Annotated in this window: 107 protein-coding genes and 1 tRNA gene (2 of these 108 running past the window's edge); 62 read left to right on the top strand and 46 right to left on the bottom strand. The window is 65.3% G+C overall.

Annotated elements, in window-relative coordinates; genetic code table 11:
• The 3 genes in view from GRI40_RS07920 to GRI40_RS07910 are tightly spaced (at most 51 nt apart) and all read left to right on the top strand, a layout consistent with a single transcriptional unit that may run on beyond the window.
• A protein-coding gene (locus GRI40_RS07920; protein ID WP_160610819.1) for a molybdopterin cofactor-binding domain-containing protein crosses the window boundary here: on the top strand, positions 1-1280 show its 3' portion. The gene continues 1009 nt to the left of window position 1, outside the view; 1280 of the gene's 2289 nt are visible here — the last part of the coding sequence; its start codon lies off the left edge, out of view; it ends in the stop codon at positions 1278-1280.
• Positions 1277-2299 carry a ferrochelatase gene (gene hemH, locus GRI40_RS07915; RefSeq protein ID WP_337190524.1) on the top strand — a complete coding sequence of 341 codons (1023 nt, stop codon included), beginning with the start codon at positions 1277-1279 and terminating at the stop codon, positions 2297-2299. Before GRI40_RS07920 ends, hemH begins: the two co-directional genes overlap by 4 nt.
• A gap of 51 nt (positions 2300-2350) precedes the next feature.
• Positions 2351-3769: a cytochrome P450 gene (locus tag GRI40_RS07910; RefSeq protein WP_160610818.1), complete on the top strand. Its 1419-nt coding sequence runs from the start codon at positions 2351-2353 to the stop codon at positions 3767-3769.
• Here the strand turns inward: GRI40_RS07910 and GRI40_RS07905 are convergent.
• Positions 3766-3924: a DUF1674 domain-containing protein gene (locus GRI40_RS07905; RefSeq protein ID WP_160610817.1), complete on the bottom strand. Its 159-nt coding sequence runs from the start codon at positions 3922-3924 to the stop codon at positions 3766-3768. The two genes, GRI40_RS07910 and GRI40_RS07905, sit on opposite strands and share 4 nt — an antisense overlap.
• 54 nt (positions 3925-3978) lie before the next feature.
• On the opposite strand from GRI40_RS07905, the gene GRI40_RS07900 reads away from it, so the two are divergent.
• Positions 3979-5232: an RsmB/NOP family class I SAM-dependent RNA methyltransferase gene (locus GRI40_RS07900; RefSeq protein WP_160610816.1), complete on the top strand. Its 1254-nt coding sequence runs from the start codon at positions 3979-3981 to the stop codon at positions 5230-5232.
• A 16-nt stretch (positions 5233-5248) separates the two neighbouring features.
• On the opposite strand, the gene msrA is transcribed toward GRI40_RS07900, so the two are convergent.
• Entirely contained in the window at positions 5249-5782 is a 534-nt protein-coding gene (msrA, locus tag GRI40_RS07895; RefSeq protein WP_160610815.1) for a peptide-methionine (S)-S-oxide reductase MsrA, read from the bottom strand.
• 107 nt (positions 5783-5889) lie between these two features.
• On the opposite strand from msrA, the gene GRI40_RS07890 reads away from it, so the two are divergent.
• The 5 genes from GRI40_RS07890 (at position 5890) to GRI40_RS07870 (ending at position 9094) form a co-directional block, all read left to right on the top strand.
• Positions 5890-6765 (top strand): class I SAM-dependent methyltransferase, encoded by an 876-nt coding sequence (locus tag GRI40_RS07890; RefSeq protein WP_160610814.1) that lies wholly within the window; start codon positions 5890-5892, stop codon positions 6763-6765.
• 59 nt (positions 6766-6824) lie between these two features.
• Positions 6825-7586, top strand: coding sequence for an SIMPL domain-containing protein (locus tag GRI40_RS07885; protein ID WP_337190523.1), 762 nt, complete (start codon positions 6825-6827; stop codon positions 7584-7586).
• Between the two features lie 10 nt (positions 7587-7596).
• The gene (gene aguB / locus GRI40_RS07880) at positions 7597-8490 is read left to right on the top strand and encodes an N-carbamoylputrescine amidase (RefSeq protein WP_160610813.1); all 894 of its coding nucleotides are present in this window, start codon (positions 7597-7599) and stop codon (positions 8488-8490) included.
• A 32-nt stretch (positions 8491-8522) separates the two neighbouring features.
• Positions 8523-8981, top strand: a complete 459-nt coding sequence (gene folK / locus GRI40_RS07875) for a 2-amino-4-hydroxy-6-hydroxymethyldihydropteridine diphosphokinase (protein WP_237489023.1) — start codon at positions 8523-8525, stop codon at positions 8979-8981.
• A 37-nt stretch (positions 8982-9018) separates the two neighbouring features.
• Positions 9019-9094 (top strand) — tRNA-Lys (locus GRI40_RS07870).
• A gap of 196 nt (positions 9095-9290) precedes the next feature.
• Here the strand turns inward: GRI40_RS07870 and GRI40_RS07865 are convergent.
• The 13 genes from GRI40_RS07865 to GRI40_RS13685 all read right to left on the bottom strand — a co-directional run bounded on the left by GRI40_RS07865 (position 9291) and on the right by GRI40_RS13685 (position 29854).
• Positions 9291-11213, bottom strand: a complete 1923-nt coding sequence (locus GRI40_RS07865) for a hypothetical protein (protein WP_160610812.1) — start codon at positions 11211-11213, stop codon at positions 9291-9293.
• Positions 11210-16681 (bottom strand): ATP-binding protein, encoded by a 5472-nt coding sequence (locus GRI40_RS07860; RefSeq protein WP_160610811.1) that lies wholly within the window; start codon positions 16679-16681, stop codon positions 11210-11212. Before GRI40_RS07860 ends, GRI40_RS07865 begins: the two co-directional genes overlap by 4 nt.
• A 593-nt stretch (positions 16682-17274) precedes the next feature.
• On the bottom strand, positions 17275-18096 hold the full coding sequence (locus GRI40_RS14005) for a protein NO VEIN domain-containing protein (protein WP_160610810.1): 822 nt from the start codon (positions 18094-18096) through the stop codon (positions 17275-17277).
• Positions 18093-19991: an SNF2-related protein gene (locus tag GRI40_RS07850; protein WP_160610809.1), complete on the bottom strand. Its 1899-nt coding sequence runs from the start codon at positions 19989-19991 to the stop codon at positions 18093-18095. The genes GRI40_RS14005 and GRI40_RS07850 overlap by 4 nt, the downstream gene beginning before the upstream one ends.
• Positions 19988-21337 (bottom strand): ParB N-terminal domain-containing protein, encoded by a 1350-nt coding sequence (locus GRI40_RS07845; RefSeq protein ID WP_160610808.1) that lies wholly within the window; start codon positions 21335-21337, stop codon positions 19988-19990. Before GRI40_RS07845 ends, GRI40_RS07850 begins: the two co-directional genes overlap by 4 nt.
• Positions 21338-21347: 10 nt before the next feature.
• Positions 21348-21809: a BglII/BstYI family type II restriction endonuclease gene (locus tag GRI40_RS07840; protein ID WP_160610807.1), complete on the bottom strand. Its 462-nt coding sequence runs from the start codon at positions 21807-21809 to the stop codon at positions 21348-21350.
• Positions 21806-22687, bottom strand: a complete 882-nt coding sequence (locus GRI40_RS07835) for a DNA-methyltransferase (RefSeq protein ID WP_337190522.1) — start codon at positions 22685-22687, stop codon at positions 21806-21808. The genes GRI40_RS07840 and GRI40_RS07835 overlap by 4 nt, the downstream gene beginning before the upstream one ends.
• Before the next feature lie 1253 nt (positions 22688-23940).
• Entirely contained in the window at positions 23941-26016 is a 2076-nt protein-coding gene (locus GRI40_RS07830; protein WP_160610806.1) for a phage/plasmid primase, P4 family, read from the bottom strand.
• Positions 26013-26195 carry a helix-turn-helix transcriptional regulator gene (locus GRI40_RS07825; RefSeq protein ID WP_160610805.1) on the bottom strand — a complete coding sequence of 61 codons (183 nt, stop codon included), beginning with the start codon at positions 26193-26195 and terminating at the stop codon, positions 26013-26015. Before GRI40_RS07825 ends, GRI40_RS07830 begins: the two co-directional genes overlap by 4 nt.
• A 110-nt stretch (positions 26196-26305) precedes the next feature.
• Complete coding sequence (locus tag GRI40_RS07820) at positions 26306-27532, bottom strand: tyrosine-type recombinase/integrase (protein WP_160610804.1); 1227 nt, start codon at positions 27530-27532, stop codon at positions 26306-26308.
• A 446-nt stretch (positions 27533-27978) separates the two neighbouring features.
• The gene (gene surE, locus GRI40_RS07815; protein WP_160610803.1) at positions 27979-28740 is read right to left on the bottom strand and encodes a 5'/3'-nucleotidase SurE; all 762 of its coding nucleotides are present in this window, start codon (positions 28738-28740) and stop codon (positions 27979-27981) included.
• 11 nt (positions 28741-28751) lie between these two features.
• Entirely contained in the window at positions 28752-29522 is a 771-nt protein-coding gene (locus tag GRI40_RS07810) for an SDR family NAD(P)-dependent oxidoreductase (RefSeq protein ID WP_160610802.1), read from the bottom strand.
• Positions 29519-29854: a hypothetical protein gene (locus GRI40_RS13685; RefSeq protein ID WP_202390161.1), complete on the bottom strand. Its 336-nt coding sequence runs from the start codon at positions 29852-29854 to the stop codon at positions 29519-29521. Before GRI40_RS13685 ends, GRI40_RS07810 begins: the two co-directional genes overlap by 4 nt.
• A 166-nt stretch (positions 29855-30020) precedes the next feature.
• Here GRI40_RS13685 and GRI40_RS07805 point away from each other — a divergent pair, with 166 nt between their 5' ends.
• The 3 genes from GRI40_RS07805 to GRI40_RS14000 all read left to right on the top strand — a co-directional run bounded on the left by GRI40_RS07805 (position 30021) and on the right by GRI40_RS14000 (position 32984).
• Positions 30021-30644 (top strand): TetR/AcrR family transcriptional regulator, encoded by a 624-nt coding sequence (locus GRI40_RS07805; RefSeq protein ID WP_160610801.1) that lies wholly within the window; start codon positions 30021-30023, stop codon positions 30642-30644.
• Between the two features lie 74 nt (positions 30645-30718).
• Positions 30719-32176: a helicase HerA domain-containing protein gene (locus GRI40_RS07800; protein WP_160610800.1), complete on the top strand. Its 1458-nt coding sequence runs from the start codon at positions 30719-30721 to the stop codon at positions 32174-32176.
• A gap of 334 nt (positions 32177-32510) precedes the next feature.
• Positions 32511-32984, top strand: coding sequence for an Lrp/AsnC family transcriptional regulator (locus GRI40_RS14000; RefSeq protein WP_160610799.1), 474 nt, complete (start codon positions 32511-32513; stop codon positions 32982-32984).
• A gap of 55 nt (positions 32985-33039) precedes the next feature.
• Here the strand turns inward: GRI40_RS14000 and GRI40_RS07790 are convergent, their stop codons facing one another.
• The gene (locus GRI40_RS07790) at positions 33040-35064 is read right to left on the bottom strand and encodes a TonB-dependent receptor plug domain-containing protein (RefSeq protein WP_337190520.1); all 2025 of its coding nucleotides are present in this window, start codon (positions 35062-35064) and stop codon (positions 33040-33042) included.
• Between the two features lie 208 nt (positions 35065-35272).
• On the opposite strand from GRI40_RS07790, the gene GRI40_RS07785 reads away from it, so the two are divergent.
• Positions 35273-37510 (top strand): sensor histidine kinase, encoded by a 2238-nt coding sequence (locus GRI40_RS07785; protein ID WP_160610798.1) that lies wholly within the window; start codon positions 35273-35275, stop codon positions 37508-37510.
• Here the strand turns inward: GRI40_RS07785 and GRI40_RS07780 are convergent.
• The gene (locus GRI40_RS07780) at positions 37456-38079 is read right to left on the bottom strand and encodes a response regulator transcription factor (RefSeq protein ID WP_160610797.1); all 624 of its coding nucleotides are present in this window, start codon (positions 38077-38079) and stop codon (positions 37456-37458) included. The two genes, GRI40_RS07785 and GRI40_RS07780, sit on opposite strands and share 55 nt — an antisense overlap.
• Before the next feature lie 175 nt (positions 38080-38254).
• Between GRI40_RS07780 and GRI40_RS07775 the strand changes: the two genes are divergently transcribed.
• A complete protein-coding gene (locus tag GRI40_RS07775) occupies positions 38255-39913 on the top strand; it encodes a thiamine pyrophosphate-binding protein (RefSeq protein WP_160610796.1) in 1659 nt (552 codons plus the stop codon).
• Here GRI40_RS07775 and GRI40_RS07770 read toward each other — a convergent pair.
• A complete protein-coding gene (locus GRI40_RS07770) occupies positions 39910-40620 on the bottom strand; it encodes a queuosine precursor transporter (protein ID WP_160610795.1) in 711 nt (236 codons plus the stop codon). The two genes, GRI40_RS07775 and GRI40_RS07770, sit on opposite strands and share 4 nt — an antisense overlap.
• Before the next feature lie 140 nt (positions 40621-40760).
• On the opposite strand from GRI40_RS07770, the gene GRI40_RS07765 reads away from it, so the two are divergent.
• From GRI40_RS07765 to GRI40_RS07720, 10 genes are all read left to right on the top strand, one after another.
• Positions 40761-42074 (top strand): NupC/NupG family nucleoside CNT transporter, encoded by a 1314-nt coding sequence (locus GRI40_RS07765; RefSeq protein WP_160610794.1) that lies wholly within the window; start codon positions 40761-40763, stop codon positions 42072-42074.
• Between the two features lie 10 nt (positions 42075-42084).
• Positions 42085-43014 (top strand): isopenicillin N synthase family dioxygenase, encoded by a 930-nt coding sequence (locus GRI40_RS07760; protein ID WP_160610793.1) that lies wholly within the window; start codon positions 42085-42087, stop codon positions 43012-43014.
• Between the two features lie 246 nt (positions 43015-43260).
• A complete protein-coding gene (locus tag GRI40_RS07755) occupies positions 43261-46692 on the top strand; it encodes a TonB-dependent receptor (RefSeq protein WP_160610792.1) in 3432 nt (1143 codons plus the stop codon).
• A 144-nt stretch (positions 46693-46836) separates the two neighbouring features.
• The gene (locus GRI40_RS07750; RefSeq protein ID WP_160610791.1) at positions 46837-47565 is read left to right on the top strand and encodes an energy transducer TonB; all 729 of its coding nucleotides are present in this window, start codon (positions 46837-46839) and stop codon (positions 47563-47565) included.
• A 177-nt stretch (positions 47566-47742) separates the two neighbouring features.
• Positions 47743-50082 carry a glycosyltransferase family 4 protein gene (locus GRI40_RS07745; protein ID WP_160610790.1) on the top strand — a complete coding sequence of 780 codons (2340 nt, stop codon included), beginning with the start codon at positions 47743-47745 and terminating at the stop codon, positions 50080-50082.
• The gene (locus GRI40_RS07740; RefSeq protein ID WP_237489022.1) at positions 50036-51346 is read left to right on the top strand and encodes a glycoside hydrolase family 130 protein; all 1311 of its coding nucleotides are present in this window, start codon (positions 50036-50038) and stop codon (positions 51344-51346) included. Before GRI40_RS07745 ends, GRI40_RS07740 begins: the two co-directional genes overlap by 47 nt.
• A gap of 19 nt (positions 51347-51365) precedes the next feature.
• The gene (locus GRI40_RS07735) at positions 51366-52400 is read left to right on the top strand and encodes a mannose-1-phosphate guanylyltransferase (protein ID WP_160610789.1); all 1035 of its coding nucleotides are present in this window, start codon (positions 51366-51368) and stop codon (positions 52398-52400) included.
• Positions 52397-53203: a cupin domain-containing protein gene (locus tag GRI40_RS07730; protein ID WP_160610788.1), complete on the top strand. Its 807-nt coding sequence runs from the start codon at positions 52397-52399 to the stop codon at positions 53201-53203. The genes GRI40_RS07735 and GRI40_RS07730 overlap by 4 nt, the downstream gene beginning before the upstream one ends.
• A 150-nt stretch (positions 53204-53353) precedes the next feature.
• Complete coding sequence (ftsH, locus tag GRI40_RS07725; RefSeq protein WP_160610787.1) at positions 53354-55318, top strand: ATP-dependent zinc metalloprotease FtsH; 1965 nt, start codon at positions 53354-53356, stop codon at positions 55316-55318.
• 96 nt (positions 55319-55414) lie between these two features.
• Complete coding sequence (locus GRI40_RS07720; protein ID WP_160610786.1) at positions 55415-55801, top strand: hypothetical protein; 387 nt, start codon at positions 55415-55417, stop codon at positions 55799-55801.
• A gap of 33 nt (positions 55802-55834) precedes the next feature.
• On the opposite strand, the gene GRI40_RS07715 is transcribed toward GRI40_RS07720, so the two are convergent.
• Positions 55835-56905, bottom strand: a complete 1071-nt coding sequence (locus GRI40_RS07715) for a DUF3667 domain-containing protein (protein WP_160610785.1) — start codon at positions 56903-56905, stop codon at positions 55835-55837.
• A gap of 89 nt (positions 56906-56994) precedes the next feature.
• On the opposite strand from GRI40_RS07715, the gene GRI40_RS07710 reads away from it, so the two are divergent.
• The gene (locus tag GRI40_RS07710) at positions 56995-57243 is read left to right on the top strand and encodes a DUF3072 domain-containing protein (protein ID WP_160610784.1); all 249 of its coding nucleotides are present in this window, start codon (positions 56995-56997) and stop codon (positions 57241-57243) included.
• 83 nt (positions 57244-57326) lie between these two features.
• Here the strand turns inward: GRI40_RS07710 and rpoZ are convergent, their stop codons facing one another.
• On the bottom strand, positions 57327-57671 hold the full coding sequence (gene rpoZ / locus GRI40_RS07705; protein ID WP_160610783.1) for a DNA-directed RNA polymerase subunit omega: 345 nt from the start codon (positions 57669-57671) through the stop codon (positions 57327-57329).
• Between the two features lie 90 nt (positions 57672-57761).
• On the opposite strand from rpoZ, the gene GRI40_RS07700 reads away from it, so the two are divergent.
• Positions 57762-58913, top strand: coding sequence for a phospholipase D-like domain-containing protein (locus GRI40_RS07700; RefSeq protein ID WP_160610782.1), 1152 nt, complete (start codon positions 57762-57764; stop codon positions 58911-58913).
• On the opposite strand, the gene GRI40_RS07695 is transcribed toward GRI40_RS07700, so the two are convergent.
• Positions 58910-60424 (bottom strand): replicative DNA helicase, encoded by a 1515-nt coding sequence (locus tag GRI40_RS07695; RefSeq protein WP_160610781.1) that lies wholly within the window; start codon positions 60422-60424, stop codon positions 58910-58912. The two genes, GRI40_RS07700 and GRI40_RS07695, sit on opposite strands and share 4 nt — an antisense overlap.
• A 135-nt stretch (positions 60425-60559) precedes the next feature.
• On the opposite strand from GRI40_RS07695, the gene GRI40_RS07690 reads away from it, so the two are divergent.
• From GRI40_RS07690 to GRI40_RS07675, 4 genes are read left to right on the top strand one after another with little or no spacing between them, the layout of a single operon-like run.
• Positions 60560-61042 carry a UPF0262 family protein gene (locus GRI40_RS07690; protein ID WP_160610780.1) on the top strand — a complete coding sequence of 161 codons (483 nt, stop codon included), beginning with the start codon at positions 60560-60562 and terminating at the stop codon, positions 61040-61042.
• Positions 61043-61060: 18 nt separating this feature from the next.
• Positions 61061-61759 carry a GH25 family lysozyme gene (locus GRI40_RS07685; protein WP_160610779.1) on the top strand — a complete coding sequence of 233 codons (699 nt, stop codon included), beginning with the start codon at positions 61061-61063 and terminating at the stop codon, positions 61757-61759.
• A gap of 20 nt (positions 61760-61779) precedes the next feature.
• Positions 61780-62196, top strand: coding sequence for a cytidine deaminase (locus tag GRI40_RS07680; protein WP_160610778.1), 417 nt, complete (start codon positions 61780-61782; stop codon positions 62194-62196).
• On the top strand, positions 62193-63230 hold the full coding sequence (locus tag GRI40_RS07675) for a S66 peptidase family protein (RefSeq protein WP_160610777.1): 1038 nt from the start codon (positions 62193-62195) through the stop codon (positions 63228-63230). Before GRI40_RS07680 ends, GRI40_RS07675 begins: the two co-directional genes overlap by 4 nt.
• A gap of 4 nt (positions 63231-63234) precedes the next feature.
• Here GRI40_RS07675 and GRI40_RS07670 read toward each other — a convergent pair whose 3' ends face one another.
• On the bottom strand, positions 63235-64395 hold the full coding sequence (locus GRI40_RS07670; protein ID WP_202390160.1) for a M14 family metallopeptidase: 1161 nt from the start codon (positions 64393-64395) through the stop codon (positions 63235-63237).
• Positions 64392-65000 carry a DUF4136 domain-containing protein gene (locus GRI40_RS07665; protein WP_160610776.1) on the bottom strand — a complete coding sequence of 203 codons (609 nt, stop codon included), beginning with the start codon at positions 64998-65000 and terminating at the stop codon, positions 64392-64394. Before GRI40_RS07665 ends, GRI40_RS07670 begins: the two co-directional genes overlap by 4 nt.
• Before the next feature lie 128 nt (positions 65001-65128).
• Between GRI40_RS07665 and galE the strand changes: the two genes are divergently transcribed.
• The 3 genes from galE to GRI40_RS07650 all read left to right on the top strand — a co-directional run bounded on the left by galE (position 65129) and on the right by GRI40_RS07650 (position 67110).
• Positions 65129-66163, top strand: coding sequence for a UDP-glucose 4-epimerase GalE (galE, locus tag GRI40_RS07660; protein ID WP_160610775.1), 1035 nt, complete (start codon positions 65129-65131; stop codon positions 66161-66163).
• Between the two features lie 101 nt (positions 66164-66264).
• Positions 66265-66390 (top strand): type B 50S ribosomal protein L36, encoded by a 126-nt coding sequence (gene ykgO, locus GRI40_RS07655; RefSeq protein WP_029941846.1) that lies wholly within the window; start codon positions 66265-66267, stop codon positions 66388-66390.
• A gap of 72 nt (positions 66391-66462) precedes the next feature.
• Entirely contained in the window at positions 66463-67110 is a 648-nt protein-coding gene (locus GRI40_RS07650) for an HAD-IA family hydrolase (RefSeq protein WP_160610774.1), read from the top strand.
• 78 nt (positions 67111-67188) lie between these two features.
• On the opposite strand, the gene GRI40_RS07645 is transcribed toward GRI40_RS07650, so the two are convergent.
• A complete protein-coding gene (locus tag GRI40_RS07645; protein WP_160610773.1) occupies positions 67189-67530 on the bottom strand; it encodes a CC_3452 family protein in 342 nt (113 codons plus the stop codon).
• A 154-nt stretch (positions 67531-67684) separates the two neighbouring features.
• On the opposite strand from GRI40_RS07645, the gene GRI40_RS07640 reads away from it, so the two are divergent.
• Positions 67685-68239 (top strand): winged helix-turn-helix transcriptional regulator, encoded by a 555-nt coding sequence (locus GRI40_RS07640; protein ID WP_160610772.1) that lies wholly within the window; start codon positions 67685-67687, stop codon positions 68237-68239.
• 102 nt (positions 68240-68341) lie between these two features.
• Here the strand turns inward: GRI40_RS07640 and GRI40_RS07635 are convergent, their stop codons facing one another.
• Together GRI40_RS07635 and GRI40_RS07630 are read right to left on the bottom strand one after the other, a co-directional pair.
• Positions 68342-69166: a hypothetical protein gene (locus GRI40_RS07635; protein WP_160610771.1), complete on the bottom strand. Its 825-nt coding sequence runs from the start codon at positions 69164-69166 to the stop codon at positions 68342-68344.
• 92 nt (positions 69167-69258) lie between these two features.
• Positions 69259-70767, bottom strand: a complete 1509-nt coding sequence (locus tag GRI40_RS07630; protein WP_160610770.1) for a YifB family Mg chelatase-like AAA ATPase — start codon at positions 70765-70767, stop codon at positions 69259-69261.
• 148 nt (positions 70768-70915) lie between these two features.
• Between GRI40_RS07630 and GRI40_RS07625 the strand changes: the two genes are divergently transcribed.
• The 7 genes from GRI40_RS07625 to GRI40_RS07595 all read left to right on the top strand — a co-directional run bounded on the left by GRI40_RS07625 (position 70916) and on the right by GRI40_RS07595 (position 76182).
• Positions 70916-71635 (top strand): alpha/beta hydrolase, encoded by a 720-nt coding sequence (locus tag GRI40_RS07625; RefSeq protein WP_202390158.1) that lies wholly within the window; start codon positions 70916-70918, stop codon positions 71633-71635.
• A gap of 82 nt (positions 71636-71717) precedes the next feature.
• Positions 71718-71852 (top strand): 50S ribosomal protein L34, encoded by a 135-nt coding sequence (gene rpmH / locus GRI40_RS07620; RefSeq protein ID WP_057884309.1) that lies wholly within the window; start codon positions 71718-71720, stop codon positions 71850-71852.
• Between the two features lie 163 nt (positions 71853-72015).
• A complete protein-coding gene (rnpA, locus tag GRI40_RS07615) occupies positions 72016-72378 on the top strand; it encodes a ribonuclease P protein component (RefSeq protein ID WP_160610769.1) in 363 nt (120 codons plus the stop codon).
• Positions 72375-72584, top strand: coding sequence for a membrane protein insertion efficiency factor YidD (gene yidD, locus GRI40_RS07610; protein ID WP_160610768.1), 210 nt, complete (start codon positions 72375-72377; stop codon positions 72582-72584). The genes rnpA and yidD overlap by 4 nt, the downstream gene beginning before the upstream one ends.
• A 54-nt stretch (positions 72585-72638) precedes the next feature.
• Positions 72639-74402, top strand: coding sequence for a membrane protein insertase YidC (gene yidC / locus GRI40_RS07605; protein WP_160610767.1), 1764 nt, complete (start codon positions 72639-72641; stop codon positions 74400-74402).
• Entirely contained in the window at positions 74399-75055 is a 657-nt protein-coding gene (gene yihA / locus GRI40_RS07600) for a ribosome biogenesis GTP-binding protein YihA/YsxC (protein WP_160610766.1), read from the top strand. Before yidC ends, yihA begins: the two co-directional genes overlap by 4 nt.
• A 236-nt stretch (positions 75056-75291) precedes the next feature.
• A complete protein-coding gene (locus GRI40_RS07595; RefSeq protein WP_160610765.1) occupies positions 75292-76182 on the top strand; it encodes an OmpA family protein in 891 nt (296 codons plus the stop codon).
• Positions 76183-76218: 36 nt separating this feature from the next.
• Here the strand turns inward: GRI40_RS07595 and GRI40_RS07590 are convergent, their stop codons facing one another.
• On the bottom strand, positions 76219-76638 hold the full coding sequence (locus tag GRI40_RS07590; RefSeq protein ID WP_160610764.1) for a VOC family protein: 420 nt from the start codon (positions 76636-76638) through the stop codon (positions 76219-76221).
• 188 nt (positions 76639-76826) lie between these two features.
• Here GRI40_RS07590 and GRI40_RS07585 point away from each other — a divergent pair, with 188 nt between their 5' ends.
• From GRI40_RS07585 to GRI40_RS07570, 4 genes are read left to right on the top strand one after another with little or no spacing between them, the layout of a single operon-like run.
• Entirely contained in the window at positions 76827-77492 is a 666-nt protein-coding gene (locus GRI40_RS07585) for a glutathione S-transferase N-terminal domain-containing protein (RefSeq protein ID WP_160610763.1), read from the top strand.
• Positions 77456-78355: a S1/P1 nuclease gene (locus GRI40_RS07580; RefSeq protein ID WP_160610762.1), complete on the top strand. Its 900-nt coding sequence runs from the start codon at positions 77456-77458 to the stop codon at positions 78353-78355. Before GRI40_RS07585 ends, GRI40_RS07580 begins: the two co-directional genes overlap by 37 nt.
• Positions 78352-79509: a succinyl-diaminopimelate desuccinylase gene (dapE, locus tag GRI40_RS07575; RefSeq protein WP_160610761.1), complete on the top strand. Its 1158-nt coding sequence runs from the start codon at positions 78352-78354 to the stop codon at positions 79507-79509. The genes GRI40_RS07580 and dapE overlap by 4 nt, the downstream gene beginning before the upstream one ends.
• Positions 79506-80834, top strand: coding sequence for a dicarboxylate/amino acid:cation symporter (locus tag GRI40_RS07570; RefSeq protein WP_160610760.1), 1329 nt, complete (start codon positions 79506-79508; stop codon positions 80832-80834). Before dapE ends, GRI40_RS07570 begins: the two co-directional genes overlap by 4 nt.
• On the opposite strand, the gene nth is transcribed toward GRI40_RS07570, so the two are convergent.
• From nth to dapB, 3 genes are all read right to left on the bottom strand, one after another.
• On the bottom strand, positions 80785-81447 hold the full coding sequence (gene nth, locus GRI40_RS07565) for an endonuclease III (RefSeq protein WP_160610759.1): 663 nt from the start codon (positions 81445-81447) through the stop codon (positions 80785-80787). The two genes, GRI40_RS07570 and nth, sit on opposite strands and share 50 nt — an antisense overlap.
• Positions 81444-82091, bottom strand: a complete 648-nt coding sequence (locus GRI40_RS07560) for a hypothetical protein (RefSeq protein WP_160610758.1) — start codon at positions 82089-82091, stop codon at positions 81444-81446. Before GRI40_RS07560 ends, nth begins: the two co-directional genes overlap by 4 nt.
• 77 nt (positions 82092-82168) lie before the next feature.
• A complete protein-coding gene (gene dapB, locus GRI40_RS07555) occupies positions 82169-82897 on the bottom strand; it encodes a 4-hydroxy-tetrahydrodipicolinate reductase (RefSeq protein ID WP_160610757.1) in 729 nt (242 codons plus the stop codon).
• Positions 82898-82932: 35 nt separating this feature from the next.
• Here dapB and GRI40_RS07550 point away from each other — a divergent pair, with 35 nt between their 5' ends.
• Positions 82933-83652 (top strand): NAD-dependent deacylase, encoded by a 720-nt coding sequence (locus GRI40_RS07550; RefSeq protein ID WP_160610756.1) that lies wholly within the window; start codon positions 82933-82935, stop codon positions 83650-83652.
• A 30-nt stretch (positions 83653-83682) separates the two neighbouring features.
• Here the strand turns inward: GRI40_RS07550 and GRI40_RS07545 are convergent, their stop codons facing one another.
• The 4 genes from GRI40_RS07545 to mutM form a co-directional block, all read right to left on the bottom strand.
• Complete coding sequence (locus GRI40_RS07545; RefSeq protein WP_160610755.1) at positions 83683-84453, bottom strand: HesA/MoeB/ThiF family protein; 771 nt, start codon at positions 84451-84453, stop codon at positions 83683-83685.
• Between the two features lie 90 nt (positions 84454-84543).
• Positions 84544-86004, bottom strand: a complete 1461-nt coding sequence (gene dnaA, locus GRI40_RS07540; RefSeq protein WP_160610754.1) for a chromosomal replication initiator protein DnaA — start codon at positions 86002-86004, stop codon at positions 84544-84546.
• 430 nt (positions 86005-86434) lie between these two features.
• Entirely contained in the window at positions 86435-86695 is a 261-nt protein-coding gene (rpsT, locus tag GRI40_RS07535; RefSeq protein ID WP_160610753.1) for a 30S ribosomal protein S20, read from the bottom strand.
• Between the two features lie 117 nt (positions 86696-86812).
• Entirely contained in the window at positions 86813-87628 is an 816-nt protein-coding gene (gene mutM / locus GRI40_RS07530) for a bifunctional DNA-formamidopyrimidine glycosylase/DNA-(apurinic or apyrimidinic site) lyase (protein ID WP_160610752.1), read from the bottom strand.
• 56 nt (positions 87629-87684) lie between these two features.
• Here mutM and GRI40_RS07525 point away from each other — a divergent pair, with 56 nt between their 5' ends.
• Together GRI40_RS07525 and ubiB are read left to right on the top strand one after the other, a co-directional pair.
• Positions 87685-88440 carry a class I SAM-dependent methyltransferase gene (locus GRI40_RS07525; RefSeq protein ID WP_202390157.1) on the top strand — a complete coding sequence of 252 codons (756 nt, stop codon included), beginning with the start codon at positions 87685-87687 and terminating at the stop codon, positions 88438-88440.
• 1 nt (position 88441) lies between these two features.
• Positions 88442-89992 (top strand): 2-polyprenylphenol 6-hydroxylase, encoded by a 1551-nt coding sequence (ubiB, locus tag GRI40_RS07520; RefSeq protein ID WP_160610751.1) that lies wholly within the window; start codon positions 88442-88444, stop codon positions 89990-89992.
• Between the two features lie 24 nt (positions 89993-90016).
• On the opposite strand, the gene GRI40_RS07515 is transcribed toward ubiB, so the two are convergent.
• Positions 90017-90400 carry a hypothetical protein gene (locus GRI40_RS07515; protein ID WP_160610750.1) on the bottom strand — a complete coding sequence of 128 codons (384 nt, stop codon included), beginning with the start codon at positions 90398-90400 and terminating at the stop codon, positions 90017-90019.
• Positions 90401-90590: 190 nt separating this feature from the next.
• Here GRI40_RS07515 and GRI40_RS07510 point away from each other — a divergent pair, with 190 nt between their 5' ends.
• Positions 90591-92189: a bifunctional phosphopantothenoylcysteine decarboxylase/phosphopantothenate synthase gene (locus tag GRI40_RS07510; RefSeq protein WP_160610749.1), complete on the top strand. Its 1599-nt coding sequence runs from the start codon at positions 90591-90593 to the stop codon at positions 92187-92189.
• Complete coding sequence (dut, locus tag GRI40_RS07505; protein WP_160610748.1) at positions 92182-92643, top strand: dUTP diphosphatase; 462 nt, start codon at positions 92182-92184, stop codon at positions 92641-92643. Before GRI40_RS07510 ends, dut begins: the two co-directional genes overlap by 8 nt.
• 6 nt (positions 92644-92649) lie before the next feature.
• On the opposite strand, the gene GRI40_RS07500 is transcribed toward dut, so the two are convergent.
• The 6 genes from GRI40_RS07500 to GRI40_RS07480 are packed head-to-tail and all read right to left on the bottom strand — an operon-like array spanning position 92650 to position 96618.
• Complete coding sequence (locus GRI40_RS07500; RefSeq protein WP_160610747.1) at positions 92650-93267, bottom strand: riboflavin synthase; 618 nt, start codon at positions 93265-93267, stop codon at positions 92650-92652.
• Positions 93267-94253, bottom strand: a complete 987-nt coding sequence (gene ribD / locus GRI40_RS07495) for a bifunctional diaminohydroxyphosphoribosylaminopyrimidine deaminase/5-amino-6-(5-phosphoribosylamino)uracil reductase RibD (protein WP_337190519.1) — start codon at positions 94251-94253, stop codon at positions 93267-93269. The genes GRI40_RS07500 and ribD overlap by 1 nt, the downstream gene beginning before the upstream one ends.
• On the bottom strand, positions 94234-94794 hold the full coding sequence (locus GRI40_RS13680; RefSeq protein WP_202390156.1) for a hypothetical protein: 561 nt from the start codon (positions 94792-94794) through the stop codon (positions 94234-94236). Before GRI40_RS13680 ends, ribD begins: the two co-directional genes overlap by 20 nt.
• 38 nt (positions 94795-94832) lie before the next feature.
• The gene (locus GRI40_RS07490; RefSeq protein WP_160610746.1) at positions 94833-95555 is read right to left on the bottom strand and encodes a YgjP-like metallopeptidase domain-containing protein; all 723 of its coding nucleotides are present in this window, start codon (positions 95553-95555) and stop codon (positions 94833-94835) included.
• On the bottom strand, positions 95552-96019 hold the full coding sequence (locus GRI40_RS07485; RefSeq protein ID WP_160610745.1) for a YcgN family cysteine cluster protein: 468 nt from the start codon (positions 96017-96019) through the stop codon (positions 95552-95554). Before GRI40_RS07485 ends, GRI40_RS07490 begins: the two co-directional genes overlap by 4 nt.
• Positions 96007-96618 (bottom strand): SCO family protein, encoded by a 612-nt coding sequence (locus tag GRI40_RS07480; RefSeq protein ID WP_237489021.1) that lies wholly within the window; start codon positions 96616-96618, stop codon positions 96007-96009. Before GRI40_RS07480 ends, GRI40_RS07485 begins: the two co-directional genes overlap by 13 nt.
• Positions 96619-96700: 82 nt before the next feature.
• On the opposite strand from GRI40_RS07480, the gene GRI40_RS07475 reads away from it, so the two are divergent.
• The 5 genes from GRI40_RS07475 (at position 96701) to ssb (ending at position 100867) form a co-directional block, all read left to right on the top strand.
• On the top strand, positions 96701-97330 hold the full coding sequence (locus GRI40_RS07475) for an ankyrin repeat domain-containing protein (RefSeq protein WP_160610744.1): 630 nt from the start codon (positions 96701-96703) through the stop codon (positions 97328-97330).
• Positions 97330-97995, top strand: coding sequence for a COQ9 family protein (locus GRI40_RS07470; RefSeq protein ID WP_160610743.1), 666 nt, complete (start codon positions 97330-97332; stop codon positions 97993-97995). The genes GRI40_RS07475 and GRI40_RS07470 overlap by 1 nt, the downstream gene beginning before the upstream one ends.
• Before the next feature lie 51 nt (positions 97996-98046).
• Entirely contained in the window at positions 98047-98286 is a 240-nt protein-coding gene (locus GRI40_RS07465; protein ID WP_160610742.1) for a FeoA family protein, read from the top strand.
• Between the two features lie 43 nt (positions 98287-98329).
• Positions 98330-100168, top strand: a complete 1839-nt coding sequence (gene feoB, locus GRI40_RS07460) for a ferrous iron transporter B (RefSeq protein WP_160610741.1) — start codon at positions 98330-98332, stop codon at positions 100166-100168.
• Positions 100169-100339: 171 nt separating this feature from the next.
• Positions 100340-100867 carry a single-stranded DNA-binding protein gene (gene ssb, locus GRI40_RS07455; RefSeq protein WP_160610740.1) on the top strand — a complete coding sequence of 176 codons (528 nt, stop codon included), beginning with the start codon at positions 100340-100342 and terminating at the stop codon, positions 100865-100867.
• 7 nt (positions 100868-100874) lie between these two features.
• Here ssb and GRI40_RS07450 read toward each other — a convergent pair whose 3' ends face one another.
• The 3 genes from GRI40_RS07450 to GRI40_RS07440 are packed head-to-tail and all read right to left on the bottom strand — an operon-like array spanning position 100875 to position 102402.
• Positions 100875-101351, bottom strand: a complete 477-nt coding sequence (locus tag GRI40_RS07450) for a hypothetical protein (RefSeq protein ID WP_160610739.1) — start codon at positions 101349-101351, stop codon at positions 100875-100877.
• Positions 101348-101884 carry a YceD family protein gene (locus GRI40_RS07445; protein ID WP_160610738.1) on the bottom strand — a complete coding sequence of 179 codons (537 nt, stop codon included), beginning with the start codon at positions 101882-101884 and terminating at the stop codon, positions 101348-101350. The genes GRI40_RS07450 and GRI40_RS07445 overlap by 4 nt, the downstream gene beginning before the upstream one ends.
• Positions 101881-102402, bottom strand: coding sequence for a ubiquinol-cytochrome C chaperone family protein (locus tag GRI40_RS07440; RefSeq protein ID WP_202390154.1), 522 nt, complete (start codon positions 102400-102402; stop codon positions 101881-101883). Before GRI40_RS07440 ends, GRI40_RS07445 begins: the two co-directional genes overlap by 4 nt.
• A gap of 144 nt (positions 102403-102546) precedes the next feature.
• On the opposite strand from GRI40_RS07440, the gene GRI40_RS07435 reads away from it, so the two are divergent.
• The 6 genes from GRI40_RS07435 to GRI40_RS07410 all read left to right on the top strand — a co-directional run bounded on the left by GRI40_RS07435 (position 102547) and on the right by GRI40_RS07410 (position 109518).
• Positions 102547-103014 carry an outer membrane protein assembly factor BamE gene (locus GRI40_RS07435; protein WP_237489020.1) on the top strand — a complete coding sequence of 156 codons (468 nt, stop codon included), beginning with the start codon at positions 102547-102549 and terminating at the stop codon, positions 103012-103014.
• Positions 103015-103068: 54 nt separating this feature from the next.
• The gene (hslV, locus tag GRI40_RS07430; protein ID WP_160610736.1) at positions 103069-103647 is read left to right on the top strand and encodes an ATP-dependent protease subunit HslV; all 579 of its coding nucleotides are present in this window, start codon (positions 103069-103071) and stop codon (positions 103645-103647) included.
• A gap of 25 nt (positions 103648-103672) precedes the next feature.
• The gene (locus GRI40_RS07425) at positions 103673-104740 is read left to right on the top strand and encodes an acyltransferase family protein (protein ID WP_160610735.1); all 1068 of its coding nucleotides are present in this window, start codon (positions 103673-103675) and stop codon (positions 104738-104740) included.
• Between the two features lie 31 nt (positions 104741-104771).
• On the top strand, positions 104772-106085 hold the full coding sequence (gene hslU, locus GRI40_RS07420) for an ATP-dependent protease ATPase subunit HslU (RefSeq protein ID WP_160610734.1): 1314 nt from the start codon (positions 104772-104774) through the stop codon (positions 106083-106085).
• A gap of 123 nt (positions 106086-106208) precedes the next feature.
• Positions 106209-109034 carry a M16 family metallopeptidase gene (locus GRI40_RS07415; RefSeq protein WP_160610733.1) on the top strand — a complete coding sequence of 942 codons (2826 nt, stop codon included), beginning with the start codon at positions 106209-106211 and terminating at the stop codon, positions 109032-109034.
• An 85-nt stretch (positions 109035-109119) separates the two neighbouring features.
• Entirely contained in the window at positions 109120-109518 is a 399-nt protein-coding gene (locus GRI40_RS07410; protein WP_160610732.1) for a GFA family protein, read from the top strand.
• Between the two features lie 10 nt (positions 109519-109528).
• Here the strand turns inward: GRI40_RS07410 and GRI40_RS07405 are convergent, their stop codons facing one another.
• On the bottom strand, positions 109529-111361 hold the full coding sequence (locus GRI40_RS07405; protein ID WP_160610731.1) for an ABCB family ABC transporter ATP-binding protein/permease: 1833 nt from the start codon (positions 111359-111361) through the stop codon (positions 109529-109531).
• A gap of 201 nt (positions 111362-111562) precedes the next feature.
• Here GRI40_RS07405 and GRI40_RS07400 point away from each other — a divergent pair, with 201 nt between their 5' ends.
• Positions 111563-112387: a glycosyltransferase gene (locus GRI40_RS07400; RefSeq protein ID WP_337190518.1), complete on the top strand. Its 825-nt coding sequence runs from the start codon at positions 111563-111565 to the stop codon at positions 112385-112387.
• Between the two features lie 3 nt (positions 112388-112390).
• Here GRI40_RS07400 and GRI40_RS07395 read toward each other — a convergent pair whose 3' ends face one another.
• Positions 112391-112807, bottom strand: the end of a protein-coding gene (locus GRI40_RS07395; RefSeq protein ID WP_237489019.1) for a lipopolysaccharide biosynthesis protein. 1080 nt of this gene lie beyond the right edge of the window; 417 of the gene's 1497 nt are visible here — the last part of the coding sequence; its start codon lies off the right edge, out of view; the stop codon is at positions 112391-112393.

Genomic DNA, 112807 nt, shown 5'->3' with positions numbered 1-112807 from the left:
TGAAAGGGGAGGCGAGCCGCATCGTGACTCGCGGCGATGGCGACAGCGCGCTGGGCACGCCGGACGTCACGTACCGCTATGATATCGCGCCAGCCACGCATGCGACGCTGGAGACGGCCAGCGCGACCGCGCGCCTTGCGGACGGGCGGCTGGAGCTGTGGCTCGCCAGCCAGGCACCTGCGCAAGCGAAGGCGGCGGCCGGTAAGGCCGTCGGCCTCTCGGCGGACGATGTCGTCCTCTATCCCATGGCCGCGGGCGGCAGCTTCGACCGAAGGCTGGAGCATGACCACGCGATCGAGGCGGCGGTGATCGCGGCCGAGATTGGCGCACCGGTCCAGCTCACCTGGTCGCGGTGGCAGGAGATGGTCGCCGGGCGTCCGCGTGCGCCGCTCGCGTGCCTTGCCAGCGCATGGACCGCGCAGGAGGATGGCACGCCCGTGGGCCTGCGTCTGCGCGTCGCGATGCCTGCCACGGTCCGCGAATTCGGCGCGCGCCTGTTCGGGAACCGGACTGCGCTTGCGGCGCGAAGGGTGTATGCGGGCGAGGGCCCCGACCCCCTGGCCTTCGAAGGCGCGACGACGCCCTATGCCATCGCCAATGTGGCGATCGATCACGTGCCGGTCGATGTCGGCCTTCCCACCGGGCGGATGCGGGGCAACGCCCCCGCCTACCTCGCCTTCGTGGTGGAAAGCTTCATCGACGAGCTGGCGGCGCGCGTAGGCCGGGAACCGCTGTCATTCCGCATGGCGCTGCTGGGCGCCGATCCGCGCCTTGCCGAATGTCTCCAGCGGGCAGCCCGGCTGGCCCAGTGGGACGGCGGCGCGTCGCAGAGCGGCAACGGCATTGCCTGCTGGCGCATCGGCGACCCGGCGGGCGGGGGGCCAGTGGCGCGGATCGCCTGTGTCGCGACCGCGCGTCCGGGGGAAGGCGGGGTGCGCGTGCAACGGCTGGCTGCGGCGGTGGATCTGGGGCGCATCGTCAACCGTGATATCGCCCGCCAGCAGGTGGAAGGCGGGCTGATTTTCGGCACGAGCCTGGCGACCGGGTCGGCCCTGCGGTACGAAGCGGGCCTGCCCACCGTCAGCAGCTTCGCCGGTCTCGGCTTGCCGACCCTGGCCGACAGCCCGGAGATTTCGATCGAGCTGATTTCAGGAGCCGGCGATCCGGCCGATCCGGGGGAAATCGGCGTGGCCGTCGCGGCCCCGGCGATCGCCAACGCGCTTCATTCGGCGACCGGGCTCCGCCTGCGGCGCCTCCCCTTGCTGTCGGAGGGCCTGTGACCCGTATTCCATCATCGTTGCCCGCCGATCACCCACGGGTGAGTTCGGGCAAGGTCGGCGTGCTGCTGGTCAACCTGGGCACGCCGGATGCGCCCGATGCGCGTTCGGTAAGGCGCTACCTCAAGGAATTTCTCTCCGACCGCCGCGTGGTCGAGATCCCGGCGCTGGCGTGGCAGCCGATCCTGCGCGGCGTCATCCTCAATACCAGACCGAAGCGAAGCGCTCGCGCCTACGCCGAAGTGTGGACCGACGCCGGATCGCCACTCGCCGCCATCACCGCGGCACAGACGGCGGCGCTGCAGGAGCGGTTGGGCGCCGGTGTCCAGGTGGCTTACGCCATGCGCTATGGCCGGCCGGCGATCGGCGCCGCGTTGCAGGCGCTGATGGACGACGGATGCGAACGGATCCTGCTGGCGCCGCTCTATCCACAATACTCTGCCGCGACGACCGCGACAGTTGTGGACAAGGCTGCGGACACGCTGCGGACAATGCGTTGGCAGCCCGCCATGCGCACGCTTCCACCCTACCATGACGACCCCGTGTACATCGATGCGCTCGCCGCGGATATCGGCGCGCAGATCGACGCGCTCGACTTCGCGCCCGAAGTCCTGGTGCTCAGCTTTCACGGGATGCCCGAGCGCACGCTGCTCCTGGGCGATCCATACCACTGCCACTGCCGTAAGACCGCCCGTCTGCTCGAAGCCGCGCTGCGCCGGCCGGACCTGCGGATCGAGACCGCCTTCCAGAGCCGCTTCGGCCGCGCGAAATGGCTGGAGCCGGCCACGGAGACGCTGCTGGCGGAGGAGGCCCGCAACGGCACGCGCCGCCTCGCGATCGCTGCGCCGGGCTTCGCAGCCGACTGTCTGGAGACGCTGGAGGAACTCGGAATTCGCGGGCGCGCGCAGTTCGAAGGGGCGGGCGGCGAACGCTTCGCCGCGCTTGCCTGTCTCAATGCCGGCGCGCCGGGCATGGACATGTTGGAAACGATCGTCCGCCGTGAACTGGCCGGCTGGGTCTAGCCAAGCGCGCCTAACATAACTTACACTGCGGTAAGTTGTCAGGAGAGACCCATGGCCTCTATCGCAGAGCCCGTTATCCAAGCGAACCAGGCGCGAGAGGCCGCGCCCGCGCATTGGCGGACGGGGCATCCGTCCACCGAGGACCTGGCCCATATCCCCGGAGAGAGAGGCCTGCCGCTGGTCGGCAACACGTTGCGCCTGCTGGCCGACCCGCATGCTTTCGCCCGGCGCATGACCCGCACGTATGGCCGGGTGTACAAGAACTGGGCGTTCGGCGGCTGGCACGTTGCGTTGGTGGGCGCGGACGCGAACGAGCTGATCCTGATGGACCGGGACAAGAACTTCAGCTCCGAACAGGGCTGGGGCCCCACGCTCGACAAGTTATTCCCGCGCGGGCTGATGCTGATGGATTTCGACCATCATCGGGTGGATCGCCGCGCGTTGTCCATCGCGTTCAAGCCGGAACCCATGCGTCACTACGCCGCCGCGCTCGACCGCGGCATAGCCGCCGAAGTTGCTGGCTGGGCGGGGCCAATGAAGTTCTATCCCGCGATCAAGCAGCTGACGCTCGATCTCGCTGCCGAAAGCTTCCTTGGCGGCGGGCTCGGTCCCGATTCACCGCGGATCAACCAGGCGTTCGTGGACATGGTGCAGGCCTCCGTCGCGCCGATCCGCAAGCCGCTGCCGTTCACCCAGATGAAGCGCGGGGTGGATGGGCGCGCCTACCTCGTCGACGTGTTCACCCGCGAAACGCTGCGCCGCCGCGCAGGCGAAGGGTTGGGGCAGGACATGTTCAGCCAGTTCGCCACCGCCACGCGCGAAGACGGCGCGCTGCTGGCGGTGGACCAGGTGGTCGATCACATGAACTTCCTGATGATGGCGGCGCACGATACCATCACCTCCAGCGCAACCAGCCTCGTCTGGCTGCTGGCGCAGAATCCCGGCTGGCAGGAACGGTTGCGGCAGGAAATCGTCGCGGTGACAGGCGGCCACGATGCGCAAGGCAAGCCGCGCGGCCTGACCTACGACGATCTCGGCAAGCTCGATCTCACGGAAATGGCGTTCAAGGAAGCGCTGCGGCTGATCCCGCCGGTCCCCAGCTTGCCGCGCCGGGCGCTGCGCAGCTTCGAATTCGGCGGATACCGCATCCCCGGCGGCACGGAAGTGGGCTTCAACGTCTATTTGACGCACCGGATGGAGGAGCACTGGGACGATCCGGAAACCTTCGATCCCATGCGCTTTACGCCAGACAAGGTGAAGACCCGCCACAAATACGCCTGGCTGCCGTTCGGCGGCGGCGCGCATATGTGCCTGGGCCTGCACTTTGCCTACATGCAGGTGAAGATTCTGATGGCGCAGATCCTGCAGCGCTACACGATCGAGATCGCCGACGGGTATGTGCCGGCGTGGCAGCCGTGGCCGATCCCCAAGCCGAAGGACGGCCTGCAGGTGACGTTCAAGCCGCTCTAGAAATCGATCGCGATGCCGTTCTTCACCCAGTCGCCGTAGCGGGTGGGGCTGAGCTTTTCGTCCACCGGCGCCGCGCGCGGGGTGGGCGGCGGATCGTTGGACCAATGCGCCGGCTTCACGAATTGTCCGGGCCGTCGGGTCGCGCGCTGGGTCATGCGCGCAAGATGGGCGCGCTGGCGCCGGGATGCAATCGCCTCTAGGGCGCGGACATGGCCGGTACTCGCACGAAAGTTCAGGGGCTGCCCGCGCGCACCGCGGCGCTGCGCATGCTCGACGCGGTGCTGCGCCGGGGCGAGACGCTGGACATAGCGGAGCGCGCCTATGCCAAGGGGCTGACGCCGTCCGACCGGCTGCTCGCCCGGGCCATTGCGGGAGAGACCCTGCGCTGGCTGATCGACCTCGACGCGTTGATCGATTCCGCTACGCGCGAGGTGCTGCCCTCCGACGCGAAGCCGCGCATGGTTTTGCGGATGATGCTGGCACAGGTGTTGCGGCTGGACACGCCCCCTCACGCCGTGATTGCCACCGGGCTGGAATTGCTCACCGGCGGGCCCCGACGCCTGGCGCACGGGGTATTTTCCGCGCTGACCAGGGCTGAAGGCACGCTGCCGCCGACGCCAACCTTGCCCGCCGACGTCGCGGCCCGATGGGGGGACCGCGCCGGGCCGATCGCCGCCGCGCTGGCCCTTCCGCCGCCGCTCGACCTCGCGCTGAAGGACTGGGGCGAGACGGAGCAGTGGGCCGAAACCTTGGAAGGCATATCGCTCGCCCCCGGCCACGTCCGCCTGCCGCGCGGCACGGCGGTGGAGCGACTCCCCGGCTTTGCCGAAGGCGCATGGTGGGTGCAGGATATCGCCGCCACCTTGCCGGGCCGCCTGCTCGGCGCGGGAGACGGCCGCCGCGTTCTCGATCTCTGCGCTGCGCCGGGTGGCAAGACGCTCCAGCTCGCCGCAGCCGGATGGCAGGTGACGGCGCTCGACAAGAGCGCGAAGCGTCTCGACCGACTGGTCGAAAACCTCGACCGCACGGGTCTGGCTGCCGAAGTCGTCGCCGCCGATGCCCTCACGTGGGAACCGGCCCGGCCGTACGACGCCATCCTGCTCGATGCGCCGTGCACCGCCACCGGCACCTGCCGTCGCCATCCCGATGTGCTGCACCGGATCGCGTCGCGCCACATCGCGGAGATGGCCGGGCTCCAATCGGCCATGCTCGCCCGTGCGGCCGGCTGGCTCGCGCCCGGCGGAACGCTGGTCTATGCCACTTGTTCGCTCGAGCCGAAGGAGGGCGAGGCGCAGGCTGGCGCAGTCGCGCTGACGCCGCATCCGATCGCAACGGGAGAGCTCCCGGCCCCGCTCGCGCCGACCGCCGAGGGGTGGCTGCGGACCGATCCCGCCATGCTGGCGGATGTTGGCGGGATGGACGGTTTCTTCGCCGCGCGCTGGCGACGGCGCGCGCCGAACTGAACGGGCGTCAGGCGAATCAGGCGGTCTTTACCTTGTCCTGGAAGCTCTTCCGAAGCTTCATCAGCTTGGGGGGAATGACCGCAAGGCAGTATCGATTGCGCTGACCTTCGCCTTCCCAGTACTCCTGGTGATAATCCTCCGCCGGGTACCACGCGCTCGCCTTTTCGATGGTGGTCACCGCATTGGCATGGTGTTCGGCGTTCCAGCGATCGATTGCCGCCTCGGCCTCGGCGCGCTGGCGATCGTCGAGGGGGAAGATGGCGCTGCGGTACTGGGTGCCCACGTCGTCGCCCTGGCGGTTGAGCTGGGTCGGATCGTGAGTACCCAGGAACACGTCGAAAATTTCGGGGAGGGTGATGACGTCGGGGTCAAAGGTCACGCGGATCGCTTCGGCATGACCGGTATCGCCGCCGCATACCTGCTTGTATGTCGGGTCCGGAACGGTGCCGCCGATATAGCCGCTTTCTACCTCGCTCACGCCGACCACGTCGCGAAATACCGCTTCGGTGCACCAGAAGCACCCGCCGGCGATGATTGCCTGTTCGCTCATCTATTCGAACTCCTTCGCGCGAGAGATAGGATTGCGGGCCACGCTTGTCATCGGCGGCAAGCCGGCTACGCTCATCGAAATCGCCGACCAAGAGAGAGGAATGCTTCATGCGGATCGCGACTGCCGCCGCCGCCACTGCCATCCTGGGCGCCGCGCTTGCCACGGGAATACTCACGGCCGCGCCCGCCATAGCCGGCTATCAGGCACCGGCCGCCGCATCGTCCGGTTCGATTGCCATCGACCCGGCGCTCGCAGCAGCCGTGGCCGATCCTCGCCGCGACGCCGACCGTGCGCGCGACAGGTGGCGCCGGCCGGCTGAAACCCTGTCCTTCTTCCAGGTCGCGCCGGACATGAAAGTGGGCGAATACGCGCCGGGCGGGGAGTGGTATTCGCGCCTTCTCGGCCTTTACCTCGGGCCGAAAGGCCGCCTGGTGGGGCTCTATTTCGATCCGACCTCCGGCGCGTTCAACGAGAAAGCGCAAGCGGGCATTCGCGATGGCGCGGCGAAATATCCGGCCGATATCGCGGAATGGTCCGGGATCCCGGCCGAACGGTTTTCCGCCATGACGCTGGAAGCGCTTCCGGACGCCGAGAAGGGCACTTTCGACCGCATCCTGGTCATGCGGATGTTGCACAACCTCAGCCGCTGGAACATCGCCGACCGCGAGATCAAGGCGATGCGCGAACTGCTGAAGCCCGATGGCATGATCGGGATCGAGCAGCACCGCGCCCGCGCGGATGCCCCATACGCCTACGCCGACGGAAGCAAGGGATACCTGCGCGAGGCGGATGTCATCAAGTTCATGGAAATCAACGGTTTCGATTTCGTCGGCCGTGCGGACTACAACGCCAACCCCGCCGATCCCGCCAATCATGCCCAAGGTGTGTGGGAAATGGCGCCCACCCTTTCCACCAAGCGTGAAGATCTCAAGGCACTGGGCGAGAGCGACCGGATGACCCTGCTGTTCCGCAAGCGCGCTTGACCGAATGCACTCCGGCACACATCATGTAACAAGGTATCATTCGTTGTCGGAGTCGCCCTGTGTCTATTCGGAACCTTCTGCTGCCCGCCGCGGCCCTTGTCGGCGGATGCGCCGGCCAGCCCGACGATCCCCGCGGCGTCTCGCGGGACGAAACGCTGCTGTCCGTCAGTGCATCCGGCCGCGCGGAGTCCCGTCCTGACAGGGCGGAGTTCCAGGCCGGCGTCGAAACCTGGGCCGGCAGCGCGCGTGAAGCGGCCGCCGCCAATGGCCGCCGGATTGCCGAAGTCGTCGCGGCCCTGCGCGCCCTCGGCGTGGCGGCTGACGACATCCAGACCCGCGCGGTCAACGTCAGCCGCATCGACTACGGCGACCGGCGCGGACAATTCCAGGCCGCCAACGTGGTCAACGTGACGCTGCGCAATCCGGCGCGCGCCAGCGCCGCCGTCAGCGCCGTGACGGAAGCCGGTGCGAATATCGTCGCCGGGCCCAATCTCTCCATGTCCGATCCGGAATCGACCGCGAACCTCGCCTATGCCGATGCGTACAAGGCCGCGCGCAAGCGGGCGGAGGCTTATGCCGCCGCCGCCGACATGGAAGTGGTGCGGGTTCTTTACATCCGCGATGCGGGCGGCAGCCAGGGCAACACCTATTTTCGGGCGGCCGAAGCCACCACGATCGATGCCGCAGCGGCGCGGCCGGAACAGGGCCCGGTGCCCGTGGCGCCTCCTCCGCCGCCCGTGAACGCCGGTTCGGGCATGATGATCGGCACCACCGCCTCCAACGTGTTCATTCAGGTGGACTTCGCCCTGCGGGCGAAATAACCCCGCGCCCATGGCCACCCGTTCGCGAACCGTCACCGTCGCCGCGTTGCAGCTCGATCTTTCATCGGTCGACGAACAGGCCAACATCGCGGCCGTGTCTGCACTGGTAGAGGACGCGGCCGGGCGCGGGGCCGAAATCGTGCTTCCGCCCGAGCTTTTCTCCGGCCCCTACTTCTGCAAGCTGGAGGACGAAGCCCTGTTCGCGCTGGCCCGCCCGACGGCTGAGCATCCGTCGGTGCAGGCGATGCAGGCGCTCGCCGCCCGCCTGAAGGTGGCCATCCCCACCAGCTACTTCGAACGCGACGGCCACCACTATTACAACACCCTGGCCATGATCGATGCGAGCGGCGAGATCGCTGGCACCTATCGCAAGAGCCATATCCCCGATGGCCCGGGTTACGAGGAAAAGTACTATTTCCGCCCCGGTAACGACGGGTTCAAGGTATGGCAGGTGCCGCTCCGATCGGGCGGGTTCACGCGCATCGGCGTGGGTATCTGCTGGGACCAGTGGTACCCTGAATGCGCGCGCGTCATGGCGCTGCTGGGTGCAGAGCTCCTGTTCTACCCGACCGCCATCGGCTCCGAGCCGTATGACGCCGACCTCGACACCAGCCGCATGTGGCGCCGCGCGATGCTGGGGCACGCAGTGTCGAACTGCATGCCGGTCATCAGCGCCAACCGGATCGGCAGCGAGATCGAGCACGGCGGCGATGCGCAGCGGTTCTACGGACACAGCTTCATCACAGACGAATGGGGCGATTTCCTGGCCGAATACGGCGCGGCGGAAAGTGGCGCGCTGGTGGCGACGATCGACCTCGACCGGGCCGCGAAGCATCGGGCGGGCATGGGATTCTTCCGCGACCGCCGTCCTCAGCTCTACGGCCGGATCTGCGAGGACATCTGACCCACGCCTACCTGGTCGCGCTGGGTTCCAACATGCGGCACCCCCGGTTCGGACCGCCGCGCGCGGTGATCGCCGCTGCCTGCCATGCGCTGGAGCGCGACGGGGTGACGGTGGCCGCCCGCTCCCCGATCGTCGACAGCGACCCGCTCGGCCCGTCCCGCCGCCGATATGCCAATGCCGTGGCCGTGGTACGAAGCGCGCTCGATCCCGAGGCCATGCTCGGCCGGCTGCAACAAGTCGAAAGCGCATTCGGGCGCATCCGCCGCGGCCGGCGGTGGGGCGCCCGGGTGCTCGACCTGGACCTCGTGCTGTGGTCGGGCGGGCCGTGGGCCAGCTGGCAACTGACGCTGCCGCACCCCCATTTTCGCACCCGCCCCTTCGTCCTCGCCCCCGCGGTGACGGTCGCGCCGGACTGGCGAGACCCGATGACCGGACTGTCGGTGCGCCAACTCCATGTCCGTCTCGCCCGAAGGACAGCGCACAGCGCTTGACCCGCGCCGACCCGCTGCCCTAGGGCCGCCCGTGGTCGGGCCCTTAGCTCAGTCGGTAGAGCAACTGACTTTTAATCAGTAGGTCGCTGGTTCGAACCCAGCAGGGCTCACCACGTTTTTCAAGGGCTTATCCGGGTAGATGCGCGCGGTCAAACTCCTAGGTAGCGCATAGGTATCAGACTGAGAAGGGTAACACCTATTTGAGACAGCTGATCTATCGATAGTTCAAATACTGCCCACGCTGCTCCGCCAGAATTTTCGGCGTTTTCTGAGGAAGGAGATGGCTGCAAGCTCTTCGGCCGGTCGCCATCAGCCGGCGCACTCGGCCTCCAAGCAGTCGGGGGGAGTGTTCGGTGGCTCCCCAAAAAGTAGCTGGGCAAGGTGATCAGGGGTTGGTTGGGGTGGCTCTACCTCTCTGCCCGCAGCGCAATCCAGATTCCAGATGGCCTTCAGGTCTTCCAACCAGCCTCCACAGAGAGAGTAGAAAAAACTCGCGTCATCCTCAGTCGCATCACTGTAGGTGTGAGATGCCGCGTTCTTGAAACGATCAACCAACTTCTGGTGCAGCGGTACAACTTTCGTCGGATCGAGGAGCGACGGAAGAGCCTCTTTCTTTGTCCAGGTATCCGCGAGAATAGCCGGCACGATAACCAGCAGGTGGCTCATCGCTATGCGTTGCCCTGGCGCAGGGCTCTCGAAGGGCTCTTTTCGGCCGAAGAAAGGCTGAAAGTCGACGGCGGGAAGGCGCTCTGGTGCCGAACGGATGTCTATGCCAAGAGAATAGGCGAGTGCTTGCAGGATGGACTCCGGGATCACTGCTGCATCTCGAATCCGTTGCGCGGGAGAGTCGCTCGACGCACACTTGCTCAGGAAAGTTGAGATCATGAACACGAACAATCTCTGCACCTCCTGATCGGCCGCGTTCCGCAGTAGAACGTCAAGGCGAACGTGAGGGCTAACGCTTGGGTCGACGGAGCGCCGCACTCGCGAAGACCAATCAACTAGCGTCAGAATCCAGTCCGAATGTGGGCTCACTAAGGGATCGTCTAAATCCAACGAGCTTCCGATTTGCTGAAGGGAAGGCCAGTCGATGCCCAGTAGCCCCGGCTTCTTGGCGGCGTGGACCGCCCTAAGCATCATCACGAACTTGGCGAAGACCTCAAGATGAGGTGTTCTATGATCGAGGAGAGAGACCATCTCCGCAGCGCCTGCGTAGTTCTTCACATTTAGCTGCTCGAGAACCTGGTCGTAGCGGCGCCAAGTGCCACCGCGACCCCGTAGAAGTAGGCGGCTTAGCACGGGCGAAGCTGCAACTAAGCGGGAGCCGGCTGTTCTTCGAACGAGGAAGGGCGCTCCCTCTGAACTTTCAAGATAGTCTTCTTGGCTGGGCTGAACCTGCCCAGTCGCTAGGCGCACTCGCAATTCGTCCCGTTCTGGAAGCTCCGGATCAATCGCATTGTCGAAGAAGCTCTCAAGCCGGTCTCCCAGCAGGGCCGCAGCTCGTTCGACAACGCCATTCAAACCTGCTGAACCGCAGGCTATCAGGGCCTTATTAACCTCGTCGGGGCCTCCAGCGTAACTGTATAGTCGATGCGCATCTGGATTGCTGAGACCGGCGAGTTTGGCGGCATGAACGAAATCCTCCCGACTCATCGGAGTTAAGCCGACTTCATCATGATTATCGCCGTATGCTGAGTTTACGAAAGGATAGTGACCAGCCTGGCTAAGCTTCCTCCGCAGCGCTTGGTAACGCATTGGTGACAAAGCCAAGGTGGTGAGAAGGCCGTCGTTCTCTAGTGTTCGCATTGTTGAAAGAACAGACAAAAGATGATCGTCAGCAATGCGCGCAAAGGCATGAAATCGGTTGATGATTATCACCGGATGAAGACCGCAGTCATTCGCGTTCTCGACCAGTTCAGCCAACTGATCAGCGGGATAATGCTCGTCCACTCCATTGCTCACGTCGGCGTTGATCGCGTTTAGCTGCTTTCCGACGCGGTGAACGAAGTGATGGCTGGAACTAACATTATCGACCGCAAGGGAAATGAAGGCAGGGCGTTTGTTGTGCCCCTCAAGCGGAGGTTGCATGTTATCAGCGCACCAACGCTTCACGTCGGCCGCCGCGCCGTCCATGTCGCAACCTGCAGGTACGATGAGAATGAAGGATCGACCGGGTTGCACCGACCAGGTTGTCGTTGCCCTGTCGGCAAACCAGCTGATGTCCGACCTCAAGCGGCTGCTCTCTGGTGCCGCAGATTATAATTTTGGCGGTGGCGAGGCGCGCGAAAGCCTTCAGCGAAGATGGGGACTTTGAACCGATACATGGCAGAGCGCGGCATTTCGAGGATGTTCAGATCGACGAGGTTTATCAATCGCTGCTTCCAAGCATCTGGGTCGTCGAGTTCTAGTAGAGATTGATCGATTATGAAGTGTTGCTGGGCTTCGTCTGCGACTAAGGAGCTTGCATTCGCGACCCGCCAAAGCAGTAGCCAAAGGAGGTCCTGCTCCCGCTCCCCCTGAAGACCAAGCATGTGCTCGACGGGCTCAAGCACATTATAGGCCTTGAATGGCAGTTCTGAGACTCGATCGGCTATGATCGCGGCAATGCCCCGGCGCACATCAGACCGAGTGACTGGCCCCGTTCGGACTAGCGCTGTCGTAGCAGCGCCGGCTTGCCACAGAAACTGCGGCATACCGGCGCACATCTGGATCGCGTAGCGGATAGCCTCATGATCGAAGCGCACGTAAGGCTCAACTTGGCTCGGAGCAACCATTCGGCGCGCAAGATCATAATCGAACAGTCCCCCGAGCTCGATCTGGCGCGAGCTGCCGAAAAACGCGTTCTTATATGACTTCGCGAATTCCGCGATGTGGTTGCTTCCTGACAACAGTATGCCGACAGCAGGCGATGATTGAGAGACTTCCCGCAAGCTTTGTAGGAACTGCTCAAGCTCCAATCGCTTAGCCCCACCTGCGCGGTACGGAAGCACCAGGGTCTCGGCTTCGTCTATCAAGAAGACGACCCGGCTGACACCGCCGAGCCATTCCACCAGATGCTCGCCCAGCAGTATCAAACTGTCGGACAGGCTTTCGGGGTCGCGAAGGTCTGATAGGGCGTGGCGTACCGCACCTTTCTCGTTGCCGAGAGAGTGCTGAAGTTTTTCGCCGACGAAACGATTGTGATCAGACTGGCCGAACCGGTGTTTCCCCAAAGCATGCAGTATGGTCGAGAATATCGTGCTCCCCACGTCGCGTTGCGGATCCATCAAAGCAGCACGTTTTTCAGCAATTGACAGATAGACGGTCACAGCTCCGTTGGGCGTGGGACGCCTGTTCTTCTCGTGGAAGGCATAGAGCAACGAGGTCTTGCCGATGCGGCGCATACCAGTGAGCAGGACCGGGCTCGGCCGACGGGCAGTGACAAGAGCCTCGTTCAGCTGCTCCAGCTCGTCAAATCGGCCAATGAACGCCTCGTCCTGCGCAGGCGTGCTCTCCACTCCTGGATAGGTCTCGATGAGCGTTTCATTGTCAATCCGGCGCAGCCCGGTGGCTTCTCGATCTGCCCGCACGAGCGAGCACAGAACATCGCGATTGACCAGGTCGCCTGTGAGCAAACGTGCGCTTGCACGTAGGCGGAAACTCTCCTTGCCTAGCTCGCCAGCACCCCAAGTTTCGCCGAACGAGATAGTCAGCGGCCATTCGGTAGACATGTAGATTGGCTGTTCGGTTGCAGTGTACCGGCGCGAGCCGTCGGTGAAGCTTACATCATCTTCAGGAAAGAGGCTGAACTCCAATCGCTCCGGCACCATGCCCTGAGGCTGGACAGAGACGGCAATTGTGACTTCGCATGCACGCCGCTGGTTGAACCGGAGGACGATGTCCTTCTCGGCCTCCACGATGAGGTCGATATCCAATGCAGTCCCTGCGCTCGGCAGTGACTTCACAAAGGTTCGAAAAGGAAGCGTTCGGGCAGAGGCGGCTACCTGCTCTGCCACGGCTTGAGACATCGGGATCAAATCGGGGCGAGTAGCCGCGACGGCTCGCAGGTCGAGCAGCTGACCCAAGCGCGATCTGATGCCGGGATCGTGCCGCTGCGCAAGGGCGAGGATGTGCTCGTCGAGGCGTCTGTCGTGCAGAAAAGACAGGAAGGCTGCACGAGCCTGGCCGGGATCAGCCGTTTTGGTTGGCGCGTCCCAGATGAGCTCAATAATCTCACGCCCCAGTGCACCTGTGCTAAGCTGCTCAAGGACCTTAGTCGCTTGTGTCCCTCCTTCGAGAACACTGAGCAAGTCGCCACGTCGCGTGAAGAGAGGCGCCCAGCTTCCGTCGAGCGCCGGCCGCGGAAGTTGGGCAGCCGGGCCCTGTTCTTGCGCTAGGGCGGCTGCGAGAAGGTTTGCAGCAACCGCCTGCTGACGTTTGAGCGGCATGATCCGGCTGACCACTTGGCCACCCGCACTTAGGCTGCGCGCCGCCCCCACCAGACCTCCAGCAATCGCGGAAACATCCCCCTTCTCGAGGGCCAGCATCGTGTCCGCGAAGTCCCCAAGATCATCCAGTCGACGTGCCTCGTCCTGATTGGCTTGGCTGCGCAAGGATCTAGAAGCTTCGGCGAGAGCAGCCCAATCTTCGGATTCGACGAATTCGCTGAGTTCGGCACTTTGCGTCGCCTTTGGGGAAGCCGGCGCGACAGAGGCTGGCGATATCTCGCCCGGCTCTTCATCAGAGCTAAGTTCCTCTAGCTCGCCCATGGCAACAAGGGCGCTCAAAGAGCTAACGGGATCAGACGGCTGCTCGATGCAGTCGACAGCTTCCAACACATGTTCCAGAAGATCGTCAACGCTACCGCCTTCGCCAACGGCACGAAGAGCTGTCGATTGATCGACGACAAAGCGCTGAAACCAACGCACGATCTCAGCCAATGCGCGTCGAGCCTTAGGTTCGAAAGCAGGGGAAGTCTGAACCCACGTCCTCAGTTTTTCTGCCGCCGCTTCCAGCAGGTCCGAAAACTCCTTCGCTCGGGCGGCTGGAAGCCAAAGATCGGGGTTTTCTGACTGCGCAAAGAAGCTTCGCACGTCCTCGATCATGGCCACATCTGAAGGCGCGTCATCGAGCGCTCGCTGAACGAGGCGCAAGTGAGTTCGCTCGTCCACCCGCTGGTGGAGTTCCGTGCGCCATCGAGTTTTGAGATCTTCTGTGGTCCAGTCGGGGCTCACCCCTTGCACACCAGCTTTCAAAAGGAGCCGGAGAACTTCGGCGGCCTCTCCGCTGAAAGCAGGCTGAGGCTCTGGCACCGCAGCGTCCTCTGCTTCTTCGACGTCCAGCTCGAGCAGCTCTAGACACGTGCGAGCTTCGGTGAGGTTCACATGATCAAGGGCAGCCAAGATTTCCTGCCAAACCGGGGACGCCTCAACCGCCGCCTGTCCATATCTTGCCTTCAGGTCGTCCAGCTGCTGCCGCAGAGGGGCTATGGCAGAAGCGGCCGAAGAAGAGGCCTTCTCTTTGAGCAGACGACGCTCCTCATCCGTAAGAGGAGCGTCGTCGATCAGCGAGAGCGCGGCTTGAAACAGTTCCCGGGATAGCAATTCTTCAACGATATCCCTTGGTTCGAGCGTTTCTTCGGCGGCCCACAAGCGAAGGCCCAGTGCACATACCTCAAGGCGGGTGAGAGGTTCATTGATATAGAACTCGGGGAGGAAAAGTGACGATTCTTGCGCGCGCAAACTGTCGGCCGCGGTCCATTCCTGTCGCGCGAGGGGCGTAGCCACGCCGACTAATGTTGGTTGGATGTGACCCGCACCGTCACCGAAAAGAGCGGCGCGTATCTCCGCCTCAAGCCAAGACTTGCTGCCAATCTCACCCCCTTCAGTGGCCAGTGCAGCCACATGATCTGCGAGCTCTTGCCGGAACTCTCTGCGACGCCCCTTTGTCTCTGGCCGCGCTGCTGCATCGTAGGCCTGCACCAGGTTCTCGCCGACACGGAGGTATCGCTCAAGGTACGCTTCATGCCGCTTCTCAATTCGGGTGAGCTTTGGAGAAGCGTCCTTCACAGCCTCGACCGCGAAGCTCACGGCATCCTCGATGTTGAAGGTGCGGGTGAACTTTCCCGCCTGCGCAGGAATAACAGCCCCGGCTCGAACAAGCGGCGCGAAGAACTGCTCGCGAGCCACCTCCTTTAACTGCAAATATAGGTTCGACGGAATGAAACTTTGAGCAGCGAACGCGAGCAACGATTGCTCTGCATGATCGTCGAGCGGCTCCAAGGGACAAGCGAGACGTTTTAGTTCGTTACCTGCGCCAACTAGATCAAGATGCTTCACAATAGCACCCACTAGGTTGCTGCTAGGGGTGCCCACGAGCTCTGCGTCACACAGGCGGCTTGTCGGGTCTGTGATTGCTGCCAATGGTCCGAATTCCAGCAGGTCGCGGAACCGTTCTACGGCTATGATCCGCTGCAGCACCGGGTGTCGGTCGAATGCGGCCGAAGCTGGATCGAAATAGACCATTGTGTTGCGACGGGACTGGAAATTCGTTTCACCAGTCAATGCCCGTTGACAGAAATCGGCGAAGCTTTCGCCTTTATCGATCCCTAATCGAAACAGTAGGCTCCGCTGGATGGGCCATTTGTCAGACGTCGTTTCGCGTGCGAGGCACTCAACCTCTGCACTGTCCAAATTCGCAAGCCACTCGACGACCTGAGGGAGCTTCGCCTCCCTCAGGTAAGCTTTTGCCTCCTGCACGAACGCTGCCTCCGCACTAGCTCGAGCGGCTAGTTGTGTTCGGAAAGCTGAAAACCATCGGCAGGCATCAACAAGGTCAGTGAAGTGCCGCGCCCTTTCGACACGGGCAGATAAAGCGTAACGCGCCTCCGGCGTTATCTCGCCTGAGATCAGCTGCTCAGCGGTGTCGACTTGATTGGCGATTTCGCAGAGGGAATGAATATCTGCTCCATCGAAGAAGGCAGTAATCCACTGCTGCGCCGGCACATGAGCCAAGGCAAGCAAGCTCTCGACGCGGTTCAACAATTCTTCGCGCACCGCGTCGCACATCGCATTTTTCTGCCGGTGAGTATCACGGACGTTCGTCACCAGCTTGACGACGTTATTGTAGTCGTCGTCCTCCAGATGGGTTAGATTGCTAATGGAGAGCAGGGGGTCCACTTTAGAGAAAGCTGACTCTGCTTCGGCCGCATCGGCCGCTAACTTCCGCAGGGGCGCGAGCGCCTCCTGTACCTCCTTCCTCGGAGAGGGTAGCTCTGCAAGAGCAAGATCGCTGGGGTCAAGAGTAGCAAGGCGCGGCCCTTTTTCAAACAAAAGGGATGGCTTCTGGGGCGCTTCCGAAGGCGACCGAGGCTCCGGCTTGTCGCGCTGTTTTTCGACAGTCGCGAGCTCAACGACATTCGTTTGATCGCAGAGAAGCTCTGAGAAGGAGCTTACCCCCAGCCCGGCTGCGGCACGAAGCATTTGAAGTGCTTCATCGGGCGCTAACTGTGCAGCAAACAGGAGGAGCGTAGTCGCGAAGTCCGCATCATCAAGAGCAAGGGGAAGCTCACCTCCGTTTCCTAAAGAGACGAGGACCTCTTCGGTAATGAAGTAGGCGTTTCGTTTAATGTACGGGCGCTCAATCGCAATCTCTTTGACCCACTCGACCAGATCATCGAACTCAGAGTTTTCACAGTACCAGCCCCAAAGAAGATCAGCCAAGTTGGCGTTTATACCCGACAGCCACTCACCCCTCCGAACAGGGTCTCGATCTTTTATCGAAACTTCGATCGAGGGGAGGTGAGCTCGACCGGCTGGGTCATCGGCGAAGCCATAAGCGAGCGCGCGGTCCCGCAAGATTTGCGGATCGCCCTCGACTCCCTGGATGCGCTCAATCGGCAGCTTGAGCCGTTTAGCCGCTCTTTTTAGGCCCTGCCGTAGAGCTGACGTGGGCCAGTTTCGGACGGCAGGCAGAGTCTCAAACAAGGATGCACGAACAAGCTCTGGATCGATCAGATGCCGCGGGAGCGGCCCGTCTTGATTGAGCGGCCAACAAGTCTGCAGTTGTTGGCGCGATCGCGATTCCCGAGAATCGGTCTCGACTTTCGGGAAAGCAACCAAATCCCCTGCCCCTCTTGCAACGCCAGCCCATTCGGGACCGAGACAGCGCCAGTCTTGTCCTTTGAACAGCAAGTTGGGCGATTTATCAACGCCCTGGTGACTCCAGCCCCTAACTCAGCTTCATGTCACCACCTGCATCGACTAATTTCTTGCGGACTCCGGGGCGCATCAGCCGCGGGTGTTCCGGGCCTACGTCAGATGATGATCTCGACTTTCTGCCAGGCGCCCTCCCCACGGTCATCAGGAATGTGCGCGGAAATGTCTTGGACGGTCCGGATGGTGAGCGTCTCGTCCGGAAATTGCCAAATGTGAAAAGTGTAGGCAGCTTGGTACTTCTGTGCGGCCTCCCACTCGCCTCGGGTGAGGATAATGCGAGGCGGAGTTCGACTGGTAGACTTCACTTCGATTAGGAGGTTGGCGATCCCGTACAGCGTCTTGCTGTACGACCTGATGTCGTATCCCGCCGCATTGTCATCCAGGGCGGTCCAAACCGGCGCCAGCTGAATGCCTTCGGTCTTCATTCGCTCGATCTCGTGATTGAGTGATAAGAGTTCCGCCCGGCGGCCTTGGGCGCCAAGGCGCTCATCTTGATCCGCGCGCGCTTGGGCAGCCAGTCGGTCCCACCACTCGATTGCCTCTGAAGACGGTTGTGGATCATAAAGACCCGCAGCGCGAAAAGTCTGTTGCTCGTCCAGTGTTAGTGCACTCGCCAGACGCTGCCGGCCATATGGGCTGAGTTTGATCCACCAAGGGCGGTGCACCTCAATCAGGGCGGATAGTGCCTCTCGTATGAACACAGAGATGTCCGCTAGTGCGAGGTCCTCAGGTAGCCGCCCGACCAGAGTAAGGCCGCCCGTGAAATCTGCACCCGCGAAATCTGCATCACTGCGTCTTAATGCGAGCGCCGCATCCTCAGCGGCTGTGCCGGGGTGATCGCGAAGATACCTGCAAATTCCGATCGCCGCTGTAAAAGCGCTCATTCGGAATTCGGCCGGAATATCCGACGAAGCAATCACTCACTTTCCTCGTCCGGCAAACTCCCGCGACCTTCTAGCACTTCGATGAGGTCTCGAACGTCATCTGGGCTGATGTCCCAGGCGATTGGGTCCTCTGAATTCTCCTCATCGAGTGCGATCCTGTGAAGGTCCGCATCGTCAAGCAAGATCTGAAGCGCGCGCAGTTTCTGGCGTAGACGATGACTCACCGAATGGTCGATGCATCCGAGCCCCATCGGCGCAAGTGTGCGGTAGATATAGATGTTGGTCTCGACTCCGGGCGGCAGCCCGAGGCGGTGGATCCGATCAATGGATTGAAGGTAGTGTGTCGTCACATAGCTCCGATCCAAGTAGATCGCGTCATGACAGACCTTGTGCAGGCTGATGCCTTCACCTGCTGCAGCAGGGTTTGCGATCATGACCATACAGGACGGGTCCTCATGGAAGCGGCGAATGCGCCCCTCGCGAGTTTCGGGGTCTGTTGGCTCACCGGAAGGCACCGCGCCATAAAGGCTCACCGGGTTTAGGTCAGCCAACATCACTTCCATCTGTTGGATTGTGTCGGTGAAGATTGTCCACACGACGCTCTTCTTGCCCTCTGCGGCTAGCTGCCGGGCGTGGTCTGCGACGGCACGCATCTTGGTGGATGGGCCCTCTGAGATCACTTGTTCGAGGATTCCCGAGTCCATCTTGATTGCATCATCTGCGATCGAACGGAGCGCGAGAACCGGGTTCGCAGACAGCTGCAGGAGGCGCATGACAGAGCGCCGAGCGGCCGGCGCATCGAAGCGACCGTCTAATCCGAGCGTGCTCACCTGCCGCAGGAATTCATGCTTCACGATTCCGTATAGTGCCATTTGCCCTTCGGCCATCGGGACGGAGCGGAAGTGGCGGAGCGGCTCCGGCAGATTGAGATCCTGCTTTGTGGTTCGAACGTATAGCTCTCCGAGCACCTGCCGCGGCGCGGTGCCGCGGCTAATTTGGAGCCCCAACCCGGCGCCCGGCCATAGGAAATCAAGCTGTGATTGGATGTCCGACGGCTGCTGAGGCATTGGCGTACCGGTGAGAATGTCGCGCCGAATTGGGAGTGGTGCGAGGTTCAACAACAGTGATCCGCGCTGAGAGCCGTATCCAGCTTTCATCCGATGTGCCTCATCAAGCACGAGGTGTACTGGATGTTGAGACATGAACTCGGTGATTATCTCCGAGGTCTGAATCATGAGATCGTAACTCAGGACGAAGCGGGTTGCCCCAGAGCGCAGAGCTTCGGAGAGTGCTTCACCCGATGTCGTTAGGAAAGTGAAGGGCTCGGCATTGCCGTCCGGCGCATCTTCTCTCACGCACTCAGAAACGACTTCCCGCCACGCCGGAAACGAGGCTTTGGGCCCGATCACTAACAAAACTTGATTCGGTTGTCGCGTAAGGAGGTGCAGGGCCAGCGTGACAGTAGTTTTGCCCGCACCAGGTACGGAGAAATTTGCTCCATTTTCCAGCGAGAGAAGACGCTGCAGATCGCGAAGCTGAAAGGGTCGCAGCTCTCTAGTGAAGCCGGAAGCAAAGAGCCGCTCTTCGATCTCCTCTGGAGTGATTCTCAGCTTCAGCGAACCTTTCGAGTGCTGAACCTGTTTGAATTGCTGGACAAATGCAGCGATTTTATCCCGAGCATCGTCGTCGCGCGGACTGAATCGAAAATCGAGATGCTTTTGTTGCGGAGCGAATTGTCCGATCAGCGTGAGCACGCCCGACCACGACAGCTCAATGGAGCCTGGTCCGAAGGAATAGTCGAAGCCAAGGTTAATGACCGTCTGCTGCAACCGCTCCCACACGGACGTTGAGGGAGAGCCTTCCAGCACCAGCCGTCCCGACAATTTCCCGGGCAGGTATTGGATTCCAATCGTGACGGGATCGGCGCTCACTCCGATTCATCTTCCGTCGCGCTCGAATCTCCCGACTTGATCTGGTGAAGCTTCGTTCGGAGGGCAGTCGCACGATGGACAACCTCGTCAAGCTGCTTCTCGATGCCAGCATGAGTGGCAGGATCTGCGGTCGTGAGGTCGATTTCAGTTAGCCGAGTGTTTGCATCCTGAGCTGCTCTCAAAGCGGCTTTGCCCAGCTTGCTCGCCTGCCCGGTATCGAGGATGGTCTGGCAGACTGCCCGGAGTTCGTCGAACACCTCGTCTCGCGCGTCGGGAGTATCAAAAATCTCGATCAACGGCGCGTACGCTGCATCGCTATTCCCTACATCTCCGAGGTCGATTTCAAGTGAGTCGTCAGAACCTGAGGATTCCTCCGGATCCGCCTGATCCTCAACATCAAGGCGCTCGGCTAGCTGCGCCAAGACCTGCTCAGCCTTCTCACCAAGCACCTTGTTGAAGTTGTATATACGTGTTCCCAAGCTGTCCCGGTTGTCGAACAACAACCAAGCCATTCGCAGATTCGCTTCAAGGAGGGGGCCGTCTTTGCCCTTCAGCCGGGTTACTAGATCACTGAAAAACTGCTCGCCTCCCTTTTCAACCAAGCGGTAGTCATTCGGCGATCCGCACCAATCCCGGAGATAAATCTCCGCATAGTTGAGAGCACTCAGAGATTTACGAATGTCGCCTACTGTTTTTCGGCGAATGTCGGCGATGTCAGACTCTTTCTTTGTCTTCTGCTGCAACTGACGCCTGATCTTAAGGGTCTCGTTAATCCAACTGTAAGGGAGTTTTGTCTCAGGCCTCTCCTGAAGACGCGTCTCAATGTCGTCGATTTGGTCCTCGGTTAGCGGAGGAAGAACCATGCACTCTACTTCAGCGAAAGTGGGAAATTCTGATTTACGGTCCCAGTATAGCTCCCGCATCGCAGCCAGCCGGCGATTCCCGTTCACGACCACCCCAGAAGGCGTGATCATGATTGGCTCTGTCTGCTTCGTCCTATCAAGCTCATCTATGATCGGCTTGATCGAGCCAGCGGTTGCGTGCGCGTACCCCTTCAAAATGTTGTGCTGAGCCTGCTGAGCCTCCTCATTGTCCTGCCCAGCTTCGAAAAAATCTGCTTGCAGCTTCTTCTCGGCGATGAAGGCGAGCTGCGCAGTCTGCGTCCGCGCGTTCGCCATCCGGTAGACGGGAAGGTCGAGCGGCAGCCGGATTACCGGCAGCATTGTCCGCTGTCCTTCATAGACATCGTAAGTGGGTTGTTCGCCACAAACTGGCTTGGCTGCCAACGCTGCGATTGTGTCCTTACGTTGGTGCTGCGGACTGGTGTTTACTTGATACCCTGCCATGTTCCCCCCCCTACTCAAACGCAACGACGAGTAGAGGAAAGGTGATGATCCGATCAAACATCTGGACCTCACTCCAAACTCGTTCGGCACTCGCTATGTTGGAATTGATGCGGGCGGCCGCGGCCTTAGTCGGAACGGCGAGAGCGGCTGCCTGTATTTTGTGCTCCAAGTAAAGATATTGCATTTTCATCAAGTCGTAGAATGCGCGGCTTACGTTTCCAGTCTGGATCTGAAAGGCAAGATCTCGGTATCTGCCGGTGACGGTTAGATCACAGTTCTGCTCTATGCGAACATTGTGGGTCCACCCACTGGCCGTGAGTTCGTCCTTCAAATGCTCCCTAATGCGGCTGGTGCATCGACTGCCGATCGCTATGCCTGGAGCCTCGAAGAGGTCCGTAAGCCAGTCGCTCAACTCCCGCTTTTCCCACTCCGCTTGTCCGTTGTGGAGGGAATAGGCTCCCGCGAAGTTCATTGGTCCCCCTTGAGTGGCGGCTCATAGATCGGCTTGTTCATGGGACGCGTTCGCAGCTCCCCATTCCGGAGCGACTGAATGCGCCCGCGGGCAAGCTGGATGTATTCCTCTCCGATATCGCAGCCGAATGCATGTCGGCCATTTTTGAGAGCTGCAATAGCACTTGATCCGACACCGAGGTAAGGATCCAGAACAGAATCTCCCTTCTCTGTAAGGGCAAGAACTAAACGCTCAACAAGGCCAACAGGAAATTGGCATGGGTGATCAGTCTTCTCAACATGATTGGATTTTACGTTCGGAATATCCCAAACATCAGAAGGGTTCTTTCCCAACGGATTGCTGGAAACTTTTCCCCTATTAGGCCCCTTGAAGTGCTTCTTCTCAGGGTACTTAGATGGCACTCGGATTGGGTCCAAGTTGAAGGTATAGTCATCGGACTTTGTAAACCACAGGATTGTTTCGTGCCTTCCGGAGAGCCGCTTCTGGCAATGGAGTCCATGGCCGAACGTCCACACGATCCGATTTCTCAGCTTCAATCCATGATTCTTAAAGATGGGATACAGCAAAATGTCGAGTGGAAAGACCTCGCCGTCCTCGATGCTATTCCCCACCTGCCAGCAGATAGAGCCCCTCGGATGAAGTAGCCGGACGGCCTCTGCTACGGCTGCGGCTTGCTGTTCAACATAGACATCGTTCGAGGTGCGGCGCTCATATTCCTTTCCGATGTTGTAAGGAGGGGAAGTCACGATGAGGTGCATGCTCTCATTCTTGAGCTTCCGCATAAACGAAAGGTTATCCTCGCATTCGATGAGAGCCTGGGGCTCACCTCGGCGCGGAAATTGGATAACCGTGCTTTCCTTCAGTGCTTTACCCGCCACGACGCCTCACATCTGGTTGGAAGATACCCGGTCATAGCGAAGAACACCCGAAAGATCTATCCCCTACGTTCGCTCGAACCCATGTCCGCCGGGATTTCGGGAGAGCTCAACTGGCCGAAACTTTGCAGCAGCACTTGAGGTGGCGTGAGGCGGAGGCGGCGCCTCTCTATCCGCCTCCCTTCTGAAGGGGTCCGGATGCCGTTGTGAACCTCGCTGGGGGGGTTTAGCTGGGAGGCTGTAAACCTGCGTTCCCCCGACAACGGAAAGTAAGCCGCTCCTCTTCCGGTAAGCACGTTTCCTGCTGTGCTCAGCGAGCACCGAAACGCATCAGCGATGTCGGCTCGGGTCGCTCCCAATTTGCAGAATGCGCAGATCGCAAGGCGGGACCAGTAGGGCAGATGGCCGGAGCCGCGCAACTGAGCCATCCGCAAACCGTCGGCTGGGGTGAGCGCCTCTACCATTCCCCGAACGAGGAGGGACAATTCCGGATTCCGTTCCGCCGCTGCCCTCGCCCGCTTCCGATAGAGCGAAACCATAGACCGGGATCGGTTAAGGGTCGTCGCGTGAAAGGCGACGGAAAGCCCCGGCATCAGTACGTAGGCGTGAAAGGCATCGGCGTCTGCGCCTCGGCTGGGTGGGAATACCGGCGACCACTCAGATGGGGCACATTCGAGCGAAGTTGCGTGAGAATTGGTGGCGAGAGGTATCCCTTCACACCGCGCCGGTATTTTCGCGCTGTTTCCAGTGGTGACCGCTTGGATGGTTTGGACGGTTTGCGACATAAAAGGGGACATGTGAGCGAGAGAGGGGGGAAGACTGGGGTGGCCCGTCCAAACGGTCCAACTATGCTCCCCAGCCGATGGACATCCGCAGCTCGTCAGTGCTGCGAGGCCTAAATTGGCGGAGGAGGGGGCGGGCATCTCGCCGACATCGGAAGGGTAGGTCGGCATTCACGCAGAAGCGAATGCGGCGATCGATCATGGCGACGCCCCACACATCCCCCGGCCAATCGCGAGTTCTCCCGTGCCAGATGCCGCTGAAGGACACCCCCGAGCTTACCGGGTTCAAGCACCAGTCGACCCATTGCTTCCCTTCCTTTGGGACAGCGAGTTGAACCAGCGCCGGAATCCCAAATACCTCACATTCATATCTGACCGGCTGGGACGGATACCAATCATCCCGGTAGGTCACTTCCCGACGGTCCAAGCCGACCTCCAGAAGTGGAACGACGATGTCTGCTGCGGTTGTCATTTTCATGCCTCCAGAAGATTTGATTGCAGGGTCAGGCCAGTGCGGAAAATCCCGCCGCGCTTGATCGTGTTGAAGCCGCGTGAGGTAAGTGTTCTGCCGAACATGGTTTGAGACACGGGCGAGTGCCCATTGTCGTTCGCGAACCGACGATAGCTGTTGTAGAGCACCGAGGCGGACACCTCGGCTGCACGCGATATGTGGCAGCGCTCTGCTATGAACTGACCAACCGAATCCATCTCGGCGCGATATTCGGCGTTAGCGCGCGATATTGCGTCGGGTTTGGTGAGGCCGTCAGAATACCACTTTACGGCACCTCGCACGATCCATGCGAGAATGCCGCTGCGTTCCGTCGCCAATTTCTCCGACAACGTGTGATCTTGTTCTTCCGGCTGGAACACGCGGTCGAAAGGGACGGTCCTGATGCGCCGCCACATGGCGGGGTCGTTGCCGCTCACTTGAGGCAGCTGATTGGTCGCCAGGAATAGCTTGAAGGTCGGCTGAAAGGTGACGAACTCGCGATAGAGCAAACGGGCGGTGATCGGTTCGTCGCCCGTGATTTGTTTTACCGGGGCATCGGCCATGCGCTGGTCAGCATTGGCCTCGGAGGCGGTGACAAACCGGGCACCCGCCAACCGCGCAAGATCGTTCGATGCGCCGCCGGATTTCGAAACCAGGGTATCGGTAGGCGTGTGCTTCGCATATTCACCAAGCAGACCGCGAATGACGTTGAGGAAGGTGCTCTTGCCGTTTGCCCCTTCACCATGAAAAATGAAAAAGCACTGCTCTCGCGTTTCACCAGTAGCCGCGTAGCCAATCGCCCGATGAACGAACTCGATTAGGTCTTCGTCGCCCGAGAGAACATCGAAGAGGAAGCTCTCGAAAACCGGACAGCGTGCGTCGGCATCGAAATCCACATCAATAAGGTTAGTGATGAACGCAGAGTGGTCCGGTGCGACCAATGCGCCTGAGCGGAGATCGACCATACCGTTTGCGACGTTCAAAAAGTGCGGCTGGCGGTCGAACTGACCAAATGAAATTGGTACTCCCGGCTCAGTCTCGGCCAGGTCGATCATAGCCTTGATGCGAGCGATACCTTGCGACCGGTTGGCGAAGGCCAATCGCCGCTTAGATGTCTCAGGATCATTGATCTGCCCCGCGTCGAACAGCAACTGATCCGCCACGGCCTTCGCGAGTTGCGTAACCTCACCTGCCGCATCCTGCCGCCAGCGCCGGCCATCCCAGACGAACCATGCGCGAGAGGCAGGTTCGTATCTCGCAGCTCCATCCATCCGGTCTACGAGGCGGCGCGCATTCCCCAAGTCAGTATCAGGATGGGCAGTGCTCGGCTCATAGCGCATCGCACTCGCCCCGATCCGCTCGCATTCATCTTGATCGAGCGGCGGCGAACAAAGTCGTTCGTTCTCTGCGAGGATCGCCGCAAGAACTGCATCCTCGCCAAGGCCTCGCGAACGCAATGCGCAAGCCATCCGAAACAGCGTGTCGTTGCGCCCGCCTTCCTTGATCGCGCCATTCCCCCTCGACACGGCTGGTCTGATCCGCTTCCCTCCTTGGGCAAGTCGGATGAGCCAATCGGGGGCGCAGGCCATGGGCAGGTCATTCGCTAGCTCGTAAGCCTTGCCGGATTCATGAATGCTCGGCGGCGCTACGACATAACCGCCAGCTTTCAGGTCCACGCCTTGGTATCCAGCCACGTTGGGGCGGTCGCTCAAACCTGTTGTCGCGGAGGGGACGCGAAAATACAGGTGCACGCCATCGCCCCCGGTCGTGACTTTGCGGGTCTCGGGCAGCTTGCCAAAGGCGCGTTCAAGCCGCGCGAATGCCTCCTCCCCACCATTCCGGGGATCTATGTCGACGACCAACAGTCCCGCCTCTGCGCCAGTCAATATGCCAATGTTTTGGTCCGTCTCCTTGGGGAAGCGAAGGGCGGTAAGCGCCGCGTCGGCTGAGGCATCATTCTTGCCGTGGCTTGTTGCTGGTCGCTTGGATTGCGGACGAAGGGGAAGAATCGCCAACCCCTCTGCGACATAGGCGGCAGCCGCCGAGGCCAGGCTACTCATCGAGCGACCTCTGCATCAGCTATGAAGGCGTCCAAGTCGGAGACGGTATAACGAACAGCAGCTCCGAGCTTCCTGAACGTCGGGCCTTTGCCTGCCCAGCGCCATCTAGCTAGCGTTTTGGGAGCAAGGCCGAGGTAGTCAGCAGCCTGCGTTTCACGAAGAAGGGGGGGGTTGGGCATTTCAAATCCTCACAAGCGTTCTCAATCGCTGGGAGGAATAAGGGAGAGCTCTTCAGAGGCTCAAGGCGAGACTGGGCAACCACTTTCAACCACCCAAAAATAATCAGGCTTCATGGATGTTGATCGTTTGTCGCTAGCCTAATGAGCTCATCGCCGATCTGATTAGCTGCGACGCTGACTGGGCTCTGTGCGAGATGCGCATAGCGGCTGGTTGTAGCGGGCTGCGAGTGCCCCAACAGCCGGCCTAGCAGCGGAAGGCTCATGCCTAGCCCCGCGCCGACGCTCGCATAGGTGTGCCGCAGGTCGTGCAGTCTGACATCATCAATCTTCGCCATTTCGCGCATGGCACGCCATGGCTTTTGAAGATTGACGAGCGGCTGACCTTGCCGCTTGCCTTCGATCACGAAGGGATTGAGTTCGCTGTCTTCGTCTGGCTTAGCGTTCTTCTGTCGCTCAAGCCTCGCCTGACGCGATTGGTGCAGCTCTTCGAGAACCGCGATGGTGCTGTCAGCAAGGGAAACGAACAGTGTGCCGCCCTTCGTGTCCGGCAGCCGCATCGTCTTGGCCTTGAAGTCGATCCACTCCCACCTCAGGCCCAGAACTTCTGACACTCTGCGCCCGGTCAGAATGAGCAGTTTGATAGCTGCAATCGCACTGTCAGAGGCCTTCTCCTTCGCTTCGGGTGAGTTGAGCGCAATCCAAAGGCGCTTCAGCTCGGCGGGAGAAAGGTACCGCTCTCGCTTTTCCTCGCGGAAACGATCGATGTTCTTCGCGGGATTGGTGTTGTCGGGGCGAAGGCTCCATCGCTCAGCCAAGCTGAACATCTTGCTGGCAAGGGCGAGCATCCGGTTCGCTTCATAAGGCGTCGAACGCAGCGAGTGGTGCAGAGCCGAAATGTCACTGCGAGCCACGGAAGCAATCTTCTTTGCGCCGATGGCAGGGCGAATGTGCACATCGATGATACGCCGATCGTTCTTGACTGAGCTTGCCTTCTTTCGCGTCTCGGCATGCTCTTCAAGGTAGCGATCGCAGAGCTTGTTCACTGTGGGGGCCGACCGATCGATCTTCCGTGTCTGCGACGGATCACCGCCAGCGGCCACCTCGGCAAGCCAGCGTTTAGCAATCTCTCGCGCAGCCTCTGGCCTTAGGGGTCCATGCGTCCCGATTGCGGGGCGGCGCTGCTGCCCATCCTTTGTGCGGTAATAGAGGAAGTAGGACTTGCGTCCTTTTGGCGTGACCTTGCAACCAAACCCTGGAAGCTCAGCATCCCAGATAATTTGATCCTTGTCGGCTGGTTGCAGCGCTTCAATGGATTTGACGGTGAGCTTGGTCTTCATATCTACTTCCTGCTAGGTAGCAATCAGGTAGCAGACTGGAGCGAATCGCGGCAACGCCTATCGCAGCTGGGGGACCCGCCAATTCACATTGAATCAAGGACAAGCGTAAGGCACCATCGCCGATCGCAAGCCATCCGGTTTCAAGATGGGAGACTTTTAATCAGTAGGTCGCTGGTTCGAACCCAGCAGGGCTCACCACGCAGTTACGCAAGTTCCCGGCCAAGCGACGTCAGGTGACCGGGGTGCGTCCGCCACTTTCGCGGCGAATCTCACCAGGCGCGCAGGACAGTGGCACTTTGTCCCTCAGGTGACGCTCGCGGCGGATGTGCGTTTCCGCGCCCGCGGCGCCTAACGCGTGGCGGGAAGCGTGGCCCTTGTGGCCTTGGCGGCGATGGAACGGCGCCGCCTGGTCGCGGCCCGGTCGGTGAAATCGAGGTCGAGCGCGGTCACCGTGATATAGCCATCGGCCAGCGCGGCGCTGTCCGTTCCCGGCGCGCGTTCGCCGCCATTGCGAACTCCGCGCGGTAGGTGCTCTGCGCACCTTTCTCCTCGACCTTGCGGAGGCCTGTCATGGTGAAGGCATCGCCCTCTGCGGGAACCAGCCGCACGCCCCTGGCGACCGTGGGCACGTTGATCGAGACAAGCCGGGGCGCCTTGTCACCCATCTGGTGCAGTGCGCGCGCGATCTGCGCGGTGTAGCGCGCGGCAAGCGTGTAATCGTACTTTCCGTCAGTCCGCACCTGCTGCGAGACGGCGATGGCGGGCACGCCCAGCATCGCGGACTGGCGCGCGGCACCGATCGTGCCGGAGACGGGGACGGCGCCGCCGACATTCTCGCCCTTGTTGATGCCCGAGATGACCATGTCGAACGGCTTCTCCCGTCCGGGGCCGAGGAGACCGAAGATCGCCGCGTCCGCCGGGCTGCCGCGAACCGCGTAACGGGCCTGAGCGCCAGCCGGGGCGACTGTTTCCACTTCGAGCGTTTTCGAGAACAACGTGACCGACTGGCTGCCGCCAGAGAAGTTTTCCTGCGGAGCGGATACGACGACCTCGGCCATGGGGGAAAGCGCGGCGACCAGCGCGGCTATGCCTTCGGACGCGATGCCGTCGTCGTTCGTGACGAGGACGCGGAAACGCGGTTCCACCTCCTGCGCGGAAGACGTGGTCGCAACGACGAGCAGGGCGGAAGCGAGCATCGGGCGGAACATGGGAGTTCCTGTCATACGCGCTGTGATGAGATATTGCCGCCGTCCACCACAAGCTCCGCGGCGGTCACGTAGCTTGCCTCTTCCGACAACAGGAAGCGCACGACGCGGCCGATTTCCTCCGGTTCGCCCAGGCGCCCCAGCAGGACCCGGCGTTCGAATGTCCCGGCCGGCAAATGGTCGAGCGCGGGCTGGGTCATCGGCGTGCGGATCACCCCGGGCGACACGGTGTTTATGCGTATGCCATCGTGCGCCAGCCGGTCAGCCAGACTGCGCACGAGCGAGAGCATGCCGCCCTTGGCCGCGCTGTAGATCGGGTTCATCGCGTTGCCGAGAGTGGCGTTGATCGAGGCGATCGCCACGATGGCCGAGCCCGGATTGCCGGCAAGGTCCGGCAGCAGATCGCGCGTAAGCAGGGCCAGCGGACGCAAGTGGGTGTCGATCCCGGCCGCCCAGCTGGCTTCGGTGATTCCCTCGATGGAAGCGGTGTCGACGATGCCGGCGGCGTGGACCAGTCCGCCCAGCGAACCCAGCACTTCGCGGCTGCGCGCGATCGCGGCGCCATATTGGGCGGGGCGCGTCAGATCGACCGCCAGTCCCAGTGCCGGGACGCCGAACGCGGCACTGATGGATTTCGCTTCAGTCTCCGCGACATGGCCCTGGAGGTCCCACAGCGCGACGGGCCGTCCGTCCTCCGCCAGCGCCCGGGCCGATGCGAGGCCGATTCCGGAGGCACCGCCGGTCACGATAACGCCCGTTGCAGGCCCTGTGCTTGTGCGCCTCATCGGGCTTGCCCCGGTCCGCGCTTGTCGAAAAATCCGTCGAGCCGGATATTGGTCATCTTCGGCTGGTCTCCGCTCATCGCCACCCCCATGATGTGATCGACCACCGTCGGATCGTCCGGCGCGCCATTGGCGCGCAAATCCTGCAGGCCTTCGATCCGCTTGCTCTCCAGGTCCTGGGCCGTCAGCGCGACGATGGAGATTGGCGTGTCCTGAAGCGATTCCTCGCGCTTTTGCGCGGTGACGACGATCTCCCCGATTGCGCCGGTCGGATCGTCGGCCTGCGCCTCGCCCCCGGCATCCTGCGCGTGGACGATCGCTGGTAAAGCCAGCATCGCGCTCGCAAGCAGTGTCAACCGAACAAGCCCTTGCCTCATGACTTTCTCTCCCATCAGTCCGCGTGAGCCGCATTTTCTACTTCTGGGTAGATTTTCTACCTACATGAAGGTAGAATGCAAGCGATGTTTTGCCCACCTGAAGAGGCAACGCTAGAGGGGGTCCATGAAGCTCAACCGAAAACCTCGCGGCGAGGTGACCCGCCAGGCGATCCTCGAAGCGGCAGAACTCGTTTTCGCAGAAGTCGGTTACGCCGCCGCCCGGCTGGAGGACGTGGCCGAGGCAGTCGGCATCCGCCGGCCGTCCATCGTTTATTATTTCTCGTCCAAGCAGGAGCTTTACGACGCGGTCGAGGCGGATATCTTCGCCGATCTGCACGCGTTTTCGCAGGCGCGGCTCAAGCAGGCGGACGCGTGCTTCCCGCGCCTCATCGCGCTCCTCGACGCGTGGCTCGACTTCCATGTCGGCCGGCCTTCCGCCGCACGCATCATCCAGCGCCTGGTGGCCGACGTGACGCCGCGCCAGGGCAACCCGGTCCAGTATTCGAACAGCGCGCTCAAGGACATCGAGGCGGTCGTGAACGAAGGCGTCGCCGCCGGTCAGTTTGTCGACATTTCCCCGATCCAGCTCCTCAACAGCGTAGGGGCTGGCGCGCTGTTCTACGTGTGCAACGCAGGTCAGGTGGGTGAGAACAGACGCTACGATCCTGCCGATCCCGCCGAACTCGCGCGCTTTCGTGCGCTGCTTCACCGCCTCGCCGCGGCGGCGGTGCGGGGTGACCGGCGCTGAACGACGCCGGTTAAAGCTGCGGATAACTGGCCGGCCCGGCCTCGGCCGGCGAGCGACCTTGCTACGAGGTCTCCGTGCAGAATCAGATCGACCTTGGCTCCGATATCGCCGGAAAGCCCGTTTACCTCGATGTGGAGGAACTGCTTGCCACGCGCCTGCTGGTGCAGGGGAACAGCGGTTCGGGAAAATCGCACCTGCTCCGCCGCTTGCTGGAGAAGAGCGCCGGCATCGTTCAGCAGATCGTGATCGATCCCGAAGGCGACTTCGTGAGCCTGGGCGAGGCTTATGGTCACGTGGTCATCGACGGTGCGGCCTACTCCGACGTGGAGATCACCCGGCTTGCCGCCCGCACGCGCGAGCACCGCGCCTCGGTCGTGCTGGCGCTCGACGGTCTCGAGATCGAAAACCAGATGCGCTGTGCGGCCACGTTCCTCAGCGCGCTGTTCGATGCCCCGGACAAGCACTGGTACCCCGCGCTGGTGATCGTGGACGAATCGCAGCTTTTCGCGCCTTCGGCCGCCGGGGAAGTCAGCGATGACGCGCGCCGCAGCTCGCTTGCCGCCATGACGAACCTCATGTGCCGTGGCCGCAAGCGCGGGCTTGCCGGCGTGATCGCCACGCAGCGACTGGCGAAGCTGGCCAAGAACGTGGCGGCCGAGGCTTCGAATTTCCTGATGGGGCGGACATTCCTCGACATCGACATGGTCCGCGCGGCGGACTTGCTGGGAATGGAGCGGAGGCAGGCCGAACAGATTCGCGATCTGGAACGCGGTCACTTCCTGGGGCTCGGCCCCGCGATCAGCCGCCGCCCGGTGGCAGTCAGGATCGGGAGCGTGGAAACACGCGCGAAGTCCACGGTGGCGGGCCTCACGCCCCCTCCGATGCCCAGTGGCGAAGACATGGCCGCGATGCTCCACGCGCAGCCGGAGGCGCCCCCGGCCCAGGCCGACCTGCTGAGCCTTGCCGAACCTGGGCCCGCATCGTCTGCGTCGTTGCAGGAACATATCGCGCAGCAGACCGCGCCCGCGCCGGCCCGCAACGAAATCCAGCTCACGGCGGAGGAGGCCGAAGCGATCGTCCGCGCCGTTTTGCAGGAGATGGCGAGCGAGGAGGGATGCACGTTCCAGCCCGCCGCTTCACTCTTCCAGGATTTTACCGTGCGGTGCCGGATGCGCGGATTGAAAACCCACGGGCTCGACGCACTCGGGTTTCGCAGACGCTTTGCCAGGGCGGTGGCGGGCGTCGAATTCGATCCCCCCGCGGAACAGGACGCCCGCCTGCTGGAACTGGCGGACTCCGTGCCGGAAGAACTCCTCGCGCCATTTCTGGCCATCGGCAACGCGGCGATCGCAGGCAAGCCGTGCCCCGATGACGAGACCCTCGCCGTGCTTTACGGCACGCGGTCAGTGGGCCGTGCGCGCCGAATGCTCGAGCATCTCGAACGCAGCGACCTGGTTGTCGTGCGCACCGATTTCGGCGGACGCCGGTCGGTCGCGATACCGCGCCTCAGCCTCGCGACGCCCATGGCCTAGCCGCCAGCGGCGCCCGGCAGACCTTCGCGGCGCGGGCGATCGTTCCGCGCCTGCTGCAAACCGGACCGGTGAACCGGCTGCACTTGGTCAATGGCAAGCCTGCCGGGTTGGATCAGCCTGCGATGAGACTGCTGACGACCACGGCTACCGGAAGAGCCGCAGCCACGAAGAAACCGAAGATATAGACGGCGATGTCGTGCGTCTTGCTCATGTCAACCTCTTGAATAGTCAGGGGGCCGGGATGGCCCTTTCTGCGTCGCAGGCTACATTGGGCCCGGCAGAATGGGTGACGGAAGATATTGACTGCTTCCGCAGATTCTGCGGTTCTGCGTGCATGCCGCCGCACGACCTTCTCAATGCGATCGATCGGGCGATCCTGGTCGCTCTCCAGGCGGATGGGCGCCTCACGAACCAGGCCCTTGCGGAAAAGGTGAATCTTTCACCGAGCGCGTGCCTTGCCCGCACGCGAAGGCTGGAACACGACGGCTTCATCAAAGGGTATCATGCCCGGCTCGACCCCTTCCGGCTCGGCATTGGGCTGGTGCTTTTCGCGGAGGTCACGCTGCAAGGCCACATGGCCGACGAGCAGCACCGGTTCGAGGCCGCGATCGCGCACATCGACAACATCGTGGAAGTGTCGGACGTCAGCGGAGACGTGGATTACATTCTCAAGGTCGTCGTTCGCGACATGGCGGAATGGACCGGGATGAAAGACGATCTGATCGGCCGCGATCTCGGCGTGCGCCGGATCACGACGCATGTCCTCATGCGAAAGCCCAAGATCTTCACCGGCTATCCCGTCCTCTAGAGGGGGTGGCGGCTAGCGGGCGCGGCGTGCGTGCGCGCGTCCGCATCACCCCTGCTCAAAGGCGCAGCGCGAGGCCGGCCCACACTGTGCGCGGGGTGCCGAGGTCGATCGAGCCGCCCTGGTTGCGGGTCACGATGGCGGCGTCCGCGAGGTTCTCCGCACGCAGGATCACGGCGAGCCCGCCGCCGATGGGCACGCGGGCGAACGCATCGAATGTGGTGACGGCGGGCAGGCGGTCGCTTTCGAGGTCGTCTTCGAACTGGAGGCCGACATGGCGCATCGTCAGCGACACGAGAGCGCCGTCCGCGGGGCGCCAGCTGGCTGTGGCGCCGGCGGTCCACCGCGGGGTCTGCGCGGGCCGGCGTCCGTCGAGCGCCGCCGCGACGCCGCTGCCGCGCGCTTCTGCATCGGTCAGGCCCACGGAGCCTGCGAGTTCGAAGCGCCCGAACGAGAGCGCGGCGTTAGCCTCGATCCCGCGCGCACGGATGGCGTCTATGTTGCGCCGCTGGCGAAGGTCCGGGCCGATCGTCACATTGGCGACCGCGTTTTTCACCGTGTTGTCGAACGCGGTGAGGGCGAGCGAAACCCCCGGCAAGACCGTCCAGTCCAGCCCCGCCTCATAGCCCTCCAGCCGCTCGTTGCGCAGGGAGGCGTTTGCCCGGGTGGTCAGGCGGACGACGGTGAAGGGGCGGTAGAGTTCGTTGAGCGTGGGCAGGCGCAGCCCGGTATAGGCCGCCGCGCGAAACTGCAGATCGTTCCCGGCCTGCCACACCGCGCCGCCGCGAAGCGACAGGTCCCAGCCGGCCCTGTCCGGGTAGCGATCGGCGGCGATGACATCGCCCGAAGGCGCGCGCGCGGTATAGAATCCGTCGCGAATGTCCCAACGGTCGGCGCGCACGCCTCCGGTCAGGACCAGGTTGCCCAGCGTCACGTCGTTTTCGACGAACAGGCCGAAATCGCTGGTCGTCCCGCCGGCGTTACGGCTCTGCGTGACGGCGCCGGTGACGACGCTGATCGCTTCCTCGTACAATTCGCCGCTAGCCCGGCGGTAGTCGAGGCCGAGCCGCAGCACGTGATTGCCGGGGGTCGGCGGCCGAAGCTCGATCTTGCCGCCGATGCCCGTTGCCGGCGTGTTGCGTTGATCAAGCGTCGGGACGAACAATGTCGAGCTGATCACGGTGTTAGTGAAATTGCGCGCCTGGACATAGCCGACGACATCGAACTGCCAGCGCCCCCGGCCTACGATGCGGAGCGATCCGTCGTGGCCTTCCATCCCGGTGTCGGCGCCGCGAAAGCGCAAGGTGCGATCGTCGCGATAGGCGAGGACACGAGCCTGGAGCTCGATGTCCGGCGCGAGCGGCGCGACGGCGCGGACTTGCGCGGACCAGGCATCGTATGCCGCGCGGGCGGTCGCCGGCACGCGTTGCTCGGCCGGAGTGGTGAAGAAGCCCTGGCCCCGATCCCATCGCCCCGAAACGGCGACGTAGCCTGCGCCGAGCCTGGGGACGAGGGTCGCGCCGATCTCTGTCTCGCCGCGGTGGTTGGCGAGCGCCCGGCCGTCGAACAGGCCCAGTTCGCCCGCGTCCGCGCTCGACAGCTCGATCGTGCCGGCGAGCGCGCCCGAACCGAACGGCCCGGAACCGCCGCCGCGCGTCACGCGCGCGCTGCCCAGCCGCTCGGGGACGATCGCGCTGAAGGGGATGTAACCGAAGAACGGGTCCGCCATCGGCACGCCGTCGAGCAGGATTTGCGCGCGGCTCGATGCGTTTCCGCCGAGGGCACGCAGGGTCACGCCCTGCGCGCTGGGATTGCTCGACCGGCTGTCGGACCGGCGGAACTGCTGAAAACCGCCGACGGCCGACAATGCATCCTCGATCCGTCCGCTGGCCGTCGACACCAGCGTCTCGCGATCGAGGGTCTGCGTGTCGTAGGCCGGGGTGGATGGCGTGTCGGGAAGGCCGGTGCCGGTGACGACGATGACCGGTTCGTCGTCCGGTCCCTGGTCGCCCGCGGCGTTGGCAGGAACGGCCGGGAACGCCAGCGTGCTCGCTGCAAGCAACAGGCGGCCTGAATGGATCACGGGGCTCCCGTCGAAACGTTGCGAGGATTGCCGGCCGCCGGCCCGGCGGCATTAACGGCTGCGCGCCCCGTGACAAGTCCGGCAGGCAAGGGCGGCCGGGCAAGTGCGGCGGGGAAGGGCGGCTGGCCGTCCACGCCCGGATGCGGTCCCGATTGACTCCCACCCGCGCGCGCCGCACACTCCTGGCCGTCAACGAACGGGGGGTCGTTTGTCAAGGGTCGTCGCGTTCCTGCTGGCCGTCATGGCATGCGCGCTTGCCGTGCCGTCCGCGGCCGATACACTTCCGACCATAGAGCTCGTGCCGGGCGAGGCCGCGGCTTCGGTCCGCGAGGGCATCCGTTTCCGCGAGATCGGCCCCGATGCGGCGCCGTCACCTGAAATGATAGAGGGCATGGTGCCCGTCCGGCACAGCTCCACCCAGTTCGGCCGGGTCGGCGAAACGGTCGTGGGGGCGCTGCGCTTCCGGAACGTCGGCGACCGGCAGGGCCGGTGGATCCTCTCCACGGGCCGCGGAACGGTGGACCACTTCTCCATCTATCAGGTGAACCCGGCGTCGGGGCGGGCGGAGGCGCTGCTCACCAGCACGGATATCCCGGCCATGGGCCGTTCGCTGGGAAACTACCAGTCGATGGCGATCGAGATCGATCTCGCCCCGGGCCAGCAGGTCACGTACCTGTTCAAGTTCCGCGACCTCGTTTCATCGTGGATGCCGTTCAGCGTGAAACCGTACGGATCGTTCTTTCGCGAACGGCGGGGCAATATCGCGATGGTCGCGGCCGTCGCGGGCGGGAGCCTGATGCTGATCCTGGTGGGCGCGCTGGCCTTCGCTTCCACCGGGCGGCGCGAATTCCTGTGGCTGGCCGCCGCCGAAGGGGCGTTCGCCTTCAACACGCTCTACGCGGAAGGCTACGCGACCATCTTCGTGCTCTATCGCTGGCCGGACATTGCGGCGGTCTTCGGCGAATTCACGCGCAGCCTGTTCGGCCTTCTCATGATGCAGTTCGGGCGGGCGTTCCTCGATACCCGCAACACGCTTCCCCGCTTCGACCGGTTCCTGCGGATGATGGTCTGGCTGGGCATCGCCATGATCGCGCTGACGGCGATCAACATCCCGGCCGGGCTGCTGGCGGAAAGCACGCTCCACCAGGTCGGCTGGCTGTACCTGCTGGCCGCCGCGGTGACCATGCCGGTGCTCGGGGTCCTCGCCTTGCGCCGCGGGTCAATCTACCTGCCCCTGTTCCTCGCGTGGAGCAGCATGGGCGCCTATATCGTCTACATGACGGTGGCGATCACCGGCATCTTTCCCAGCCTGCCCGTTAGCTGGCACTGGATAGGTCCCATCGGCCTGTTCGAATGCCTGATGGCGACGCTTACCCTGGCGCTGCATCTGCGCACCCTTTACGCCGCGCGGATCGATGCCGATCGGCGCGCGCACTCCGCCCTGCTGGAGAAACTCGCCCTGAGCGAGGAAGCGGCCCGCCTCGCGGACGACCGGGCGCGCGCCCTTTCCGAAGTGCGCAACCGGGACCGCCTGCTCCAGGGTTCGGCGCACGACACGCGCCATGTCCTCCACGCGCTCAACAGCGCGGTGCACTTCGGGCGCAATTCGCCGGCGACCATGGCGGCGGCATCGGACCTCGTTTCCCTTCTGGAAGCTTCGGCGCGGCACCTCGAAGACATCATCGCTTCCAGTGTTTCGATCGGCAATCGGGACGGACGGTTCCTGGCCCTTGGCGCAAGCGATCTTGCACATGTGATCAGCAGCCTGACCGAAATCTACACGCCCATCGGATTGCGCGCGGGGATCGATCTCGACGTGCGATGCCTCCAGGGTGAACAGGCCCTGGTGGACGAGGCGCTGTTCGCGCGCATGGTCAGCAACCTGCTCAACAACGCGGTGAAGTTCACGTGCAGCGGAAGGGTGGAACTATCCTGCGAAAACCAGGGCGAACACCTCCAGATCAGCGTCACCGACACGGGCCGGGGGATGCCGGACGGGCTCGCCAGCTGGCTGAACGATCATGCCGGCGATGCCACGTCCCCGCCCGACGACCTGGGCGTCGGCACCGGGTGGCGCGCCATCCGCGAGATCGTGGAGCTGATGCATGGCAGCTATACGATCGACACAGATCCGCGCGGAACCCAGGTCACGGTGATCCTGCCCAATCCGATCGCCTGCGGGCTCACCCCTGCAACGCTCCCGGAACTGGCCGCGCGCCAGCCGGGGCTCCACATCGTCGGTCTGGAACATGCCCCGGCACACAGGCCGGCGGAGGGAATGGCGACGATCGTGGTGGCGGACGATGCGGGGGCGGAGAAACGGGTCGATGCAGCGGCGCGGGCGCGCGCCCTGCTCGTGACGCCGCTCTGCCGCGAGATGCTGGATCACCCTTACGTGGCCGGCCTCGTCAGCAAGCCCGCGGCGAGCGCCCTGTCGACCACCTGACGGCTGTTCTCCGCCCCCAGCTTGCGGCGGATTTCCGCCAGGTGGAACGATACGGTCGGCGGGCTGATGTTCATGCGGTAGGCGATTTCCTTGTTGCTGCATCCCCCTGCAACGAACTGAAGAATGGTATGCTGCCGTTCGGACAATGCGACCTGCGGCTGGGCCGAGCGGGCGAGAAGTTCCGCCGCGCATTGCGAGTGATAGGTTTCCCCGCGATTCACCGCCTGCAGCGCCGCATGGGCTTCCTCGATCGGATCGCCCTTGCAGACGACGCCTTGCGCCCCGAGTTCGACCGCCTTGCGCAGCATGTCGGGCGCCGTCACCCCCGTCATGATGACCACGTCGGCCAGGTTGCGGGAACGGATCTCGCCCAGGGCGGATAGTCCGTCGATATCGGGCAGTTCCAGGTCGAGCATGACGATCGCGCCCGGCGTTACCGATGCGAACGCGATGCCGTCCGCCGCGCGGATGAAGCAACCGGCCAGGCGGAAGTGCGCGCTGTCGGCCAGCAGTAACCGGATGCCGGAATGGGCAAGCTCGTGATCGTCGATAACGATGATCGGCCGCATGGCGCGCGCGCAGGTTCCCCAAAAAACGCCAGCCTACCCGGCAATCCCGTCCCTTCGCCAGCCCAATTTAATTCGGCGGCGATTCAGGCGTGGTGAGCCCCGCGCTTCGCCTGTAGGGGGCTTGCGCACCGCATGGAAACGGCGGCGCCCAGACGTGAAAGGTTCGAATTTCTTCATGACTCAGGCTTCCAGCGAAACCGCCCGGATGACCGGCGGGCAGATCCTGATCCGCGAACTGGTCGCCCGGGGCGTGGACACCGTGTTCTGCGTGCCGGGGGAGAGCTATCTCGCCGCGCTCGAAGCCATGCACGAAGCGGGCGACGCGATCCGGCTGATCGTCTGCCGGCACGAAGCAGGGGCGGCCAACATGGCCGAAGCCTGGGGCAAGCTGACGGGGCGCCCCGGCATCTGTTTCGTGACCCGCGGACCGGGCGCCTGCCACGCCAGCATCGGCGTCCACACCGCCCGGCATGACGGCACGCCGATGATCCTGTTCGTTGGCCAGGTGCCGCGCGACCAGATCGGCCGGGGCGCATTCCAGGAAGTCGATTACCCCGCCACATTCAGCGATCTCGCCAAGTGGGCCTGCCAGATCGACGACGCGGCGCGCATTCCCGAATTCGTCGGCCGCGCCTATGCCACCGCCATGGGCGGACGGCCGGGACCGGTGGTGATCGCCCTGCCCGAAGACATGTTGAGCGAGACGGTCGCCGCGCCCGCGCCGTGCGGCGAAATGGTGCGTGCCCTGTCATCGCCCGCGCTGGGCGAGCTGGAACGCATGATCGCGGCGGCCGAAAGACCGCTGCTGGTCCTCGGCGGGTCGGGATGGACGGCCGAAGGGCTCGATGACATGCGCCGGTTCGTGGAGCGCACCGGCCTGCCCGTGACCTGCGCCTTCCGACGGCAGGACCTGTTCGACAACCGGCACCCGAATTACGCGGGCGAGAGCGCGCTCGGCATCAATCCCAGGCTCAAGGCGCGCTGGTGCGAGGCGGACCTTGTCATCGCCGTCGGCACGCGGCTCGGCGAGATCGTGACGGACGGCTACACCAACCTCGACGCGCCGATGCCCCATGCGGCGCTGGTCCACGTGCTCCCCGATGCGGCCGAGCTCGGCCGGGTCTATCAGCCGGCTCTGGCGATCCACGCCGATGCCAACATGTTCGCGGCCGCCGCCGCCAAGCTTTACGCGGGCGCCGCGCCCCGGTGGGAGGAATGGCGCACCGCGGCGCGCGCCGATTACGAGGCGTGGCAGCAATCTCCCGCGCACGTCGGCCCGGTGGACATGGCCGCGATCGTCGCCTGGCTGAGCGACACCCTGCCCGACGATGCGATCCTCACCAACGGCGCCGGCAACTATGCCATCTGGCTGCACCGGTTTTTCCGCTACAAACGGTTCGGCACGCAGCTCGCCCCCACCAGCGGCGCGATGGGTTATGGCCTGCCGGCTGCCATCGCGGCCGGCATCAGGCGGCCCGAAAGTCCCGTGGTCTGCTTTGCCGGCGATGGGTGTTTCATGATGGCCAGCACCGAGCTTGCGACGCTCGTCCGCCACCAGGTGCCCGTCATCGTGGTGGTGGTGAACAACAGCGCCTATGGCACGATCCGGATGCACCAGGAACGGCGTTACCCGGGCCATGTCGTGGGGACGGAACTGGTCAATCCCGACTTTGCCGCCCTTGCGCAGAGCTACGGGATCGGTGGCTGGCGGGTGGAGACGACCGCCGATTTCGCGCCGGCGTTCGAGGCGGCCCGCGCATCGGGCAGGGCCGCGCTGATCGAGATCGTGCTCCCGACCGCGGAGCTTTCGCCGACCATGAAGCTGCCGGGTTAAGGCGCGGCCGGGGCCGGCGCCCTGTCGCCGCGGTCCAGCCACCGCGCGATGGCGACCCCGCCCGCGATCAGCGGCGGCACCAGCACGATCGAAAGCGCGACCTTCGCCAGCACCTGCCCGACCAGCAGGCTGCGGATGTCGAACTCTCCGTAGAACGCCAGCGTGATGAAGATCACCGAATCGATCGCCTGGCTCAGCGCCGAGGCGACGGCGCCGCGCACCATCAGGCTCACCGTGCCGCTGTCGCCATCGCCGCGAAGGCGGGAGAATATCCAGATGTTGAGCAGGAGCGAGACGATATAGGCCACCGGCCCCGCCAGCCACACGCGCCACAGCTGCGAGTGCACCCGCTCGAACGCGGCGAGATCGTCGGCACGGAACTGGCTCATCTCCGCCGATGCCGGCAGGGCGAGCACCAGCTGCATCAGAAACGCGGACACCAGCAGCGGCAGGAAGCCCCACCACACCAGCCTGCGGGCCATCGCGTCGCCATAGAGCTGCGACACGGTGCTGGAGATCACGACCAGGATCAGGAACGCGAAGATGCCCGATTCGACCGCCAGGCCGAAGGGCAGCGCCACCTGCTTGTAGGCCATCACGCCTGCCACCACCGTTATTCCGCCGTAGAGCAGCAGGTACGTGAACAGGGCGCGGGGCACGCGCAGCGCGGCAGGCGCGGCAGTTGTAGCAGGGTGGGGTTCGTTCATGGGCGAGGCTTGGCATTGCCCCCGGCAAAAGAAAAGCGCCGCATTGGGCGGGCCGATGTTTCCTGTGGAGTCCCGCGGGCCCGAGGCGGACGCGCAAAACCGGTTCCCACCGCAACCTGTTTGCACTAACGGGTCGGCTCATGCCGCCAGTCGTGACAAGCATCATCGGGATCGTCGCGATCCTTGCCATTGCCTTCGTGATGTCGAGCGGCAAGCGGCGGATCAGCCTCCGCATCACGGCGGCCGCGTTCGCCATGCAGGCGCTGCTCGCCTTCATCGTCCTGCGCACGCCGTGGGGCGTTGCCGGCATCCAGTCGATGGCAAACGGTGTCGCCGCGCTGCTGAGCTACGCCAATGAAGGCACGGCGTTCCTGTTCGGCGCCGACAATCCCCTTGCCAACACGTTTGCGCTCGGCGCGCTGCCGGTGATCGTGTTCTTCGCGGCGCTGGTATCGATCCTCTATCACCTGGGCGTGATGCAGCGGCTGGTCCGCTGGCTGGGCGGGGCGATCGGCTGGGTGACGGGGATCAGCCGGGTGGAATCCCTTGGCGCCGCGGCGAACATCTTCGTGGGGCAGAGCGAAAGCCCGCTGGTGGTGCGGCCGTACCTTGCCGCGTTGAACCCCAGTGCGATCTTCACCCTGATGACGGTGGGCATGGCCGGGGTCGCGGGCACGATCCTGGCGGCCTATGCCGGGCTGCTCGGCCCCGAATACCTGCCCTACCTGCTCGCCGCCGCGTTCATGAGCGCGCCGGGCGGCATCCTCATGGCCAAGATCATCATGCCCGACGACGGCGCGCCGGCCCCCGCGGCCGAAGGCCCGATCGAGCTGCCCGACGCACGGATCAGCGCCGAAGGCCCCGGGGCGCTGGTCGAAGGCGGCAAGCCGCACGAGGTGGAACTGGCCGAAACCTTCGAGGAAGGCCAGAAACCCGCCAACCTGATCGAGGCCGCGGCCCAGGGCGCGCAGACCGGCGTGCGGCTGGCCGTGGCGGTGGGCGCGATGGTCCTGGCGTTCGTCGCGCTGGTGGCGCTCGCCAACGGCATTCTCGGCGGCATCGGCAATTTGCTGGGGTTTTCCAACTGGAGCTTCCAGGCGGGCCTCGGCGCCCTGTTCGCGCCGGTCATGTTCCTCATCGGCGTGCCGTGGGACCAGGCGCCCGCCGCGGGCAGCCTGTTCGGCACCAAGATCGTGCTCAACGAATTCGTCGCGTTCATCGATCTCGGCCAGATGGACGCCGCGACGCTGGACGTCCGGAGCCGTGCGATCGTGACCTTCGCGCTGTGCGGATTTGCCAATTTCTCGTCCATCGCGATCCAGATGGCGGTGACCGGCGGCCTTGCTCCCAACCAGCGCCCCGTGATCGCCCGCCTGGGGCTGCGCGCGCTGGTCGCCGGCAGCCTCGCCAACCTGATGAGCGCCGCCCTCGCCGGCCTGTTCCTTCCCGCCTGAGTACCGCCTCATGTCCGAAATCGCATCCGTATCGCTTGCCCGTCCGCTCAACGAAGTCGCCGACGAACTCGGCCGCAGCTTCCGGGAATGCGGGTTCGCGGTCATACGCGACCACGGCATCCCCGCGGACCTGATCGCGCGCGCGGAAGCGACGTCGAAGGCGTTCTTCGCCCTGCCGGACGACGTGAAGAACGCCTACCACATCCCCGGCGGCGGGGGTGCCCGCGGCTACACGCCGTTCGGGGTGGAGCGGGCCAAGGACGCCGAGGTCCACGATCTCAAGGAGTTCTGGCACGTCGGCCGCGAACTGCCGCAGGGCCATCCGCTGGCGGAATACATGAAGGCCAACCAGTGGCCCGCCGAATTGCCCGCATTCCGCGAAACGTTCACGGAACTGTACGCCGCATTCGAAAAGGCGGGCGAGCGCGTGCTGGAGGCGATCGCGCTGCACCTGGGCCTGGAACAGGATTACTTCGCGGCGACGGTGAAGGACGGCAATTCGGTGATGCGCCTGCTGCATTACCCTCCGCTGAGCGGACCGCACGCGGAAGGCGCGATCCGCGCCGCCGCCCATGGCGACATCAATACGATCACCCTGCTGCTGGGCGCCGAAGAGGCCGGACTGGAACTGCTGACCGCCGGCGGGGAATGGAAGGCGATCGACGTGCCCGAAGGCGCGCTGGTGGTGAACATCGGCGACATGCTCGACCGGCTGACCAACGGGCGGCTCAAGTCCACGCAGCACCGCGTGGTCAATCCGCGCGGCGAGGCGGCGTACCGTTCGCGGTACTCGATGCCGTTCTTCCTGCACTTCCGGCCCGATTTTACGATCGAGACCCTGGAAAGCTGCATCGATCCGGCGCATCCGGACGATCATCCGGCGCCAATCTCCAGCCACGACTTCCTGCTGCAGCGCCTGCGCGAGATCAACCTGGCCTGATTCGCCCGCGGGCCGGACAGCAAGCGGCGGCGAGACTCGCTTTCGTCCCGCTATGTTGCATTGCGGCAACAGTCATGAAATGTATCTGAATCAATAACTTAGAGCGACAAACGCCGCGCGGCGGATTTAGTGCCGAAGTTTGTCACAGTCTCGTAACAGAAGATACTTCTGGCGGTCGCGGGAAGCGACTAACGGCCCGTCGCATCTCTCCATCTCTCCTCGTCGAATGCAAGGGATCGTCATTCCATGAAGCTCAAGTATCTGCTGGCTGCGAGCGTCGTCAGCCTCTCCGCCGCCGCGATTCTGCCGGCCCCTGCCGCCGCCCAGCAGATCACCTCCGGCATCCAGGGCACGGTGAATGATGAAAACGGCAACCCCCTCGCCGGTGCCACGGTCGTCATCACCGACACGCGCACGGGCGCCGCGCGCACGCTGACCACCGGCCCCGACGGCCGCTTCGTGGCCAATGGCCTGGTGACCGGCGGGCCCTACACTGTCGCCGCCAACGCCGGCAGCTTCGAAGGCCAGACCGTCGAAGGCATCGAGACGACCCTGCAGGGCAACACGGACCTTACCTTCACGCTCACTTCGGGCAGCGGCGAGATCGTCGTCACTGGCAGCCGCGTGCAGGTGACGCAGCTCGCGGTCGGTCCGGGCACCAGCTTCTCGACAGAAGTGCTGGCCAATGCGCCCAGCTTCAACCGCGACGTGCGCGACGTCATCCGCATCGACCCGCGCGTCAGCCTCGACCGCGACGATGGCGGTTCGGGCGTGGACCGCATTTCCTGCCTGGGTGGCAACGACCGCGGCAACGCCTTCACGGTCGACGGCATCAGCCAGGGCGACGTCTATGGCCTCAACGACACCGGCTTCTCGTCGCGTTCGTCGACCCCCATCCCGTATGACGCGGTGCGCGAGACCCAGGTCCAGTTCGCGCCGTTCGACGTGGAATACGGCCAGTTCACGGGCTGTGCGATCAACGTCGTCACCAAGTCGGGCTCGAACGAGTTCCATGGCGGCGGCTACTTCGAATATTCCGACTCGGGCCTGCGCGGCGATAACGTCGCCGGCGAAGACGTTGCCCCGATCCAGCCTGAAAAGCGCTGGGGCGTCTATCTCGGCGGCCCGGTGATCAAGGACCGGCTGTTCCTGTTCGGTGCCTACGAGCACCAGGAAGCCGGCCAGTCGCAGGATGACGGTCCGGCAGGCGCGGGTTACCCGAACGAACTGCGGGGCGTTCCGCTTGCCGCGTTCGAAGAAATCTCGGGCGTGCTCAGCAGCGTCTATGGCATCGAAACCGGCCCGCTGGTGCGCAACCGCGATTATTCGAACGATCGTTACTTCGCGCGCGCCGACCTCCAGATCAACGACGCCCACCGTCTCGAGGCCACGTATCAGCGCCTCGAGGAAAACACCGTCAAGCCGGACGATTTCAGCACCTCGACCAGCAACCCGCGCGTGACCGGTCTCAACACCTTCAACAACAGCGGGACCAAGTCGAACTACTATTCGGGACGCCTCTATTCCCAGTGGTCGGATGCGTTCTCGACCGAGCTGCGCTATTCGCGGTCGGAAGTCCGGGATCTCCAGGATCCGGTCGGCGGCGGTGAAGCGCAGTCGGCCAGCCCGATCCCGCGCATCATCGTCGGCACCACGACGGGTGACGGCAGCTTCGGCCAGGTCCTGGCCGGCCCCGGCTTCTCGCGCTCGGCGAACGACCTGCGCACGAACATCGACGCCTATCGGGCCCTGGCCCGGCTCGATGCCGGTGCCCACCAGTTCAAGCTCGGCTTCGAAATGAGCCAGGCGGACCTGTTCAACCTGTTCGTGCAGAACGCGACCGGCACCCTTTACTTCCGGGACGTCAACGCCCTGCGCGAAGGGCTGCTGTCCAACGGCACCCGCACCAACCCGACCGCGGCCCAGATCGCCGCGGGCCAGGCGGTCGGCGCGGAAGGCAACTTCTCGGCCACCGGGGACGTCAACGACGCCGCCGCCGCGTTCAAGCGCAACACCTATTCGGTGTACGCCCAGGACGAATGGGAAATCACCAACAGCCTCAGCGCCGTCCTCGGCGTCCGGGCCGATTGGTATGACGGCGGCCGTCCGGCGCTCAACCCGCTGTTCCAGCAGCGCTACGGCTTCGGCAACAACAGCGGCTTCAGCAACCTCGACCCGATCATCGCGCCCCGTGTTGCGCTGACCTGGGACATGGACGATTTCGCCGTGTTCTCGCGGGCGCAGCTGCGCGGCGGCGTGGGCGTGTTCTCGGGCGGCGATCCGCTGGTGTGGTTCGGCAACGCCTTCCAGAACGACGGCCGCGGCTTCGCCGGTGGGACGACCACCGATGCCGCCTGCGGCACGGGGCCGATCGACGTGGTGGTGAACGGCCAGTTCACCGGTGTTCCCACCTGTTTCCAGCAGTCCGCCTCCGCGGCGGCGGCGCGCGGCGCGGGCGACACGCAGTCGATCAGCCCGAACATCAAGATGCCGTCGGTCCTGCGTGCGAACATCGGCTTCGTGTCGGAACTGAACTTTGCCCCTTCGGGCTTCTTCAGCGGGTGGAACCTCAACCTCGACTACATCTTCAGCCGGACGCGCAATCCGTTCACGCTGGTCGATCTGTCGCAGACCCCCGATTTCCGCGAAGGCCTCAGCGGGTTCACCGTCGACGGGCGCCCGATCTATCGTGCGATCGACCCGAACGTGGCCGGTTGCACGGCGGACCTCGTGGAGCTCAACCCCGGGCCGGTCTATCGGAACGTCAACGCGGTGTGCTTCAACACCAGCCGCGACGACGAACTCCAGCTCACCAACGGGCCGGGTTTCGACAGCCACATCGCTTCGTTCATCCTTTCGAAGAACTTCGATGGCGGCCTGTTCACCTCGGGCGGGTCGAGCTACTTCAGCCTGGGTTATTCGTACACCGATGCGCACGATCGGCGTAACATGTACAACTCCACGGCCGGCTCCAACTATGACCTGACGGCGGCGTTCGACCGGCAGAATCCGGCGGAATCGCGCGGCTTCTTCAGCTCGAAGCACAACATCACCATGGGCATGAGCCTCGAGGAAGAGTTCCTGGCCGACCTCGGAACGCGTCTGAGCGCAACCTTCGTCGCGCGCTCGGGCCGTCCCTACAGCCTGACCTTCACCGGTGGCGGCGTGTTCAACGACAGCGCTTCGGGCTTCGAAAACGCGCTGGCGTACATCCCGACGGGTCCCAACGATCCGAACGTGGTGTACACCGGCACCGTCGCCGAACAGGCTGCGAAGGGCGCCGCGTATGATGCCCTCATCAACTCGATCGGTGATTGCGCGACGAAGTATCGCGGGCAGAGCATCGTTCGCAACACCTGCGACAACGACTGGTACTTCGACCTCGACCTGTCGCTCTCGCAGGAACTGCCCGGACCGGGCCGCCTGATCGGCGTGGACGACAAGATCCGCGTCTATGCGATGTTCGACAATTTCCTGAACCTGCTCGATTCCGACTGGAACGTGCAGCGCCGCCGCAACTTCTCGGGGCTTCAGGACATTGCGACTGTCGACCGGGTCGATGCCCAGGGCCGCTACGTGATCTCGGCGGTTAACGCCGACGGGTACAATTCGGACAACCAGATCAACGTCAGCTCCTCGGTCTGGCGGATCAAGGTTGGCGTCAGCTACGACTTCTGATCGCTGGCGAACACGAAACGAGACGGCGGTCGCGCGAGCGGCCGCCGTTTTTCGTTGGCGGACGCCGTTTCGGGGCCGATAAGAATTCTCTTTGACACCCTCAGGTGCAGGAACAGCCGCGGGCAAGCTGTCGTTGACCCGGTCATGGTGACGAGCGACGGCAGCTTTGCAACCCAGGCGCGGCGGCCCCGGCCGGCGACCCTGGCGGTGATCGTCCTGCTGCACCTGGCGGCGATCTACGGTCTTGCGAAGGCATTCGCCCCGGGGGCGACGGCATCGGTCGAAAGGGCCGTGCTCTCGGCCGTCACGGTGACGGTCGAGACCAGGGACTTCGTGCCTCCGCCCGAGCCCGCGCCGCAGCCCGACCCAGGCGAAGCCGGCGACCCGGGCAAGAAGGCCGTCCCGCGCCCGGTCGTCGCCCCCGATCCCCCAGTAGTGATCAAGCAGGCACCGCCCGCGCCCAAGGCGAGCTCCACCGGCGCGGGCAATTCGTCCGGCGCCAGCGAGGCAGGCAGCGGGACCGGCGCCGGAGGCAGCGGGACCGGAACCGGCAGCGGGTCCGGCGGGGGCGGGCAGGGCGGGGGCGTCGCCACGCAGCCCGTGCATATCAGCGGCGCGATCAACAACGCGCGCGACTATCCCACTCCGCCTGGCGGACGGCAGGCGCGCATCGGCACCGAAGTGGTCGTGAAAGTCACCGTCGGCACCAACGGTCGCGCGCGCGATTGCAGCGTGTTCCGGCCTAGTCCCGACGCAGAAGCCGATCGGATCACCTGCCGCCTAGTGGTCGATCGCCTGCGGTTCCGGCCTGCCACCGACTCTTCGGGAAACCCGGTGGAGGCACCGTTCTACTGGCGGCAGCGGTGGTTCTAGTTCGGCGCTCGAGGCTCGCGCCCGCACCCTTAACGAGGCCAACTTGAACCACGCACCCTAAGCGACGCCCGCAACCAGCGTGCGCAGGTGAGCGGCGCGTCACAGCGGAACTTGTGTTCTTGTCCGTGCGTTAGCGGGTTGATTCACTTGCCTCGGGCTGGAAAGGGCCGCAACCCCATGGACGCTCGCCGCGCCGACGTATTCTCATTCGTGTCAGGCCGCAGTCGCGACGAAGCGGGCCTGATCGCGTTTCGTCCCCCACGCACCCTGCGCCGGGTGGCGCTGATCGGGAACTACACCCCCCGCAAGTGCGGCATCGCCACCTTCACCGCCGATCTCAAGTCGCAGCTCGGCCACTTCAGGCCCGAAATCGATGTCGCCGTATGGGCGCTCGACGATGCGGCCGCGCGCATGGAATACGCGGGCGTTGCCGGGACCATAGATCGCAACGATCCCAGCAGCTACGCCGCCGCGGCCGATGCGATCAACCAGAGCGGGGCGGATGCGGTCTGGCTTCAGCATGAATATGGCATCTTCGGCGGCGAAGATGGCGACATGGTGTGCGACTTCGTCAATCGGCTCGCCGCGCCCCTGATCGTTACCTGCCACACCGTGCTAAGCGCGCCTTCGCCCGCCCAGCGCCGGATCATGGAGCATCTGGTCGCCCGCGCCTCGCGGCTCATGGTCATGTCGAGCAAGTCGCGCGACCTGCTGGTGCAGTGCTACCGCGCTCCGCCCGAGGTGGTCGAAGTGATTGAGCACGGCGCGCCGGATCGGCCCTTTGGCCGCGAGGATGCCTTCAAGGCCGAGCGCGGCCTTTCCGGTCGAAAGGTTCTCACCACATTTGGCCTGCTGGGACCGGGCAAGGGCCTCGAGACCGTGATCGAGGCGCTTCCCGCTATTCGCGCCCGGCACCCGGAAATCCTCTACCGTATTGTCGGCGCCACCCACCCGAACCTCGTTGCGCGCGATGGGGAGGGCTATCGCGATGGGCTGAAGGATCTGGCCAATCGGTTGGAGGTGGCCGATGTCATCGAATGGGATGAAAGCTTCGTCGAGACCGAGGAACTGCTCGACCAGCTGGAGGCTTGCGACATCTACCTCACGCCCTATCCGGGACTTCAACAGTCGACCAGCGGCACACTCAGCTATGCCGTCGCGTTGGGCAAGGCGGTGGTTTCCACGCCATACGTTCACGCGCAGGAACTGCTGGCAGGCGGCGTGGGGGTTCTCATCGAACCCGGCTGCCCCGATGCGATTGCCCGCGCCGTGATCGACCTGCTCGACGATCCGGCCGAGCTGGCGGCGATGAAGGCGCGGGCTTACGCGCGCGGTCGCAAGACCATCTGGCCCCGCTTTGCCGCCGCGGCCGCGAGCCTCATCGAAAACGCCGTCGCACGCGCGCCGCAAGCCGGCCCGCGAACCCACCCCTCGCTCCAGGGCGTCCGGACCATGACGGACAGCACCGGAATGTATCAGCATGCTGTCGGCACAATCCCCGATCGCCGTCATGGCTACTGCATCGACGACAATGTGCGCGCGCTGATGCTGGTATGCCAGGCGCCCGCGATCGAGCCAAGAGAGCGCCAGGCGCTCGCGATGACGTACGCTTCGTTCATCCAGTATGCCTGGAACCCGGATCGACAAGGCTTCCGGAACTTCATGCGGTTCGACCGCACCTGGTGCGAAGAACTGGGGTCCGAAGATTCGAACGGCCGGACGATCTGGGCGCTCGGCGTGACGGCGGCGACTTCGTCCGATCCCGACCTCTGCCACTGGGCGCGGGAGCTGTACGACGAGGCGCTGGCGCCCGTTGCGAAGTCGCAGAGCCCGCGCACCGTGGCATTCGTCATGCTCGGGGCAGCCGCGATGCTCAAGGTGCGGCCGGGCCACGGACCCTCGATAACAGCACTTGCCGACGGGGCGGACCTGCTCGAACGGTTGCTCGGCGGGGCGCGCCGGCCGGACTGGGCATGGTTCGAATCCCTGCTCGGCTACGATAACCCGCGTCTCCCCCAAGCGCTGATCGAAGCCGGGGAGGCATTGGCCAATGCTACCTGGCGCGCTACCGGCCTCGAGACGCTTGCGTGGATTTCGGACCGCCAAAGAGCCCCGGCGGGGCACTTCCGCCCGATCGGCTCCGAGACCTTCGGCAAGCCGTACGCGCAGCTCCCCTTCGATCAGCAGCCGCTCGAGGCGCATGCAGCGATCGACGCGGCAGTATCTGCGTGGCGCGCAACAGGCGACCGCGCGTGGGTCGAACACGCGGAAATCGCCTGGAACTGGTTCTTCGGCGCAAACGACCGCGGGGTTGTGTTGGCGGATAGCGGGACGGGGCGTTGCCGCGACGGCATCACTCCACGAGGGGCGAATCTCAATTGCGGTGCTGAATCGATCCTCGCGTTTCAGCTTGGATATTGTTCCATGCTAGCGCTCGCGCCAGACATTGCCGGCGATTCGGGGAAGCGGGTTGAAGACCGAACACAGCAAGACCGGCGGCCCCTTGCATATACTTGATACGCGGCTTCACGCCGACCCGTCGCGGGTTGTGCTGCGCCCCTTTCACCTCGGTTGGCAGGCGACGAATGCCAAGGGCAATCGCGCCCTCCGGCTGGTGCAGGACGTCTGCGGTCTTTCGGAAGCTGCGGTGCGCCGGGAGTATGCAAAGGTTCTGGCGGATTTCGGCGAACGTCACTGGCAGACCGAGGACATGTTCTGCGATCGGTTCGGTGATGTGGAGCGGACGCTTGGCCTGGATGCTGGCGCGTATTCCGGCACGCGGCGCAAGCTGATCGGCGCTTATTTCTGTCACGAATATACCTACTCGGCCGCGGCGCTCATGAACCCGTCGATCGTGCCGCATCCAGACCAGTCCGGCTGCAACGGGGCGGCGGTGCGTTTCGTGATGAGCCTGCGCGCGGTGGGCGAGGGGCACATCAGCTCGATCGCGTTTCGCGAGGGCATCGCGCACACGGACGGCCGCTTCGACCTATGGCCGCAAAGTGCCTTTGCGACCTCGGTTGAACTGGACGATTCCAGCCTGTCGGATGCGGACAGCGGCGTCACGGTGCATCGCCACCTGGAAAGCAGTCTTTCGAACACCGTGATCTTCCCGATTACCGAACAGCAGCGCAATGGCCTCGAAGACCTGCGCCTCGTTCGGTTCGACCATGGCGGCGGCGAATATGAATGGATCGGCACCTACACGGCCTATTCGGGATCGACGATCCGGTCCGAACTTCTCCGGACTACCGATTTCCGCCGCTTTCTGCTCGAACCGATCCAGGGGCGGGCGGGGCGCAACAAGGGCATGGCCCTGTTTCCGGAGAAAGTCGGCGGCCATTATCTGATGGTGGGCAGGCAGGACGGGAAAAACCTCTATCTGCTGAAATCCCGGCGGATCGATCGGTGGGACAGCGAGGGTGTCCTGCTGATGGAACCCAGGTACCCGTGGGAATTCATCCAGATCGGAAATTGCGGCAGCCCCATCTGGACGGAACACGGCTGGTTGCTGTTCACGCACGGCGTGGGCGCCATGCGCAAGTATGCGCTAGGGTGCGCGCTGCTCGACCTCGACGATCCCTCGAAGGTCATCGGGCGGACGAAGGAACCGGTACTGACGGCGGAAGACGCCGATCGGTCCGGCTATGTGCCCAATGTGGTCTATACCTGCGGCGCGCTGCGGGTGCATGACCGGTTGTTCGTGCCGTACGGGATTTCGGACAGCTCGGTCGGTGTCGCGACGGTGGAAATCGCCGCGCTGTTGCAACTGATGAAGTGATGCTGCGTTGACACAAGGCATGGCTCACCCTGTCGTTCACCCTGTGATCCTGTGCGGCGGAAGCGGCACCCGCTTGTGGCCCCGCAGCCGGAAGGACAAGCCGAAGCCCTTCTTGCCCCTCATTGGCGAACGCACGCTCCTGCAGGCGACGCTCGACCGATGCGGTGACGAAGCGCTTTTCGCGGAGCCGGTCATCGTCGCTGGAAGCGCGCATGTCTGCCATATCGCGGATCAGGCCGGCGAGACGGCTACGGTTATCGTGGAGCCGGCAGCGAAGAACACGGCGCCTGCCATCGCCCTTGCCGCAGCGCTGCTGCCCCAGGATGCGATACTGCTGGTGAGCCCCAGCGATCACCACATCGGCGATGTCGGAGCTTTCCTGCGTTCCGCGCGCGCTGCGGCGGCGCTGGCGGCGGATGGGTGGATGGTCGCCTTCGGCATCGAGGCCGACCGGCCGGAAACGGGTTTCGGCTATATCCGCATGGGTGAGGCGATTGCAGGTGGGCACCGGATCGACCGTTTCGTTGAAAAGCCCGACCGCGCGACTGCGGAAAGATTCCTCACGGAGGGCGGCTACGCCTGGAACGGCGGCATTTTCGCCTTTCGGGCCGGCGCGTTCATGGAGGAGCTTGCGGCACACCGGCCCGCGATGGCGGACGCCGTGCGCAAGGCTGTGGCGGGTGGCCGTTACGAAGGGCGCGAGTTCCATCCCGCAAGCGATCCGTTCGCGGGGATCGAGGGCGAGTCGGTCGATTATGCAGTGATGGAAAACACACATCGCGCTGCAGTCGTACCGGCGGCCATGGGTTGGTCCGATATCGGAAACTGGGAAGCCCTGCGCGACGCGCGCGAAGGCGACGAAGCGGGCAACCGGGTTCGCGGCACGGCCGAACTGGTCGATTGCCGCAACGTGCTGGTGGAAACCGATGGGCCGCGGGTGTCGGTAATCGGCCTGGAGGACGTGATCGTTATCGTCGACAACGGCGAGGTTCTGGTCACCTCCGCCGCGGGTGCGCAGCGCGTTGGAAGGCTGCACGGAGCGGCGCGTCAGTGACGGTCGGTCGCCTCTTGCCGACCAAGCAGGTGGAGAAGCCCTGGGGGCAGGACAGGCTGCCGCCGCCCTTCTCCGCCCCTGTGGGCAAGCGAATTGGCGAAATCTGGTTCGAACCGCCGCCCGAGATGCCCGAGCTGCTCGTCAAATACCTGTTCACGAGCGAGAACCTGTCGGTGCAGGTCCATCCGTCCGATGATCAGGCGCCTCGCGGAAGCCGCGGGAAGGAGGAATGCTGGCTCGTTCTATCGGCTAAGGCGGGCGCGCGGCTAGCGGTCGGCTTCAAGGCGGCAGTGACGGCGGACCAGATGCGTGCCGCTGCACTGGACGGGTCGATCGAGGGCCTGCTCGAATGGCACCATGTCGCACCTGGCGATTTCATCTACCTTAAAGCCGGGACTGTTCACGCGATCGGCGCGGGGCTGTCACTGATCGAAGTGCAGCAGAATTCCGACATTACCTATCGCCTGTACGATTACGGGCGGCCGCGCGAACTGCATCTCGACGCTGGAATCGCGGTCGCGGAGGGGCGCGTACATGACCCGAAGCTGCGACGCCATATTGCGGGACATGGCGAAATCGCGCTGGTCGAAGGACCGTATTTTCGCCTCGACCGGCTGGACGGCTCGCCGTCGGCGGCGGCACTTTCGCGGTATGGATCGCGCGCTGTCCTCGTCATTCCGATCGATGAGCCGGTCTCCGTCGATGACGTGCGCATCGAGCCTGGGGAATGCGGCCTCGCTGGTTCGCTTGGCGCCGTGCGGTTCGATCTCGCGGGCAGGGCCCTGATCGCGCAACCGGTCTAGTAGGCCGCCGAGCGCGCTAGGAGCGACCTTCCGTGGCGAGGCCCGGTCCGTCCGGGCGCCAGGCCCAACCGGATTCGCGCATCGTGCTCCGTTATCTTGCCATTCACCCCCCCGCTCCTACATTCACGAGGCGAAAGGACGGCACGCCAGATGAACGAAGACAAGGATCCGCAGGGCCAGGGGCCGGGGGGAAGCCCGGGCGGTCCCAATCCGTGGATGAAGAGCCTCATGGTCTGGGGCGGTATCTTCCTGGCGCTACTGCTGGTCGTCTCGATGTTCGGCCAGGCCGGCCAGACGCCGGGCCAGTCCATCCGCTATTCCGAATTCCGTGACCGCGTGGCGGCCGGATCGGTGAAGGACGTGCAGATCGCGTCCAACCAGATCACCGGCACGATGAAGAACGGCGATACGTTCGCCACCGTGCCGATCGCCGGCGACACCAGCCTGACGACACTGCTGGACGAATCCGGCGTGTCGTATTCCGGGAAGGAAGCCGACCAGCCCAACGTCATCCTCTATCTCTTGATCCAATCCCTGCCGTTCATCCTGATCCTGGGCATTGCATTCTTTGCGCTGCGCCAGGTGCAGAAAGGCGGCGGCGCGGGCGGGGCCATGGGCTTCGGCAAGTCCAAGGCCAAGCTTCTCACCGAGAAGCAGGGCCGCGTCACATTTGACGATGTCGCCGGCATCGACGAGGCGCGCGAGGAGCTGGAGGAGATCGTCGAATTCCTGCGCGATCCGCGCCGCTTCTCCAAGCTGGGCGGCCAGATTCCGAAGGGCGCCCTTCTCGTCGGCAGCCCGGGGACCGGCAAGACACTGCTTGCCCGCGCTATCGCAGGCGAGGCGGGTGTGCCGTTCTTCACCATCTCGGGCTCCGATTTCGTGGAGATGTTCGTCGGCGTCGGCGCCAGCCGCGTGCGCGACATGTTCGAACAGGCGAAGAAGAACGCGCCCTGCATCGTCTTCATCGACGAAATCGACGCGGTCGGCCGCCATCGCGGGCACGGACTCGGCAATTCAAACGATGAACGCGAGCAGACGCTGAACCAGCTCCTAGTAGAAATGGACGGGTTCGAAGCGAACGAAGGCATCATCATCATCGCCGCCACCAACCGGCCCGACGTGCTCGACCCCGCGCTGCTGCGCCCGGGCCGCTTCGACCGGCAGGTCGTGGTGCCGGTGCCCGACATCGACGGGCGGGAGAAGATCCTGGCCGTTCACATGAAGAAGGTCCCGCTCGCCCCAGACGTGAATTCACGCACGCTGGCGCGCGGCACGCCCGGGTTCTCCGGCGCCGATCTTGCGAACCTGGTCAACGAGGCAGCCCTGCTGGCCGCGCGCCGCAACAAGCGCTTGGTCGCGATGCAGGAATTCGAGGACGCGAAGGACAAGGTCATGATGGGCGCGGAACGCCGCTCCATGGTCATGACCGACGACGAGAAGAAGATGACCGCCTATCACGAGGCGGGCCATGCGCTCGTGTCCTTGCGCGAGCCGGCTTCGGATCCGATTCACAAGGCCACGATCATCCCGCGCGGGCGCGCGCTCGGCATGGTGATGCGCCTGCCGGAACGCGACAACTACTCCTACCACCGCGACAAGATGCACGCCGACCTCGCCGTCAGCATGGGCGGCCGGGTGGCGGAGGAACTGATCTTCGGCCACGACAAGGTATCGAGCGGCGCGTCGAGCGACATCCAGTACGCCACCACCCTGGCGCGAAACATGGTCACGAAATGGGGCATGAGCGAGAAGCTCGGCCCGCTGCAATACGAACAGCAGCAGGAAGGCTACCTGGGTTACGGCGGCAGTCAGCGCACCATGGGTAGCGACGAGACCAACAAGCTGATCGATGCGGAAATCAAGGGCCTGGTCGAGAGCGCACACGCGCGGGCTACCGCGATACTCGCCGGCGAAACCGACAAGCTGCACCTGCTGGCGCAAGCCATGCTGGAATACGAAACACTGACGGGCGACGAGATTCGCGACCTGCTGGATACGGGCAAGATCGATCGTCCGGATGCGCCGGCGACCCCGACGGCCCGGCCGGTTCGCGGATCGGCCATTCCCCGGGCCGGCAAGCGCTTTGGCGGGGAGGCTGCGGCGGGGGCCTGAGCCGGCGCAGCCGCGCCCTCGATGCGCGGATCGTCAGCAGGCATTCACGTTTGCCGCCCGATGAGCGATCCTCATTTTTGAGAGGGGATCGGGGCTTTGCGAATTCTGTTTTATTCGGTCGCCATGGGCGCGGCCCTTGCAGCGGTACCGGCGCTGGCGGCGCCCGGCGACGTAAATGCCGAGGAATTCTACATCGATGCCAAAGCGCTGATGGGCAAGGGCATGGGCGCCATGTTCGACAAGCGGACCCGTCCGATGATGGCCCAGATGAAGGACGCAGCGGCCGCCACAAAGGCGGCAAACGATGCCGCCACCGCGCGCGGGGAACCGCTGTACTGCGTGCCAGCCGCTGCCCGCAAGAAAGGCATGGGCGCCGAAGAGGTCGTCGCCAAGCTGGGTCGCTTGCCGCAATCGCAGCGCAAGGCGTCCACCTTGCGCCAGGCGTGGCGTGCCGCGCTGATCCGCGAGTTTCCCTGCGGCTGACGATACACGCCGGCCGCTCGGCTTCGGTATACTTCAGGCGCCGGCCATCCAGAATATCGCCGCGGCGAACAGCCCTATCGCGATCCACGCGAACAGGCTGAGCGCCAGCATTCGCCAGACCGCGCCGAGGCGCGACAGGCCGTATGTGCCGCGCAGCTGGCGGTACATGTGGAACGGGGCGTAGAGCAGCAGCAGGCCGCCCACGCCGCCGGCGTTGACGTAGAACAGCAGGCTGACCACTGCGGCGAGGGCGATCATGAAGGTGATCGAATACGTCACGAACACGGTGTGATCGTACCCGCCGAAACGGCGGCTGAGGGGGAACAGCAGCCACACGAACGGCACGCTGAGCGGGATCAGCATCCAGCTGTACTTGTAGGCGCTGGTCTGCGCCTTGTAGATCGCCAGCTGCGGGTTCTCCCGCACGTGTTGAATCATCTGGCTCAGCTTCGCGTTGTTCGGTTCGGGGCTGTCGGAGAAGCCTTCGACGAACTGTCGGGTGAACTCGCCGCCTTGTCCGTTCTTCAGCGCGCTCAAGGCGCGCTGCTCTGCTTCGAGGTCCGCGACCTTGCGATCGATCTCGGCGCGTTCTTCGCCCTGCGCCGTGGTCCGCTCGACCTTCAGCCTTTCCAGCTCACGGGTGTTCTCGGCAAAGTCGGCGTCCATCGCCCCGGCCACTTGGGCCGTCGGAATGCCGCTGGCGCCGCTGCCCAGCGCGTTGAACAGGGCGAAGCTCAGGAACACGACGAAGAGAAACAGCGCAATCGGGCTGACATAACTGGCGCGGCGCCCGTCGATATATTCGCGGGTCAGCTTGCCGGGCTTCCACGCGAGCAACGGCACGGTGCGCCAGATCTTGCCTTCGAAATGGAGCACGCCGTGCAGCAGGTCATGGAAGAACGCGCCCAGCGTGCGGTGCACGTGCCCACGCTGGCCGCACGCGTGGCAGTGCGGGCCGACCAGCGGCGTGCCGCAGTTGAGGCAGGCCGCCTCGTTCGTGTGGCCACCTGTCTCGCCCGCTGCCGGCTCCACCGTGCGCGCCAGAACCGCGCCGCTGCCCGCATCGGCGATGCCGTGCGCGATCGTGCCGAACTCCCCCGTCATGCAATCGATCATACGCCTGCTGGAGGTTGCAGCGCCAGCCGGAACATACCGAGAACGAGTGCGTTGACGCGGCGAAAGGGAATTCAGCCATGACCGACCGCCACCCGACCGACAACCACCCCAGCGAAAGTCCGAAGGTTGAGCCGACATCGAACGCAGTCAAGGCGCCCGCCGACTGGACCACCGGCGACGAACCGATGACCGGTGCGCAGGCGAGCTACCTCAAGACCCTGAGCGAGGAAGCGCACGATCCGAAGGCATACGACACCGACCTCACCAAGGCCGAGGCATCTGAACGGATCGACGCGCTGCAGGACACGACCGGGCGCGGCCGCTAGCTAAAGCGCGCGCCACAACGAAAAAGGCCCGCGCCATTTGCGAAAGGGCGCGGGCCTTTTTTCATGGCCGCAAAGTCGGGCGTTCAGCCTTCGTAATCGCCGCCGACGCTGGTGGAACGGACGGGGGCAGCTGCGGTGATGCGCAGCGCTTCGGCCGACTGGCTGAGCGAACCGATCTCGTCCGCCTCGTCCTCGTCGTCCGGCAGAATCTTCTGGAGGCCGACAACCACGGATTCGTGAAGGTCCTTGGGGCGCACCGTTTCTTCCGCGATTTCTCGCAGGGCGACGACCGGGTTCTTGTCGCGGTCGCGGTCGATCGTCAGTTCGGCGCCACCCGAGATTTCCCGCGCACGCTGCGCGGCAAGCAGGACGAGGTCGAAGCGGTTCGGAATCTTGTCGACACAATCTTCGACGGTAACGCGCGCCATCGGGCACTCCGGGTAACGGGTGTTCGGGAAAGCGCGCGACCTAGGGGACGGGCGTCGCCAAGTCAAGAAAATGCCTCTAGGCAGCCTGCCATGCAGTACGTCGATCCGCCGCCGTTCACTGCCGAGGCGCAGGGGCACCGGCTGACGTTCTACCCCGCCGGCAAGGACCGGCTCGCCGCGATGATCGACCTCATCGACGGCGCGCGCGATTCGCTGCGCGTATGTTTCTACATCTTCGCCGAAGACGCGAGCGGAACGCTGGTGCGCGACGCGTTGACCCGAGCGGCGGAGCGCGGGGTGAAGGTCAACCTCATCGTCGATGGTTTCGGAGCCGATGCGCGAAAGGCGTTTTTCGCCCCGATGTGCGACGCGGGGGGATCGTTCTGCTGTTTTTCACCCCGATGGAGCCAGCGATACCTCATCCGCAACCACCAGAAGATGGTGATCGCCGACGGGCGCTTTGCCATGGTCGGCGGCTTCAACGTGGAGGACAGTTATTTCGCCCCGCCCGAGGTGAACGGCTGGAACGACCTGGCAATCGTGATGGAAGGCACCGCGGTATGCGATCTTGCCCGCTGGTTCGACCAGCTCGACGCCTGGACGCGCGACCCCCATTCGAAATGGCGTCATATCCGCCGCTTGGTGCGCCACTGGCAACCTGGCCACGGCCCCGTGCAGGTCCTCATCGGCGGGCCAACCCGCGGCCTGTCGAGCTGGGCCCGGAGCGTGCGAAGCGACATGATCGGCGGTGCCCGCCTGCACATGATCATGGCCTATTTCTCGCCTTCGAACCGCGCGATGCGGGCGATCGGCAAAGTGGCACGCCGCGATGGTGCCCGCCTGGTGCTTGCGGGCAAGAGCGACAATCCAGCCACCATCGGGGCCACGCGATCGCTATACGATTACATGCTGAAGCGGCGGGCGCGCATCTGGGAGTTCGAGGCGTGCAAGCTCCACACCAAGCTGATCGTTATCGATGACGTCTGCTATTTCGGCAGCGCCAATTTCGACATGCGCAGCCTCTATCTCAACCTGGAGGTGATGATCCGCGTCGAGGACACGGCACTGGCCGCGCGGCTGGTCGAATATATCGACGGGCACATCGGCGCCTCGGCCGAGATCACGCCATCGCTGCACAAGGCGCGTGGCGGCCTGCTCAACCGGCTGCGGTGGAACGTCTCGTGGTTCCTGGTCGCGGTGGTCGATTACACCGTAACGCGGCGCCTCAACCTCGGCCTTTAATCGTATCCGCCGTACCGCTGGTCGTCCGCGAGGTCGGAGAAGCGGGTGATCTTGGGCTCGAACTTCAGGCGCACCTTGCCGGTGGAGCCGTGGCGCTGCTTCGCGATAATGAGTTCGGCGAGGCCGTGCACTCGCTCCATCTCGCTGGCCCAGGCAGCGTGGGCCTCGTGCGCCTTGGCGTCGTCATCCGCCTGCGGCACCTTGGGTTCGCGCTGGCCGACGTAGTAATCCTCGCGGAACACGAACCACACCATGTCGGCGTCCTGTTCGATCGAGCCGGATTCGCGCAGGTCCGACAACATCGGCCGCTTGTCGTCGCGTTGCTCCACGGCGCGGCTGAGCTGTGACAGCGCGATGACCGGCAGCTCCAGTTCCTTGGCAAGGGTCTTGAGGCCGCGGCTGATCTCCGAAATCTCGTTGACGCGGTTGTCGCTGGCGCGGTTCGATCCCTGGAGCAGCTGGAGGTAATCGACCACGATCAGGCCGATATCGTGCTTGCGCTTGAGGCGCCGGGCGCGCGTGCGCAGCGCGGCGATGGAAAGCGCCGGCGTGTCGTCGATATAGAGCGGCAGCTCGGCCAGCTTCTGGCTGGCGAATGACAGCGACTGGAATTCATCGCGGCTCAGCTTGCCCATGCGTAGCGCCTCGCTGGAGATGCCGGCCGTCTCCGCAAGGATGCGGGTGGCCAGCTGGTCGGCGCTCATTTCCAGGCTGAAGAAGGCGACGCCTGCGCCCACGCTCGCCTTGTCGTCAATGCTGTCGCGGCGGTCGCGCAGCAGGCGGTCGGCGCAGTTGAACGCGATGTTCGTCGCCAGCGAGGTCTTGCCCATGCCGGGACGGCCGGCGAGGATCACGAGGTCCGAATCGTGGAGGCCGCCGATCTTGTCGTTGATCGAAACGAAGCCCGTGGTGGTGCCCGCGATGTGGCCGCCTGAACCGATCGCCTTTTCAATCTGTTTCAGCGCCTTGGTGGTCGCCATGCCGAAGCTGGAGGCTTCGGAATTGCTGGCTGCGCCCTCGGCCACCTCGAACAGCGCGGCCTCCGCCGCTTCGATCTGCTTGAGCGGCGCGACCGAATCGCTGGTGTCGAGCGCCCCTTCCACGAGGTTGCGGCCCACGCTCACCAGTTCGCGCAGCAGGGCAAGGTCGTAGATCTGCTCTGCCAGTTCGCGCGGGGCGAGAAGTCCCTGCCCGTCCGCCGTCAGCCGGGCGAGGTAGGTAATCCCGCCCAGTTCCTTCAGCGCATCGTCCGCTTCGAAATAGGGCTTGAGGGTGACAGGCGTCACCACGGCGTTGCGGTCGAGGAGGGTCAGCACGCGTTCGAACACGCGGGCGTGAACCGGTTCGAAGAAGTGCTGCGGCCGCAGCGGAGTGCCCAGCTCTTCCAGCACGCGATTATCGATCAGCACGGCGCCGAGGAACGCGGCCTCCGCCTCGATATTGGCGGGCAAGGCGCGAATCGCGGGCAATTCGGTGGTCTGAGGGCGGAGGAGAAGATCGGTCGCGGCCATGTGCGCTTCAATGGTCCAAGCGGACGCCGGCATAAAGCCGCTTGTGCGCTGAATGGCGGGATAGGGCTGTGCAAAAGCGCTGGCCGCGCGAAACGCTTGCCGCCACCCGCGCCCATCTGCGACAAGCGGCCCGCAATGGCCGAATACCGCATCGCGAAGATTACGCTGGACGAGGACACGATCCTGTGGCGCAACGCGGATGTCGAGCAGGAACGCCGGGTCGCGATCTACGACTTGATCGAAGAGAACACGTTCAAGCCACTGCGCGCGTGCGAGGCGGGGCATCACGGCCCGTACGATCTGCGCCTCGCGGTGCAGGAAGGGCGGCTCGCCCTCACCATCGGTGACGCGGCAGGCGCGCCGCTGGAAACGCTGGTCCTGGGCCTGGCGCGTTTCCGCCGGCCGATCCGAGATTATTTCGCCATCTGCGACAGCTATTACCAGGCGATCCGCAAGGCGACCCCGGCCGAGATCGAGACGATCGACATGGCCCGGCGCGCGATCCACAACGATGCTGCGGAGCTTCTGCTCGATCGGCTGGCGGGGAAAGTGGAAACCGATCATCCCACCGCACGGCGCTTGTTCACGCTCATCTGCGTGCTGCATATTCGCGGCTGACGGGAAGGGGCGCGATTCGTGGCTGGGAGGAAAAAAGGCATCGGCTGGCGCGCGCGTGCGCTCGGTGCGCTGCTGCTGGCCGCCCTGCTCGCCGCGGGCTGGGGCTGGTGGCGGCTGCAGCACTGGACGCCGGAAGCCGCGGAATATCCCGATCAGGGGGCGGAGGTCGGCGCGGCCGACGTGGTGGTGCGGTTCGATACGCTGAAGGCGCTCGGCGCCACGTTCGCCTATCTTGATGCCAGCGACGGCACGCGCCGGGATGCCGCTTTCGCCACCAATTTCGCCAACGCCCGGGCCGCCGGCCTCAAAGTAGGCGCGGTGCACCGGTTCGATCCGTGCAAAATGGCGGACGGTCAATCGGCCAACTTCGTGGTAGTCGTGCCGCGCCGCAAGGACCTGCTGCCTCCCGCGGTCGCGCTCGACCGCACGGCCGACGATTGCCCTTCGCGGGTGAGCGACGCGCAAGTCGAAAGCGAGCTGATGACGCTCATCAACCAGATCGAGGCGCATTCGGGCAAGCCTGCGATCCTTCAGGTTTCCCGTACGTTCGAGCAGCGCTACGGTCTCGCCAGCCGGATCGAGCGGAACTTGTGGGTCGTGGGGACCTTCGCCCGCCCGACGTACACCTCGCGGCCATGGCTGCTGTGGACCGCAAACCGCAAGCTGATGACACCCGCCGCGGACCAACCGCTGCGCTGGGTGGTCGTGCGCCCCTGATCTGCGCTAGGAGCGCGGCCATGACCGACACCGACCTGATCGCCGCGGCCCGGGCCGCCGCCGTGCAATCCTATTCGCCCTATTCCGGGTACCCGGTTGGCGCCGCGCTGCTGTTCGCGGACGGCAGCGTGGTGACCGGTACCAATATCGAAAATGCGAGCTATGGTCTCGCCCTCTGCGCCGAGACGGTCGCCGTGGCGAAGGCGATGGCCGACGGGGTGCGAGGCGGTCTGGTGAAGGTCGCGGTAACGGGACCTGACGACAAGGGCGCCGGCGACCCTATTACGCCCTGCGGCCGGTGCCGCCAGGTGCTGAGCGAGCTGGCTCAGCTCGGCGGCACCGATCCCGCGATCCTGTGCGTGGCGCCTGGCAACGTACGGACCGTCCGCATGAGCGAACTGCTGCCGCATGCCTTTGGACCCGCCAGCCTCAAATGATGGATCGCCGGGCGGCGATGGCGGGCCTGGGCGGGGCTGCGACGGCATTCGCGATTCCCGCGGGCGCCGCGTCCCGGCGTGGCGGCAAGAGTGCCGGCCGGCGCCTTCCGCCCCGCCTCCGGGTCGGCGACACGGTAGGGATCGTCTCGCCGTCGAGCGCGGTCGAGGCGGAGGAAGGACTTCAGCGCGCCGAATGGTGGGTGCGCGGCATGGGCCTGGTGCCGCGTTTCGGCACCCATGCGGCCGACCGCCACGGATACCTGGCGGGGACGGACGCCAACCGGGCGGCCGATATCAACGCGATGTATGCCGACGACGCGGTGCGCGCGGTGTTCGCGGTGCGCGGCGGCTGGGGCGGAGCGCGCATCCTGCCACTGCTCGACTGGGACACGATCCGTGCCAATCCCAAGCTGCTTATCGGCTATAGCGACGTGACCGCACTCCACCTCGCGTTCGCAGCGCGCGCCGGGTTCCCGACGATCCACGGCGGCAACGCCTCGAGCAGCTGGCCCCGCGTGAGCTGGGAAAGCCTGTGGCGCATGGCTTTCGCCGGCGAGGCGCCCGTTCTGGGCGGCTCCGAGGTGGAGGCGATCTCGGGCAGGGCGGGCCGCACCATTCGCGGCGGCACGGCGCGCGGCACGTTGCTCGGCGGCAACCTCACGATTCTGTCCACCTTCATGGGCACCGGATGGCTGCCCGATTTTGCTGACGCGATCCTGTTCGTCGAGGATACCAACGAGTCTGAATACCGCATCGACCGGATGCTGCAGCAGCTGCGGCTCGCCGGCGTGCTCGGATCGCTTGCGGGCGTCGTGTTCGGCCAGTGCACCGGTTGCCGGAGCACCGATCCGGATTACGCGGGGTTCACCCTCGATTCGGTCATCGACCAGTACCTCGCCCCGCTCGGCGTCCCGGCCTTCACCGGCGCCAACATTGGCCACGTTGCGGGGCAGCTGAGCCTGCCGTCCGGCGCCGCGGTCGAGATCGACGCCGACGCGCGGACGATTCGCCTGCTTCGGACGATCACCGCCTGACGGCTCAGGCTGCCGGGGTCTCCAGCCATTCGAGCAGGCTAGCCAGGCAGTCGCGCGCCAGCAGTTTGCTGCGTTCCGGGCTCCACCCCTGCGCCGCGTCGGGCAGGTCGTCGTTGTCCTTGAACGGCATTTCCAGCGTCATCGAGCAGGCGCCGAAGCGCTCAGCGAGCTGGTTGGTGCTCATGGCAAGGTTCGCGGTACCGGGCCGGGCGACTTCGTAACCCTTGGCCGTCTGGAAATCGGGCGTGCGCCGTTCCAGGATGCGCTGGTAGCGCGTGTATTTCTCTCCCAGCGCGTCGGACCACGAAGGGATGCCCTCGAACCCTGCCAGGAAGACGGCGGCGATTGCTTCGTCCCCGTGCACGTCCATCGCGAAATCGACGCCGGTCTCGTCCATGGCGTTGCGGATCGCCAGGACCTCGGGCGACTTTTCGGGGCTCGGCTCGTGCCATTCGCGGTTGAGATTGGTGCCGGCCGCGTTGGTGCGCAAGTGGCCACGCCGGCTGCCGTCGGGATTGCAGTTCGGGACGATGTGGAACGTGCACAGTTGCCGCAGCTTGCGTGCGACCGGGTCGGCCGGGTCGGTCAGGCATTCCAGCGCGCCTTCCATCCACCATTCGGCCATGGATTCGCCGGGATGCTGGCGGGCATAGAGCCATACCTGGTTCTCGCCTTCGCCCAGCTCCAGGCAATCGATCGGCTGGCCGTCGAGCGTGTTACCGAGGTGACGGTAGCTGACGCCTTCGCTGGCCGCGGCTTCGGCTACCAGATCGTGGTGGCGTTCCATCGAATAGGGCGCGAAATAGGCGAACCAGGCGATGCCGCTGGCGGGCGTGTAGGTGATCGTCAGCGTGCCGCCGTTGGCATCCTTGTCATAAGTGCTGTCGGCCCGGCCCCAGAAATCGCGATCCTCCGACACACAGGCGCGGTACCCGGGCCAGCCTTCGGGATATGCCGAGGTGCCGAGATCGACGATCTTCAGCGTCAGTTTCCGCCCCGCTGCGCCGGTGACGCGGAAATGGAACCACTGCCGGAATTCCGATTGATGGTCGGCGGGGATCGTCAGGCGCGCGGTGGCGCCGTCGATCGAGAGGACTTCGATGTTACCGCTGTCGAACTGGGCGTCGATACGGATCGGATGCGAACTGGTTTCGGTTGCGATCATTTCGCCCCGATAGTCGCTCCCGATTCGCCTGGGAAGCCGGAGAACAGCTTGCCGGCCATTTCGCTGGCGAGGCGGCGCGACTCAGCGTCCTTGGACCCGGCACGCGGGCTCGCTTCGGCGCGGCCTTCCCACAAGTGCGTGCCGGCGGCATCGACGATTGTGACGGCGAGCGTGCTGTCGAGCACTTCGCCCGAGCGATTGCCGCCGAGAAGAAAGCCAAGGCCCACGCCGAGGTCGAGCCCGCTGCGGCGACCATAGTATCCGCCGCCCGAACCGACGCCCACGCCCACGCTGACGCCGCTGCCCGAACGGGCGCGTTCGCGCTGCACGACGGCCTGGTCGAGGCTCACCTCGGCAACCCGCGGCGCATCGGGCACCAAGGTAAAGCCCTGGCGGATCAGCGAGCCGGCGACTGCGTCGAGCCATACCTGCATCGGAAGCGTGCCGGCCTCCATGCCGGGAGCGGCGCGCACGGCGATCGGACCGGGCGCCGCTGCGGACAGCGACTGCGGGGTGTGGAAGCGCGTGACCGCCACATCGGTCGCGGCGGAGGCCGGAACCGCGAGCGCAAACGCGGCGAGTGCCGGCAGGGATGCCTTCTTCATCATACCAACCTTTTTGAGTCATGCCCCTGAAATCGAACGCATAATATCGCGCCGGGCATGGCCACGCGATGAACGCGGCGCCCGCGTGGCAAACCGTTTGTTTACCATGCCAGGCTAGGTTCGGCGCCATGACCAGCACGCCTGCCAAGTCCGCTCTTCCCGTCCTCGTCACGGGCGGGGCAGGCTATATCGGCAGCCACGCCGTACTCGCGTTGCGGGATGCGGGGTACCCCGTGGCGGTGATCGACAACCTGTCCACCGGTTTCCGATTCGCGGTGCCTGATGACGTCCCGTTCTTCCACGGCGACATCGAAGACACGGGCTTCCTCGCGCACATATTCGCGACACAGGGCACGCGCGCGGTGATGCACTTCGCCGGGTCGATCATCGTACCCGAATCGGTGGCGGACCCGCTGAAATATTATCACAACAACACTGCCAAGAGCCGCGGCCTTATCGAGGCGGCGGTAAAGGCTGGCGTGCCGCATTTTATCTTCTCCAGCACGGCCGCGACGTACGGCGTGCCGGCGAGGGATCGCGTGGCCGAGGACAGCCCTCAGGTGCCCATCAACCCGTACGGCTGGTCGAAGCTGATGACGGAGCAGATGCTGGCCGACACTGCGGCGGCGTGCGGCATGAACTACTGCGCCTTGCGCTATTTCAATGTGGCGGGGGCCGACCCACAGGGCCGCAGCGGCCAGTCGACAGACGGGGCGACGCACCTCATCAAGGTTGCAGTCGAGGCGGCGCTGGGCAAGCGCTCGTCCGTTGCGGTGTTCGGCACGGACTACGGCACGCCGGACGGAACCGGTGTGCGGGACTACATCCACGTGTCCGATCTTGCGGCGGCGCACGTCTGCGCGCTGGAGGCGCTCGCCGCGCAGCCCGCGCAATCGTTGCGGCTCAATTGCGGTTACGGCAGGGGATTCTCCGTCCTCGAGGTTTTGGATGCGGTGGACCGGGTCACGGGGCGGCCGGTCGAGCGGCGGATGGAGCCGCGCCGCGCGGGCGACCCCGGTTGCCTGGTGTCCGACAACGCGCGAATCATGGCCACGCTGCCCTGGCGACCTCGACACGCGGATCTCGACACTATCGTCAGCCACGCGTTTGCCTGGGAGGAACGCCTGACGGCGATTCGCCGCGACGCGGCCCGCGCCGCCTGATCCACGCTTGACGTGTCGCCTCCGTTTCCCTAGGGGCGCGGCTTGTTTTTGGCGGCATCGGAACGCAAATTCCGGTGCCGAAAATATTTCAGGTCAGAACCATGAAGATCCGCAACAGCCTCAAGTCCCTCAAGGACCGTCACCGCGATTGCCGCGTGATCCGCCGCCGCGGACGGACTTATGTCATCAACAAGACCAACCGCCGGTTCAAGGCCCGCCAGGGCTGATGATCGCCGCACCGCGGCGCGCCCGCGGTCGCATTGGTTGCACGAGCCCCTGCATTCGCGGGGGCTTTTTGCGTGTCTGAACTCGCCGGACGCGGATTAGCGCTAACCGAGCGTGGGCCAGTCGCAGCAGTCGTATTCGACATAGGCCGGGTGCTGATCCGGTGGGAGCTGCGCGCCCTCTACGCAAGGCTGATCGCCGATCCTGACGAACTCGATTGGTTCCTGGCCAACGTAGTGACCGAGGAATGGCACTTCCAACACGATGCCGGGCGTCCACTCGGCGAAATGGTGCCGGAACTGCAGGCGCTGTACCCGGAGCACGCTCCACTGGTAGATGCTTATGCCACGCGCTTTCTCGAGACGATCCCCGGCCCGGTGCCCGGCACCTCGGAGATAGTCGAACGGCTCGATGCACGTGGTGTGCCGCTCTATGCGATCACCAATTTCGGATCTGAGTTCTGGGCGGAGTTCCGGCCGACATTCCCCCTGCTCGATCGGTTTGGTGAGATCGTGGTTTCCGGCGAGGAAAAGGTCGCAAAGCCGGACGCTGCGATCTTCGATCTGGCCGCGTCACGCTTCGGGTATGCGCCGCACGCCATGCTGTTCGTGGACGATAATGTCGCTAACGTCGCAGCAGCCCATGCGCTGGGATGGCAGGTCCACCACTTCGTCAATGCCCCAGCGCTGGAAGCCGATCTGGTGGAGCGCGGCCTCATCTGAATACCCAACGCACGGGCCCCGACGCGACGCCGGGGCGCGCAGAATCGCCCATCGGGAGGGAGAGATGGGTTGGACCGGTCAGTTGCCGTTGCAACGTGCCAGCTCGGCGGGTTCCAACGCCTTGCCGCCGGCAGTAAACGCCGCGATGGGCCCCACTTCCTTCGCAAGTCGCGCGCACACGATGGCCGGGCGGCTGGTACCCTTGGCCGCCGCGCACGAACTGTCCGCGCATTTCCACGCCAAGCCCCCGGCGATGGCGTTGGCCTTGGCAGTGGGGGCCGTGAGCTGGGCGCGATAGAACACGCCTTCGGCCCCCTGGGCAGGCGAGGGCGCGATGGCAGTGCCGAGAGAAAGCGTCGTCCATGCCAGCGCGGCAACGATCGCGACAGGCTTTGCCCTGCTTGAGCTTAGAGTCGTCATGGGTCGCATCCTTAGATATGCCAAATGAGTTGCGAATCGCTACTCATTGCTTGGCCCGCCTAACTCGGGTTCATCTAGGTTGCAATCAGAAACTTATCTTGGCAATTTGTGCTGATTCGATTGCAGCGCTAGAAGCCACGTCGAAGAGGACTGAATGGACAAAATTCGTGAACCGTTGAGGGAACTCACCGCCTGCGGCCTGCCGGAAGCGCTCGAGGTGATGGGCGAACGCTGGTCATTCATGATCCTGCGTGCGAGCTTCAACGGCCTCTACCATTTCGAGGAATTCCTGTGCGAGCTGGGTATCGCGCGGAACATCCTGTCGAACCGTCTCGCCAAGCTGGTGGAGCACGGCATCCTCGACCGGCAACCTTGCGCTGACGATCGCCGACGGATCGAATATCGCCTGACCGAAAAAGGGTTCGATCTGCTTCCGGCGATGATCGCCTTGCGCCAATGGGGTCAGAAGTACGGTCTCGGAGCGAACGAGAACCCGGTGCTGGTGGACGAGCAGGACCGGCTGGCGATTGGGCCTGTCGCGATAACTTCGCACGATGGCAGAGTGCTCGGCCCCAAGGATCTGCGCTTCGTGGACCGTGCCGACGAAGGCTGCCGCGCGGACGGGAGCAGGGCGACGCCGGCAGATGGGTTCGACCGCGTGCGCCGTGACGATGCCGCCGCGAAGCCGCGCATCGCCGCCGCCCGCTGACCGCCCCGCCGGAGAACCGGACGAGCGCTAGATTCTCTTTCGCGCGTCGGCGCGGTGCGCCTCACGTTGCCGGAGTGCCGAAGCTACCGGAGGTGTCGAAGGCTAATTCCGACGTTCTTCGTAAGTGATGCGGATGCGCACCCATTCGCCCACCATCGCCCTTCCGCCGACCTGCGGCGGATGCACCTTGAACTGCCATGCCGCGCCCAGCACGGCCCGGCCCATGCCCGAGCCTTCGGGGTACTCGTCCACCAGCACGCACTGCTCCACGCGGAAGCCGCTCGCGGTCTTGCAGTTGATTAATGCCCAGCCCGGACCGCTGGCGGTGGACAGGTAGCCGCGCAACTCTTCGGGATAGGGTTCGCGGTACCAGCGGGCCGCGTAGAGGGGCTCTCCGTCAGGTCCGCCGCCGGCGATCCGCTGCGAATCGCCCGGATAACCCGTGTTCGGCGGGCCCATCGGACCGGCCATGTCGTCGCGGATCACCGCGCGCGCCTTGCCGCTGGCGGGCGGCGTGGGCTCGCTCTTCGCGAGGGGGGCGGCCGGTGACATCTCCGGCGTCTCGATCGGCGCCGGAAAGGTCGGCGCCAGAAGCGGCGGCGGGCGCTGGGGCATGGCGGGGGCCGGCGGCAAAGCGCTTGACAGTGATTCGGCCTCCTCGGCTGGTTGCGGCTGCGGCTTCGATCTGTCGACCGGCACGGCCTCGGGGGCGAAGGAGACCGTCGTCAGCGTATCCCGGCCATCGTCATCGCCTGCAACCGAATGGCCCAATGTCAATAGAAGGAGCAGGAGACCGCATTCGAGCGCCAGCGCGAGTGCCATGCCCCCGGCGCGGCGGCGGACCCCGGGCCAGCGAACGTCGAAGCGGGCGAGATGGTCGGCAGCGCTGCGGCGAATACCGCGCGTCTTGGCGTAAGCGCTGGTCATGGCGTCCATCGGGCGTTGGGGCGCGTGCGTGCGCGGAGGCTCGCCTTACTCACGCGGGGGGATCAAGGCCACCCGGCGCGGGCCACCGGCACTCAGGCGCGCGGGGCCTGCCGCCGATAGCTGAGCGCTTCCGCCACATGGATGCGCCCGATCCGGTCCACGCCCGCGAGGTCCGCGATCGTGCGGGCCACGCGCAGCATCCGCGTATATCCGCGCGCCGATAGCCGCATCGCCTCGGCCGCCTGCATCAGCAGCTTGCGGCCCGGCTCGTCGGGAGTGGCGAAGCGTTCGAGCGGCGCGCCATCGAGCTCGGCATTGGTACGGGCACCGGTCTCGTCCGAGCGTGCGGTCTGGATCGCCCGCGCCGCCGCCACCCGCGCTGCGACCTCCGCGCTCCCTTCCGCAGGCGGGGGAAGCGCCAGGTCGGCCGCGCTAACAGGATCGACGTCAACGTGGAGATCGATCCGGTCGAGCATCGGACCCGACACCTTGCTCTGGTAGTCGGCGGCGCATCGTGGGGCGCGGCTGCAGGCGAGTGCCGGATCGCCAAGGTGGCCGCATCGGCACGGGTTCATCGCCGCGATGAGCTGCACTCGCGCGGGGAAGGTGACGTGCGCGTTTGCGCGGGCAACGTCGACTTTGCCCGTCTCCAGCGGCTGGCGCAGCGAATCGAGCACGGCGCGCTGAAACTCCGGCAGTTCGTCAAGAAACAGCACGCCGAGATGCGCCAGACTGACCTCACCCGGCCGCACGCGGAGGCCTCCGCCGGTCAACGCGGCTATGCTCGCAGAGTGATGCGGCGCGCGGAAGGGCCGCACACGACTGATCTTGCCACCTTCCATGAGGCCGGCGACGGAGGCGACCATGCTCGTTTCCAGCGCCTCGGCGGGCGTGAGCGGGGGCAGGATGCCGGGAAGACAGCTCGCCATCAGAGACTTGCCTGCGCCTGGCGGTCCGCTCATCAACAGGTTGTGACCCCCGGCGGCCGCGATCTCCAGCGCGCGCTTGGCAGTTTCCTGGCCCGTCACCTGGCGCAAGTCCGGTCCGTAGCCGGGCTCCTCCACTTCGCCGGGCGGCGGGTCAGGCAGGTGCTGCGTACCTTTCAGGTGGTTGAGCAGGCTGACGAGGTCGGGTGCGGCGAGAACCGGCACGCCGCTCGCCCACCGTGCCTCGCTGCCTTGCGCGGCGGGGCAGATCAGACCGGCTTCCGCCTGGCTGGCGTGCAGCGCGGCCAGAAGGACGCCCGGCGATGGCGCGACGCGACCGTCGAGCGCCAGTTCCCCGACCGCGATCCAATCACCGAGTTGTTCACTATCGGTCACGCCCATCGCCGCCAGAAGGGCGAGCGCGATCGGCAGATCGAAATGGCTGCCTTCCTTGGGCAGGTCCGCCGGCGAAAGGTTTATGGTGATCCGCTTGGGCGGGAGCGACAGGCCCATGGCCGACAGCGCCGCTTGCACCCGTTCCTTGCTTTCGCCCACCGCCTTGTCTGGTAGCCCGACCAGGGTGAAGCGAGGCAGGCCGGGGGCCACCTGGCACTGCACCTCAACGGCCCGCGCCTCCAGCCCCAGATAGGCCACCGTCCGGACCAGTGCGACCATGAAACCCCCTGCGCCGCATCCCTGTGCAGCCGCGCTGCTTGTGGCCGCAATCGGCCAGCAAGTCGAGTGGCGGCTGCTGGAATGATGAACGTTTCCGCAAGCATAGCGGTTGGCGATTTGGCAAGCACGCGGACGCGATTTTGCCCTGATGCGCATCCTTGCTGCCGCCCTGCTGCTGTCCACCGGAGTCGCGTACACCGTGCCTGGCGCCGCGCAGTCGCGGTATATGGTGTCGGCCACGGAGTTTACCGAGTACGCTGATAAAGCCGAAGCCGTAGTCAACGGCGCGGCCTATGGACCTTTCCGCGTGCTCGACGGGCGTCGCGCGGCGCTGGTCGATGCGACCGATGGCGCAAGCCCGCAGGCCTTCGCAGCCATGCTCCGCGACAACCCGGGCATCGCCGTAATCGAGATGGTGGAGTGCCCCGGCACGGATAACGATGCTGCGAACCTGAGCCTGGGGCGAATGATTCGTGCCGCGGGCCTTTCCACTCACGTGCCGGCGAACGGTTCGGTGCGGTCGGGCGCAGTGGAGTTGTTCCTAGCAGGACGGACGCGCTCGATCGCAGACGGGGCAGAGTTCGCAGTCCACGCCTGGCGCGATAGCGACGGTCGCGAGCCGGAGGACTTTGCCGCCGATTCGCCCGCCAATCGCGCTTACCTCGATTACTACCGCGAAATGGGCCTTGCGCATCCCCAGGCGTTCTATGCAATGACCAACGCCGTGGCCAACGCCGACGCACGATGGCTGACGGCGAATGAAATGCGCGCGTGGATCTCCGATGCGCCGGGTGACGCCGCACCTCTCGCGGCAGATGAGAGTGCGCGTGCGATGGCCCAGCTTGACTTGAACCCCGGCTTCCCATAGTTGCGCGCCCCTGACGGCGACTGCCGAGCCTTTCGGGCTGTGCGGGTCGCCCCTTTTTCGTTTGAGAGATACCGAGGATCCGATGAAGCGGACGTTCCAGCCCAGCAATCTCGTGCGCGCCCGTCGCCACGGCTTCTTCGCCCGCAAGGCGACTCCCGGCGGCCGCAAGGTCCTGCGGGCACGCCGCGCTCGCGGTCGCAAGAAGCTCTGCGCCTGACAGGTCTCATCGGACGCGCCGCCGCGCGTCCGCTCTCGCCGCCACTCTCCTGCCTCGCCTTCGGGCTGAAGCAGACGTCGGACGGCATCGCGGGCTCCCCGATCGGGAGCCCGTTTCCATGTGCACCTTCCATGCGGTGTGTTAGTTCTCTATATCGCCTTTGATGAGCGTTGAGACCATCCGCAAGCGGGCCGATTTTCTCGCGGCGAATCGCGGCCTGCGGGTCGCACGGCCGGGGTTCGTGTTGCTCGCGCATCCCAACGGCGGCCGCGGCAAGCGTTTCGGGGTCACTGTCACCAAGAAGATCGGCAACGCGGTGGTCCGCAATCGAATGAAGCGCCGCTTTCGCGAACTCTTGCGCACCCAGTTGCCGGATGCCGGCCTTGCCGATCACGATCACGTGCTGATTGGCCGCGATGGCGGGGTGGAGCGCGATTTCGGCAAACTTTCCGAAGAGCTCGCTGCCGCGCTGGCGCGTGCCGCGGCGGGGAAGGGCGATCCTCCGCGCCGCCGGAAGCGGGCATGAGACGGGCGCTGATTTTCGTCGCGCGCGCGTGGCAGTGGGGGCCTAGCCGGGTACTCCCGCCGTCCTGCCGCTATGCTCCCTCGTGTTCCGAATATGCGATCGAGGCTCTGGGGAAGCACGGCGCATTGAAGGGTGGATGGATCGCGGCGAAACGTATAATGCGCTGCCACCCCTGGGGCGGGCACGGCTACGACCCGGTGCCCTGACCACCAGACGAACTTCCTTGACCACACGCTTAAACGAACCGGGATCGACTTTCCTTGCACAACCAGCGCAACCTTCTCCTCGCCGTGCTCCTGTGCGGCCTGCTGCTGTTCGGCTGGGAAGCCGGCATCAATTGGTTCTATCCCCAGCCGGTCGAAGAAGTGCGTCGCGACCAGGCGGCGACGCCCGCCACCGCGCCCAGGCATACCCGCGAAGGTGGATTGACGGATCCGGCCGCGATGGCGGCGGAGCGGCGCGACTTGCGCACCGCCCTCGCCAGTCCGCAGCGCGTCGCAATTGCGGCTCCCGCGATTGCGGGCTCCATCGACCTGATTGGCGCGCGGATCGACGATCTGACGCTGACGGGGCACCGGCAAGAAGTGGACAGGGATTCCGGCCCGGTGCGCCTGTTCAGTCCGCTTGGGACGCCGGCGCAGCACTTCGCGCAGTTTGGCTGGGTGGGCGAAGGGGTCAGGGTGCCCGATGCGCGCACTGCATGGCAGGCGACCGGCGGTCCGCTTGCCCCCGGCAAACCGGTCACCCTTACTTGGGACAACGGCCAGGGCCAGCGCTTCGGGATCGAACTCACCGTCGATGAAAAGTACCTCATCACTGCCAAGCAGACGGTGGCCAACCGCGGCGGCGGGCCGATCGTGGTGCGGCCATATGCGCTCATCAACCGGACCAGCGCCACCGCCAGCCTCGATCAGTGGACGATGCATTCCGGCCCGATCGGCTACTTCGGCGAGGGGGTCGATTTCAGCACCGATTATTCCGACGTGACCGAAGCTGGCCGTGTTTCTCCGGAAGGCAGCGCGCGCTGGCTCGGCTTCACTGACATCTACTGGCTGTCGGCGCTCATTCCGCAGACCGGCACCGGGGTCGACGCTGATTTCCGCGCAGCGGGCGGCGATACCGTGCGGGCGGACGTCATCTACGACCCGGTTACCGTGCCGTCGGGCCGCCAGATCGCGCGCGTCACCCGGCTCTTCGCCGGGGCGAAGGAAAGCACGATCCTCGCGGAATACGAATCGGCCGGCATCCCGCAGTTCGTCAACGCGATCGACTGGGGCTGGTTCGGCATTGTCGAAAAGCCGATCCTGTGGCTGCTGCGCGTCCTGTATGACCTGGTGCACAATTTTGGCCTGGCGATCATCCTGCTGACGGTGATCGTGCGCGCGGTCATGTTCCCCATCGCGCAGAAGCAGTTCGCCAGCATGGCTGCGATGCGTGCGATCCAGCCGAAAATGAAGGCGATCCAGGAACGCTACAAGGACGACAAGCCCAAGGCGCAGCAGGAAATCATGGCGCTCTACAAGTCGGAAGGCGTCAACCCGCTGGCCGGGTGCCTGCCGATCCTGCTGCAGATTCCGATCTTCTACGGCCTGTACAAGGTCCTGATGGTCGGCATCGAGATGCGGCACAAGCCGTTCGCGCTGTGGATCCAGGACCTTTCGGCCCCCGATCCGGCGCATGTACTCAACCTGTTCGGCCTGTTGCCGTTCACCCCGCCCGGGTTCCTCGCCATCGGCGTGCTCGCAATCCTGCTGGGCATATCCATGTGGGCGACCTTCCGCCTCAACCCGCCCGCGGCCGACCCCATCCAGCAGCAGATGTTCCAGTTCATGCCGTGGATCCTGATGTTCGTGATGGCGCCGTTCGCCGCGGGCCTGCTGATCTACTGGATCACCAACAACCTGCTGACCCTGGCGCAGCAGAGCTACCTCTATTCCAAGCACCCGCAGCTGCGCGCGCAGGCGGTGAAGGACAAGGAAGATCGCGAACGGGAAACGGCCCGCGATGCCAAGGTGAAGGGGTGAGCGAGGACACGGGCGACGACGAGCTTGCCGAACTTTCCGAGCGCGCGCGCAAGCTGCTGACGGGGCGGGTGGAGTTCCTGCTCTCGGCCCCTCAGCTCAAGTTCCTGCCCGACCCGGTCGTCCCCGAAATCGCCTTCGCCGGGCGGTCCAATGTGGGCAAGAGTTCGCTACTCAACGCACTCACGGGCCGCAAAAGCCTGGCGCGCGCCTCCGTCACGCCGGGGCGGACGCAGGAGCTGAACTTCTTCGAGGTGGGCGAGCCGCTGGCTCTGCGGCTGGTGGACATGCCCGGCTACGGCTTCGCCAAGGCGCCGATCAAGGTCGTCGAGCGGTGGAAGATGCTGGTGCGCGACTTCCTGCGCGGCCGGCAAGTGCTGAAGCGCACGCTGGTACTGATCGACAGCCGCCACGGGGTGAAGGACGTGGACCGCGACATGATGAAGCTGCTGGACGAAGCGGCTGTCGGCTATCGCCTCGTCCTTACCAAGGCGGACAAGATCAAGGCGTCCGAGCTTGCCGCCGTGCACGCGGCGACCGAGGCAGAAGCCCGCAAACGCACCGCCGCCTTTCCCCAGGTGCATGTGACGTCAAGCGAGAAGGGCATGGGCGTGGCAGAGCTACGCGCGGCAGTGCTTGCCGACGCGGAAAGCTAAGAGGACTGCGCAACCTGAGTGCGATTCGGCGTTCGCCTGGCGGGCACCGCACGCAAACGCTTCATCGCACGGAACGCGCAAGCCGCCCTCGCACCCAGGGATTGAGTAGGTTCGTTAATCTGGCGGACAGGTAGGCCTGACCACCCCGCGGTGCTCCGGCGCGTTCGCATCGGAGCACACCGCTGCGCGCCGAAGGGGGCACGGCCGCGCGGAACCGCATTTCAGGAGGATCTTGCATGAAGCCCCATTCCATTCGTCTGCGCCGACCGGCGCTACTCGCCGCAATCGCCGCGCCGCTCGTGGCGGCGGTACCTGCCGGCCTGTCCGCTCAGGACGCACAGCAATATCCCGATCCCTCGATCACCATCAGCGGTCAGCCGCCAGCGGACCTCTCAGGGCTTCCGGATGGGCCCGAGATCGAAGGCTTCATCTCTGCCCGCAGCGCCGAACGCCTGCAGGTGACCAGCGAGGAAGGCGTGCGACAGGTCGTGCTGGTCAGCGACAGCACAGAAGTGCGCGGCAAGGGCGGGTTCCTGGGCCTCAGCCGGAGCAAGCTGGCGGCCGATGCGTTGCTTAACGGGCTGCCGGTGACGGTGGAAACGGTGCAGTGGAACGGCGGCCTCGTCGCCAGCCGCATCGCATTGAAGTCGAAGGATCTGCGCACGGCTTCGATGATCCGCACCGGCACCGAGCAGGGCTTCGCCGAGCAGACGGCGGCGACCGAGGCGCTGAAGGGCCGCATGGCCGATATCGACAAGTACAACATCAAGGGCACGACCAACGTCAACTTCGACACCGGCAAGTGGGCCCTGTCCGAAGCGGCGAAGGCGGACCTCTGCGCCGCGGCCGCGCAGGCGAACACGACTGAAAACGCGCTTCTGCTGGTGGTTGGCTACACCGACTCCACCGGCGGGTACGAGATCAATCAGGAACTGAGTGAGAAGCGCGCCAGCCGCGTCGTCAACCACCTGCAGCAGGCCTGCGGCTGGAAGCCCTATCGTATGCTGACGCCAACCGGCATGGCCGAAGCCGATCCGCTGGCCGATAATTCCACGCCCGAAGGCAAGGCGCAGAACCGCCGCGTGGCGGTGAACATCCTCGTCAGCAAAAGCGTGGACGGATTCTGATCGAGAGCGGGGCAGGCGGCGGCGTCCGCCCCGTCATCACGTGGCGAACAGGCTGCCCAGGCTGGCGAAGGCCTTCATCTCGATCGCGTTACCGCTGGGATCGCGGAAGAACATCGTCGATTGTTCCCCCGGTTCGCCGCGGAACCGGGTCGTCGGCTCGACGTCAAACCTGACCCGCGCAGCGCGCAGCCGCTCGGCGAGCGCGTCAAACGCCTCAGGCGTCAGCACCACGCCGAAATGCGGCACCGGTACGCCCATGCCGTCGACATGATTGACTGCCGCATCGCGCGGCTGCGTGGGGGCGAGATGGGCCACGATCTGATGGCCGAAGAAATCGAAGTCGATCCAGTCCGGGCTGCTGCGTCCTTCGCGGCAGCCGAGCACCCCGATGTAAAACGCGCGGGCGGCGGCCAGATCGTGCACGGGAAAGGCGAGGTGAAACGGGCGCAAGCTCATGTGTCTCTGCATAGCGGGCTCCGCACCGTTATCCTACGCGTCCGCGATAGTTTCTCTGCCGAATTCTAAGCCGCAAGCCGTGCGGAAGATCGATACTTAGCTTGGTGTAAACGCCTAACACCGTTCAGCCTCGACACTTTCGCGATGAACGCCTAGGCCCGCGCCGGGCGGGACAACGGGTACCACGCGTGAAACTGATCATCGGTAACAGGAACTATTCGAGCTGGTCGCTGCGCGGCTGGCTGGCGTGCAAGCAGTCCGGCCTGGCCTTCGAGGAACTGACCGTCAGCCTTTACGGCGACGAGTGGGAGCAAGTGAAGCGGGAACTGGGCGAAGTGCAGCCCTCCAGCGGCAAGGTGCCCGTCCTGTGGGACGGCGACAGCGTGATCTGGGACAGCCTGGCGATCATGGAATACCTCGCCGACAAGGTGGGCCGGGAACGTTTCTGGCCCCGCGACGATGCCCCGCGCGGCATGGCCCGGGCGATGGTCGCCGAGATGCACTCCAGCTTCCTCGACCTGCGCCGCGAATGCCCCATGAACGTGCGGATGCGGCACGAAGGGCACGATGTGTCCGACGCGGTGCGCGGCGACGTGGTGCGCATCCTGCAGCTATGGGCCGAAGCGCGCGCGCGGTTCGGACGGGGCGGGCCGTTCCTGTTCGGTACTTTCGGCGCGGCGGACGTGTTTTTCGCCCCGGTCGTCAGCCGTTTCGTCACCTACGGAATCGGCGTCCCCGGCTTCGCCCAGGCGTACATGGAAGCGGTGTGGGAACACGAATGGATGCAGGCCTGGATCCGCGCGTCCGAGGACGAACAATGGGTGATCGAACAATACGACCACGTGCCCGCCTGATCGCCGCGCTGGCGGTGCTTCTGGCGCTGTTGCAACCGTCCGGCGCGCTGGCCTGGGGGTTCTTCGGGCACGAAACGACCGCGCGTATCGCCCTTGCCAACGTGCGGCCGGAAACGCGCGCGGCGATCGCGCGCCTCGTCGCCCACGACCGTGAACTCGGCACGCCGCATTGCCGCATCCACGACCTGCCGACCGCCGCCACCTGGCCCGACTGCATCCGGCGCGAAGCCTGGCGCTGGGGCTACACCGCGGCGTGGCATTTTCAGACCGCGCCGATCACCGAGCCATTCGACGCGGGGAAACGCTGCGGCGGCGGAAACTGCGTCTCAGCCCAGATCAGCCGCAACCTGCGCGTCCTTGCCGACGAGACGATGCCGGCCAACGTTCGGCTGGAGGCGCTAGCGTTCACAGTCCATTTCACCGGCGACATCCACATGCCGCTCCATTCGGGCGACAACGACGATCGCGGCGGCAACGCAGTGGACACCACGTACGGCATCGTGCCTGGCCTCAATCTCCATTCGGTGTGGGATAGCGCGCTGGCCGAACGCGCAATCACCAGCGCGCGCCCGCCGCTGATCCGGCGCTATACGGACGCGGAGCGCGCCGTGCTCGCCGGCGGGGGTCCCGCGGACTGGGGCCGCGAAAGCTGGCGGATCGCCGGAAGTTTCGTCTACCCGAACGCATTCGGGCGCGGCCCCTCGCCCGATGCTCCGCTGCCGGCGGAAACGACGCTGACGCAGGAAGCGATCGCCGCCGCGATACCGGTCGCCGAGCGCCGCATTGCGCAGGCAGGTTTGCGGATCGCCGATCTTCTCGACCGGGCCTTCGCGCCCGGTCCCCTGCCGGACCCCGCACCATGACCGACGTCGTCGAACTGGCCGAACGCCTGATCGCCTGCCCCAGCGTGACGCCGGCAAGCGGCCCGGTGTTCGATGCGCTGGAAGCAATGCTCGCACCGTTGGGGTTCGAGGTCGACCGCTTTATCGCAGGCGCGGGGGATGGCGATGACGCGGTCGAAAACCTCCTCGCGATCCGGCGCGGTCCAGCGGGTAGCCGCCACCTCGCCTTTGCCGGTCACCTCGACGTCGTCCCGCCGGGCGAGGGCTGGGCGAGTGCCCCATTTGCACCTGAACGGCGGCCGGGACCCGGCGGGGAAGTGCTCTACGGCCGCGGCGCGGTCGACATGAAGGGCGCCATCGCCGCGATGGTCGCTGCGGCAGCAGAGGTGCCCGCCGCCGCGGGAACCCTGAGCTTCGTGATAACCGGTGACGAGGAAGGGCCGGCGGTGCACGGCACCCGCGCTCTGATCGAACGCATACGCGCGCGCGGCGAGGTGCCGGACCTGTGCCTGGTAGGCGAACCAACTTCAGTCCACCGCCTGGGCGACACGATCAAGATCGGTCGCCGCGGATCGGTCAATATTTTCCTGGAGGTGGCGGGCACGCAGGGCCACGTCGCCTATCCGCACCTCGCGGATAATCCCATTCCCAAGCTCGTCGCGATGCTCGCCGAGCTTGACGCCCTGGTGCTCGACGAGGGAACGGAGTGGTTCCAGCCCTCCAATCTCGAGGCGACCGACATCACCGTCGGCAACCCGGCGCACAACGTGATCCCGGCCAGGGCGTCCGCGCGGATTTCGATCCGCTTCAACGCGCTCCATACGGGGGCCGAATTGGCCAAACGGGTGGACGCGATCGCGCGGCGGCATGGCGGCAGTGCGCAGGCCATCGTCAGCGGGGAAGCATTCCTGACCCCGCCGGGCGACTTTTCCGCCCTGATCGCCGATGCGATCGCGGCGGAAACCGGCATTATCGCCGAACTTTCAACCACCGGCGGCACCTCCGACGCGCGGTTCCTCAAGCACTTGTGTCCCGTGATCGAATGCGGCCTCGTCAACGCAACGATGCATAAATGCGACGAGGCTGTGGCGGTGGAGGACCTGGCGGTGCTAGCGCGCATCTACACACGCGTGGCAAACGCGGTATTCAAGGACGTGGGGGAAATGGTCGCATGACGGCGGAACCGATAACGACGATCGAGGAAGAAGCCGGGCCCGATTACGGCCGATTGCAATGGCGCATTGCGATCGGCTTCGTGCTCGGGCTGGTGGCAGGCATTGTCACCTACACGTTCGCCGGCGATGCCGAGTGGCTCGACTGGATCGTCACGTACGTGACCAATCCCATCGGGCAGATCTTCCTGCGCCTGCTGTTCATGCTGGTAATCCCGCTGCTCGTCAGCGCGCTGGTGGTCGGCATCGCGGACATGGGCGAGATTCGCGCCCTGAAGAAAGTCGGCATCCGCACGCTGATCTACACGGTGATCGTCTCTTCCATCGCGGTGGCGATCAGCATCGCCGTGACTGACTTCATCCAGCCCGGCGCGGGCGTCGATCCGGCGGAGGCACGGGCCCTGCTGGCCGAAGGCGGCGAGGGCGCGCGCGGGATCATTGAACGGTCGAGCGAGGCGAAGACGGGCGTGGAGGCAGTGATTGGCCTTATCCCGTCGAACGTCATCACCGCGATGGGCGACAACGACATCCTGGCGGTGATGTTCTTCGCGCTATTTTTCGGCATCGGCCTCCTCATCACGAATTCGCCGCGCACGGCGACCGTGAAGCAGGCGTTCGAAGGCGTATTCGAGGTGTCGATGAAGCTGATCGGGCTCGTGATCCGGCTCGCGCCGATCGCGGTGTTCTGCTTCATGTTCAACCTGTCGGCGCAATTCGGGTGGGATCTGCTCATTAAGCTTGCGGCATTCGTCGCTGTCGTGCTCCTCGCGCTCGGCCTGCAGTTGTTCGGCGTGTTCCCCCTGATCCTCACCTTCTTTGCACGGAAAAACCCGGTCACTTTCTTCAGGGAGACGCGGGAGGCGAGCGTGATGGCGTTCTCCACATCCAGCTCCAATGCATCTCTGCCCACCGCGCTGCGGGTCGCCGAAACGCGGCTCATGCTGCCGCCGCGCATTTCGCGGTTCGTTCTCACCATCGGCGCCACAGCAAACCAGAACGGCACGGCGATGTTCGAAGGGGTGACCGTGCTGTTTCTTGCTCAGTTCTTCGGCGTCGACCTGTCGCTGGGAGACCAGATCTTCGTCATGCTGGTGTGCATCCTCGCCGGCATCGGCACCGCCGGTGTGCCGGGCGGTTCGCTTCCGGTGATCGCGCTGATCCTGGGCGGGGTGGGGGTCCCACCCGAAGGGATCGGGCTGATCCTAGGGGTGGACCGCTTCCTCGACATGTGCCGCACGGTATTGAACGTGATCGGCGACCTCGTCGCCGCAACAGTAATCAGTGCGTATTCGAGCGATGTCGGGGAGGTTCCAGCACCTTCTTCCTGAAGCGGCACAGATCCACCACCGGGCATCGCCAGCATTCCGGTATCCGCGCCTTGCAGACATAGCGCCCGTGAAGGATCAGCCAGTGATGGGCGCTCAGACGAAACGGGGCCGGCACCCGCTTCTCCAGCTTCGCCTCTACCGCCTCGGGCGTCTTGCCGGGGGCAAGTCCCGTGCGGTTGCCGACGCGGAAGATGTGGGTGTCCACCGCGAACGTTTCCTCGCCGAACCAGCAGTTGAGCACGACGTTGGCGGTCTTGCGTCCCACGCCGGGCAGGCGGACCAGTTCCTCACGCGTGGCGGGCACCGCGCCGCCGAATTCCTCCACCAGCATCCGGCTGAGCGCGATCACGTTCTTCGCCTTGGAGTTGAACAGCCCGATCGTCTTGATGTGCGCTTTCAACCCGTCCTCGCCCAGCGCGACCATCTGCTGCGGTGTTTCGACTTCCGCGAAGAGCTGCCGGGTCGCCTTGTTGACGCCAACATCAGTCGCCTGCGCACTCAGCGCCACAGCCACGACCAGCTGGAACGCGTTGCCGTATTCCAGTTCGGTCTCAGGCGAGGGGTTGTCTTCTGCAAGGCGGCGAAAGAATTCGAAGATCTCGGTGCGGGTCATGACGGCACCGAATAGAGGGCGCGCGCCACGCTGCGCCAGGCAGGGGAGTCGAATACCACGGTCTCGAACGTCTGTTCGGCGATCAGACCCAGTCCGATCCAGAGATAGGCCGGATGGATCTTCCCGAACCGGATGCGGTCGCGGAACATCGCGATGCCGATAGGCAGGTTCGCAGCAACAAGGCTCAGGGTTATCTCGGGCCGCGGCAGGCCTGGCAGGAAGTGGCGGAAGCGGAACCATGCTGGCCACAGGATGGCGACCGTAGCGATCAGCATCAGCCGCTTGTGCCATTGCGGATCGCTACGCATGGCGATCGCTGCAAAGACGATGCTCAGGTATATAAGAGGGGACGTCACGGTCCCCAGGAAGCCCGAGATCGCGATCTGGCCGTCTCCGCGCGCAAGGCCGATCGCGACACCTTCATACCCGACCCATATCGTGCTGACGGCCACTAAGGGCGCCAGCACAAGAGCGGTCCAGCCAATCGTGCGATGAAGCGCGATCCTCTGCCCGATGAGTCGGGTCTGGACGACGGTCACAATCAGCCAGCCGAACAGCAACGCGCCATGGATATGGGCCGATCGCGGACCTTGGAAGCTGCCTGTGGCGAGTGGCAACGTGTACGTCAGGAAAAAGCCGGCCAAGGCAACGAACAGGGCGGCAAGGGCTGCGACGCGATAGAATTGCGATCCGCGGTCCCGGCGCCAGCCAGCGGGCTGGTTCAAAGTCCGAGTACCTGCGGCATCGTGTAACGGCCCGGCTCGCGGCCGATCAGCCATAAGGCGCCTCGGACGGCGCCGCGCGCGAAGATAGAGCGGTCTTCCGCGCTGTGCGAAAGGGTGATTCTTTCGTGTTCGCCTGCCAGTATCACGCTGTGATCGCCCGCGACCGTGCCGCCCCGCAGGCTCGCAAATCCGATCGCTCCCGATCCGCGGGAGCCGGTATGGCCATCCCGGGCGCGCTCGGAATGCCCGGCGAGATCAACTTCTCTGGCAGCGGCGGCAGCCTCGCCCAGTAGCAGCGCCGTCCCGCTCGGTGCATCGACCTTCATCCGGTGATGCATCTCCACGATTTCGATATCCCATTCCGGACCCAGCTTCCCGGCAGCCTCGCGGACGAGATGGGCAAGCAGCGTGACGCCTAGCGACGTATTGCCCGTCTGGAGCACCGGCACAGCCAGCGCGGCGGAATCGATCGCCGCGTGGTGGCGTTCTTCCAGCCCGGTCGTGCCGACGAGGATCGGGATGCCCGCGCCCACCGCTGCATGAAGGTTCGCTTCAAGGGCGACCGGTGCGGTGAAATCGACCAGCACGTCGCTGGCTTCGGCCAGGTTGGCCACGTTGCCGCCCTGATCCACCCCGCCGGAGGCTTCGTGCCCCGCCTCCGCAATCGCCTGGGCGAGCGCCTGCCCCATGCGCCCTTCGCTGCCGATGATGCCGATACGCGCCATTGCCACCTCCCCCGCCTGCGTGCTTCATGCGCGACATGGCACGCATCCGCAACATCGTCATCCTGACCGGAGCCGGTGTGAGCGCCGAGAGCGGGATCGATACATTCCGCGCCGGCTCTGACGGAGGGCCGAGCCTGTGGGAACAGCATCGGGTGGAGGATGTCGCCACGCCCGAAGGCTTCGCGCGCGATCCGGATCTCGTCTTGGGCTTCTACGACATGCGCCGCGCGGCGATCCAGACGAAGCAGCCTAATCCCGCGCACCACGCGCTGGCGCGGCTCGATGCCCAATGGGAAGGCGGGCTGCTGATCGTCACGCAGAATGTCGACGACTTGCACGAGCGGGCGGGCGCCCGGCGGGTGCTCCACATGCACGGAGAACATCTCAAGGCATGGTGCACCGCCTGCGACACGCGGTCGCGGTGGACGGCGCCCCTGATCGACCGTCCGCGGTGCCCCGGATGCGGGGCCGCTGCCCTGCGGCCCGACGTCGTCTGGTTTGGCGAAATGCCTTATGAAATGGACACGATTTACGCCGCTCTGCGCGATGCGGACCTGTTCGTTTCGGTCGGCACCTCGGGCGCGGTCTATCCTGCCGCCGGGTTCGTGCGCGACGCACGCGAAGTGGGCGCGTGGACGCTGGAGCTTAACCTCGAACGCAGCCAGGGGTCGCACTGGTTCCAAGAGACGCGCCTTGGCCGCGCAAGCGAACTGGTCCCAGCCTGGGTGGACGAGGTGCTCGCTGCACGCGCCTGAGTTCTCTCGCAGGCAACAGACGATCAGGCGTCACAAGACGCCGCAAGCCCGACACTCCGGGTCTCGGGTGATGGTGATCGTTCGCATCGACGGCGTCAGTCCGTCGAGCAGGTGCAACCGGCCCCACTGGGCGGCACCGAGGCCACCGACCCCTGCCAGCAGCAGGCGCACTGCCTGAAGGGCGGCGAACGTACCGACCCAGCCGGCCATGGCGCCGAGCATGCCCTCATCCGCACAGGTGTCGCAATCGTCGGCATCGAACGCGTCGCCGACAAAGCAGCGATAACAGGACGAATCGCGCAAGTGCCCGGCGAACGCACCGACCTGGCCCTGGAAGCGGCCCACGGCAGCGCTGAGCAGCGGGATGCCGCTCGCCACGCAGGCGTCCGATACGGCGAGACGGGTGGCGAAATTGTCCGTGCCGTCAAGGACAAGGTCCGCGCCCATGATGACCAACGCGGCGCTGTCCGCATCGATCCGACGATCGCACAAAGCGACTTCGAGTTGGCTGTCGAAATTGGCCAGCCAGCGACGCGCGGAAACCGCCTTCCCGTGGCCGACATCCCGTTCGGAATAGATCGTCTGGCGTTGCAGGTTGCTGAGCTCGACCTTCCCGTCATCGACCAGGGTCAGCTTGCCGACTCCCGCCCCGGCCAGGTATTGTAACGCGGGGCTTCCGATGCCCCCGAGGCCAACCAGCGCGACATGCGCCTGGTCGAGCGCGAACTGTCCCGCACCGCCGACTTGCGGCAGTACGATATGGCGCGCGAACCGGTCGAGGCGCTCCGGGGAAAAACTCATGAACAAGCTGTTGGCAGCCGGTTCGCAGACTGTCGATAGCACACCTCAGCGTTAGCCGCCGCCGTGCCTGACCGGCCGGAGCGCCGGGGGTCAGCTTTCGAGTTGGCGAAGCAGGCTGCGAACGTCGCCGTCCATATCGGCATCGCGCTGACGGAGATCCTCGATCAAGCGCACAGCGTGGATGACGGTCGAATGGTCGCGTCCGCCGAACTTGCGGCCGATCTCCGGATAGCTGCGCGGCGTCAGCACCTTCGAGAGGTACATGGCAACCTGCCGGGGGCGTACTACGGCGCGGGCACGACGCTTGCTGGCCATCTCGGCGCGGTCGATGCGATAGAACTGGCACACGGTCCGCTGGATTTCGTCGATGGTGATCCGGCGGCGGTTGGCCGAAAGGATGTCGGTGAGTTGCTCTTCGGCAAGTTGAAGCGAGACCTCCTGCCCGGTGAGCTGTGCGTAGGCGATCAGCTTGTTGAGGCCGCCAACCAGCTCGCGAATGTTGCGGGTAATCGTCCGCGCGAGGAAGTCGATGACATCGGCTGGCACCTCGAGCGGGGCAAAGCGCACAAGCTTCGATTCGAGGATCGATCGGCGTAGCTCGATATCGGCCGCCTGCATGTCCGCGACGAGCCCCATCGAGAGGCGGCTCAGCAACCGGGGCTCCACCCCATCGAGCGCTTGCGGCGCGCGGTCGGCAGCGAAGACCAGCCGCTTTCCTTCGGCCAGCAGCGCATCGATCGTGTAGAGCAATTCCTCCTGCGCGCTGGCCTTGCCGATGATGAACTGGATGTCATCCACCAGCAGAAGGTCGAAACTGCGCAGGCGAGCCTTGAATTCGATCGTCTGGTTCGATTTCAGCGCCTGGACAAATTCCACCATGAACCGCTCCGCACTGCAGTAGAAGATGCGGGCGCGGGGGTGGGCGGCCAGGTATGCATGGCCGATCGCGTGCAGAAGGTGCGTCTTTCCCTGACCGGTCGCGGCCTTGAGATAGAGCGGGCTGAACTGCGGCTGTTCGCTCGCCGACATCCGCTGCGCGGCATTGCAGGCAAGGACATTCGCTTCACCCGTCACGAATGCGGCGAAAGTAAGCGAAGGATCGAGCCCGACCGACGCGGTGAATCCGCGGTCGCCGATCGTGCCGGCTGCGACGGCGATCATGCTCGTGTCGCCGTCGTTCGCAGGAAGGCGACTGTCGCCAAGAGTCAGTTCGGGCAACCTGCGGCGGCCAGGGTGCACGCCGATCTTGAGCTGACGGACCTCGCTCCGGGCGATCTTCCAAGCCAGGCTCAGGCGATCGTGGAAGCGATCGTTCACCCAGTTTGCCGAGAATTCAGTGGGGAGATAGAGTTCGAGGGTGCCGGTGCCATCGTCGAACCCGCCGACCTGAATCGGCTTGATCCACTGGCTGTGAAGCTGATGTCCCAGGTCCTTGCGGAGGCCCTGGCTGATGTCCGACCAGTCGGCCGCCAGGTTCACCGCTTCCAGGTCTTCCATGCCATCCCCGTTGTTGCGCCGTGCGGACGAATTGCCGCCGATGTTGCCGTTCATCGGTCTTTTGACCTTGTCCTTGGCCCATCCGGCAGGTGCCGTACGGGCGGTTGCCCCCATCGCGGACATAGCTTCGCCAATGCCCCTGCCCGTGTGTCGAGCAGGGGGTCTGCCGAGCTGTCCGATCCTGTAAAGCTCACGCCGTCCAAGCCGCGAGCGAGGCGCATCTTTCCTTCAGCGCCGGGCGACTGGCAAGGGCACTGGCGCAAAAAAACTGAAATAATGGCTGTTGACTCGGGCAAAGCCGCAGCCGTCCGTTCATGTCATTGAAATCGCGAGATTAACCGTGGGCATGGCCCGCGAATCGCGAGGAATCCGCCAGTTAGCTGCCAGGCCGTTTGCACAAACGACAACGCCGGCACCCGAAGGCACCGGCGTTGTCCGCTTTTGTTCTGTGAACCCGCCGGCCAACGACCGGCGCGTTACCGAATCAGAGGCTGGCGACCCGCTTCGAAAGGCGGCTCATCTTCCTGCTGGCGGTGTTCTTGTGCAACACGCCGCGGGCAACGCCGCGCGCCAGTTCGGGCTGGGCAGCCTTCAGCGCCTCGGCAGCGGCAGCCTTGTCGCCGCCGGCGATCGCGCCTTCTACCTTCTTGAGGAAGCTGCGGATGCGGCTGATGCGATTCGTGTTGATCTCCGCGCGGGCATTGTTGCGGCGGATGCGCTTCTTGGCTTGCGGCGTATTGGCCATGTTCGTCCTCGATTGGCCGCGGCGGGCGGCCGGAAAGTCTTGCGTGCGTGGATACCCGCTGCAGGCGGACCCGCCGGGAAAGGCGCGCCCCTAACTGCGCGCGCTCGAATCGTCAAGCTAACGCTGGCACTTCGGACAATACCAGGTACTGCGCCCGCCCTGTATCATGCGCCGGATCGTGCCGCCATCGTCGCGCAGGCAAGCCGCGCCCTCCCTCCCGTACACCGCAAATCGCGTGGCGAAGTAGCCGAGCTGCCCATCGGGGCGGGCATAATCCCGCAAGGAGGATCCACCATCCGCGATGGATCGCTGCAGGACGTCGCGCACTCCCACGACCAGGCGGCTCAACGCCTGGGTTGAAATGCGCCCCGCAGCCTTGCGCGGGTCGACCCTCGCGATCCAGAGCGCTTCGCACACGTATATGTTGCCGAGACCGGCGACGATACGTTGATCGAGCAGGAGGAGCTTGATCGCCTGTCGGCGTTCGCGAAACGCGGCCTTCAAATGGGCGGCCGTGAGGCCGGGGCCGAGCGGCTCGGGCCCCAGCGCGGCGAAGGCCGGCCAGCTTGCCAGCGCTGGGGTATCGACAAGATCGACCGAGCCGAAGCGCCGCGCGTCGTTCAGCGCAAGCACGTGATCGGCGGTCTCGATTACCAGGTGATCGTGCTTGTCGATCGTTTCCGGATCGATCCGCCAGCGTCCGCTCATGCCCAGGTGGAAAACGAGGGTCGTGTCGCGATCGGTGTGAATGAGGCCGTATTTTGCGCGCCGACCGAGCCCCGTGACCCGCGCTCCTGTGAGCGCCTGGACCAGCCCGGGCGGGAAAGGGCGGCGCATGTCGGGCCGGTTCACCGCAACCCGCTCCAGCCGCGCGCCGTCGAGGACCGCGGCAAGTCCGCGCACGGTTGTTTCGACCTCTGGCAGTTCGGGCATAGGGCGCGCTCTAACACCCTTTGCCCGCCGGGCAATTCCCCCTAAGGCCTGCCCCCATGAGCGACACGGCACGCGAGATGGCAGGCGACACGGTTTCCTTTGGCTACGAGGAAGTTGCGCCGGAAGAAAAGACGCGGCGCGTCGGTGCGGTGTTCTCCGGCGTGGCAGCCAAGTATGACGTCATGAACGACGCAATGAGCGCGGGAATGCACCGGGTCTGGAAGGATCAGTTCGTCCGCCGGGTTAAGCCCCGCGAGGGGGAGGCGATCCTCGACATGGCAGGCGGCACGGGCGACATCGCCTTCCGCATGGCCGACCGGGGCGCGAGCGTGACGGTGGCGGATATCAACCAGGAAATGCTCGACGTCGGCATCGAACGTGCGCTGGAACGCGGGATCGATGGGCTGGTCTGGAGCCGCCAGAACGCCGAGGAATTGAGCTATCCGGCGCGCGTGTTCGACGCCTATACCATCGCGTTCGGCATCCGTAACGTCACGCGGATCGATCAAGCCCTAGCCGAAGCGCACCGCGTGCTGAAGTTCGGTGGCCGGTTCTTTTGCCTGGAATTCTCGACCACCGAATGGCCGGGGTTCCGGGAGGTGTACGATGCCTATTCGCACAAGTTGGTACCGAAGATCGGCCAGGCAATCGCAGGCGACGCCGACAGCTATCGATACCTGATCGAATCGATCCGCCGGTTCCCGCCGATGCCGGAGTTCGATCGAATGATCCGGGAGGCCGGCTTCGTGCGGACGAAAGTGGAGCCGATCCTGGGGGGCTTGGTCGCCATCCATTCCGGCTGGAAAGTCTGACGTGACCCGTCCCGCAACGCACATCTGGCGGCTCCTGAAATGGGGCCGGTCCCTGGCACGGCACGGCGCGCTGCGTGGGATCGAAGGCGATCTCAACACGCCGCTTCAGGTAAAGCGGCTCGCCCGCATCGCCCGGCTCGGCACCGTGCAGCCGCGCGAACCCGATTATGCGACCGCCTTCCAGGACATCGGACCGGCCGCCATCAAGCTCGGCCAATCGCTCGCGACCCGCCCCGACCTGGTTGGAGAGGAGGCGACTCACAACCTCCTGACGCTGCAGGATAACCTGCCCCCCGTGCCGTTTCCCGAGATAGAGGCCGAAATCGCACGCAGTTTCGATGCGCCCATCCAAAGCCTGTTCGCGCGCATCGATCCGGTCCCCGTGGGCTCCGCGTCGATCGCTCAGGTGCACCGGGCGACAACCGCCGAAGGCCGGCCCGTCGCAGTGAAGGTCGTGCGGCCGGGAATTCGGGACAAGCTGGCCCGCGACATAGAGACGTACGAATGGGCGGCGGCTCATCTTGAAGCCTTAGGCGGGGAGGCTTCGCGCCTTCGGCCGCGGCTGACGATCGCCAACTTCAAGCGCTGGACGAACCGCGAGCTCGATCTGCGGCGCGAGGCGGCCTCGGCGAGCGAGCTGGCCGAGGCCATGCGCGGCTTTGACGGTTATTGCGTTCCGTCCATCGACTGGGACCGGACGAACGGGCGTGTGATGACCCTCGAATGGATCGATGGCATAAAGATTTCCGATCGCGATGCCCTGGTCGCTGCCGGGCACGATCTGCCGGAACTCGCCCGGCGCCTTGTCCTCGCCTTCCTGACCCAGGCGATCAGCGCGGGGTTCTTTCACGCCGACATGCACCAGGGAAACCTGTTCGTGCGGGCCGACGGTACGATCGTGGCGATCGATTTTGGGATCATGGGACGGATCGACCGCCAGGCGCGCCAATGGTTGGCGGAAATTCTTTACGGCCTGACAACCGGGAATTATCGCCGCGTCGCCGAAATCCATTTCGAGGCGCAGTACGTGCCCCCCTACCACTCGGTGGACGAATTCGCGACTGCTCTGCGCGCGGTCGGGGAGCCCATGCGCGGGAAGCCCGTCAGTGAGCTCAGCGTGGGACAGATGCTCGACGGACTGTTCGCGATCACGCGCGATTTCGACATGCAGACCCAGCCGCACCTCCTGCTGCTGCAGAAGACTATGGTGATGGTCGAAGGGCTTGCCACCAGCCTCGATCCAGAGATCAACATGTGGGACGTCAGCGCGCCCTTCGTTCGCGAATGGATACGCGACGAATTGGGCCCGGAAGCCGCGATCGCCGATCGCCTGAAAACCGATGTGCAGACCTTGTTGCGCCTGCCCGACCTCATCCGCCGGATCGAGGACAGTTTCCCCGCAAAGGGCGGAGCGCCGGAACCCCCGCCGCTGCCGCATGTGCCGCTCATGTGGGAACGTCGTGGTGCCGAACGGGGCTGGTTCGGCTATTTCGCCGCCGCGCTGGGTGGAGGCGCGATCGTGGCAGCTGCGGCCGTCGCCGGACTGTTCTGACGCCGAGCCCCGGCGGCGGGCGCGTCAGGTCAGCCGGTGCGGAAGCACCCGGCTTCCCAACAGCGACAGGATCACGGCCGACGCCTCGACCATCATCGGTAGCCAGAACGCCGTCTCCGTCCCGTCGGCAATCGCGCTGATGCAGCGGCCCAGCAGCGCGAAGCCGAACAAGGCCGCCGGCACCAGCAGAAGGTCTCCGTCACGCTTCCAGGCGCCAAAGATCATCGCGCCACCGCCGACGAAGAAGAAGGCCGGGAAGTCCGCGCGGAGAGCCGCTAGCCCAGCCGTGCCGACAGGCGACAGGCCAAATCCCGCCGCCGCGCTCAGCGGCATGGCCAGGAAGTTCACGCCCATTATCAGGAAGAACAGTCCCATCACGAAAATGAGCGCGGTGAGGACAAGGCGCATTGTCGTTCGGACTCCCCGATGAAGTTCCCGGTACCCTATCCGATTGCGCCGTTCCCGCTAGCGCAATCTTAACCAGCGCCACCCTAGCACTGGCGCGGGTTGTATGCTGCCGCTAGGCTGGCAGGATGGACGCACGAGGGGTTGAATGTTCGAGGCTGTCGGCTCCCGGCCGAACCGCGAGCCGCTGCGGATGAGCGGACCACGCGTCCTGCTGGTAATTGGCGGCGGTATCGCGGCTTACAAATCGTGCGAACTCGTGCGCCTGATCCGTCGCGGCGGGGGCGAAGTCACGTGCGTGCTGACCGAAGGTGGCAGCCAGTTCGTGACCCCGCTGGCGCTGGCCGCGCTCAGCGAAAACAAGGTCTATACCAATCTCTTCGACCTCAAGGAGGAGGTCGAGATGGGTCATATTCAACTCTCGCGTGCAGCCGACCTGGTCGTCGTGTGTCCGGCAACGGCGGATCTTCTTGCCAAGATGGCGGCCGGCATCGCCGACGATCTTGCCTCTACGTTGATCCTTGCGACCGACAAGCCGGTCCTGGCAGTGCCCGCGATGAACGTGCGCATGTGGCTGCACGAAGCGACACGCCGAAACGTGGCCTGGCTCCGCGAAGCAGGGGTCGAGGTCATGGAGCCCGACGAGGGCCCGATGGCGTGCGGGGAGTTCGGCCCCGGCCGGTTGCCGGACCCCGAAGTGGTCTGGGCCGAGATCGCCGCTCGCTTCGGTATTGCGGCCGATTGCGAAGTCGGGCGTATCGACGCGGAGCTCGAACTGGAGGAACAGCCGGATCGCGAACCCGCCGGCGCGAAGCTTGGCAGCCTTCTTTCGTCACTGATCCCCCGCGCCGCGCCGCCGCAACGAATGCCGGCGGGCGAAGAGATGTTCGCCGGCGCGGCGCACGCGCATGACGCGCACGTCGTGGACGCGGAACCCGATCTCGCAGCGCCGATCATGGCCCGCAAGGGCAAGGCCAAGGCTGCGCCGCCGACCGACGCCGAGGCGCTCAACCATACTGTCGTGACCGGGGCGGGTGACCAGCGTCCGGAAACGCTCGGCGCGCTCGCGGAAAACCCTCTCGCCGGTCAGCCCGAATTCGACATCGATCCCCGGCACCGTCCACTCTACGGTCGCCACGTCTTGGTAACCGCAGGGCCGACTCACGAACCGATCGATCCGGTGCGCTACATCGCCAATCGGTCGAGCGGGAAGCAGGGCTTTGCCATCGCCGCCGCCGCGGCGGCGCTGGGCGCACGCGTAACGCTGGTGGCCGGCCCTGTGTCGCTGCCGACACCGCCCGGCGTGGACCGGGTCGACGTTGAATCCGCCCGCGAGATGTCCGAGGTGGTGAAGAAATCGCTTCCGGCCGATGCCGCCGTGATGGTTGCGGCAGTCGCCGATTGGCGGAGCAAGCACTACGCGCCGGAAAAGATGAAGAAGCGCGGCTCGGCGCCACCGGCCCTGCTCCTGACCGAAAATCCGGACATCCTGGCGCAAGTGGCGGCGGGAAAGCAGCGGCCGAAGCTGCTGGTCGGTTTCGCCGCCGAGACGGAAGACGTGGTGGAGAACGCCAAGGCGAAGCGCAAGCGCAAGGCAGCAGACTGGATCATCGCGAACGATGTCTCGGGTCCTCCGGGAGCCAGCGTGATGGGTGGAGACGCGAATGCGGTGCACATCGTCACGGGAGAAGGTGTCGAGGATCTGCCCAAAATGCCGAAGGACCAGGTCGCGCTCGCTATCGCAGAGCGGATGGCGGCGGCACTCGACAAGGTCGATCCGCGCGATGAGTGAAGCGCCCAGGATCGCGGTCGTGCGCTTGCCGCACGGTGCAGGGCTGGCCTTGCCGTCCTATGCCACGGCAGGTGCCGCGGGCATGGATGTGCTCTCGGCAGAGACGGTGACGATATCGCCGGGCGGGCGCCACGCGGTTGCCACTGGCCTCGCGGTGGCAATACCACCGGGCTTCGAGATTCAGGTCCGCCCCCGCTCGGGCCTCGCACTCAAGCATGGGATCACGGTGCCCAACGCGCCCGGCACGATCGATTCCGACTATCGCGGGGAGATGAAGGTAATCCTGATCAATCTCGGCGACGAACCGTTCCTGATCGAGCGCGGCGATCGTGTTGCGCAGCTGGTTCTCGCCCCGGTCTCCCGGGCGACCTGGGAAGAAGTCGAGCGGCTCGACGATACGGCGCGCGGCGCTGGCGGATTCGGTTCGACCGGCGGGCATTCCCGCCTCGGGTGATAAGCCTTAACGGCGCAAGCTCTCCAGCCGCTGAAGGTACCGGGCCACCGTATCGATCTCGAGGTTGACCTGCGATCCTTGGGCCAGTTCGCCGAGGGTCGTCACTTCGGCCGTGTGCGGGATAAGATTGAGTCCGAACCGCACCGAGCCATCGAGCTGATCGCGCACCGCGTTGACTGTCAGCGATACGCCGTCGACGGTGATCGAGCCCTTGGCGGCGATGAAAGGCGCAAGGTCGCGGGGCGCGCTGACCGTCACCCGCATGGAATCGCCTTCCGGTTCCCAATCGGTGACGGTGCCAACAGCATCCACGTGGCCTGATACGATATGCCCGCCGAGCTCGTCGCCGATGCGGAGCGATGGTTCCAGATTGATGCGCGCGCCTTCGCGCCAGGTATCGCGCGCCGTGCGGCTCACGGTCTCGGCAGATATGTCGACCGCAAACCAGGAAGCACCCGGCTGACCACCGCGCTCCACGACGGTGAGGCAGACCCCCGCGCACGCGATCGACGCTCCGATCGCAATGGTGGACGGGTCCCACGGACAGGCGATGCGGGCGCGCAGGTCTCCCCGCTGCTCGACTTGCTCTATCGTCCCGACGGCGGTGACTATGCCAGTGAACATCAGACGGCCCCTTCGCGCGTCCGGCGATAGGCGGCAAAGTGATCGCTGCCAAGCTGCGCGTCTTCGACCTGCTGCCAGCGTCCATGCGCGTTGACGAGGTCGTTGAGGCCGAGCGCACCCACGGCACGCAGCCCGTCGCCAACGATAATCGGCGCCCGGTAGATTTCGATCCGGTCCACCAGGTCAGCGGCCAGGAAGGCGGCGGCTGTTTCAGCACCCCCTTCAATGTAAATATACTGGACACCCTCCATGGCGGAGATCGCCGGAGGCTCCGCGATCGCACGCGTTCCGGCCGGCGCCGCGCCGCGGGTCAGGACATAGCGTTCAGGCGAGCGGTCGCCCAGGCCGGGCAACCGGACATCGAGCCCCGGCGCGTCGGCGCGCCAGGTGCCGCCTCCCACCAGAATGGCATCGGCGCGGGCGCGGCGCGCGTGCACATGGGCACGGGCTTCGGGCCCCGTGATCCAGCGGCTGGTCCCATCTGGAAGCGCGATACAGCCATCGAGGCTCGCGGCGAATTTCAAGGTAACGTGCGGGCGCCCCGTGTTTGCGCGAACGAGGTAGCCTCGGAGGCTGTCAGCGCATGTGGCACAATCGGCCAGAACGACCTCGATGCCCGCAGCGCGCAGCCGATCGAGGCCCGCGCTCGCGGTTCGCGGATCGGGGTCGGCCACGCCCACGATGACACGCGCCGGCGCTGCCTCAGCGAGGATATCGGCGCATGCGGGTCCGCGGTGCGAACGGTGCGCGCATGGTTCGAGCGTGACGTAGACGGTCGCGCCCCGCGCGGCATCCCCGGCCATGGCGAGTGCGGCAGCTTCAGCGTGCGGTCTGCCCCCCGCCGCCGTCCAACCTCGGCCGACGACGCGCCCCTCCCGAACGACGATGCAGCCGACAGCGGGGTTGGGAGAACTCAGTGGCCGCGCACGCCCTGCCAGACGGGCAGCGGCCGCGAGCCAGCGCGCGTCACCGGATCCGGTCGTCACGCCGACCGTCCTGCTCCCTTTCGCGCGCGATTTCCCGTTCCATCGCGTCGACATCCAGCCCGGAGGCGCGCCCGAGCGCGCGATACGCTTCACGCGCTTCTTCTTCCCGCTGCCGCTGCTCGGCCTCCAGCTGGTCCTGTTCGGCCTGGTTCGCACGATTGGATGCGATAATCTCGGCATCGGTCCGCCCGGGTTCAAACGTCGTGATCCACGTCACCTCCGGCGGCTTGGGCGGGATTCGCCAACGCTCCTGAGAGAACTGATAGAGGATCGTGCCGGTGATCGATCCGGCAACCAGCAACACCCAGATGTTGATGCGGACCCTTTCCGCCAGCATCACGAACAGAGCGATTCCACCAATCAGCGCGAGCACGCCGCCGACCAGCCAGTTCAGGCTGACGGCCTGATCTGTTAGCATGAACATCAGCGATCCCGTGAGCAGGGCCGATCCTGCAAGGATTGGCCAACGATAGGGATTGGGCCTTTTGAACTCGTTCCAGAAATCGGCGATTCCCGGTCCGGGATTGAGCCGCTCGATCATACGCATCTGGCCCATGTAGGACGTCCCGCGCCGGTCCGCTAGCCGAAGCTGGCGTAGAGACCGCGGCCATGCGTCGTGAGCCAGGCATCGGCGGCGGCAAGGTCATCGTCGAATATGCGGCCGAGCGCGGCATGAAACGCGGGGCTGTGGTCGAAGTGAAGGCAATGCGTGATCTCGTGCGCCACTACCGAGCGACGCACCGAGTCCGGTGCCTGTATCAGGCGCCAGTTGATCCGCACGGTGCCCGATGACGACAGGCTGCCCCAGCGCCGCTGGGCCCGGCTCAACCGCAGTGGCGGCGCGCGCACCCCGGCACGTGCGGCGAAATGAGACACGTCGGCGGACATCAAGGTCAAAGCCTCGCTTTCAAGCCATCGCTGCAGGCGGGGCGCAATCGTCTCTGCCGGTCCACCAAGCTTGATGACGTCTCCGCGCAGGGCGGGCTTGCGGCGCGCGCCTTCGTTCCAATCGATGGAGAAGGTCTGGCCGCGGAAGCGAACCATGCCCGACGGGCCGGGCGGATCTGCGCGCGGCACACGGGCGAGCTGGCCTTCGAGCCACCCGGACCGCGCGTGGACGAACGCGATCGCTTCCGCTTCGGGGCACCAGCGGGGCAAAGTGAGGCGGACCGCGGTACCGTCGGGGGACAGGCGCATGGTAAGCCTGCGCGCCCGCGCATTGCGCGTTATCGCGATCGGCAAAAGCCGGCCCGTCACCTCGATAACCGGGTCCGCCCCCGACCGGGCGAGCCAGCCGATCACGCCGGTTCTTCCGTGCCGGTTTCGGCGTCTGCCCATTCGACGATGTGATCTTCCAGCGGGCCCGCCATCGTCTCGCTGATCACGCGGCCGGCAACGCCCGGGCCGCGCGTGTGAACCGACGAGGGGTCGCCGCTCAACAATGGATGCCAATCCAGCAGGGGCCGGTGTTCTGCGCGCAGGCGATAGGCGCACGTCAACGGCAGCCACGCCACGTCACGAACGATACGCGGCGTCAGGCGCAGGCAATCGGGCACGTAAGCCTTGCGATGGCGATAGTCGCTGCAACGGGCGGTGCAGGTATCGAGCAGTTTGCAAGCAACGTTGGTGTGCGCGATCTCGCCCGTATCTTCATCCTCCAGCTTGTGCAGGCAGCAGCGGCCGCATCCGTCGCACAAGGCCTCCCATTCCTCGCGCGAAAGATCGGCGAGCGGGAGCTCCCAAAATCGGTCCCTCAGCGCACCCACTTCGCCAGTTCCTGCGCAACTGCCTCCGCCCCCTGATCCGTTGGCAGAGTGGCAAGCGGCTTGCCGGACGGGTCGAACAGGTAGGTGATGTTCGAATGGTCGACCAGGTATGCGCCGCCTTCTTCGACCTTGCCCTTCCCGTGGAACACCTTGAACGCCTTGGCGGCTGCATCGATCTGTTCCGGCGTTCCCGTCAGGCCGACAATGTCGGGGCCGAACGCGGAGGTGAATTCCTGCAGCACCTGCGGTGTGTCGCGCGCTGGATCGACGCTGACGAAAATCTGCTGAACCTTTTCGGCGAGCTCCGGCGATTCTGCCTGGAACCGACGAAGGCCTTGGGCCGTGCGTTGGACATCGGTGGGGCAAATGTCCGGGCAATACGTGTAGCCGAAATATACCGCCGCGTAGCGCCCGCGAAAATCGTCCCACGTCCGGGCCTTGCCGTTCTGGTCCGTCAATGTGAACGGACCCCCGATAGCAGCGCCGGCCAGCGGCGGTTCTTCCATTGCACCCTGTGCGGGATTGCAGGCGGCGACAGCAGCGGCTGCGGCGATCGAGATGGCTATGACGAGGAGGCGGGGCATGGCGCGCAGGTTCATGGTCTGCTATCTGCCGGGGGGCAAGGGCGAACCTCTGGAGTGTCGCCTCGCCTATCTGTTTTGACGTGGAGGTTGAGTGATTATGGCGGGACCGTATTTCCGCATCGGCAATCGGTCCGCGGCGATCGTCGCAGCCATGGCGGTCGCGCTTGGCGCCACGCCGGTCGCCGCGCAGATGACCGACGGGTTCAATTTTCTGAAGGCCGTGAAGGAGCGCGATGGCACCGAGGCGACCCGTTTTCTGAATGAACATGGCTCGGTGCTGGTCAATGCGCGCGACGGCAGCAGCGGCGAGACGGCGCTGCTGATCACGGTCCGGCGGCGTGATGCGGTATGGACCCGCTTCATGCTCGATCGCGGCGCGAATCCGAACGCGGCCGACAAGAAGGGTGTGACCCCGCTGTCGGCAGCGGTCGCCCTGGGTTTCACCGAAGGCGCCGAACAGCTGCTGAAAAAGGGCGCGCGGACCGATGTGTCGAACGACACCGGGGAGACGCCGCTGATCACCGCGATCCATCGGCGCGATGCCCCCATGGCGCGCCTGCTCCTGGCACACGGCGCGGATCCTGACCGGCCCGACAATTCGGGTCGCAGCGCCCGGGATTATGCCCGGCTCATGGGCAACGCGTCAGCCATGCTGACCGAGATCGAACGCGCCGACGCCACGCGGAAGGACGCCGGCGGCGCGGGCCTCTACGGCCCGGCGATCTGATGGCCGCCGGGACCGCCGCCGACCTGACGCTCGACGAACTGCGGCTGGCACTCGCCCCGGCCATTGCCGACGCCGCTATCTTCGACGGCTGGAGCGATGCAGCGCTGGTCTCCGCTGCACGAATGGACGGGCTCGATCCGGACGTGGCGCGCCTCGCTTTCCCGGGCGGCGCGATGGACCAGATCGCCGCCTGGATCGAAGGCGTTGACACGATCATGGCCGAAACCCTGCCGGCGGAGACGCTCGCCACCATGAAAATTCGCGACCGGATTCGCGCGCTGGTGGAGGCGCGCCTCGCCGCGGTCGCTGGACGCGAGGAAGCGGCGCGCCGGGCGCTCGCCATAATGGCCATGCCGCAGAACCTCGTCCGCGCCGGCAAACTCGGCTGGCGCAGCGCCGACGTGATGTGGCGCCTCGCGGGCGATACGGCCACCGACTACAATCACTATACGAAGCGTGCCATCCTCGCCTCGATCTACGCCGCCACCCTGGCGGTGTTTGTCGACGACCAGAGCGAAGGGAAGGCCGATACACGCGCGTTCCTCGATCGCCGGATCGACGGGGTCATGCGCTTCGAAAAGGCCAAGGCGCAGTGGCTCCGCCCGTCGGACGAACGGTTCAGCATCGCGCGCTTCCTGGGACGCCTGCGCTACCCCAGCACGTGATCCTAATGCAAATCAGTTGCAATTAGGGATGGGGGCCCCTAGGCGCACGAAATGACACTCGAAGGATTGGAGCGCGGCCATCGTGCGCGCATCGTCGCGATCGATTGGTCGCGCCTGCCGCGCGAAGACGCCGCTCGCCTGCGCGCGCTCGGCCTCGACGAAGGGGCGCGCGTCGCCGTGGCGCACAGGGGCGTGCTGGGCGGGCGGGATCCGCTGGCTGTCATGGTCGGCCGGATGACGGTCGCGGTGCGGCGTGTCCACGCCGCGGCCATGGAGATCGAACCGCTGTGATCGCGTCCCCTCTCGCAGTCCCGCATGGCCAAGGAGCGCGGCCATGAAGGCGGCGCGCGTCGCCGCGTTGGTCGGCAACCCGAACGCCGGCAAGAGCGCGCTGTTCAACGCCCTCACCGGTGCCCGCCAGAAGATCGCCAACTACCCGGGCGTGACGGTCGAGCGGAAGGCCGGGCGCCTTGCGCTGCCGAGCGGCGAACCGATCGAATTGATCGATCTGCCGGGCGCCTACTCCTTCGACACCACCAGTCCCGACGAGGAGGTGACGCGAAAAGTGGTGCAAGGAGAATTCTCAAGCGAGGCGATACCGGATGTACTCGTTATCGTTCTCGATGCGGCGAACCTCGAACAGCATCTGGTATTCGCGCAGGAGGTCATCGCGCTCGGCCGGCCCACTGTGGCGGCGCTCAACATGGTCGATCTTGCGGAACGCGATGGCCTGGTGATCGATCCGGCCGCGCTGGCCCAAAGCCTTGGCGTGCCCGTGGTGCCCACGGTGGCGGTGCGGCGGCGCGGTCTCGCCGAACTTGCGGCAGCGATTGCCGAGGCGCGGGATGGCACGGCCCATCCGCGTCCGCAGGTGACATTGCCGGAACGGCGGCTGCTGGCGGAGAACATTGCCAAGGGCGCCGTGCTTTCCGAAACCGCGCAGCACCGCCTTCACGCCGGCCTGGACAAAGTGCTGCTGCACCCATGGCTGGGCCCGGTCATCCTGTTCGGGCTGCTGTTCGTGGTGTTCCAGGCAGTTTTCGCATGGGCGACCCCCTTTGCGGACGCGCTGGAGGGCGTGCTCGTGCTTGCGTCGGACGGGGTGCGCAGCGCGATGCCGGCGGGTTTCGTGCGCGATTTCATCACCGAAGGCGTTCTTGCCGGCGTCGGATCGGTCGTGGTGTTCCTGCCGCAGATCATCATCCTGTTCGCCTTCATCCTGACGATGGAGGCGACCGGCTATATGGCGCGGGCGGCCTATCTGATGGACCGGATGATGCAAGGCGTGGGCCTTTCCGGCCGCAGCTTCATCCCGCTGCTTTCCAGCTTCGCCTGCGCGATTCCCGGAATCATGGCCACCCGCAGCATCGCCGACCCGAAGGACCGGCTGACCACCATCCTGATCGCGCCCCTGATGACCTGTTCGGCACGCCTGCCGGTGTACGCCGTGATCATCGCCGCCTTCATTCCGGCGACCACGGTCGGCGCCGGGATCGGCCTCCAGGGCCTCGTCCTGTTTGCACTCTACGTCGCCGGCATCCTCGGGGCGATGGCCGTCGCGCTGGTTCTGCGGCGATCCGTCGCGAAGGGCGATGCCAGCGGCTTCATCATGGAACTGCCGCGTTACCAGATGCCGCAGCTCAAGGACCTGGCGATCGGCCTGTGGCAGCGCGCCTGGGTGTTCCTGCGCCGCGCGGGCACGATAATCTTCACCGTGACGGTTGTGCTCTGGCTGCTGCTGACCTTCCCCCGCGCCGCGCCGGGCGAAAGCCAGGTGGAAGCATCGGCGGCGGGCCAACTGAGCAAGGGGCTTGCCGTCATCGTGGAGCCCATCGGCTTCAATCGCGAAATCGCGCTCGCGATCATCCCGGCCATGGCCGCGCGCGAGGTGGCGGTGGCCAGCCTTGCGACGACATACGCGGTCGATGCGCCGGACGAGGAAGCGGCAGCCGCCGGCCTGGCCAGCCAACTATCGTCGCGCTGGAGCCTTCCAACCGCGCTTGCCTTCCTGGCGTGGTTCGTGTTCGCGCCCCAGTGCCTGTCCACGATCGCCGTCACGCGCCGCGAGACGAACGGGTGGAAGTGGCCGGCGTTCATGCTCGCCTACCTGTTCGCGCTGGCGTACATTTTCGCCGGGCTGACCTACTGGATCGCGGTCGCGGTGGGCCTCTAGCCCGGCTGTTTTCGCGCGGGGGGCGACAGGCGGCCAAGAGCCCGCACCCCGCGCCGCGGGCACCGATCCGTGCGGCTTCGTGTCCTGGTGTGCGCAAATCCAATGGCAGGGCTGGCGCGTGCCCGAGCCGTTGGTTAAGCGCGGCCACAACCAAGAGAGGAAAGCGATTCCATGGCCGGGTCACTCAACAAAGTCATGCTCATCGGCAATCTGGGGGCCGACCCCGAAGTCCGCAGCTTCCAGAACGGCGGCAAGGTGTGCAACATCCGCGTTGCCACGTCGGAAACCTGGAAGGACCGCCAGACCGGCGAGCGCAAGGAAAAGACCGAGTGGCACACGGTCGCCATCTTTGGCGAAGGGCTGGTCGGCGTGGCCGAACAATACCTGCGCAAGGGCAGCAAGGTCTACATCGAAGGCAAGCTGCAGACGCGCAAGTGGCAGGACCAGTCGGGTAACGACCGCTATTCCACCGAAGTGGTAGTGCAGGGCCCGGGCGCCGTGATGACGATGCTCGACGGCCCGCAGGGGTCGGGCGGCGCCCAGCGCGGCGGGGGCGGCAGCGGCGGCGACTGGAACCGCGGTTCAGGCAGTGGCGGCGGCCAGCAGGGCGGCGGCTGGGGCCAGACCGGCGGAGCGGCCGGCGGTGCATCGGGCGGCGGTTCGAACTACGACGACCTCGACGACGATATCCCGTTCTGATCCGCGCCTAGCCGGGCAGGTGCGACATGCCCGGATTGATGCTGAGAACATTTTCGCGATCGGCACGCGCGCGGCATTCCGGCGGGACGCCGCGCCGCGTGTTGCCGCGGTGATCGAGAACCGTGATCGGCATCGTCCCGCCGCCGCCATGAAAACTGTCGCCATCGCGAAACACCGCGCCGGTCTGGCCATCGCGCAGGAAGTAGCCCTCGGCATCCCGGCCAACCGTGGTCCCGTCGTAAAATAACGGAAGCACTGGCAGGCCGCCGCTGGCTTGCGCGATCGTGACGCACTGGCCGTCGATGCGCACCCTGCCGCTGACCCCTGCGAGCAGTAAAATCGGATTCTCGCCGGCGCGCGGCGCGGCCCTGACGGCGGCGAAGGGTAGCGGACCCGGCAGGCTGCTGGCATCGCGCACCGGATGCCCAGCCACACAGCCTGCCGTCAAAATGGACAGGAAGATTGCCAGCCGCGGCGTGGTCACTTGCGCAAGGCGGCCAGCGCATCCGCCAGCGGACCCTTCGGCGAATCTTCATCGACGATGCCCGCTTCGCGCCGCGCCGCATCGGCGCCGGGCCCTTCGGCATACGGATCGATCGCGAGGGCGAGGGTTTGCGCCACCGCTTCGCCAAGGTCGAACATGTCGCCGGCGTATTCGATCTCGTCGGGCTCGTCGGCCGGCAGTTCGGCCTCTTCCTCCGGGTCGACCTCGCGCGCCTTCGTCACGAAGCGCAGGGCGAGCGGTTCCTCCAGCCGGACGGCGAAATCCTCGCCCGAGACAGCGCAGGCCTGGGTCAGTTCGGCATGAAGCACGCCCGTCGCCAGGATCGCATCGCCATCGGGCGCCATGTCAACTTCGGCGCGCATGGCATCGACCGCGCGCACGCCGAAGCGGCGGGCGAGGGCGGCGCGTTCGTCCGCGTTCGCCGAAACTTCCGCGTGTTCGGGCGGCACCGGCCGCGCGCGGATCATCCGGACGAACTCGGGCGCGGGGTCTTCGGCGCGTTCGGCGGTCATGCGAAGCGCCCCGCCAGCACGTCGGCCTCCGGCACTGCCTCGAGGCGCTGGGAGAAAGCGCGCAGCCCCTCGGCCACGCGCGCTATTTCGGCATCGTCCCGCAATGTCATGTTCCGTTCCACCGCTTCGATCATCGCCCCCGCGTCACCCGCCGCGGCCTGGCGATAGGCGGACAAGCGGCCGCCGAGCGCGCTCATCAGCTTGCCCACCCGCTTGCCGACGACGACGTCGCCCACGCCGAATTCGCGCAGCTGGCCGTCCATGTCCTCGACGAACAGTTCCGTAAGATAGACCTGCTCCTGTGCCAGCCCCTCTGCCCGCTCCAGCCGCAGCAGGACGGCGGCGAGGATGGCCGTGACCATGTCAAAGCGTCCGTCGATCGTGTCGGCCACCCCTGCGCGGTACCATTCCGGCTGGCGTGCGGCGGCGACGACGGCGTGCCACGCGGGGCGCAGCGCCTCGCGCGGATCGGGGGCGGCGGAAAACGCCTTCGGGAAAATGCGGGACAGCAGGCTCATGCCCTGCCATGTCGCGCGCATTCAGCGGCAATTCAAGCGCCGGGCCACAGGGCGCCGCCTTGACGGCCGGCGCGCGCGCGATTGCCAGCCGCCCTGCAGCCTCCTAAGGCGGCGGCAAGATCGATGCGAGAGACGAGGAAAACGATGACGGCAGTACGGCTTCTGGGTGCAGGCGCGCTCGCGGCGATGGCGCTGGCGGTGTCGGGCTGCGCGTCGATCCGCGAAAGCCGGGGCTACATCGTCGATTCGACCCTGACCGGTTCGGTGCAGCCGGGCATCGACAACAAGCAGTCCGTCCAGGCGACGCTGGGCCACCCCAGTTTCGAAAGCCAGTTCGGCGTCCCGACGTGGTATTATGTTTCCAGCCAGACGGAGCGCCGGCCCTTCATGCGCCCGCGCATCGGCGAACATTCGGTTCTGGCGGTCACGTTCGATGCGGCCGGCAACGTCGCGGGTGTCGAGCGCTCGGGCCTCGACAAGGTGGTGTTCCTCACGCCCGATGGCGATCGCACGCCGACCCTGGGGCGCGACCGCACGTTCTTCGAAGACCTGTTCGGCAATATCGGCGCGGTCGGTGCGCCGGCGGCCGGTGGCGGCGGGCCCGGCGCCTGACGCGAACCGCGGCGGCGGGTTGAAGGCGTTTTTCGCGCCTCCCATATCGCGCCGATGGACGACAGCAATCGATCGAGCCGCGACGCCTGGGGGCTCACGCCCTGGCATGGGACCACCATCATCGGCGTGAAGCGCGACGGGCGCACGGTCGTGGCCGGGGACGGCCAGGTCTCGATGGGCAATACGGTGATGAAGCCGAACGCCCGCAAGGTGCGCCGCATCGGCAAGGACGGCGCGGTTGTCGCGGGCTTTGCCGGCGCGACCGCCGACGCATTCACCCTGTTCGAGCGGCTGGAAAAGAAGCTGGAACAGTATTCCGGCCAGCTCATGCGCGCGGCGGTGGAGCTTGCCAAGGACTGGCGCACCGACAAGTACCTGCGCAATCTCGAAGCGTTGATGATCGTGGCCGACAAGGACGTGCTCCTGGTGCTCACCGGCAATGGCGACGTGCTGGAGCCTGAAGGCGGTATCGCGGCGATCGGTTCGGGCGGCAATTACGCGCTCGCGGCGGCGAAGGCGCTGGCCGATTACGAAGCGAATCCTGAAAAGATCGCGCGCCGCGCCATGCAGGTGGCCGCCGATGTCTGCGTGTTCACCAACGATCGGGTCACGCTGGAGAGCGTTGGCGACTGACGCCAAAGCGCGCTAGCCTCGGGTGATGAGATCGCCCGGCGGCGCGCCCGCCTCCCCCAAGCTGATGTGGATCCAGGCCCTCCGGGGCCTTGCCGCGCTGACGGTTGCGGCGGTGCACCTCAACGACGGGTTCGCGCGGTTCCTGGATGACCGGCTGGGCCTGGTTCCGCGCGGGGACCAGCTCGCGCAAGCGGCGGTGGCGCTGTTCTTCGTGATTTCCGGGTGCGTGATGGTGATCTCCTCCGGCAGAATGGCCGGCTCGGTTCGCGGGATGGGCACCTTCTGGCGGAGGCGTGCGGTGCGGGTCCTGCCGCCCTACTGGGTCGCGACCGGGGTGATGGTTGCGGTTGCGCTGTGGCTCACGATGCCGCTCGACGTGAGGGACGTGGCGGCATCGCTGGCGTTCGTGCCCCTGGCCGCGCCGCCGGGATCGCCCGCGCCCTTTGCGCTCTACCTCTGGCCGGCATGGACCCTGTTCTACGAGCTGATCTTCTACGCGATTTTCGGCGCATGCCTGGTGTTGGGCCGGAAGCGGGCCGCCATCGCCTGCGCCGCCGCGCTGGTCGCGCTGGTGACGATTGCGCCGCCCCTGATGGGCGATACGCTGGCGGTGCATGCCGCGACCCGGCCGGTCATGCTGCTGTTCATCGGCGGCCTTGCCGCGGGGCTCGCGGTGTCGAGGGCGGTTCCTGCCGTTCCGATGCCCGCGCGGCTTGCAGCGCTGGTGATGGCGGGCGCCGTGTTCGTCCTCGCGCCCCATCCGGAAACCAGGCTGGGCTATGGCTGGTTGCTATGGGCGGGCCTGCCGGCGCTCCTCGTTTTTGTCGCCGCCATGGGTTGGCCGCTGCACGGGTTCGCCCGCCGCATGGCCGGCACGCTCGGCGATGCCAGCTACGCGCTTTACCTGCTCCATATCCCCTTCGCCCATGCGTGGATGCGGGTGTTCGATGGGTGGCTCGGCGGGAAGGGCGGGTCAATCGGCTATCTTGCGGGCGGCCTCCCGCTGCTCGTGATCGTGTCGATTGCTTTCCATCGCGTTGTGGAACGGCCGCTGACCGCCGCGCTCAATCGTGCGGCGGCGCGCCTGTCTTGAACCCGCGTGCCGCGAACCCCAATTGCCGGGCATGACGGGACCCAATCACGCCGCTCTTACCCCCAAGGCCATCGTCGCCGCGCTCGACGCCCACATCGTCGGCCAGGCCGATGCCAAGCGCGCCGTCGCGGTGGCGCTGCGCAATCGCTGGCGCCGGCAGCGGTTGAACCCCGACCTGCGCGACGAGGTCAGCCCCAAGAACATCCTGATGATCGGCCCCACCGGCTGCGGCAAGACCGAGATCAGCCGCCGCCTCGCGAGGCTGGCCGAAGCGCCCTTCGTGAAAGTCGAGGCGACCAAGTTCACCGAAGTCGGCTATGTCGGCCGCGACGTGGAGCAGATCGCCCGCGACCTGGTGGAAGACGCGATCCGGCTCGAAAAGGACCGCCGCCGCGAAGCCGTGCGCGAGGCGGCGAGCAAGGCGGCGATGGATCGCCTGCTGAAGGCGCTCGTCGGCGAGAACGCCAGCGAGGCGACGCGCGAGAGCTTCCGCGCCCGCATCGTCGAGAACGCGATGAACGACGTCGAGGTGGAGATCGAGGTCGAGGACACGCCGCAGATGCCTTTCGACCTCGGCGGGGCGGGCGGCAACGTCGGCATGATCAACCTCTCCGACATGATGGCCAAGGCGATGGGCAAGTCCGCGCTGAAGCGCCGCAAGCTCAAGGTACCCGACGCCTGGGACAAGCTGGTGGAGGAAGAAGCCGAAAAGCGCATGGACCAGGACGATGTCGCCCGCGCCGCCCTGGCCAATGCGGAAGGCAACGGCATCGTGTTCCTGGACGAGATCGACAAGATCGCGGTGAGCGACGTGCGCGGCGGAAGCGTCAGCCGCGAAGGCGTGCAGCGCGACCTGCTCCCCCTGATCGAAGGGACGACCGTCAGCACGAAGTACGGCCCCATGAAGACCGACCACGTGCTGTTCATCGCCAGCGGCGCGTTCCACGTCGCCAAGCCCAGCGACATGTTGCCCGAACTGCAGGGCCGCCTGCCCATCCGGGTCGAGCTGCAGAGCCTGACCGAGGCGGATTTCGTCCGCATCCTCAGCGAAACCCGCGCCAACCTCGTGACGCAGTATGTCGCCCTGCTCGGCACGGAGGACGTCACGCTCCAGTTGGGCGACGACGCCATCCGCGAGATCGCCCGCATCGCCGCGGCGGTGAACGAGAGCGTGGAGAACATCGGCGCACGGCGCCTGCAGACCGTGATGGAGAAGCTGCTGGAAGAAATCAGCTTCGAAGCCGAGGACCGCAAGGGCGAGACGGTGGTGATCGATGCCGAATACGTCCGCACCCGCCTCGACGGCCTGGCGGGCGACACGGACCTGTCAAAGTATATCCTCTGACGCGGATGCACCGCGCCGGTCGTTCGGCGGGGCGCATCGGCTGTTCGTCCCCGGGACGGTTGAACGCAAGGGCGGCGGTCGGCTAGGCTGCCCCCCTTTGAGACTTCTTGGGGAAGGTCGCACATGATCCGATCGATTCTGGCCGCCGGCGTGGCGTTTGCTGCGCTGAGTGCAACACCGGCGCTGGCCGCGCCCGCGCAACCGGCCGCAATTACCGCGCCTGAAATCGCCTTTACCGAATGGAAGCTGCCCAACGGGCTGCGCGTGATCGCCCTGCGCGACCCGACGACGGCGAGCGTCACCACGTCGGTCTGGTACGAAGTCGGATCGAAGCACGACCCGCAGGGCCGGAGCGGTTTCTCCCATTTGTTCGAGCATATCCTGAGCCGCAAGACGGAGAATATGCCCTACAACATGGTCAACCGGTTGACCGAGGATGTCGGCGGCACGCGCAACGCGTCCAACAGCGACGACCGCACGAATTATTACGAGACCGTGCCGGCCCAGTATCTCGAAACGCTGCTGTGGACGCACGCGGAGCGGATGGCCCGCCCGGTGGTCGATAACGAGGTGTTCGAGAACGAACGAGCGGTGGTGAAGGAGGAACTGCGCCAGCGTATCCTTGCGCCGCCTTACGGCCGCATCCGCATGGTCCTGGCCGAAAACGGTTTCGACGTCTTGCCGCAGCGCCGGCCGGGGATCGGCAGCCTGGAACAGCTTGATTCGGCGACGCTCGACGATGCGCGCGCTTTCCACCAGGCATATTACGGACCGGATACCGCGACCCTGATCGTGGCCGGCAATTTCGACGAAGCGCGCCTGCGTTCGATGGTCGACAAGTACTTCGCCGCCATCCCGCCGCGCGCGAACAAGATTCCCCTGGCGATCACGGCCAGGGAGCCGCAGCGGATGGCGCCGCGTGAACTGGTCGCCACGGCACCCAACGTGCCCTTGCCGGTGAGCGGTTCGCTGTGGAAGATTCCCGGCGCCGCCCACCCCGACACTGCTGCGATCGAGGTGCTGGACGCAGTGCTGTCACAAGGCGACAATTCCCGCATGCACCAGGCGCTGGTGCGCACCGGCAAGGCGGTGTCTTACAGCCAGGCGGTCAATTCCAGCGAGGAAGGCGGCTACTTCGCGGCCTTCGCCATCCTCAATCCCGCAGCCGACAAGGCCGATGTCGCCGCCACGATCGCCAGTGAGTTCGAGCGGGTGCGTGACGGCGGCGTAACGGCTGCCGAACTGTCGGAGGCCAAGAACGAACTCATGGCATCCGCCTTGCGCCGCCGGGAAACCGTCACGGGCCGCGCGTTCGAACTGGGCGAAGCGCTGGTGGTGAGCGGCGATCCGCGCGCGGCCGACATCCGCCTCGACCGGATTCGCAAGGTATCTGCCGCCGACGTGCAGCGCGTGGCACGCACGTACCTGACGCCGCAGAGTGTGGTGAACTGGCGCTACGAAGCCGGACCGGACAATCCCGAAAGCTACGCAAATCCCGTCCCGATGCCGACGTTTGCCAGCGTTCCGCCGGCCAAGGGTGAACCTGCTAAGCTGAACGACGAGGCCACGCGCGTCGCCCCTCCCGCTCCGGGCGTGGCGCCGCAGGTCCAGCGCGCGGCATTGAGCCAGGCGAAGCTGGGCAACGGCATCCCCCTTGTCACCGCGCAGACCGGGACCGTGCCGATCGCCACGATGACGGTCATCCTGCCGGGCGGCACGTCGACCGATCCTGCGGGCAAGTCGGGCCTCGCCTCGATGGCGTCGATCCTTGCGGACAAGGGCACGCCAACCCGCAGCGCGACCCAGATCGCGGCCGCGCTGGAAAGCCTGGGCGCGCAGATGGGGGCGACCCCGGGCGTCGACGGCACGTTCTTCAGCCTGACCGCGCCGACCGCCAACCTCGCGGCGGCGGGCGAAATCCTGGCCGACGTCATCAAGAACGCCAGCTTCCCGCAGGAAGAGCTCGACCGCGAACGCAAGCGGACGATCGACAGCCTCCAGGTCGCGCTGAAGGACCCGGGTTCGCTGGCCGGCATGGTCGCGGACCGCGTGTTCTATGGCGATTCCGCCTATGGCGCCGTGACGACGGTGAATTCGCTTCCGCGCATCGATCAATCCGACCTTGCCGATTGGCGCCGGAGCTGGTGGCATCCGAAGACGGCCAAGATCGTCGTCAGCGGCGGTATCGCGCCCGCCCAGGCGCGCTCCGTGGCCGAGCAGCTGTTCGGTAACTGGCAGGAAGCCCGGCCGGCGGGTGTCGCCCCGGCCGACCCCGCGGGGGCCAATCGCCCTGTGCAGACGATCGTGATCGACATGCCCGAGGCGGGGCAGGCCGCCGTGCTGGCGGGCGTTCGCGCACCGGCGCGCGGTAGCTCCGATTACTATCCGCTGGTGCTCGCCAACTCCGTGCTCGGCGCCGGTTCGAACGGGCGCCTGTTCAACGAAGTGCGCACCAAGCGCGGCCTCAGCTACGGATCGTACAGTTCGTTCGGCAGCCGAGCGGACGAATCGATCCTCACGGCCAGCGCGCAGACCAAGAACGAAAGCGCGGACGAGGTGACGCAGATCATCCTCGACCAGTTCGGGGCACTGGGCACCGCGCCGGCCGATGCCGACGCGCTCGAAAAACGGCGCCTGTTCCTCGGGGGGTCGTACACCCGCGCGCTGGAAAGCAGCTCCGGCTTCAACTCGATCGTTGCCGGCTTGGTATTGCAGGGCATCGAGCCCGGCGAAGCGGCGCGGTTCGCGGAACGCCTTTCCGCAGTTTCGCCCACGGCAGCCGCGGATGTGGCCAGCCGGCTGGTTACGCCGGACAAGGCCTCCGTCGTCATCGTCGGCAACGCGGCCGCGTTCCTCGATGACCTGAAGAAAATTCGCCCGAACGTGACGGTCATCAAGGCGAGCGACCTCAACCTCGACAGCGCTTCCCTGACGGCGACGGGCGGCTGAGACGCATTCCATTCTGCCCGGCATCGCGATTGGCGATCGCCGGGCAGGGTGATACGCTTTGTCTTCACACCGAAGGAGACGGCGAATGCCCAGCGGAGGATGCCATTGCGGCGCGGTGCGTTACTCGGTCGAAGGCGAGATGCACCATAACGCCGTATGCCACTGCCAGGACTGCCGCCGATCCGCCGGCGCCCTGATGGTGCCCTGGGCCGCGTTCGACAAGAACGCGCTGACGATAGAGAAAGGCCAGCCCGCCACCTATCAATCGTCCGAGCACGGGGAACGCCACTTTTGCGGCAGCTGCGGCACGGGCCTGTTCTATTTTAACGAGGCGATGTTGCCGGGGATCGTCGATATCCAGGCGGTCACCCTGGACGATGCCGAGGCATGCCCGCCGCAAGCCCATATCCAGATAGCCGATGCCTTGTCGTGGGAGCGGACCCTGGCGGACCTGCCGCAGTTCGACCGCTTTCCCGGCGGGTAGGGGCGCCCGGTTATTCGGCCGCCTCCAGGTTCCGGTCGCGTTCGGCCTGCTGGCGTGACCACATCTCCGCGTAGAGACCGCCGCGCCGCAGCAGGGCTTGGTGCGTTCCCTGTTCGGCCAGGCGGCCGTGATCCATCACCAGGATGCTGTCGGCGTCGGCCACGGTCGACAGCCGGTGCGCGATCGACAGGCTGGTGCGGTCCTTGCTGACCCGGTGCAGGGTATCCAGAATCCCCTGCTCGGTGCGCGAATCGAGCGCGCTTGTCGCCTCGTCGAGGATGAGGATCGGCGGGTCCTTCACCAGCGTGCGGGCGATCGCCACGCGCTGTTTCTCCACGCCCGACAGTTTCAGCCCCCGTTCCCCGACTTCGGTGTCGAAGCCATGGGGCAGCGCTTCGATGAAGGGCAGGATCGCCGCGTCGCGTGCGCCGCGCACGATATCGTCGTGCAGCGCGGGCCCTTGGGAATGCGGGCGGCCGTAGCCGATGTTGTAGCCGATCGTGTCGTTGAACAGGACGCTGTCCTGCGGAACGATGCCGATCGCGGCGCGCAGCGATTCCTGGGTTACGGCGGAAATATCCTGCCCGTCGATCAGGACCCGACCCGACCAGGGATCGTAGAACCGGAACAGCAGCCGCGCGATCGTGCTCTTTCCGGCACCCGAAGGGCCGACAATGGCGACGTGCGCGCCGGCGGGCACTTCGAAGCTCAATCCGTGAAGGATCGTGCGGTCGGGGTCGTAACCGAACACGACGTCTTCGAACGCGACCGTGGGACGCCTGACGACCAGGGCCGGGGCGCCGGGCGTGTCGGCGACCTCCACCTCGGTGTCGATCAGCCGGAACATCGCGGCCATGTCGATCAGGCCCTGGCGAATGGTCCGATAGACCATGCCCAGCATGTCGAGCGGACGGAACAGCTGCGTCAGGTAGGTCTGGACGGCAACCAGGTCGCCCACCGACAGCAGCCCCCGGCTCCACTGCCAGACCGTGAAGCCCAGCGCGAACAGCATCAGGGCGTTCATGATCACGGCCTGGACGATGTTCAGCACGCCAAGGGAGTTCTCCGACCTGACGGCCGCCTGCGCATAGGCCTGTGCCGCCCGTCCGTAACGCTCGCGCTCCCGCTCTTCGGCGCCGAAGTATTTGACCGTCTCGTAATTCAATAGGGAATCGACCGCGCGCGACAGGGCCATGCCGTCGAGATCGTTCATCTTGCGGCGGAGCTCGGTCCGCCATTCGGTGATCCAGCGGGTCGCCGCGATGTAGATGGCGACGGTCACGGCGGTGGCGAGAACAAGCTCGAACCCGAACAGGGTGTAGAAGATCGCCGCCACCGCGATCAGTTCCAGCACCGTCGGCGCGATGTTGAACAGCAGGAAATAGAGCATCGAATCGATGCTCTTGGTTCCGCGCTCGATGGTCTTGGTCACCTCGCCCGTGCGGCGGCCCAGATGGAAGCGCAGGCTCAGCTGGTGGAGCCGGGCGAACGTGTCTTCGGCAAGGTGCTGCGTCGCCTCCTGCCCGACGCGCTCGAACACGATGTTGCGCGTGTTATCGAAAGCGGTGCTGAGGAACCGCGCTGCGACGAAGGCGATGACGAACGACATCGCGACCCACAGGCCTTCGTTGCCGCCCGCAGCCATCGTGTCGACGATCGTCTTCATCGCCAGCGGCGTCGCCAGCGTCAGGCCCTTGGCCAGGACAACCAGGAGCAGCGCCGCCGCGATCCGCAGGCGCAGATCGGGGCGATTATCGGGCCAGAGATAGGGGGAGAACCGGCGAAGCGTGGCCCACCCGTCGTATCTCTGGATGTCGGTATCTGGTGGGGCGTCGGGCGGCATCTGCGTCCATGTGGGCAACCGGCCCGCCAAGGGCAATGGTGCAGCAATTGCGCCCTTCGAGGATCGCTAACAGCCCGATGGCAGGCTGACCCGTTCCAGCACACTGCCCGCAGCGCGCTGGCAAATGCCGTCGTCGCGCGCGAAAGGCGGCATCGTGACCGATAGCGGTAAGGCCCACCGCGCAGCCCACGCATTGCGGTCGTGGTCCTGGCGCACAACGAAGCGCGCCGCATCGCGCGGTGCCTGGACGCCCTGCCGCGCGCGGAGGGCATCTCCATCCATTGCGTGGTCAACGGCTCGACCGACAGCACCGCGGCCATCGCCCGGAGCAGGCGCGACGTGGACGTGCGGGAATACCCCCGGGGCGGCAAGGCGCGGAGCTGGAACCGTTTCGTGCTCGAAGAAGCGCCGCGCGATATCGAAACATTCGTCTTCGTCGATGGCGATGCGCAAGTCGCCGCCGGCTCCGTCGAGGCGCTCTCCCTGGCGCTGGCGCGCAATCCCGGTGCCAATGCCGCAGCCGGCATGCCGCTCAACGGCCGCCGCGCCGAACGGTACCGCGCCGAGATGATCGCGTCGCACGGGCTGTTCGGCGACCTCTATGCGTTGCGCGGCACTTTCGTGGAGCGGATGCGGCAGGCGGGCATAAGGCTGCCGGAAGATCTGGTGGGCGACGATTCGCTGATCGGCGCGCTGGCGAAGACCGATCTCGGCAACGAGGACTGCTGGGTGGATGCGCGCATCGTGCCCTGCGTCGAAGCGGGCTTCCGCTGCGACCCTGTTTCGTGGCGGCCGGCGCAGATCAGAATGCAGTATCGCCGCATGATCGCCTACAGCGTCCGGCACCGCCAGAACGCGATCATAAGCCGGATCATGCGCGGTCCGGGCCCGGTCGGCCTGCCGCGCCAACTGTCGGCCCTCTACCGGGAAGAACTCGACCGTGCAGTGCCGGGGCGCGGATGGCGGTGGCGCTGGTTCGACCGCCAGGCTCTGCGCCAGATGCGGCAGGAAAGCCTCCCCGCCTGAAGGTCAGGCCGGGCTGACTTCCCGCCGCAGGAGGAACTCGGCGGTTTCGCGGAGCGCATCGCGGGCAAGCAGCAGGAGCGCCGCGAGATACGTGCTCACCCCAATCGCCGCGAGCGCCGCCAGCTCCGCGACAGCTGGCAGGGGCGGCAGCACGCTGCGGGCGGCATAGACGGTCATGCCCATGATCGCGGTCGAGGCGAGGGCGGGGGCCAGCGTCCGCGCGAGCTCGCTCCACCTGACGTGGATCGCCGGCAAGGTGAGAGCATAGGTGAAAGCGAGCAGCGCCGGCGACGCGATCCACCAGGCCTGGACGAGCCCCTGCGTGCCCGACCGTGCGCCGATCAAGAACAGGACGGGAAAGATGATCGCCCCCATCAGATTGGTCGCAAGGTAGATCCGGGGGCGACCCATCCCGTTGGT

The organism is Tsuneonella aeria (genome assembly GCF_009827495.1).
Classification (GTDB): Bacteria; Pseudomonadota; Alphaproteobacteria; order Sphingomonadales; family Sphingomonadaceae; genus Tsuneonella; species Tsuneonella aeria.
This window is presented reverse-complemented; position numbering and strand designations above follow the sequence as displayed.

Bases quoted from the DNA above. Each gene is read 5' to 3' on its own strand.
- GRI40_RS07910 (WP_160610818.1), top strand. From the start codon at position 2,351: ATGGCCTCTATCGCAGAGCCCGTTATCCAAGCGAACCAGGCGCGAGAG.
- GRI40_RS07905 (WP_160610817.1), bottom strand. From the start codon at position 3,924: ATGACCCAGCGCGCGACCCGACGGCCCGGACAATTCGTGAAGCCGGCG.
- GRI40_RS07900 (WP_160610816.1), top strand. From the start codon at position 3,979: ATGGCCGGTACTCGCACGAAAGTTCAGGGGCTGCCCGCGCGCACCGCG.
- msrA (WP_160610815.1), bottom strand. From the start codon at position 5,782: ATGAGCGAACAGGCAATCATCGCCGGCGGGTGCTTCTGGTGCACCGAA.
- GRI40_RS07890 (WP_160610814.1), top strand. From the start codon at position 5,890: ATGCGGATCGCGACTGCCGCCGCCGCCACTGCCATCCTGGGCGCCGCG.
- aguB (WP_160610813.1), top strand. From the start codon at position 7,597: ATGGCCACCCGTTCGCGAACCGTCACCGTCGCCGCGTTGCAGCTCGAT.
- folK (WP_237489023.1), top strand. From the start codon at position 8,523: ATGCGGCACCCCCGGTTCGGACCGCCGCGCGCGGTGATCGCCGCTGCC.
- GRI40_RS07845 (WP_160610808.1), bottom strand. From the start codon at position 21,337: ATGGCAGGGTATCAAGTAAACACCAGTCCGCAGCACCAACGTAAGGAC.
- GRI40_RS07840 (WP_160610807.1), bottom strand. From the start codon at position 21,809: ATGAACTTCGCGGGAGCCTATTCCCTCCACAACGGACAAGCGGAGTGG.
- GRI40_RS07830 (WP_160610806.1), bottom strand. From the start codon at position 26,016: ATGAGTAGCCTGGCCTCGGCGGCTGCCGCCTATGTCGCAGAGGGGTTG.
- GRI40_RS07825 (WP_160610805.1), bottom strand. From the start codon at position 26,195: ATGCCCAACCCCCCCCTTCTTCGTGAAACGCAGGCTGCTGACTACCTC.
- GRI40_RS07820 (WP_160610804.1), bottom strand. From the start codon at position 27,532: ATGAAGACCAAGCTCACCGTCAAATCCATTGAAGCGCTGCAACCAGCC.
- surE (WP_160610803.1), bottom strand. From the start codon at position 28,740: ATGTTCCGCCCGATGCTCGCTTCCGCCCTGCTCGTCGTTGCGACCACG.
- GRI40_RS07810 (WP_160610802.1), bottom strand. From the start codon at position 29,522: ATGAGGCGCACAAGCACAGGGCCTGCAACGGGCGTTATCGTGACCGGC.
- GRI40_RS13685 (WP_202390161.1), bottom strand. From the start codon at position 29,854: ATGCTGGCTTTACCAGCGATCGTCCACGCGCAGGATGCCGGGGGCGAG.
- GRI40_RS07805 (WP_160610801.1), top strand. From the start codon at position 30,021: ATGAAGCTCAACCGAAAACCTCGCGGCGAGGTGACCCGCCAGGCGATC.
- GRI40_RS14000 (WP_160610799.1), top strand. From the start codon at position 32,511: ATGCCGCCGCACGACCTTCTCAATGCGATCGATCGGGCGATCCTGGTC.
- GRI40_RS07780 (WP_160610797.1), bottom strand. From the start codon at position 38,079: ATGCGGCCGATCATCGTTATCGACGATCACGAGCTTGCCCATTCCGGC.
- GRI40_RS07775 (WP_160610796.1), top strand. From the start codon at position 38,255: ATGACTCAGGCTTCCAGCGAAACCGCCCGGATGACCGGCGGGCAGATC.
- GRI40_RS07770 (WP_160610795.1), bottom strand. From the start codon at position 40,620: ATGAACGAACCCCACCCTGCTACAACTGCCGCGCCTGCCGCGCTGCGC.
- GRI40_RS07765 (WP_160610794.1), top strand. From the start codon at position 40,761: ATGCCGCCAGTCGTGACAAGCATCATCGGGATCGTCGCGATCCTTGCC.
- GRI40_RS07760 (WP_160610793.1), top strand. From the start codon at position 42,085: ATGTCCGAAATCGCATCCGTATCGCTTGCCCGTCCGCTCAACGAAGTC.
- GRI40_RS07755 (WP_160610792.1), top strand. From the start codon at position 43,261: ATGAAGCTCAAGTATCTGCTGGCTGCGAGCGTCGTCAGCCTCTCCGCC.
- GRI40_RS07750 (WP_160610791.1), top strand. From the start codon at position 46,837: ATGGTGACGAGCGACGGCAGCTTTGCAACCCAGGCGCGGCGGCCCCGG.
- GRI40_RS07745 (WP_160610790.1), top strand. From the start codon at position 47,743: ATGGACGCTCGCCGCGCCGACGTATTCTCATTCGTGTCAGGCCGCAGT.
- GRI40_RS07735 (WP_160610789.1), top strand. From the start codon at position 51,366: ATGGCTCACCCTGTCGTTCACCCTGTGATCCTGTGCGGCGGAAGCGGC.
- ftsH (WP_160610787.1), top strand. From the start codon at position 53,354: ATGAACGAAGACAAGGATCCGCAGGGCCAGGGGCCGGGGGGAAGCCCG.
- GRI40_RS07715 (WP_160610785.1), bottom strand. From the start codon at position 56,905: ATGACGGGGGAGTTCGGCACGATCGCGCACGGCATCGCCGATGCGGGC.
- GRI40_RS07710 (WP_160610784.1), top strand. From the start codon at position 56,995: ATGACCGACCGCCACCCGACCGACAACCACCCCAGCGAAAGTCCGAAG.
- rpoZ (WP_160610783.1), bottom strand. From the start codon at position 57,671: ATGGCGCGCGTTACCGTCGAAGATTGTGTCGACAAGATTCCGAACCGC.
- GRI40_RS07700 (WP_160610782.1), top strand. From the start codon at position 57,762: ATGCAGTACGTCGATCCGCCGCCGTTCACTGCCGAGGCGCAGGGGCAC.
- GRI40_RS07695 (WP_160610781.1), bottom strand. From the start codon at position 60,424: ATGGCCGCGACCGATCTTCTCCTCCGCCCTCAGACCACCGAATTGCCC.
- GRI40_RS07690 (WP_160610780.1), top strand. From the start codon at position 60,560: ATGGCCGAATACCGCATCGCGAAGATTACGCTGGACGAGGACACGATC.
- GRI40_RS07680 (WP_160610778.1), top strand. From the start codon at position 61,780: ATGACCGACACCGACCTGATCGCCGCGGCCCGGGCCGCCGCCGTGCAA.
- GRI40_RS07675 (WP_160610777.1), top strand. From the start codon at position 62,193: ATGATGGATCGCCGGGCGGCGATGGCGGGCCTGGGCGGGGCTGCGACG.
- GRI40_RS07670 (WP_202390160.1), bottom strand. From the start codon at position 64,395: ATGATCGCAACCGAAACCAGTTCGCATCCGATCCGTATCGACGCCCAG.
- GRI40_RS07665 (WP_160610776.1), bottom strand. From the start codon at position 65,000: ATGAAGAAGGCATCCCTGCCGGCACTCGCCGCGTTTGCGCTCGCGGTT.
- galE (WP_160610775.1), top strand. From the start codon at position 65,129: ATGACCAGCACGCCTGCCAAGTCCGCTCTTCCCGTCCTCGTCACGGGC.
- ykgO (WP_029941846.1), top strand. From the start codon at position 66,265: ATGAAGATCCGCAACAGCCTCAAGTCCCTCAAGGACCGTCACCGCGAT.
- GRI40_RS07645 (WP_160610773.1), bottom strand. From the start codon at position 67,530: ATGACGACTCTAAGCTCAAGCAGGGCAAAGCCTGTCGCGATCGTTGCC.
- GRI40_RS07640 (WP_160610772.1), top strand. From the start codon at position 67,685: ATGGACAAAATTCGTGAACCGTTGAGGGAACTCACCGCCTGCGGCCTG.
- GRI40_RS07635 (WP_160610771.1), bottom strand. From the start codon at position 69,166: ATGACCAGCGCTTACGCCAAGACGCGCGGTATTCGCCGCAGCGCTGCC.
- GRI40_RS07630 (WP_160610770.1), bottom strand. From the start codon at position 70,767: ATGGTCGCACTGGTCCGGACGGTGGCCTATCTGGGGCTGGAGGCGCGG.
- GRI40_RS07625 (WP_202390158.1), top strand. From the start codon at position 70,916: ATGCGCATCCTTGCTGCCGCCCTGCTGCTGTCCACCGGAGTCGCGTAC.
- rpmH (WP_057884309.1), top strand. From the start codon at position 71,718: ATGAAGCGGACGTTCCAGCCCAGCAATCTCGTGCGCGCCCGTCGCCAC.
- rnpA (WP_160610769.1), top strand. From the start codon at position 72,016: ATGAGCGTTGAGACCATCCGCAAGCGGGCCGATTTTCTCGCGGCGAAT.
- yidD (WP_160610768.1), top strand. From the start codon at position 72,375: ATGAGACGGGCGCTGATTTTCGTCGCGCGCGCGTGGCAGTGGGGGCCT.
- GRI40_RS07595 (WP_160610765.1), top strand. From the start codon at position 75,292: ATGAAGCCCCATTCCATTCGTCTGCGCCGACCGGCGCTACTCGCCGCA.
- GRI40_RS07590 (WP_160610764.1), bottom strand. From the start codon at position 76,638: ATGAGCTTGCGCCCGTTTCACCTCGCCTTTCCCGTGCACGATCTGGCC.
- GRI40_RS07580 (WP_160610762.1), top strand. From the start codon at position 77,456: ATGGGTGATCGAACAATACGACCACGTGCCCGCCTGATCGCCGCGCTG.
- dapE (WP_160610761.1), top strand. From the start codon at position 78,352: ATGACCGACGTCGTCGAACTGGCCGAACGCCTGATCGCCTGCCCCAGC.
- GRI40_RS07570 (WP_160610760.1), top strand. From the start codon at position 79,506: ATGACGGCGGAACCGATAACGACGATCGAGGAAGAAGCCGGGCCCGAT.
- nth (WP_160610759.1), bottom strand. From the start codon at position 81,447: ATGACCCGCACCGAGATCTTCGAATTCTTTCGCCGCCTTGCAGAAGAC.
- dapB (WP_160610757.1), bottom strand. From the start codon at position 82,897: ATGGCGCGTATCGGCATCATCGGCAGCGAAGGGCGCATGGGGCAGGCG.
- GRI40_RS07550 (WP_160610756.1), top strand. From the start codon at position 82,933: ATGGCACGCATCCGCAACATCGTCATCCTGACCGGAGCCGGTGTGAGC.
- GRI40_RS07545 (WP_160610755.1), bottom strand. From the start codon at position 84,453: ATGAGTTTTTCCCCGGAGCGCCTCGACCGGTTCGCGCGCCATATCGTA.
- dnaA (WP_160610754.1), bottom strand. From the start codon at position 86,004: ATGAACGGCAACATCGGCGGCAATTCGTCCGCACGGCGCAACAACGGG.
- rpsT (WP_160610753.1), bottom strand. From the start codon at position 86,695: ATGGCCAATACGCCGCAAGCCAAGAAGCGCATCCGCCGCAACAATGCC.
- mutM (WP_160610752.1), bottom strand. From the start codon at position 87,628: ATGCCCGAACTGCCAGAGGTCGAAACAACCGTGCGCGGACTTGCCGCG.
- GRI40_RS07525 (WP_202390157.1), top strand. From the start codon at position 87,685: ATGAGCGACACGGCACGCGAGATGGCAGGCGACACGGTTTCCTTTGGC.
- GRI40_RS07515 (WP_160610750.1), bottom strand. From the start codon at position 90,400: ATGCGCCTTGTCCTCACCGCGCTCATTTTCGTGATGGGACTGTTCTTC.
- GRI40_RS07510 (WP_160610749.1), top strand. From the start codon at position 90,591: ATGAGCGGACCACGCGTCCTGCTGGTAATTGGCGGCGGTATCGCGGCT.
- dut (WP_160610748.1), top strand. From the start codon at position 92,182: ATGAGTGAAGCGCCCAGGATCGCGGTCGTGCGCTTGCCGCACGGTGCA.
- GRI40_RS07500 (WP_160610747.1), bottom strand. From the start codon at position 93,267: ATGTTCACTGGCATAGTCACCGCCGTCGGGACGATAGAGCAAGTCGAG.
- GRI40_RS13680 (WP_202390156.1), bottom strand. From the start codon at position 94,794: ATGATCGAGCGGCTCAATCCCGGACCGGGAATCGCCGATTTCTGGAAC.
- GRI40_RS07480 (WP_237489021.1), bottom strand. From the start codon at position 96,618: ATGAACCTGCGCGCCATGCCCCGCCTCCTCGTCATAGCCATCTCGATC.
- GRI40_RS07475 (WP_160610744.1), top strand. From the start codon at position 96,701: ATGGCGGGACCGTATTTCCGCATCGGCAATCGGTCCGCGGCGATCGTC.
- GRI40_RS07470 (WP_160610743.1), top strand. From the start codon at position 97,330: ATGGCCGCCGGGACCGCCGCCGACCTGACGCTCGACGAACTGCGGCTG.
- GRI40_RS07465 (WP_160610742.1), top strand. From the start codon at position 98,047: ATGACACTCGAAGGATTGGAGCGCGGCCATCGTGCGCGCATCGTCGCG.
- feoB (WP_160610741.1), top strand. From the start codon at position 98,330: ATGAAGGCGGCGCGCGTCGCCGCGTTGGTCGGCAACCCGAACGCCGGC.
- ssb (WP_160610740.1), top strand. From the start codon at position 100,340: ATGGCCGGGTCACTCAACAAAGTCATGCTCATCGGCAATCTGGGGGCC.
- GRI40_RS07445 (WP_160610738.1), bottom strand. From the start codon at position 101,884: ATGACCGCCGAACGCGCCGAAGACCCCGCGCCCGAGTTCGTCCGGATG.
- GRI40_RS07440 (WP_202390154.1), bottom strand. From the start codon at position 102,402: ATGAGCCTGCTGTCCCGCATTTTCCCGAAGGCGTTTTCCGCCGCCCCC.
- GRI40_RS07435 (WP_237489020.1), top strand. From the start codon at position 102,547: ATGACGGCAGTACGGCTTCTGGGTGCAGGCGCGCTCGCGGCGATGGCG.
- hslV (WP_160610736.1), top strand. From the start codon at position 103,069: ATGGACGACAGCAATCGATCGAGCCGCGACGCCTGGGGGCTCACGCCC.
- GRI40_RS07425 (WP_160610735.1), top strand. From the start codon at position 103,673: ATGAGATCGCCCGGCGGCGCGCCCGCCTCCCCCAAGCTGATGTGGATC.
- hslU (WP_160610734.1), top strand. From the start codon at position 104,772: ATGACGGGACCCAATCACGCCGCTCTTACCCCCAAGGCCATCGTCGCC.
- GRI40_RS07415 (WP_160610733.1), top strand. From the start codon at position 106,209: ATGATCCGATCGATTCTGGCCGCCGGCGTGGCGTTTGCTGCGCTGAGT.
- GRI40_RS07410 (WP_160610732.1), top strand. From the start codon at position 109,120: ATGCCCAGCGGAGGATGCCATTGCGGCGCGGTGCGTTACTCGGTCGAA.
- GRI40_RS07405 (WP_160610731.1), bottom strand. From the start codon at position 111,361: ATGCCGCCCGACGCCCCACCAGATACCGACATCCAGAGATACGACGGG.